A 113,987-nucleotide genomic window follows, 5' to 3' on the forward strand; every position below is an offset into this window, starting at 1 on the left:
CCTTTCCAGCCTGCTGCGCGCCTTCGTCAGCGGTATTTGGGGCACGGCGCCGCGCAGTTTTCCGGCCTTCATCCCCAGCACCACGCTGCGCATCCTGGGCGCGGCCGTGCCTGGCGACCGCCTGGTGGCGATCGGCCTGGCGGTGCTCTTGCTCACCGCCCTGACGCTGTTCTTCCGCCGTTCCAGTGACGGCATCGCCATGCGCGCGGTGGCCGATGATCAGCAGGCCGCGCTGAGCATGGGTATCAGCGTCAAGCGCATCTTCGCCATCGCCTGGTCCATTGCCGCGGTCACGGCCGCCATCGCCGGCATCCTGGTGGCCAACATCGTCGGCGTCAGCGGCGCGGTCAGTGGTATCGGCCTGCGCGTCTTTCCCGTCGTCATCCTCGGCGGGCTGGACAGCATCCCCGGCGCGATCGTGGGCGGTGTCATCATCGGCCTGCTCGAATCGTTCGCCGGCGGCTATCTCACCTCTGGTCTGGGCGAGGTGGCGCCATTTGTCGTCCTGGTGCTGATCCTGATGGTGCGGCCCTACGGCCTGTTCGGCGAAGTCCGCATCGAGCGCGTGTAGTTCTGCGGAGAGAAGGAAAAACAGCGTGGAATCTGGCATTTTTCATACCACCTACCAACAAGACCTGACCTTGCGCCGGACCCCCGCGCAGAAGGTGCGGCTGGGGCTGTTCATCGCCTTTGTGCTGATCTTTCCCTTCTTCGCCGACAATTATTATCTGACGATCGCCAATCAGATTGCCATTGCCGCGGTCGGCGCCGTGGGGTTGAACATCCTCGTTGGCTTTACCGGGCAAATCTCACTGGGGCAGGGCGCGTTCATGGCGGTGGGAGCCTATACGGCCAGTTTTCTCACACTGCGCCTGGGGCTACCGTTCTGGCTGACGATCCCGCTGGCCGCGTCGGTCACCGCCGTCGTTGGCGCCGTCTTCGGCGTGCCCTCCCTGCGCCTGAAGGGTCTCTACCTGGCGATCGCCACCCTGGCCGCGCAACAGATCATCGAGTGGGTCATCACGCACTGGGACGCAGTGACCGGCGGTGTGGAGGCGCTGGTGATCCCCGCGCCGATGCTGTTCGGCCTGGCTCTGAATACCCAGTTTCGTTTCTACTGGGTTTCGGTCACGGTCGCGGCCATCACGGTGCTCTTTACCATCAATCTGTTTCGCACGCGCGTGGGCCGCGCGTTCGTTGCCATCCGCGATCAGGACATCGCCGCCGAAGTGATGGGCGTGGATATCTTCCGTTTCAAGGTGTTGGCCTTTGCCGTCTCCTCTTTCTTTGTGGGCACGGCCGGCGCCCTCACCGCGCACTACACCACCATCATCTCCTGGGAGCGCTTCACCATCGAGACGTCCATTCTCTACCTGGCGATGATCATCATCGGCGGGCTGGGGTCTGTGTCTGGTTCTGTCTACGGCGCCGCGTTCATGACCCTGCTGCCCGCGGTGATCTCGAACCTGGGCCGCGCACTTGGTGGTGTGCTGCCCAGCCTGGGGCAGATCCTGCCCTTCATTCAGCAGGCCATCTTTGGCCTGACCATCATCCTCTTCCTCGTCTTCGAGCCAGAGGGCATCGCCAAGCTGTGGCGTGATGTCAAAGATTACTTCCGCTTGTGGCCGTTTAGTTACTGAGAGGGGAGGATAGCCATGTTGGTGCAAGAGCGGATGACCGGTAATCCGATTACGGCAACGGTCAATACGTCGCATAGTGAGGCGGTGGGGCTGATGCGGCAGCACAGGATTCGGCGCCTGCCGGTGCTTGATCTGGCGGGGCGTCTGGTGGGCATTGTGGTGGAGAAGGACATCTTGTCAACGGCGCCCTCACCGGCTACGGTCCTGAGCATCTACGAAGTTCATGCGCTGCTCAGCAAGCTGCGCCTGGCCGACATCATGACGACGCCGGTGCTGACGGTGACTGAAGATTGTCCGGTGGAAGAGGCGGCGCGGATCATGATTCAGCACCGCATCGGCTGCCTGCCGGTGATGCGGGGCGCCACCCTGGTTGGCGTCATCACTGAAACGGACATCTTCAAGACCCTGGCCGAGGCGCTAGGCGCCGGGGAGCCAGGCGTGCGCATCACCGTGCGCACCCAGCGCCAGCGCGGGGTGCTGCATCACCTGACCGGACATGTGGCCGACGCCGGCGGCGCCATCGCCAGCATGCTCACCATCAATGAACCGGATGGGGAGCACAAGCGCGTGACGCTCAAGGTGCTGGGCGCGCGTCCCGATCAACTGCAAGCCGCGCTCAGCGCCTATGCCGATCTCGACCTGACCGACCTGCGCCTGATCGAGAAACCGTTCGAGCCATTGCCGCTGGGCGTCTGAATGGCCGCCGGCTCTGCTTTCTCGCCCCCCTGGCCCCCAACCGATGAATCTGCACGGTGTACAATTTGGCCTGCCCGCCCAGGCTTACCGGAGGTGTTAGCGCATATCACAACGATCCGTTTTTTAGTTCACGTCCCCAGTGTCGCTTGCCGCGAATCCTGGGTACACTTAGCAGGACGACTTGCAATGACTGCCTGCAATGACTGCTTGAAATGGTAACTGCTCAGCCTGCCTGGAATTCAGACAGGATTCACAGGATTGACAGGATATTCGAACTCCCGTGGCGGGTTTTGTTCCCCCGGGAGAAAAACCCCCCTCTTCCCCTTTTTCCTCCCCCCGAGGGGGGGGCCAGAGGTGAGCAGTTACTTGAAATGACTGTTTGAAATGGAGGAGATACGATGAAGACACGTGCCTTGAGTCTGTTGACTGTTCTGATCGTCCTCAGCCTGCTGCTGAGCGCCTGCGGCGCTGCGCCGCAAAGCGGCGAGCCGATCAAAGTGGGTGGTATTTTTGACCTGACCGGCGCAACGGCCGATGTAGGCGTGCCGTATGCGGATGGCTTGAAGGGTTATGTGGATTGGATCAACGCGAAGGGCGGCATCAAGGGGCGCAAGATCGAGCTGATCGGCAATGACTACGCGTACAAGGTGCCCAACGCCGAGCAGTTGTACTCGCAGTATGTGACCCAGGACAAGGTGGTGGCGATCCAGGGCTGGGGCACCGGCGACACGGAGGCGCTGCGCACCAAAATCGCCACCGACAAACTGCCCTTCATGTCGGCTTCTTACTCGGCCAACCTGGTCGTCATGGCCGACGCACCCTACAACTTTCTGATCGGCACCACCTACTCCGATCAGATGGTCATCGGTTTACGCTGGGCGCTGCAGGACTGGCAGGCCAAGGGCGGCAGTGGCAAGGCCAAAGTCGCCTTTTTCTACAACGATAGCCCCTTTGGCAAATCGCCGCTGCCGGCCGGCAACGAATTTGCCGCGGCCAACGGCATGGAAGTGTTGGAAGTGGCGATGCCCCGCGGCGCCACCGACCTGACGCCGCAGCTGTCCCAGGTACAGGCCTTCAGCGCCAATTACATCATCATCCAGAACACGTCCGGCCCTGGCTCGTTGGCGGCCAAGAACGCCAAGGGGCTGGGCCTGAATGCGCAGATCATCTGCCTGAACTGGTGCGCGGACGAAAACCTGATCAAGCTGGCGGGCGCTGCGGCCGAAGGCGTGGTTGGTACGATTCACTTTGCCCCGCCTGGCACTGGTGTGGCCGGCGTCAAGGACATCGTGGATTACACCAAGAGCAAGAGCATCAACCTGGAGGAGAAGGGGCTGCATTACGTCCAGGGTTGGTGGACCATGGCCGTCATGGCAGAGGGGATCAAGCGCGTGCTGGACAGCAACAAGCCAATCACCGGTGAGAACCTCAAGGCCGCCCTGGAGACGATCAGTAACTTCGAAACCGGCGGCGTCACCTCGCCCCTGACGTTCACCGCGACCGATCATGCCGGCAACAAGGCCCTGCGCCTGTATCAGGTCAAGGCCGGTAAGTGGGAATCCATCAGCGACTTCATTGGCGCCAAATAACGCCGCCGCCGAGTGAATTTGCGGCGAAGGGGCGTGCCGCCGCCAGGTTGGCCTGCGCCGACCGGCATCGCGTCCACGCAGGTGATTGGACACGGATCAACGCGGGTTTACACGGATCGTTATCACATCCGCGTTGATCTGGGTTGATCCGTGTACCAATCCTATCGGGCCATGTGAGGTGAGGAAGCGCGCTATGCTCGTACTCAATAACATCGAAGTCATCTACAATGATGTAATTCTTGTGCTCAAGGGCATGTCGGTGCAGGTGCCGGAAGGGCGCATCGTTGCGCTGCTCGGCTCCAACGGCGCTGGCAAGACGACCACCCTCAAGGCGATTTCGGGCCTGCTCAAGCCGGAGGATGGCGCGGTGACCGATGGCAGCATCGAGTTTTTGGGCACACGTATTGATAAGCTGGACGCGGCCGACATTGTGCGCCGGGGCATCTTCCAGGTGATGGAAGGTCGCCGCGTCTTTCCACATCTGACCGTGCAGGAGAACCTGCTGGCCGGCGCGTACACGCGCCGTGACCGCAGCCAGGTACCGGCAGATATCGAGGCGGTCTACGCCTATTTTCCGCCCCTCAAGGAGCGTCGCGCCAAGACGTCGGGCTACCTCTCCGGCGGTGAACAGCAGATGCTGGCCATCGGCCGCGCCCTGATGGCACGCCCGCGCCTGATGTTATTGGATGAACCGAGCCTGGGCCTGGCGCCGCTACTGGTGGCCGAAATCTTCGACATCGTCAAGCGCATCAACCAGGAGCAGCGGACCACGATTCTACTGGTTGAGCAGAACGCACGCCTGGCCCTGAGCATCGCCGATTATGCCTACATCATGGAGAACGGGCGCATCGTCCTGGAAGGCGACCCGGCCGCGCTGCGCGACAACGCCGATGTGCGTGAATTCTACCTGGGCCTGACCGACGTCGGTCAGCGCAAGAGCTATCGGGAGATCAAGCACTACAAACGGCGCAAACGCTGGCTGAGCTGATTCAAACCGCGACGCTTTCCGGCATGGGCCTTGAGGTTTTCCTGGTACTCTGCTATAATGCGGCCATGACCGAGGATGCACAATCCTCCGAGACGTCTGCTTGCCCCAGCCCTCCCCATTGATGCAAGAGTGGAAGCCAATGCCGCAACAAGATGTGCTGACCAACCTTTCCGCAGGCCTCGAAGCCAACCTGCGCCGTCTCAATCCGTGGTGGCGAGGATTACCCCAGGCGCCGCTGCCGCCAGTGAAACGATGGGCGTTTCCGATTGCGCTTGGACGCCTCAAGCATGGCCCGACGAAAGTGACGGTAGTGAGCGGTCCTCGCCAGGTGGGCAAGAGTACGCTGGTGCTGCAACTCATCCAAGCCCTTCTCGCTGAAGGCGTCTCACCAGATCACATCTTCTACATCCAGTTCGACGACCTGCCCGAACTGCGGCGGCTCCAGGAACCAATCCTGCGGTTGGCCGACTGGTTCGAACAGGCCGTTCTGCAGCAGACGTTCAACCAGGCTGCGCAAGAAGGGCAGCCCGCCTTTCTTTTTCTCGATGAAGTTCAGAACCTGGACGCCTGGGCGCCCCAACTGAAGTTCCTGGTTGACACCAGCGCTGTGCGCGTCCTGGCCACAGGCAGCTCGGCGCTGCGCATCGAACTTGGCCGCGACAGCCTGGCCGGTCGCCTCAGCACATTGGACATGGGGCCGCTCCTTCTGCGCGAAATCCTGGAGATACGCGGGGAAGGGCACATCGCCCCTTTTCTGCCGTTCAACGGGCTGGCTCCGCTCAAAGACAAGAACTTCTGGCTCGCCCTGCGCCAGCATGGCATGAAGCACCGCATCTTGCGCGATCGAGCCTTTCAGGCATTTTCCGAACGCGGCGCGTACCCGATTGCTCATGCAGCCGCCGAGTTGCCGTGGGATGACCTGGCTGACCTGCTCAATGAAACGGTCATTCGCCGCGCCATTCAGCACGATCTGCGCGTCGGTCCGCGGGGCGCCCGACGAGATGCACAGCTCCTGGAAGAAGTCTTTCGCCTCTCGTGCCGCTACATCGGTCAATCGCCCAAGCAGTCTCTCTACCTGGACGAGATTCGGCGCACCCTGGCCGCCAACATCGGCTGGCAGCGCATCCTGGCCTACCTCAAATTCCTGGATGGCACCCTGCTGATCCGCCTGATCGAACCGCTGGAGTTGCGCCTGAAGCGCGCCCGCGGGCCGGCGAAACTGTGCCTGTGTGACCATGCGCTGCGCGCAAGCTGGCTGCAGGAGGTCGTTCCCTTGCATCCAGGCGGACTGGAGCAGCAGCCGCATCTGCGCGACCTGGCCGGGCGCATCGCCGAAAGCACAACCGGCTATTTTCTCAGGTCCATCACCGGCCTGGATGTCGCCCACTTTCCTGAGCGCGCCAGCGAGCCAGAGGTAGACTTCGTTCTGACCCTGGGCGAGCAGCGCATCCCCCTGGAAGTCAAGTATCGCTCTACCATTCGCTGGGAAGACAGCCGCGGTTTGCGCAGTTTCGTCGAGAAATCGGTCTACAACGCACCGTTTGGCCTGCTGTTGACGCTCACGGATGAACCGGCCAGCGACGACCCGCGCATCGTTAGTTTGCCCCTCTCCACCCTGCTGCTCCTGCGCTGAGAGGCGAGTCCCTGCTTTTTGTCCTTTGTTCATCCTATGCTACAATCTTTGCTGTAATGCCGCCAGAATCAACGACTGGCATCGAAGGAGTCACATCGTCGCGTGCTGAAGACATTTTGGGAAAACTTCAAGTCCGTCATGCGCGCTATCGGCAATTTCCAGGCGCGCGTTTTTTTGAGCCTCCTGTACCTGGTGCTTGTCCTGCCCACCGGCGCACTGTTGCGCCTGTTTTCGGACCCGCTTGATCTCAAAGCCCCTGACCACGCTGGCCCGGTGGATACCACAACCTTCTGGAAAATACGTGAGCCGTTGAATGAAACCCTGGACGGCGCCCGCCTCCAGTCGTGACGGTACACGGCGCCAGCCACGCTGACCGGCGCCCGTGGCGCTCCGTACCGAATCAAATCAAATCTGAACAGACCAAACAACGCATGTACATACTTGGTGTTTCTTGTTTCTATCATGATGCCGCGGCCGCGCTGCTGCACAACGGTCACCTGGTGGCCGCGGCCGAGGAAGAGCGCTTTTCGCGCATCAAACACGACTTTGGCTTTCCCACGCAGGCGATCGAGTTCTGCTTGCGCACGGCCGGCATCACGGCCGCTGATCTCGATTACGTTGTTTTCTATGAAAAGCCGCTGCCCAAACTCGAGCGCATCCTCCTCAGCGTCCTGCAGACCGTGCCCCGCTCCTACGTCGTCTTTCGTGAGGCCATGATTGCCTGGTTCAACGAGAAGCTGTGGGTCAAAGGCATCCTCGTCAGCAAACTCGACCTGCCGACCGACAAGATCCTCTTTGTGGATCATCATCTCTCGCACGCGGCCAGCGCCTTCTTCTGCTCACCGTTCAAAGAAGCCGCGATCCTGACCGTGGACGGCGTCGGCGAATGGACCACGGCCACCCTGGGTCGCGCCACGGCGCAGTGGGACGGCGTCGGCGAAAATCACATCTGGCTCGACCAGGAGGTTCGCTTTCCGCACTCCCTGGGCCTGCTCTACTCCGCGTTCACCGCCTGGCTCGGCTTCCAGGTCAACGAAGGGGAGTACAAAGTGATGGGCATGGCGCCCTACGGTCAGCCCAAATACAACGATCGCGTCGAGAAGCTCATCCAGGTGGCGCCTGACGGCTCCTTCCACCTGGATATGAGCTACTTCACCTTTCATCATTCGACCGTCAGCACGTTTGGTCAGCGCTTCGTGGACCTGTTCGGCGAGCCGCGCGACCCCCATGCGTTGTTTGTCACCGACCTGACTCATCCTGGTGGCGACCACAGCCGTGAGCTGAAGGCGCAGAATCAATACTACGCCGATGTGGCGGCCAGCATTCAGCAGGTGACAGAAGAGACGCTGCTCAAGATGGCGCACAGTCTCTACCGCACGACCGGCCTGAAGAACCTGTGCTACGCCGGCGGCGTGGCTCTCAACAGCGTGGCCAACGGGCGCATCTTGCGTGAGACGCCGTTCGAGTCCATCTATGTGCAGCCGGCCGCGGGCGATTCCGGGGGCGCGTTGGGCGCCGCGCTCTACGCCTGGCACGTCCTCCTGAACAAGCCGCGCGAGTTCACCCTGGAGCACTGCTACTGGGGCGCGGAGTATGGCGAGGCCGAGATCGAAACCTTCCTGCGCAGCCAGGATGTCCCCTTCCAGGTGCTGCCCGATGACAAGCTGCGCGCGACCCTGGTGGATGATCTGCTGGCCGGCCGCGTCATCGGCTGGTTTCAGGGGCGTTTCGAGTGGGGCCCGCGCGCGTTGGGCAATCGCAGCATCCTCGCCGATCCGCGCCGCGCCGAGATGAAGGAAATCGTCAACGAGAAGATCAAATTCCGCGAACCGTTCCGCCCCTTCGCCCCTGTGGTGACCGAAGAGGCCGCGGCGCGTTACTTCGACATGGACTCACCGGCCGCGCATTATCCGGCGCGCTTCATGCTGCTGGTCGAACCGATCTTCGAGAACCGTCAGCACGAGATCCCCGCCGTCACCCATGTGGGCGGCAGTGGGCGACTCCAGACGGTGCGTCGCGTCTGGAATCCCCGCTATTACGACCTGGTGGAGGCTTTTGGTCAAGCCACCGGCACCCCGGTTCTGCTGAACACGTCGTTCAACCTGCGCGGCGAACCGATCGTCACCACGCCGGCCAATGCCTTCGCCACTTTCAGCAAGAGTGAGATTGACACCCTGGTGCTTGGCAATTATCTGGTCCGCAAAGACCAGATGGGGAAGCGATCATCGTGATGCGCGTGCTGCGAGCTGCGTTGCGCGGGCTGGGCCTGGTTCTGGCCGGCATCCTGGCAGCCGTCCTGCTGCTGGAAATAACCGTGCGCGTCCTCAACCTGGCGCCGCCGGCCGCCAGCCCTGGCTGGTTTTGGAAGGCGCCGGATGAGCAGTATGGCTGGCAGCATCTGGCCGGCGCGACGGGGCGGTGGTTCAACCCGTACAATGAGTACAACGTCGAAATCACCATCAACAGCAAGGGCCTGCGCGATGTGGAGACCGACTATGGCAAGGCGGCGGATGAGTTTCGCATCCTGGTGTTGGGCGACTCCTACGTGGAAGGCATGCGGGTGCCGTTGGAGCAGACCTTCAGCAAAGTGCTTGAGCAGCGTCTGAACTCGGTTGACTCACCTATCGTCTTTCGCGTCATCAACGCCGGCGTCAGCGCGTGGGGCAGCGATCAGGCGCTGCTCTGGTATCGCAACGAAGGGGTCAAGTATGAGCCTGACCTGGTGATTCTGGGCTTCTTCCCCGGCAACGATTTCCTGAACAACTCCGAAGCCCTGGAGGTCGAGAACTTTGGCGGTGTTCGCAAGCCGTTCTTTCATTTGGACGGCGAACAACTGACGCTGCGCTACTACCCCTTCGACCCCGCGGACGTGCCCAAACCGGTAACGCCGGTGACCGTGCCGTCAACCGCGGTGATCACCGGCGAGTCGCCAAGCGCTGCGCCCTTGCAGACCTGGCGGCCCTGGCTGAATCGTTTCTCTGCGCTCTACCGTTATGCCACGCCGATGCTGCGTGATGCAGTGCCGCCGGTGGCCCGCTGGTTGGTGCGTTGGGGGCTGATGGAACCGGGCCAGGAGGAGATTGACGCTGCACTCCCGGCCGGGTATATTCCCGCCTCCTACGGCGTCTACCGTCGGCCTCCCACCGAGCAGTGGCAAGACGCCTTCACCCTGACCAATACCCTGCTGCGTGCCCTCGATAAGGATGTCACAGCCTCGGGCGCACGCCTGGCCGTGGCTATTCTCACCGCACAGGAGCAGGTCTACCCTGAGTTGTGGGATAGCCTTCTGTTGCACTACCCTGCCATGCAGGACAAAGATTGGGATTTGGAGCAGCCAAACCGAGTGCTGTACGGCATTCTGGACGGTAGCAACATACCGTACATTGATTTGTTGCCTGTTTTTCGCGAGCACGTAGCCGCCTCGCGTACGCTGCTGCACCTGCGCCACGATGGGCATTGGACACCGGCTGCGGAGCGCCTGGCCGGCGCAGCAATCTATGGGTTTTTGGTACAAAACCGCTTGGTGCCTGTGGCTGGCGCGGCCGAAACCGACGCCACCCCGACACCGTAGCGGGCGATCACCGTGATCGCCCTCCACCGGGCGTCGTCACACAGGAGTTGTCAGATGGATATCAAGCGCACGAGTCGTGACGCAGCGACGCGGGTTGGCCTGGTGGGTGAGATGCTCGGATACCTGGCGAAGCGCCGGCTGTGGTTCATCATTCCCATGGTGACGGTGCTGTTGCTGTGCGGTCTGCTGATGGCCCTGGCCCAGGCCACTGCCATCGGCCCCCTCATCTACACACTCTTCTGACCGCGCCCGTATCGGAGAATCAACATGGACGAACAACTGATCACGATTTCGATTGACGAGCCGTTCGAGCCGCTGGTGGCTGAGGAGATGCTGCGCAGCGTTGTGCAGCGCACGCTGCTTCTGGAAGGTTGGCCCAGCGCCGAACTGACGGTGCTGGTGACCGATGACGAGACCGTGTGCCAGTTGAACCGCGACTACCGCGGGCTGGATGAGCCAACGGACGTGCTGTCATTCTCTGCGCAAGAGATGCAGCCCGATGCAACCACCTTCGTCAGCGCGCCGGAAATGGTGAACTATCTGGGCGATGTGATCATTGCCTACCCGGTTGCGGCCGCACAGGCCCCCACCTTTGGGCGGTCGGTGGTGGAGGAACTTGCCTTGCTCGCCGTGCATGGCGCCTTGCACCTGCTCGGCTATGACCACGGCACCCCGGGCGAGGAGGAAGTGATGTGGGCCAAACAGGCCGCCATTCTCAACCTGGCATGAGGTCCAGGCAGCGTTTCCTGGACGTGTTTCGCGTGGCGTTTGCCGGCATCCGCTACATGCTGCGCACGCAGCGCAACGCCCGCATCTACCTCGTGATTATCGTTTTGGTCGTTGCCCTGGGCGCCTGGTTGCGACTACCGGCCGCGCACTGGGCGCTGCTGGTGCTGACGTTTAGCCTGGTGCTGGCTGCGGAAGCAGGCAACAGCGCCATCGAGATCCTGGGCGATGCCATTACCACCGAGTGGCATCCCCTGATCGGAACAGCCAAAGACATCGCCGCCGGCGCGGTGCTGATCGGCGCGATCGGCGCCATCATCATCGGTTTCATCATTCTTGGCCCGCCGCTCTGGCAGCGCCTGGCGCCATAGCGCCGCCGAATGAATTGGAATGAATTCAGGGCAACAAAAAAAGGCGCTCGATCCTATGCGGATCGAAGCGCCTCATGCTGCACAGCGCCCTTACTGTGGCATTTGCAGGAGCATTGTGATGCTGCTGTTTGTTGAAAGTAATAGCCCTTCGGTACTGAAATAGCAGATCGAGCCGTAGGTCATCGGGTGGTTAGCGAGCATAGCGCTGCGCCACCAGGTCTGGCAAGTCGAACACCGCACGCTCGTGCCATGAGCGCCACAACACCAGGTATTCGGCATGGGTCCACACCAGGGGCGTGGCCGAACCGGTGCCTTCGCCTGTATCTTCCCACACCTGTTCGCTGAACATGCCGCCCTCGTTGGCAAAACCTTCCAGGGCTTGCAGCAAAGCCGCAGCCGTCGTTTCATCGCCGGCCGCCATCGCGTACACGCCGCGCTCACCCGTCAGCAGGGGCCAGGGACGACCCTGTGCCAGCGTCAAACTGGTGCGATCCTGCTCGCCGTACGCGTCGCCGGGATAGCGGTACCAACTGGGGCCTTTGGGCGTCACCACCTGCAGGGCCGCGTCAACCTCTGGCAGCGTGGCGATCACGCCGGCATCCTGCGGCGCCAGCACCCCTAATCGCACCAACTCCAGAAAGCTGGCGTCCACCAGCGTGCGTTGATCCACAACCTGCCCGCCGATGCGCAGGGTGGCATCCGTGTTCGGGTCGCCCCGCGGCGCCAGGCGCAGGAAATAACGCCCATCGCCCAATGGCCCGCTGCTGGTGAATGTCCAATCCTTCACCTGACGCTGCCAGGTGTCGGCCAGCGTCAGCCAGGCCGCGGCCGACGCGTCATCCCCGCTCTTCTGCGCCAGATCGGCCGCGGCCACCAGCCCCGCAATCTGTGCCGCTAACGTGGCCGGCGAATAGCCGCCGATCTCCTCCCAACGCTCCTGGGGCGTGGTGGGGCCGCGCGCCGCAATGTAAGCCGCCGCCGGCTTGACCAGGCTGGCATAGCGTTCGACTGCGCCCAGGCGCCAGGCCAGCAGGATGGGCGCGGCCACTTCATCCAACTGGGTGGATGTCCAGTACATGCGGCCATCCACGTAACTGTTCTGGGGAAAGGAGCCGTCGGCGAGCTGCTGCGCCTCATCCAGGAAGGCCAGCACCTGACGCGGCGTGACTTCGTCGCCGGCCGCCAGCAGGCCGGACGCGGCGTGATACAGATCGCGCGCCCACACGCGCCGGTAACCGCCCTTGTCCGCGCTGTCCGGCGTGCGGTCGCCCCACGGCACCGCGCTGGAGGCGATGATCGCGCCGCGGGTGGTCTTGTCCTCGTGCGCCTTGATGACGGCCGCGCTCAGGTAGAACAGATCGGGCGCTTGATCGTCCGGTTGGGTCAGGCTGTCCAGGTAGCGCTGCCAGCCGTCCAGGTAAGCCTGCGCGTTGGCGTCCCAGCCCTGGGCAATCGCCCGGGCGGCCTCGTCACGCGCTTTGCTCTCACTGCCGCCAAAGCCAAGCGCCAGCAGCCAGGGAGAGACGGGCGGCAGCCAGATCGTCAAGGCCGGCCGTCCCTGGTCCCCGGCCCGATCGAAGGCCTGGTCCAGACGGTAGTCGGCCAGATCGGTCAGGCCATCGCTGTTGCGCACATAGCCCGCCGACGCGGTGACCCAGGGGCCGTCGCCGGTGAGCACCGCAAACGTGGGGCTTGAGGCCAGGCTCGTGTTCAGGCTGTCGCTGAAGACCGCCACCCCTTCCCCCAGGTTGAGCTTGATCTGGTCGTCCTGACCCGAATTGGCCAGGTGCGGCAGCGCGTACAGATAGACCTGGTAGTCGCCCGGCTGTCCCTGCAGGGCCTGGAAGGTGGCCTTGATCAAAATGGCGTCCGCGTTGGGCGCGGCCACCGCCTCTTCGACAAGCTGGTAACGCTGCGCCTTGTCGGTCAGGGTGACGCGCCAGAACGGCAAGCGGGGCGATGGGCGCTCCGTCCTGATGTCTGCATCATGCCACAGATCGTGTACGAAGGTCTTGCCATCGCTGACCAGGAAGCGCAGGGAGTGAAAATTGGCCTGATCAATTCGCGGCCAGAAGAGGTCGGTCACCGCGCCGTCGTCCAGGGTGAACCAGACGCGTGACGGGTTGGTCTGGCTGATCGGCGCATCATAGGTGAAGGCGGTGCCAATGCCCTGGCGCGAGCCGCTGCTCCAGTTACCGGGCGCGCGCGCCCTGGATTCCGGTTCAGGCGCGGGGCCGGTGGGGCGGGGCACGGCCGACGTGGGGGCTGGCGCCGGTGTGTTGCGCGAGGGAATGACCAGGACAGGTGTTGCCGGCGCCAGGGTTATCATGGGCGTGAGGGCCGCGGCCGGTGTGGGAATCGGTGTTGGTCCCTGGCAGGCCGTCAGCCAGAACGCCAGCAGCAGGACCGGGAGCAGTTTTGGACTGCGAAAGTACGGCAGACCCCGTAAGCCGTGCCTGGTAGTTTTTTCTATGCACATTGCAGCACCGCCGCGCCGGTAATTTGGCTGCGCTTGAGGCGGCGCAGCACCTGGTTGGCTTCGAGCAAGGTAAATACCTCGATATCAGTCTGCAAAGGAATTTCTGTCGCCAGCGCCAACAGTTCTTCGGCGTCCTGGCGCGTCGCGTTGGTCACGCTGCGCAGTTGGCGTTCGCCGTAGAGCAGGCGGTAATCGAATTCGGGAATGGGGCTGCTGTGGATGCCAGCCAGGACCGCGGTGCCGCCGCGCTCCAGCACACGCAAGATGTCGAGGGTGATGGCGCCGGAGGGCGTAAAGTTGATGGCCGCGTCCAGCGGCTGCGGCGGCGTTTCCTGTGGTGCGCCGGTCCACACTGCGCCAAGCGCGGCCGCGTGCGCCTGGTGCGCCGCGCTGCGCGTGAAAACGAAAACTTCGCATCCCAGGTGGCGCGCGACCTGAATGGTGATGTGCGCGCTGGCGCCAAATCCAAACAGCCCCAGGCGTTGCCCCGGCTGCACCTGGCTCAGACGCAGCGCGCGATAGCCGATGACGCCCGCGCACAACAGCGGCGCGGCCTGCTCATCCGCAAAGCCAGCGGGCAGCGCAAAGGCGAAGTCGGCCTGGGCCAGCATGGCACCCGCATAGCCGCCGTGGTTGTGCAAACCGGTGAACCGCGCCTCTGCGCACAGGTTTTCCTGGCCGTTGCGACAGAACCGGCAGACGCCGCAGGTGGCATGAACCCACGCTACCCCGACACGGTCGCCGACCTGGAAACGTGTGACGCCCGCGCCCAGGGCTTTGATCACCCCCACCACCTGGTGACCGGGCACCAGCGGCAGGCGGGGCAGCGATAAATCGCCTTCCACCGTATGCAGGTCGGTATGACAGACGCCGCAGGCCCGCACCGTCAGCAGAATCTGACCCGGCCCTGGCTCAGGCTCCGGCAGTTCGGACACCACGAGTGGATCGTCATGATCCACGGGCCAGGGCGCCAGTAATTGCATGGCTAACATGATGGACTCAACTCCTTTGCCAGGCTGGGAACCCCGTGTATGCTGCCTGGCAAGACGGCACTATACCATAGCCGCGGCGCCCGGTCAACTCATTCTGACCGCGCCCGGGGTGCATTTCAGTCCTGGGGCACAGCCCACGCAGGTGGCTTCGCAGTCGTTGCAGCGACTTGCAGTCGCCCGGCCACGCTTGACCGCTGACGACTCCATGTGGTAACATACCATTGTTGCAGAGTCAAGCCGTCACTGTGGCTCGATCTACTGTGAGGCCGCACCCAGGGGGCGAGCGCAGGGCCGTGACAACGACACCCGTGCTTATGCCATAGACCTCGTCCCGCACCTGGAACATCACGGCGACTCTGACAGAAAGGACAACATGAAGGGCAACGCAAAACTACTAGTCGTACTCAACCAACTCCTCGCGGACGAGCTGACCGCCATCAACCAATACATGGTGCATTCCGAGATGTGCGATAATTGGGGATACGGGAAGCTGCACAAGGCCATCGAGGGACAAGCCGTTGATGAAATGCACCACGCTGAGTGGCTGATCCGCCGCATTCTCTTCTTGCAGGGCACACCGACGGTTTCCAATCTCAACGCGATCCATATCGGCAGCGCGATCGTTGATATCATCTCGGGCGACGAAGAGGCTGAGGTGGCTGCTGTGACCGCCTACAACAACGCCATCGCCCTGGCGCGCGAGGTCAAAGATCAGGCTACCGCGGATCTCCTGACCAAGATTCTCGCGATGGAAGAGGCGCACGTGGAATGGGCAGAAGTGCAGCGCGCCCAGATCGAGCAGATGGGTCTGCAAGGTTATCTGGCCAATCAAGCCGCAGATTAACGTGCGTGCGGGTTGACGAACAGGGCGCGGATCAACCTTTGTTGCAAGCGTCAGCCCCAGCCCCCAAGCGTCAGCCCCCAGGCGTTAGACCCCAAAACGAAAAACAGTGCGTGCAATCCCGGTTGCACGCACTTTTGACCACATGGCCTCCGCTCTCCGCGCTGATTTCCGCTACCGTCTACTTGTCGCTATAATGGCGCTTTCCCGTCCATCTTTGTGCGTAGGAGGCCTTCATGCAGGTTGATGTCGAACTGTATCGCAGCGATGTGCGCGTGCAGGACAAGCCGCCGGTGGCGCTGAGTGTCATCGAGATTGCGCCGGAGCAGCCCAAGCGCACCATGCTTTTCATTCACGGCTTTGGCGGTCAGGCCAGCCAATGGACGCGCCAACTGAGCCACTTCAGCCGTGAGGCGCGCGTCATCGCCTATGACCTGCGCGGCCACGGTCAGTCGGACAAGCCCAACTCGCAGTACACCATGGAGGAGATTCAGCACGATCTCGAAACCCTGGTTGCGCGCCTGCGCCTGCCGGAGCGTTTCATCCTCTTGAGCCATTCCTTCGGCGGCGCGATTGCGGCCCAGTATGCGGCTAACCATCCCGAACGCCTGGAGCGCTTGGTATTGATTGGCACCGCTTCCGAGTTTCGACTCAACCGCTGGGCGCAGCTGCCGTTCAAGTTGCCCGCCGCCTGGCTGGCGCCCCTCTGGCGTGTGGCGAGGCGCACACTGTCGGCGCCGCCGCATGTGGCCAAGACCCTCTACCACAACGCGCTCACCGCCTGGAACGGAGCGACGGTCTTTCCCAAGATCCAAACGCTCACGCTGGTTGTCACCGGCTACCGTGACCGCCTGTTCCCCACAGCCGCGTTCGAAGATGTCCCTGCGCTGATCCCCGGCGCGCAACAGATCAAAGTACCGGTGTCCGCGCACATGGTGATGATCGAACGCGCCGAGGCTGTCAACCGCGCCATCGAGCGCTTCCTGGTCGAACCGACGGCCAGTCAGGTCGGTCAGCCGGCTGCGCGCATCAGCGCCCGGCCCATGTCCAGCACGCGGGGTCGTTATCCCACCCGGCCCTGGCTGCGCTTCTACGATGAAGGGGTTCCTTACACCGTTTCCCTGCCGGAGCGCCCCCTGTTCCGCTTCCTGGAACGGGCCGCGCGGCGCTTTCCTTTGAAGACGGCTGTGCGCTTCCCGCTGGGCGGCGCCAATCTAACCTACCGACGCCTGGAGCGTCACGCCAACCGCTGCGCCACCGCCCTGCGCAAACTGGGCGTGCAGCGCGGCGACCGCGTGATGATCCTGCTGCCCAATGTGCCGCAGGCTGTCATCGCCTTCTATGGCGCGCTGAAGGCCGGCGCGGTGGTGGTGGCCTGCAATCCACTGTTCGATCAGGAGGAATTGCTGCGCCAGGCCCGCGACAGCGGCGCCCGCGTCCTGATCAGCCTGGACCGCCTGCGCAGCGTGGCTGCTTACCTGGCCGCCGAGGGCCAAATCGAGCGCGTGATCGAGACGCGCACGGATGACTACTTCAGCCCGTGGCGCAAGGCCCTCTATGCTGTGCGCTTTCGTCCGGTCAGCAACGAGGCGCCGGAAACGTTCCTGCTTTGGGGAAATTTGATGCGCGAGACGTCACCCCAGCGCACTGAGATTACCGTGGAACCGCACGACCTGGCCGTCATTCAGTACACCGGCGGCACGACCTCCAAGCCGAAGGGCGTCATGCTCACGCACGCCAACCTGGTGGCTAACACGCTGCAGACGCGTCACTGGCTCAGCGATATGCGCGATGGTAAGGAATCGTTCCTGTGCGTGCTGCCCTTCTCGCACATCTATGGCATGACCACCGCGATGCATGTGCCGATCGCGTTGGGCGCCACTCTGATTTTGCTACCCACGTTCGAGGTCAACCAGGTGCTGAAGGCGATCAAGCGTTATCGTCCCTCGGCATTTCCTGGCGTGCCGGCGATGTACGTGGCGATCAACAACGCACCCAATGTACGCCGCTACAATATCTCCTCGGTGAAATTTTGCATCAGCGGCGCCGCACCTCTGCCGGTGGAAGTGGCCGAGGAGTTTGAAAAGCTGACCAAAGGGCGCCTGATCGAAGGCTATGGGCTGACCGAGGCCGCGCCGGTGACGCACGCCAACCCGTTCAAGGGTCAGCGCCGTGTGGGTACGATTGGCGTGCCCTTGCCCAACACCGAGGCGCGCATCACCGACCTGCAAACCGGCGAGGATTTGCCGCCCGGTGAGGTGGGCGAACTGCTGGTACGCGGGCCGCAGGTGATGGCCGGCTATTGGAACCTACCGCAAGCCACCCTGGAAACGCTGACGACCGACGGCGCGGGCATGACCTGGTTGCGCACCGGCGACCTGGCGCGCATGGATGACGACGGTTACTTCGAGATCGTCAACCGTCGCCAGGAGATTTGGTACGCCGACGAGGCCATGCGCAACCCTATCTTCCCGCGTGAGATCGAAGAAGTGCTCTACGAGCATCCCAAGATCAAGGAGGTCGTCGTGGTGCCGATCGGACGCACGCCCAAGGCATTCATCGTTCTGCGTGAGGGCGAAACCGCGTCGGTGGAGGAAGTCATCGCCTATTGCCGCGCGCGCATGGAGGAAGCCATGGTGCCCGCGTTGATCGAATTTCGCCAGGACCTGCCTAAGAGTTTCGTGGGCAAAGTCCTGCGACGTCTGTTGGTGGATCAGGTGGAGTAGGGCGGGGGGTTTGGAGCACGAAGGGTTTGGTGCAAAGTGAAGGTTTGGAGCACGAGACGGAGACCGAAGGGCACGAAGTGCAAAGCACGAAGCGCGAAGGCACGAAGCGCGAAGGCACGAAGCATGGAGCACGAAGGGACGAAAGGGGGAAAGGGGGAAAGGTGGTGCTGCTTGACAGTCTCTGACATGCGCGCTACAATGGGGTCAGTTGTTCGTCACTCTCCTCGATGAAGCGCCGGCCCTGGATTCTGTGTGAGCCTGACCGTCATGTGCAGGACTGGCGTAGTGCAGTTAGCGGATTCTCTGTTCTTATGGCGTTGGCCGCGGCACAAGCGGGCCCGTGACTTCTCCCCTGGAAAGGAGGCATAGAGCCAGATAAGAGCGTGTCATTTCTTTCTTTCCGACCATCCTCGTTCAACAGAAACCTCGTCATGGTTGGAGTCTGTTGACCAGGGTCCACTGGTTGCTTGTCCCTATGTCGTTCGACCACAACTTAAGTAGGAAGGATTGTGTACAATGCGTAAGGTAATCCTGTATGTTCTCCTGGTAGCTATTCTTTCTCTGGGCCTGGTGCTGGCTGTATCGGCCAGTAAGGCCGAGCCGCCGACCGCCAATGGTCTCTCTTTCAGCACCGCGCTCCTGCCGGCGCATCTGGCGGTCGTCGAGCGCTCGCCTGTCAATCCCAGCGCGCTGGTCAATGACGGCAGCTTTGAAAACGGCCCACCGCCAGGGTCCGCCTGGACCGAAACCACCAATTCTACCTGTGAGTGGATTGGCGATTGGAGCGGTGTTTGGGGCGCGGCTGCGTTCGATGGCTCGATGGACTTCTGGGCTGGCGGCTACTGCGGCGGCATACCGACCACAAGCTCCGTCTTCCAGGCCAGCATCGCCGTTCCGGCTGCAGACAACATGCTGCATTTCCACTATATGGCCTATCGCCCCGATCCAGATGATCCGACACCGGACGACTACGCCTATCTGAAGGTAAACGGCACGACGGTTTGGACGCTCGACTTGACGCAGGCCAACAATACGTACCCGAACTGGGCCGAGGCAACCTACTCGCTGGCCGCCTATGCCAGCACGAACGTCACGTTGGAGTTTGCTGGCGTGTCAACGGGAGCCTCGACCGGTAACATTCGCTATGACTACATCCTGATTGGCGAGCCCCCGCCGCCGCCCCTGCGCTGCGATGCGGGCTACCATGAGGTTACGGTCATGACCGAAGGCTTCGAGGGCGCGTTCCCGCCGGCCGGTTGGGCTGTGGCCAACAACGGCGGCAGTTGCACCAATGCCAGCGCGTCGCCTGTCTGGACGAACGTTGACGGCGGAGGGCGCGGTAATTTGAGTGGCGGTACGGGCGCTTTTGCCGTGGCCGACAGCGACTACTGCGGCAGCGGCAGCTTCATGGACACCGAGATGTGGACGCCGAACGTTGACCTGACCGGCTTGACGGCCCCTCACGTCGCCTTCAATCTCGACTACTATGCCCTGGGTGACTATGCTGCCGTGGACGCCAGCACCGATGGGGGCGCCACCTGGACCAACGTGAAGACTTGGACAGCCAGTGCACGCGGCCCGCGTCTCTACGACACCGTCATTCCCGGCGACGGACAAAACGATGTCAAGGTCCGCTGGCACCTCGGCAACGCCAACTGGGCCTGGTGGTGGGAAGTGGACAGCGTGGCGGTCACAGCCTGCGAACCTGACCAGCCGACGGCCATCAACCTGACCGGCGTCACCGCCAACCCGGCTGCGCCGCTGGCCGCTCTGCCCTGGGCCATTCCGACTGCGATCGCCGCAGTTGCCGGCCTGGCTTGGGTTGCCCGCAAGCGCACGCATTAAGCAGGCGCTTGACCTCGCGGCAACGAATGCCTGGCCCTCTGACGGACTGAGGTCAACGTCCAGCATGGTTCACCCTCGTGGATTTTGCGACGACGTTCAGTAATGAGCAAGACCCGTTTTCGAGTATCGAAGACGGGTCTTGTTATTGGCGGACAGCTCTGAGCATTCCTCATTCAGCGTTTTGCGTTTTCCACTAGCCTCTCGAAGTGTGCCAGGTAGCGGCGGGCCAGGTGTTGCCACGCGAACTCTTGCTCGATGCGTTGGCGGCTGCGCGCGCCCAGGGCCAGGCGCAGGGCAGGTTGTTCCACCAGGCGGGTGACGGCGGCGGCCAGGCTGCCGGGCGAGCGCTCTTGCACCAGGAAGCCGTTTTCGCCATCTGTCACCACCAGGGGATTGCCGGCGACCACCGTGGCGACGATCGGCTTGGCGCAGGCCATGGCGTCGAGCACACAGACATTCAGCCCGTCCACCGGTTGTGTCACCGACGGCATGACGAACACGTCGGCCAGATTGTAGAATGCGCCCATCTGATCGTAGGGCACGCTGCCCACAAAATGGACATTGGCCTCGACGCCCAGCGCACGCGCCAGCGCTTCCCACGTGGCGCGCGTGTCGCCATCACCCACCAGCACCAGGTCAACCCGCTGCGGCAAGGGCGTATCGCCATGCGCGCCGCTGAACAACGGCATGGCCTGGATGATCGAATCGAAACCTTTCTTGGGCACCATGCGCCCCACGCCCAGCAGAACGAAACTGTCGGCCGCCAGGCCCAGGCGCTGACGCAGGGCCGCGCCAGCTTCTGGATCGGGACGCAGCGCCTGCGGGTCAACGCCGTAGATGATCAGCTCGAATTTGGCCGGGTCTGCGCCCAGGTCGCGCACCGCCACCTCACGCAGATCTGCGCTGTTGGCGGTGATCAGGCCGGCCGTGGCAAAGGCCTGGCGCGCCATGCGCTTGAAGAGCGGATTTTGCCCGGCCACCAGGGCGTCCGAGCCGGGGATGGAGACGACCAGCGGGATGCCGCGGCGGGCTGCCGCGCCCGCGGCCAGATAGCCGTTGGGCAGCACCCAATGCGCGTGCAGCACGTCCGGCTGCGCCTGTGCGATCCAGCGCTCCACCGCGGCCTTGCCCAGTGTGAAGAGCAGCGCGCCCAGCAGATAGGCTTCGCCTTTCATTGCCAGGTCGGCCCGCATCGTGCGCATGTAGCCCAGGCGGTGCGCGGAGTCCGGCCAGACGTAGCGATAGGTGTGGAGCCGCACGCCGCCCAGATCAGCCGCGGCGCGCCGATACGCGGGATCGAACGGCGCCACCACGGTCACTTCCGCGCCCTGGCGCACGTACTCGCGACAGAGGGCTTCGACGAACGAGCCGCTGAAGTCGCCCGCAAAGCGCGGGTAGTTGTGGGTGAGAACGCCGATCTTCATGGTGACGTGGATGCCGGGTCTGCCGCGGCTGCAGAGGCGCTGCTCGATGGTTGGCCGGGGGAGAAACCCGGTTTCTGCCTGTAACCGGACTCTGCCATGAACGTGTCGAGACGCCACTCCATCTCTTTGATCTGCTCAGCCTGGCTGACGATCAACTCGGCAATGAAGCCGACCAGGATCAGGAGCAGACCGGCCAGGGCGAGTCCGCCGGCGGCCCAGAAGATCGGGCGCTGCTGGGTTTGCGTCAGCAGATAAAGCAGGAGCAGATAAACCGCCGTGATCCCGCTCAAGCTCAGCGCGGCCAGGCCCAATCCGCCGAAGAAACGCATGGGCGCCTGGCTGAAGGCGAGCAGAAATTTGACCACGAGGACATCGAGCAGGCTGATGGGGATGCGGCTGAAGCCATACTTGGAACGCCCGGCGCGGCGCGGGTACCAGTGGGTGGCGACCTCGCCGATGCGATAGCCCTGCTGGGCGGCGATCATGAGCAGGAAGCGGTGCCAGTCTGAGCGCAGGGGCGGCAGGGTCAACAGCACCTCACGGCGAAAGGCCTTGATCCAGTTCATGTCGTGCGCCTGCACCTTGAACAGACGCCGCGAGACCGTGTTGTAGATGCCAGAGGCGAAGGTCTTGCCGTCGGCGCGACCCTGACGCCAGCCGGCCACCACGTCGTACCCTTCGGCCAATTTGTGCAGCAGCTTGGGAATATCCTCCTCCGGGTCCGACTCCAGGTCAGCCGGCAGGAAGATGATCAGGTCGCCGGTGACTGCGCGAAAACCACTGCGCAGCGCGGCGGTGAGACCCAGGTTGCGGCGATGACGGATCAGGCGCAGGAAAGGATAGGCGATGGCCTGGCTGGCGGCCACATCGCCTGTGCCGTCGGTCGAGCCATCGTCAATCAACACCAGTTCGGCGCGACCGTCCAGCCCCAGCGCGTCGAAGGCTTTGGCGACCTTCGCCAGCAAGATCGGGATATTCTCGGCTTCATTGCGCGCCGGCACCAGCACCGAAACCGTTGGACTCAGAGTCTGTGAAAATATCTCTGGGGTGCGTGACACCCCTTCAATGGCATACTGCATGTGGTAGTTTCCAAACACCGAAGCCACTACGGGTTGTGGTCATGACGCTACCTCCGAACTGCCGTCGGGATATTTTCACAGACTCTCAGTTCACCCGCCAACGAACGCTCTCACCGTCATCGTGACCCGTTCGATCTGCGCGTCGGTCAGTTCGGGATACATGGGCAGGGAGATGACTTGCTGACTGCAGGCTTCACTGACCGGCAGACTGCCCGCGCGGTAGCCCAGGTCGCGGTAGGCCGGCTGCAAGTGCAGCGGCAGGGGGTAATGAATGACCGCGCCGATGCCGGCCTCGGTCAAATGGGCCGCCAGTTCATCGCGGCGCGGTGTGCGTACGACGTAGCAGTGGTAGACATGGCGATTGTAGGGACGCGCAATCGGTGTGACGATGTCACTGCCGGCGAGCAGTTCGTTGTAGTGGGCCGCGTGACTGCGCCGAGCCTCGGTCCAGGCTTCCAGGTGCGGCAGCTTGGCGCCCAGGATGGCGGCTTGCAGCGCGTCCAGGCGATAGCCCCAACCCAATTCATCGTGCTCGTACTTGCTCATGCGCCCGTGATCGCGCAGCTTGCGCACGCGCTTGATGAGGGTCTCATCGCTGCCGGTGACCAGACCGCCATCGCCGTAGCAACCCAGGTTTTTGCTCGGATAAAAACTAAAGCAGGCCAGGTCGCCCATGCTGCCGGCGCGGCGTCCACGGTACTCCGCGGCATGGGCCTGCGCGGCATCCTCGATCACGCGCAGATTGCTGCGCCGGGCGATGGCGAGAATCTCATCCATCTCGGCCACCTGCCCATACAGATGGACGGGCATGATCGCCTTCGTGCGCGGGGTGATGGCGCGCTCTACCTGCTCCGGGTCCAGGTTGTAGGTGTCGGGCTGCACGTCCACAAAGACCGGGGTGGCGCCGGTCTGTGAAATGGCTTCACCGGTGGCGAAGAAGGTGAACGGGGTCGTGATGACCTCATCCCCGCGGCCGATGCCGCAGGCCAGCAGGGCCAGGTGCAGCGCCGCTGTACCGGAGGCCACGCCTACGCTGTAGCTTGCGCCGGCCATAGGGCTGAAGGCTTGTTCGAAACCGGTCACCTCAGGCCCCATGATGAAACTTGTGTTGCTGACCACCCGCTGAATGGCGGCATCAATTTCGGGTTTGATTGTACTGTACTGTGCTTTCAGGTCCACCATGGCAATGGCGTCCTGCTGTGTCACGGATCCATAGAATCTTATTTTTCTCTTGTATCTGCTCTTCTCAATTGCACTGTTAATAGGTACTTCTGCTCGGCGCAGCCGTGAACGCGGTATGCGGGCTGGCCAGGCCGTCGGCCAGGTTGGACAATTGATCTTCCAGGCGGGCGATGTCGCGTTTTGTCTGATTGATGCCGTTGATGAGGCTCAACGGCACTTGGATCCCATACTGAATGCGCTGCATCTCCAGTTCTGCCAGGTTACTGCGCAGCACCGCCAGTTGATCCTGCAGCATACGCATTTCCTCACGACGCCCGGCTTCCAGCAGGCGTTGGCTGCTGTTGTCAGAGATCGCGCTGCTGATCTGTTGTTCCAGCCGCGCGAAGTTCTGTTGAATCCAGGTGTCGAGCAACTGATTGCCCACGGCCAACTGGTTGTAGACCACGCGCAGATAGCCGAGTTTGATCAGACCGAAAACAAAGCCTACTGTTTCCGACTCCGAGAGGCCGGTCGCCTCGCGCACTGCGTTTTCACTCAGCACGCCAGCCCGACTAACCGCCAGCAAAATGCGCCGCTCGCCAGCAGACAAATACTTGTAGTCATGTTCGAAGAATCCGGCCAACATGTCATCCACAATCAAATCGGCTGACGTCAGCTCGCGCAGGCTGTTGTCCTCTTGCCACAGCCGTTGGCAAATCATCTGCATGAGAAAGGGGTGATCTCCGGCCTCGTCACGGATACAATTAATGACCTGTTCGCTGGCGGTCACCGGCGCCGCCGATTGTGATTGACGGATCAACATCGCGGCGGCCACCGGATCGAGGGCGGTTAAATTGCGCGGCGCAAAGCCGTTCAGGAACGGCGACGTGTTCCAGTCAGCCGCCTGTTCGTTGAGCTGCAGCAGAATTTTCGTGGACACCATGATCACACGGATGCCGCTGCCGGCCAGGAAAATTTTGCGCAGGCGCTGTAGGAGCGCCGGGTCAGGCTGCCCAATGCTGATCAGGGCCTCAGCCTCGTCAATGAGCAGCAGGAGTGTCCGCTCCACGGCCAGCAGTTGGCGTCGCAGGGTGCGCAGGAGGCCAAGCTCATCCTCCTGGGCCAGGGCAGCGGCGTCAATACCCTGGGCGTCGAAGCGCGCGGCCACTTCATCCAGGGCATAGTGCAACTCCTGATTGAACTCTGCACGAGTGCTGATGCCCTGCAAATCCACATACAACGGCACGTACTGTGGATGCGTGAGGGTCAAGGCTTCGATCTGGCGTAGCAACGAGGTCTTGCCGACACGGCGGGTGCCCACCACCCACAGCGCGTGGTTCGGCCCCTCGAGCAGGTGCGAGATCAAACCACGGCGGCCATAGTGCAACGCACCGCTGACCCAACCACCGACGATATACGGATTACTCACTGTAGCGCCTTTCCTGGACGTTGCGATGATGAACGCTCATGAAGGCAAGCCCGCGTCGGCGGCGCAGGGCAACCTGTCTGAATGACATCACGTGCTTCTATTATAATCAATCTCGAACGGCGGGCAATTTTTCCGACCAGCTCGAAACAACGAATCATGCCGTCGCCTGCGCCATCATGCGCGGACCGGTGGGCGGCGTCAGCGGCCAGTGCAGCGCCAGGTAATCCTCGAGCATCTCGGCCATGATCGTCGGAACCTCGAAGGCGACGCGCGCCTCGTCAATCACCACGTAGCCAATCATCTCTGAGAATTCCAGGTCGGTCGTTGCCACCGCGACCTGGCGATCGGGTGCCAGTGGCTCACCGCCCACGCTGACGGTGAGCGAATCGGGCTGCGCTGGATCGTAGAACACCTGGGCGCCGGCCACGTGCGGCAGTCCGCAGGCCCGATCGCGCAGGGCATGCAGCTTGCGAGCGGCGTTTGCGGGCTGTACGGCGCTCGCCAGCCAGCGGTGAATTTCGTCGCCGCTCAACATGACGCGGCCTGGATTGGTTGACAGGCGCATGGCGCTGTTCAACCCACCGTAGGACACCTGGCCGGCCGGCAGACCATGCGTCCATTGACCGGCCAGCGCCAGCGCCAGTTCGACATCTGGCAGCCGCGCGAGCAGGGCATCGGCCAGCAGATTGCCCGCGCTGCACTCCCGATCGTCCACCAGCTCCAGCGGCGCCAGCAGTTCGCCAACCGGTCGCGCCGCCTGCGCCTTGACCTCGGCCTGCACGGCCAGCCAGGCCTGCTCGAAGTCGGGATCGGGTGGCAGCGCATCGGAGATCGGGAGCAGGCGACCCGTATGTGAGACGATGCGGCCGCTGTGACGATCCAGGGCCAGGTCGAGCCGGCCCAAGAAGCGGCCATAATCGCCGGCCTGGGCAATGAGCGTGCCGTTGACCAGCAGCGGCGGATCGAGCGCCACATGATCGTGAGCGCCGATGATGAGATCAAGGCCGGGGATGGTTTCGGCCAACTGTTGATCTGCCTTCGAGCCGAGATGGGAGAGGAGCACGATGGTTTGCGCGCCGGCCGCGCGGACCTGCGCGATCAGATCGGGCAGTACATCCTGCGGTTGCCGCGGCTCCAGGTCGAAGACGGTGTAGACGGGGATCGGCGCACTGAGACCAATCACGCCGATGCGCACATCGCCGCAGGGTACGATGGTGTATGGCGTCAGTCCGGCCGGCAGGTTGCCGCTGCTGCGTTCCACCAGGTTGGCGCACAGCAGCGGGCGGCCAAAGCGGGCGCGATGTTCGGGCAGGATGCGCGGCCCATAGCGCAAGATCGAAGCATTGCCGAGCGCCTGAAGCTCGTAGCCGGCTGCTGCCAGTAAACTCATGACTGCCGCGCCCCGCGTCAGGCTGCTTTCGAGCAGGATCGTATCCTCGGCATCGCCGGCATCCCACAGGACGCACGCGCTCCCCTGGCTGGTCACCTCCTGACGAATTTGACGAGCCAGGGTGACGATCCTGGACAGCGCGGCCACGCGGCCATGCATGTCGTTGGTGTGCAGAATGGTCAATGTGGATGTCTGTATCATGGTCTCGATCACGGTCTCCCGGTCTTACGTTTCCGCCATGCGTTGAATGGCCTCATGCGCCCCTTCGACATCGGCCAGTTGGATGGTCGTGCGATTGCCTTCGAACATGCGGTTGACTGACTCCAGGCCATATTGCTGGATGCGATAGGGACGGCCGTTGGCATGGGCAACAATGAACTCCAGCGCGTCCTGATCCCACCGGTAGACACCCTTGACCGGTTCCTGCAGCAGAGCCAGCGCATCCTCGCGGCCGAAGGGCATCAGTTCGATTTCGTTGAACAGGTTGTACCAGGGGCTTTCCAGCCGGTCCCAGGCTTTGCTGATACGCACGCCGGCCACCACCGCTCCCAGGTTCTGCGCAAACTGCTCCATGAAGATGCGTCGCAACTGCTGCTGGGTCAATTGATCGTAATCATTCATCACATCAACCTCATCCAGCAGGAGAATCAGGCGCACCGTCTTCGTCGCCTGCTCCTGCAGATGGGCGATGATCAGGCGCAGGTCGCGGCGCATATCGCGGGCCGTGTATTCGGTGGCTGACGGACGATAGGCCAGCTCCAGTTTGGCCCTCTCATCCGCCGGCAGCACTTCTACGATGGCTTCCATCAAACGATGGAAAAACTCGGTTTCGGGCGTGCCCTCCAGATCAACCAGCACCGGGACGAACACGCAGTCAGGATCGCTCGCCTCGCGCAGGCGATCGGCCAGTTGGAACAGCAGGCTGGTCTTGCCGATGCGCCGCTCGCCGTGGATCATCACGCTGTTGCGATGCAGAACGGTCAGGATACGCTTGAGTTGTTCGTGACGGCCGAAGAAGAGATCATCGCGGCGCACCGGTTCCCCGGAAACATAGGGATTGAACTTACGCTGCAGCGCCTGCCGTGGACGACGACGCCCGCGCAACCAGGCGGTCAGCCCCAGGCTACCCGTGCCCACGGCGATGGCCATCATCAGGACGCCGAAAACCAAACTGGAGAGCGAGACGCTGCCCACGATGGGCAACACCACGACAGCCGGCGGTCGCGTCACGGTCAACGCCGCTTGCGTGACCGGGGAATAGTTCATGGCCTCGTCGCGTACGCGAATCTCGAAGGTATACGCGCCAGGCGTCAGCGCGCCAAAACGCACGCGCGGGTTACGCGTCGTTTGCCAGGCCTCAGCCACGGGCAGCAAGCGGTACTGGTAGAGCAGTGCCGTTTGTACCGTTTCCTGATCGCCGCCGCTGAAGTCAATCGTCACCTGGTCGGCGCTCGTCAGTTGCAGCGGACTGCCGTTGAGTATCCTGGAATTGATGGACGTCACACGTACCCACGGCTGCCGCGCCTCCGGCTGGTAGCGCCGCATGCCGCCCACGGTGGCCAGCCAGTAGATGCCCTGGCGATCCTGAAACATGGTGGTGACGATGCCGCCGGCCAGGCCATCGGCCTCCTGGTAGCTTTGCCAGGTGCTGCCATCGAAGCGGCTGATGCCGCCCTCGGTGCCGATCAAGATGGCGTCGTCCTGGTCGCGTAGCAGGGCCACGACGCCGTTGGAGACCAGACCATCGGCCACGGTCAGGACCTGCCATTGCTCCGTTTCTGGATTCAGGCGGCCAATGCCGCTGGCCCAGGTGCCGACCCAAATGCTGCCATCGCTGGTTTCCACCAGGGAACGGATGTCGTTGGCCGGCAGTGCTGAGTTTTCTTTGGAGTAGGTGCGCCAGCCGCTACCGTTGAAAACTCCCATGCCGCTATCGGTGCCCACCCAGAGCCGGTCATGGCTGTCCACAAGCAGGGCTTGAATGCGTTGCCCAGGCAATCCGTCTGTGGCGCCGAACATGCGCCAGAAGTCAGCGTCACTACCTGCGCCGGCGCGGCGCTGCACCAGGCCGCCGAAGGTCCCAAACCAAAGGGTGCCATCTTTTTGCTCTGTGATGGCGATGACGGTGGCGCCGGTGAAGATAGCCGTCTCTGTGATCGGTCGCCACTGATCTTCCTCGCGCACGAACAGCCCGTTGCCATTGGTACCCACCCACATGCGCCCCTCGTGATCGAAGCGCAGAGACGAAACGAAATCGGCCGGCTGGGCAGGGTCGTCGCTCAGGCCCACCGACAGCCAGCGCTCGTCATCGCGGACAAACAGCCCGCTGCTGTCGGTGCCTGCCCACAGACGGCCCTCATCGTCCTCGGTCAGGGCAAATACGCGGGTGGGGGAGCCGGTGTCACCCGGCAGACTGCTGTGCCACTGGCGCCAATCGTAGCGATTCAAACCGGCGGTGGTGGCAAACCACAGACTGCCGCTGGTGGGGTCTTCCCAGATGGCACGCACCGAATTGGCAATCAGGCCACTGTTCGAGACCGTGAAGAGCGACCATTGTTCGTCTTCCGGGTTGGTCGGGACAAAGTGCGCTACGCCGCCAAAGTTGGCGCCAAACCAATAGTCGCCCTGCACGTCCTGCCAGATAGACCAGACGTTGTTGTCCGGCAGGCCGTCCGCCGCCGTGTAGTGCCGCCAACTGCCTTCTGCCTGAGACAATTGCATGACGCCGCCGCCTTCCGTGGCGAACCAGATGTCACCGGCACGGTCCTGCAGAATCGCATTGATGCGCGCCAGGGCCAAGCCCTCGCTTGGGATCACGTCGCTCCAACGTTGTCCATCGAAGCGTGCCACCCCGGCCGTAGTCCCCGCCCAGATGGCGCCATTCGTGTCTTGCAGCAGCGCAGTGACCTGACCAGGCGCCAAGCCGTCGTCGGCGGTGACCTGCGCCCAACTGATGGAGTTGTCGGCTTGAATGGTCAAGACCGAAATCCCATCAGCCGTGCCAAACCACAGTGAGCCATCTTGCGCTTCCATGACGGCGCGGACGGAGTTGTTCAAGAGGCCGCTGGCTGCATCGAACGATTGCCACGATTCCGTGCCGTCGCTGGCGGTTGTCAAGCGACTGACGCCATCCAGGGTGGCAATCCAGATCGAGCGCATATCGCGGCTCTGTGTGATGGCCCGCACCCGGTTGGAGATCAGGCCACTGGCGATGGTGTAGGTGCGCCAGCGGCCATTGAAACGGTTGACGCCGGCAGCGGTTGCCAGCCACATGTCGCCGGTTTTGTCCTGAAAGAGGGCATAGACCTCATTGGTAGCCAAGCCATCGTCGGTGGTGAAGGTGCGCCATGGGATATAGGTGGTCTGTGATGCAGCCGGCAGCACAGGCACCGCGGCCATAACGAGGATCACGACGCAAACAAGGATGAGCGCATGTGGTTGGCGCAACATAATGCCTCCTGACACTGGCTAGACGGGACTTCGATGGCGGTCACGAGTCAAAACGGGGTGATGACAACAGGTAATACAGCAAATCAAGGCAAAATGCGTACTTGATGCCTATTGCACTTGGTATAACAAAAGAGTGACAATTGTTCAGAACAAAAAAGCCCTAACGTCATTCATGACGTCGAACTACAACAATACCTAGATTCGATTTGAGGAAGAGGCCACAAAATGGTTAAGTCAAAGTTCATCGTACGATTGATCCTGGTCGTTGGATTGTTGTTCGTCGTCGTGGCTTATGCTCCGGCTGCACAAGCGTCAGCCCGGGAGGATCGGGTGATCACTCACGTGGTACACAAAGGTGAAACCCTGACCTCCATCGCTTCGAAATACGGCATCACGGCAAAGGCCATTGCGAAATACAACAGAATATCGGTCTCCACCAAACTGCAAACCAACACCCGGCTCAAGATTCCGCTCCCGGGCGCCAAGGCGACTCCGACGCCGACCCTGCAACCCCTGCCTGCGCTTCCCCCCATTCTGCCGACGACAAGACCCCAGAATGACGGTTAGGAGCGCGGCAGACAGCCACCGCTGACAGCTACCGATTGAAATCGGTGGCTGTCGCGTTTACCGGGCATTCGAGGGGTTCGGGCGGCGGTGGACGCATGATCATCTGTTCATGCCACGGCGACGCTCAGGCCGCCGGCCGCTAACGATGCCTGGGCCGCTGCCAGCACCCTCACCACCTGCAAGCCGTTGACGCCGTCTGTCAGCGGCGTTCGTCCCTCCCGGATGCAATCCACGTAGTGTTGACATTCCAACTGTAAAGGCTCGGTCATGTCCAGGCGCGGAATGGTGATGTCGCCTGAGTGTACCTTGACCTGAAACTCGCCGTAGCCCGGCTCGTTCTTGCGGTAGACGCCTTTGTCGTATATTTTTACCTTGCCTTCGGACGCGACATCGTCATACACCACCATGCGCCGGCTGCCCACCACCGTCAACTGCCGCGTTTTGCTGGGGTCAAGCCAACTGGCGTGAATGTGCCCGATCACACCGCCGGCAAATTCAAGGTTGACGAACACCACATCTTCCACACTGCCGCTGAGAAACGCCTGGCCGTGCGCGCTGACGCGCAGGGGCAGACCGCCCACCAGGTGCAGCATGATTGCAATGTCGTGCGGGGCGATGCTCCACAGCGCGTTGATGTCTGCCTGGACTCGCCCCAGGTTTACCCGCGTGCTGTACAGGTAGTATAAATCACCAAGCTCACCTTTGTCTAATAGCTGTTTGATATGGCGCAGCGCCGGGTGATATTCGAACACGTGCCCCACCATCAAGACACGGCTGCCGGCCTGCGCGGCAGCCACCATCTGCTCGGCGTCGGCCACGCTCAGCGCCAGGGGTTTTTCCACAAAGACATGCTTGCCGGCCGCCAGCGCCTCCAGGGCCAAACCTGCATGGGTGCGCGCGGGCGTCGCCAACACCACCGCGTCTATGTCTGATCGCTGCAGGACCGCGGCGCTGTCGGTCGTCATCTCAACCTGCGGATACTGCCGTTCCATGCGCGCCAACGCCTGCGCATCGGTATCGGTGCATACCATCAGGCGCCCACCGTTGACCTGGCTCAAGTTACGCGCCAGGTTCGGCCCCCAATAGCCGCAGCCAACCAAAGCAATTCGTACCGTTGATTCGTCCATGCGCTCCCTTGTTGAATTCAAGGCGCCAGCCACCCCACGCGCCGCACGGCCGCGGCCACCTGAGGGCTGCGCCAGGCGCCGCCAACCGCCGCACCAACCGGCTGCAGGGCGCCCAGCGCCTCGAGCGCCTGGCCCGGCGCCGCGCCTGCGACGCCAATGATCGCGTGGCCCCAGCGAAAATGGCCCATCAAATCGCCCGCGGCGCCGATGTCGCGTAACGCGGCCACCGCGTCCGCGCCCAACGCCAGCGAGGCTTCGTCGGCCGCAGCCACGGCCACGATGCGACCGGCCGGCAGTCCCTGGATAAAAGCAGCCAGCGCGCTCGACGCGGTCGGGTCGGCCAGGGTGTCGAAGCGACGCACAGCTTCCAGCGCGCCCTGCAGCGGTTCGATGACCGCCACGACATAGCCCGGCTCAGCGGGCGTGGTGACGACATCGCGGCCATTGACCCAGATATGAGCGAAATCGCCGCTCTCTTCGCCGGCGCTCTCGACAAAAATCGGGACGGGCGCGCGCTGGCCGGTTGCGCCAATCGCCCATGTTTCATCTGATTCTAACGGTAGTGGGTAGAGTTTGCCAAATTCCAGAATGACATCATTCAGGCCCGCACTCACGGCCCGGGCAGGAATCTCGACCGTCACCATTTGCCAGGTGGGCGCCAGCGCCTGCACGGGCGAGCGCCAGCCGTTGACGCGCACGCGCAGGGTCTGCCCTGGCCCGGCCGCTTTGGCTTCCAGGGTCAGGCGCGCCCCGGTCTCCGCCAGCGGCAGCAGCAGCCGGCTTTGCGTCCGCTCGGCCCACACCGCGTCCGGCGTCTCGCCATGCCAGACCCCGCCGAGAACCGGCGGCTGCAGCCAGCCGTTCCAGCCTTCGCCCAGGTAGAGCGTGCCCGCGGCAGCGGTCAAATCTACGTCGGTCGGTGATGGCGCCGCGATGTCCGTCACCGCGTAAAGGCGGATGCCCTCACGCACGGTCAGCAGGCGCACCGGCAGCACCGACTCGACATAAGTAACGAGATTGGGCGGCGCAGCGGCCTCGTGGATCGTGATGAGGCGAATGTCGAACTGGCGCAGCACAGCGGGCGCGGCGCGGCGATCGTGCTCCAGCAGTTGCTGCCAGGCAGTCGGATCGGCCAGCAGGCTGCGCAGGCGCTCATGCGGGGGCTGGTCGGCCGCGTTGGTCAGCGCCAGCAGGGTACTGAGCACAGGCGCCTGGCTGAAGTATTGAAACTTGAGAGTCGGATTGCGCGAGGTATTGCCGCCCAGCAGCCGTTTGTGATGCAGGGTCTGGTACCACTGCTGCTGCATGATGAGCGGGTCTTGTTTGCCCAGGACGCGTGCGCCGTTGCGCCAGCCCAGTGGCAGTTCCAGCAGCGTGAAATCGCCAGGCGTGGCTGCCACATCCTGGTAAACAGCCGGGACTTGGGCCAGGTTGTTCAACGGCAATGGCACGGAGAGATGTTCGAACAGAATCAGCAGCAGGCTGACCGCGGCGAGTGCGCTGCCGGCCGGCGCGGAAAACGGGCGCCCGCCGAATGAATTCGGGGCGCAAGGGCGTTCCGCCGCAAGGTCGGCCTGCGCCGACCGCTTACGAAAAATCTCCCTGCTGTGCCCAGCCAACACGGCCAGCCCCTCGGCCGCCAGCACGGCCAGGCTGAGCATCAGCATGACACTGAAGCGGCTGGGGTAGCGGTTGCCGTTGAAGAAGGGCAGCCGCGCCAGCAGGCAAAGGGGCCAGGAATGCCGGTATCCTGGCCGGCGATGCGCAGGGTGGGGCCGAGCGCCAGCAGGAAGAAGGCGAGCGCGGCCAGCGTCCAGAAGCGGCCGTCACCCCGACCGCGCCCCGCCCAGGCGCCCAGCAGCGCCAGCGCCAGCACAGAAAAACCGGGGTAGAGATGCTGCCCTTTGTCGTGCGGGAATGGCGCCGCCCGTGCCGCGGCGCCCAGCAGCGGGTGCAACTGCGTCGGCTGGGCAAAGCCGGCCAGATCGGCCGAGAAGAGGTCGGCAAAGCCACCTCCGCGGCTGAAGAAATCGCCCTCGGCCTGCAGATCGGGCAGCATGGCGGCCAGCAGGGGCAGCGCGGCCAGGGCGACTACCACGGCCATTGCCGCCAGGCCAAGCAGCCGCGGCGTCAGCCCGGCGCGCCGCGGGGAGATCAGCGCGGTAATCAACCAACGGATGCTGAACAGCCCGACCAGGATGAAGAGGAAACTGGCAAAGGTCATCTCCGCCCAAAGTTGCAGGGCCAGGAAAAGGCCGGCCAGCGCACCCTCGCGCAGCGCCTGGCGCAGCGTGACCGCCCGCCCCAGGCGCACCAGGTAGAGGGCGCAGAAGGGAATCCACTGCGAACTGGCGATGTTGGCCTGACCGAGCGCGGCGTAGAAGAGCTTGCTGGAGGCGAAGGCGTAGACGATCCCCGCGCCGAACGCCGGCCAGAAATCGGCCTGCGGGCGACGCAGCACCGTGCGCGCCAGCAAGAAGGCGCCGTAGCCGCTGAGCACGAAGGACGCGAGGATCAGGGCGTTGTTGGCAACGATGACGGAGGCGGCCGTTTGCAGTGGAACGGAGAGCAAGCCATTGAGCACCGTCAGCGTGTAGAACGCCAGGTTGATGCCGATCGGATAGAACATCCAGCGGCAGTCGAACAGATTGAGCTGGCGATCCACCGCGGCAAACTTGACCCACCATAGGTTCCAGGCCAGCGCGGGGTCATCAATGCCGTCGCCGGGGACATGGGTCGTGCCGTGCAGAATCAGCGGCCAGGTCAGCAGCAGGCTCAGCAGCAGGAAGCCGGCGAGCGCGACCAAGTGAGGATGGCGCCGATGATGAGATCGAAACCCGGTTTCTCGCAGAAGCCCGGTTTCTTCTTTTCTTGTCTCAACCGCTCGTTGCACGGTTTGCCTTTCGTGCCCGCTAGAGTACAATAGCGCCGCCATGAATGACAACCATCCAGCCTATCTCGACGCCCTGCACACCATCTTCGGCCGCGTTAATTTCGAGCGCCAGCCGCGCTTTGACTATTCCGCCACCACGCTCAACCTGGAGCGCATGCGGGCTTTGCTGGCCGACCTGGGGAATCCACAGCAGCATTTTCATATTGTACACGTCGCGGGCACCAAAGGCAAAGGCTCTGTCTGCGCCTTCATGGAGTCCATCCTGCGCGCGGCCGGCTACTGCACCGGTCTGTACACCTCGCCGCATCTGCACACGTTTCGTGAACGCATGCGCGTCAATGGTGCGCTCATCAGTCGCGCCGAGTTGGTGACGTTGGTTGCCCACTGCCGCCCGGCCAGCGAGCGCCTGCCTGGCGTGACCACCTTCGAGCTGATTACCGCGCTGGCCCTGACCCATTTTGCGCAGCAGGGGGTGCAATGGGCCGTGCTTGAAGTGGGATTGGGCGGCCGCCTCGATTCCACGAACGTGGTGCAGCCGGACATCACGGCCATCACCTCGCTGAGCTACGACCACATGGCGGTGCTCGGCGACACCCTGACGCAGATTGCCCACGAGAAAGCCGGCATCATCAAACCAGGGGTGCCGTTGGTCTGCGCACCGCAGGCGCCGGAAGCCCTGGCCGTCATCGAAGCCACCTGCCAGGAACGGCAGGCGCCCCTGCTGCTGCTGGATCGCGATACGGCAGTCGCCGCGGCCGTGGCCGGTTTCGACATCAGCCTGGTCGGCGCCCACCAGGCGGTCAACGCGGCGCTGGCCGTGGTGATGGCGCGGATGCTGCGCGGCCAGGGGCTGGCGCTCGCTGAAGCTGCCATTGCTGGCGGCCTGGCGCAGACGCGTTGGCCGGCGCGGTTCGAGACGTTGACAGTGGGAGGAGATTGGAGACCGGAGATTGGAGATTGGCCGGCGATCATTGCGGATGGTGCGCACAATGTGGACTCCGCGCAAAAGCTGGCCGCGCTGTTGGATTCGGTCAAACGTGCGCGGGGCGGTCGCCTGGCGTTGATCTTGGGCGCGTCGCTGGACAAGGACATCGCCGGTATGTTGACCGTGCTGGCGCCGGTGACCGACTTGCTCATCTGCACACACGCGCAGCACCCGCGCGCGGTTGCCCCGCAGAGCCTGGCGGAGATGGCGGCTGAGATCATGCACGGCGTGACCACGGCGGCGCCCACCGTGGACGCGGCGCTGGCGCTGGCGCTGGATTGGGCGTCACCCGCCGACGTGATCTGTCTTGCCGGCTCGCTCTTCATCGCCGCCGAAGGTCGCGAAGCCTGGGCGCGGCGCCATCCCGATCATTTTGCGCCCGATGATTGGGTCTTCGAAGCCGAGGCGTTGGAGTTGTGAACCGATGACCGCTTCTGCTCTCATCATGCGTCGTCCGGCCAGCCATACCGTGGCCGCGGCCGAAGCGCTGCTGCGGCGCGAGCCGGCCGATGACCTGGCCCTGTTCCATGAGGCGCCGGACGCGGCGCAGTTGGCTGCGACGTTAGCGGCCCTGGCCAACGCTCATGGCGGCGCGGTTGTGCTGGCGCCGACCAACGCCTTGCCCGACGCGCTGGCCGACCTGACGCAAAGCGCCTGCCTGCTGGCGCAGCCGCCGTTGATCCTGCCGCTGCCGGAGCTGCTGACGCTGCCTGGCGGCCTGGTCGCAATGATCAATGTGCCGTCGGGCTTGCCGCACGTCTACAGCGTGTATGGCGTCTACTGGACGCGCATGGCCGCCCAGAATCGGCCGCTGACCACCGAGGAACTGCGCCGCTTGCTCATGCAGCGCGATCCGGGCAGCGCCGGTTTCGAATCCACAGCCGTGCCTGGCAGCCGGCTCGATGATCTCGATCCGTCGCGCGTGCGCGCGTATGTGCAAGCGTTGTCGGGGCTGGCCGCGGACACGGTGGAAGAAGTGCTGCTCAGCCGCGGCTGCCTGACCGACACCGGCGGTGCGCTGGCGCCGACGGTGGCCGGCATTCTGCTCTTTGGCCGCGATCCGCAGCGTTTCTTGCGCTCGGCCGAGGTGATTGCCGTGCGCTACCAGGGCGCGGACATGAGCGATGAGTTCGTGCGCCAGGACATTCGCGGCGCGCTGCCGCAGCAGGTGCGCCTGGCCGAGGCTTTCGTGGCCGACCACATGCGGCGCACGAACCGCATCCGCGGCCTGGCGCGCGAGGAGGTTCCGGAGTATCCGATCTCCGTGGTGCGTGAGGCGCTGGTCAACGCGGTGGCGCACCGCGACTACGCCGCGCGGGGCGAGGGCATCCGACTGCTGATGTTCAGCGACCGCCTGCAGGTCTACTCACCGGGGCGCCTGCCAGGGCATGTGACGCTGGACAACCTGCTGGCGGAACGTTACAGCCGCAACGAGGCCATCGTGCAGATTTTGTCGGACATGGGTTTCAGCGAGCGCCTGGGCTATGGCATGGATCGCATGGTGCGCGTGATGAGCGAACATGGTCTGCCGCCGCCGCAGTTCACGGAGACCGCGGCCGGTTTCCAGGTGACGCTGCGCAACGGCGGGGAGATGATCGCCGCGTCCGCGCCGGCGTCGGCCGCCGGGGAAGCGCCGGCCCTGCGCTGGCGCGGCCTCAATCTGAATCCACGGCAGGAGAGCGCGCTGCAATTTCTAGCGCAGCGCGGGCGCATCACCAACAGCGATTACCAGGCACTGCAGCCGGAGGTCAGCGCGGAAACCCTGCGCCGCGACCTGGCCGACCTGGTGGATCAAGGCATTCTGCTGCGCGTGGGCGAGAAGCGCGCCACGTATTACATTCTCAAGTGACCGTGCCAGCAAGAAGCCCGGTCTCTACAAGAAACCCGGCTTCTGCCAGAAGCCGGATTTCTTACAATCCCACGTTATCCCACACGTATCCCACGAAATCCCACACGTATCCCACGCTGGTGCGGGTCTCGTGTGTTGTCACCTGGCCGTATGAAGAGGCGCCAATCATGTTATTTACCAGTGCAATCAGATCTGATCAAATCATCTCGCGTACACAAGGCTCCTCAAGCTGCGCGCCTCATCAATCTGGCAGCTCGCCGGGATAACGATAACACCGCGTAGGTGCCAGCAATACCAGTGGCCGGCGCATCGCCCAAATGCTGGATCTACAGGAGGCAAGTCTCCATGCAATTCGTCAGTCGCGTTCTGGGGACAGGCGGCCCGTTCTAACAAGAGCCAGGTTTTCTCCGCTGTCTGTCTGGGCATGAAAGCAAACCGCATCGAGTTGGGACACTTGCGCCGATAGTCGCGGTGCGCCGTGTTGTAGTCACCTTCCGCCTTCTCAATCGATGTCGTCAGTTCGTTCAAACCAGCACCTTGCCACTGGCTCGTGATTTCGGTCAAGAATGAGGTCGTCAATGGTCTGAATCGAAGGCGTATCCACGTCAGGTCTAATCGATGTGTTACTCAACGCCTGGCGGATGCCCGACGGCTTGCTGCGTACGCTTCAGGGATCTGACTCATGATCACAGGTAAATCCGCTGTTCGCTTTCCGGCGTGGGGCTACCGTGAACCTGAAGCTCATTTGAATTACCTTTTCCGGTTGGAATTTGTCCGCCACTTGCCGCACGACTGCGTCAATTGCCGGCTCAGGATGCGACGACATTCGGCTTCGAGCAATAAACGTTTACACTAGACACCATATTGAAACCTTGGCAGACCAAGATCGTCTGCTGGCATCCTGCGCCTCAACGCTATCAGACAGGGTGGATTCATGGCACTCATCAGTGCACCTCCTGGTGTTCAGGGTGCGGATCAGATTATACTCGAACCACAGCCGCCTGCCAACATAGACCGGTCAATCGGTATCAAGCCGGTTTGGAATGGCCTGTCGCAGGGCTTTGGCAGGCTGACCGATTTCAGTTATAATGCAGCCTGACAGCACATGCTGAGGGGGTGTGACCATGACGCTGGACGATATCATGCAAGATATTTACGCTCTGGAAGACGACATGCGCACTTATGAGCGCAAATATGGCGTCTTGTCCGAAACCTTCTATGAAGCCTACGCGAACGGTGAAGAACCGCCGGACGACGCATGGGTTCGTGATTGGACAGCCTGGGCCAGCGCGTACCGACTCTGGCTGCGACGGCGCGATCAGTATCAGGCAAGCTTCATTCCTTTCTGGCCGAAACCCAGTCCACCTGACGTAGCTCAGAGAGAACAGCGCGCCATGAACCCATTCCGGTCCTTGCGTGATTACGAACTCTACATCTATTCGCTGCAGCGAAGCGAATCTCAGATCACTCGCTCGACGTTGGTCGTGGCCCAGCGGGGTCGTCTGTTCGCCGAACTCACCGGCGATGTAACCTTCACAGGCGGCTATCGCCTTGCCGTATACGAACGCCTCACCTGGGACGCCAACACTGTCATCATCGAAGCCTACAGCTACGAAGTATGGCTTGGCGGCGAAAAACTCTACTGGTACGACTCGCAGCCGCATCCCAATGATCCCACCCTGGCCAGCACCCATCCGCACCACAAACACCTGCCGCCGGACATCAAGCATCACCGCGTGCCCGCGCCTGGCCTCAGCTTCTCACAGCCCAACCTGCCCTTTCTGATCGCCGAGATCCTGGAGTTCCTATTGTCAGCGGAGTCTGCAACCCGGTCGAGGTCGGTGTAACTCTGGGCGCGGTGGCCGAGACAGCCGGTTTACCACTTCACTAACCATCCATCCCAGATGCTTCCACTGCTTCGGTCATCGTCGTCGGAATTGTCATCGCTCCTCGTATCGGGGTAGCTTGAGTACGGGTCATAGTCTGGACGGTTGTCGCTGAATTCGCCAGATGTTGCATGCTCTGGATGGCCCAACAGAGGATAGGGCGGTGACGGCACGTAGTCAGGGCCAGGCAGTAGTGCCAGGAAGATGGCATAAACGATGGCGAGTATCGCGAAGACTATGATACCGCCGAAAATGCTCACTGCGGTGAGCACCAAAAAGACAATTCCTATCGTAGTCTGCACTGGCTCCAAATTGACGAAATTCTGAAGCAACTCCCGTGGAGAAGTTGAGCTATCGGGGTCAGCCAGTTGCAGCAAGCCGGACAGGATTGTGACGAACCAGCCGATCGGAAGAAGCAGAACCGTCACAAGGATGCAGTGCATGACCCAACGCCAACGCCTGCCAGCCGCCATCAACGCGAGTGCAGCGACCCACAGGCCTAGGCCACCCAAGACAGTATTGCGGCGGGTGGGATCGCCCAATAGCCAATCTAAGCAAGCGAGCGGAGAGTCAAAGCTGCATTCTAATGAATGAGCGCGCCCAACGCTGCCAATACCCGTGCCGGTCGTTCCCCCGGTGGGCGTCCGTGTCGCCACCGCTGGTGTAGACACTGCTCCTGATGCTGCTGGATTATCCGCTGCCACTGGCACCCTCGGCATACTATTGAGTAAATTGCCAAATATCCACGTCCCGTTGGCAGTCTGATACCAAGTGCCAGTTGAGTTTCGCCCAATGATGGTCAGCGTTTGTCCAGATTTGGCGACACCTACGCTGGGATAGTTAGTCCCAGGGCCAGTCCGCAGGTTGGCGTTGGTTTTCACCTTAACCACCACCTGCGGCGGATCGTCCGCGGCCTTGGTGGATGGCGGGCTCGTTGCTGGCGCGACTGAGGCTGGATTCGGTGTAGCGGTCGGTGGCGCGGGAATATTCATGGCTTCCGGGACGTCGGGCGCGCCGTCCACCAAGTTGCCGAAGATCCAAGCACCACTCGCTAGTTGGTACCAGTCTCCTGTGTGGTTGCGGGCTACGATCTCGATAGTCTGGCCAGCCTTGACGCTGCCAATTCGAGGGTAGTTTGTGCCCGGCCCGGAGCGCAAGTTGGCGTTGACCTTCACAGAGGCGGATGATCTTGCGGACGGGCTTTGGGTGACCGGAGTCGGCGGGGTTTGCGCTGGCCGCGCCGATTGCGCGGCTGACGGCGCGGCTAGCAGAGCAAAAAGAATGCCAAACCACATACAAATCCAGAATGGCACACTGCGACTGTGGCTCATCTTGCTGCTCCGGATACGTCGTTGCCACCCTCATTGGTGTACCTTTTGGCGATCATCCGAGTAGATTATACTCAAACCACAGCCACCTGCCAACACAGACTGTCCAACCAGCACCAACTACTTGTCGGGAGGAGAGTGAATAACGGGGGACCGAAGACGGCGAAGATCGCGCGGCGGGGGGTGCTTCGCGATCTTTGTGCTTCGCGATCTTCGTGTCACTTCGCGCCTTCGTGATCCAAACGCTACCGTCGCCGCGCGACATACGGCAGATACACGCCGCCTCCTGCGACGATACTGCGCTCTGCCCCGGTCGCGGTGTTCCCGCTCAAGTCCGCGCTGCGCACACGCAGGAAATACGTTGTTCCACCGCGCAGACCGGTCAGATTGATTTCATGCTGCCTCTCGAAGAGAGGATTCGTCACCGACTGCGGGTAGCTGCCCGTTTGCATCCCGTACAGCACCGTGCTGTTGGCAAACTCATTGGTGTTCCAGGTGACGCGGATGCTGGCGCCCACGCGCGTCACCACGACGTTGCTGATCTGCGGCGGCGCCGTGTCGCCAATGATCTCACGCGGAAAGGTGAGGGTCTCCCGCCGCCCGGCGTTGGCCGATTGCAGGATGATGCGGTTGGCGACCTGGGCAGAGCGCCTGCAGTGAGCCATCGGGCGCAGCCAGGCTGGCGTGCCGCAGGGCATTGGCCGCCTGTACGACGATGCGCCGGCCCACCTGCACGAACAACGAGTTCAGGGCGGACGGCAGTGCGCCGATGGCTTCATGCCGCCCCGCGTTGGCTGCCTGGAGATGCGGGCGGCAACCGCATCGGATTGGATATGGACTGGCGCCGGTTTCGCGCACCGCATCGGCGTTGTTGACAATGATGCCGCTCTGGCTGCGCACAGGCAGGGCGAACGGCAGCGCCAACAGGCCGAGCAGGATCAGGAAAATCAGATAGCGCGCGTTCATCATGGCACCCGGTAGACGAGGGCGAGGCCGGCGTAGGCCAATAGGTCGTTCCATTCCATACTTCAAATGTGTGATAGCGGCAGTGAGACGCCGTTAACGTGCCATCAGCATAGCCGGCCGTAGCCGCGATTTCAACGCCATCAAGCTTCAAGTGTGCGTCTTGCTCTCCGGCGCGTCGAAGCGACCAACTTCGTTCGTAGTAAGCGTAGCTGCCGGGCAGGTTGACCTGGAACTGACTCCCGTTGCGATTATCTTCGGCTGCCAGCAAGAGACGATTGGCATTGGGAAAGCGGAAATCGTAGTAGGTGGCGCCAGGGTACGAGACGCCCGCGGCATTGGCGGCGACGGCCAGGACGTTTTCGAGCAGCGTGGGAATCGACCCGCTGGTGTAGGCATGCCAGTCGAATATCTTGGCGGCCGGGTCCGCCGCCAGGTAGTAGGCCAGGAACCAGCCGCTGCGATGGATGTAGACATGGACATCGAAGCGCTCCGGGTAATTGGCCGGCGGCACCGAGCCGATGATGTAGTCGGATGTCTCCGCTTCGATCACGCGATAGATGCTGCGCACATCGCTCAGGTTGATGGCATTGCTGGCATGGAAATACGCGGAAATGCCGGCCTCGTCCTGGGGAAAGGCAGTCGGCGTATCGCCTTCTTCCTGCGCGTTGGCGATGGCTACGAAAGACGGCGCGGTCAGGCGGATGGCGTTGTCGCCGCTTGCCGGTGCGGCCGAACGGCCACTGAAACTCAAGGTGGCCAGGGTCAAACTCAGGAGAATGACCCAGCTCATGGGACGACGCAACAAATGGAAACTCATGTAATCGCTCCTTCTTCTTGATTCAGAATGAACTGCCAGGAGGCTTTGGCAGGTCGGCGGATTTCGGCTATAATGCAAGCCTGATCGCAGTGTGCTTATGGGGGTGAGATCATGACATTAGACGATATCATGCAAGATATTTATGCTTTGGAAGACGACATGCGCACCTATGAGCGCAAATATGGTGTTTTGTCCGAAACCTTCTATGAAGCCTACGCCAACGGCGAAGAACCGCCGGATGACGCATGGGTTCGTGATTGGACGGCCTGGGCCAGCGCGTACCGGCTGTGGCTGCGACGACGCGACCAATATCAGACAACGCTACACTTCTTTCTGGCCGAGACACGGTCTATCATTGACGTGATTCAGAGAACCGCGCGCCATGAACCCATTCCGGTCCTTGCGTGATTACGAACTCTACACCTATTCGCTGCAGCGAAGCGAATCTCAGATTACTCGCTCGACGTTGGTTGTGGCCCAGCGGGGTCGCCTGTTCGCCGAACTGGCGATGTAACTCTAATGGGAGGATACCGCCTCCGTCTACGAACGCCTCACCTGGGATGCTGGCGCTGTCACCATCGAGCCTACAGCTACGAAGTATGGCTGGCGGTGATAAGCTCTGGGTACGACTCGCAGCCGCATCGCCCACCCTGGCCGGCACCATCCTACCATAAACACCTGCCGCCAGACATCAAGCATCATCGTGTGCCTGCCCCAGGCCTCAACTTCTCGCAACCCAATCTACCCTTTCTGATCGCCGAGATCCTGGCGCTGGCGTCTTAGAGACTCAAAGCCACCACTGTCGGCTTGGGCGGCCTGCAACCGCTATCTAGAGGTGTTTCAGCGCTCCAATCGTTGGAAATGACGACCATAGACTGCCCTTGCTGTCCAGCAGGTTTTATGGCTTTTTCAGGCCAAATGCAGTCATAAACTGCTCATCAGGACGGCTCTTTCCTCGTTCAGCATTTCCCTGGCTTACTCGCACAAATCGAGCACCCTCTCCATCATAGGACCAAGATCCTTCAGCATGCTGAATGGATCCAAGCCTCCTGAGCCACTCGGCGTCTGCGCCAATTCCTGCTGACGCTTGGCCTGAATGCGCTGCAGGCGCTCGGCGCGCTCGCTGGCATAGATATCCACGTACCAGTTGCCGTCCTGGATGCGGCGTACGTCGTGCTGGTCGCAGAAGTTGAGCTCCATCGCGATGATCGGGTAACGCACCATACCGCTGGCCTGCACCAGGGCGTAATCGTCCCGGCTGCTGATCAGGTCCACTTTCAGGTTTTTGACGGTAAAATTCATCAACTTGGACGGGTCAAGGTTGAGAGGCCCGATCCCAAACGAAAAGGCGTCCAGCAGCCCCAGCGGGTAGCCGCCTCGCTGGCGATTCTCGGGCAGGATGGCGTCCATGTACGCGTCACGATCGCCTTTGGACAGGGCGTCGTACATGCGACGCACAACGCCTTGCGCCGGATTAGTTCTGGCGCTGGCGCACGCGCTCAGGATTACAAGAAGGCATACAAACGCAGCCCCTCGGCTAATCCTGGCAATCCAATCCCTCTTCATCATCGCTCACCTCCCATCGCTAAGCTACGATCTTGTGCCTCGCTTGACTTCCTATCCGAGAAAACGGCGGCCGTAGATTACCCACGAGCCGGAATTGAATGAAGATTTCCCAGCGGCAAAATTATGGTTTGACACGAAACAGATCGATGCGGACATCATCGCCGACGCGCGACATCGTTAGCCTGTCTTTTTCGAGTGTGACATCCGTGAACAATACCATAACCGGCCCCAGATCTCCTGAAATGGTCAACTGGATATCCTTGTCCTTCACGGTTTTGAACGTCCCCGCGAAACTGCGACCATCTTGAGTCCAGATCACCGCACCACCATCACGAAACTCGATTGTCAAGTCATCACTGCTGCCAGGCGCCAATTGCCATGTGCCGATCAGATTCGACTCTAAACTCGCGCCACAGGCGGTCAACATGCAGGTGATAAGCACCATGATGGCCCAAGCAAAATATGCACGACGTACCATATTCGAATCTCCCTTGCCTTGAAATCTGCCACGACCAGGCGTGTGATGCCTCCAAAACCTCAACGATTTCGGCGTTAATAACCACGGATAAGTGCACACGAAGCAACCTACGCGCTCAGCAAGCGCGCGTCGCCGAAGAAAGGCATTACCAGCGCCTGCGCAGTCTGCTGGAGCTGCTGCGCGTGGTCCTTTCCTCCCAACTCTTTATCCAATGCCATGAAGCGCGGCAGGTTCACCTTATCCTTGATCTCTTCCATCGTCTTCTTGGCAGCCTTGTATTCGCCGGCATGTTGCCAGATAATAATCGCGACAAACCCGGCGAGCCACACACCAACCCCTACAACAACGCCAATGTTCCAGTCTATTGAAGATCCAAACAGGATAATCGCGGCCGGCAAGCCGACAAACGTATAGCCCAAAGAAAGAGCAGTGTTGAACATGCACCCGTTGCGCGTCTCGTACTTGGCGATAGCAGACGTCGCTTCCATCAATCGCCGCCCTACATCGAAATTACTCACGTAGTAATTGTAATCGGGCAAGCGCGCGGCGGCCGCCGCCACCCGTCCAACTTCGTTCTGCTCATCCGCTGATAGCATTCCCAACAGGCGACGCTTGTTTTCACCGATCAACCGAACCGTATTCTTGGCGTACTCTTTGTCCCCCAGCTCCTGAAAGAGATCGGGCGTGATGCCACTGCTGAGCAGCCGCAACTCGACGACGCTGATGGCGCCGGCGGCGATTGGCCGACTGAGCCTCTTGCCGGCCTCGGTCATTGCTTGAACTCGAAAATCTGTCGAGGTACTGGATGATAGCCTGGATCAGCGCGCCTTCGGCCCTGCTGCGCAGTGTTTCGAGTTGTGACGCATTGTACATGCTGGCGCTCGCTGGCGGCGCCTAGCACTAAGTCCAGCCAACCCATAGTCAATTTCCTCCGATCAAGACTGTGTGATTGAAACTCTGATGAGATAGCCATCATGGCTCATGGTCATTTGTTAGACTTACGACGCCTGGCTTTCACGGCTGTCCGTTGGCGCTTGAACAACCGCAACAACGATGATCGCACTGCTAAAGATGATTGTGAGCCATGCGCCAATCGAAAAGGCTTGCCATGCCAACTCCAATGCGACCTTCATCGCTTCGATGCCTCCTTCGAGACCAACCCTCACGAGGGCGTAGAGAATGGCCCCGAGCGGAATGATGCCGGCAATCGCTCCAATGGCACGATTATCGAGATCAACGAAGCTGAGGCATAGGGCCGTACCAGCCACGATGGGAATGATCCAGGCATAGGTGCCGTACGAACCGAGCTGACCGAGGTTGTACCCGGATACGCCGACGCCAAAAATTTGGACCCAGGGCATGAAAAAGGCCGCAAGCAAGCCAACGGCGCACACGGCAACGGGTGTGGATGGGTTTGTATTCAGGTTCACGATACCCTCCTGTGGTTTTCCCGGCAAACCGACTTGACGTATCTGGTCGAAACAGATAAACTGAGTCTACGCCATCCTTCACAGCGTAACACATCCCACCCCTGGAATGTCGGAAATTTTTCCTGGGAATTCTACCCGACAGGAGGCCCCATGCCTGCTGACTGGAAACGCTTCGGTAACCTGCTGACCAACCTTCTTTGGCAAATCAAAGACGCGGGCGGTCCTCCGCTCGAAGACCTCCAAGAAATCATCGGCCAGACCCTCGGTAAGCGGGGCGGTGATTCGATCGCCAAATGGCGCCGGGGCCAGCCCGTCGCGCGCCAACAGGATGTCGAAGGCCTGGTGCAGGCATTGGCCGCGTGGGCGCAGGAAGTTGAACTGCCGCGGGAATCGTTTCAACTCGATCTGCGCACTCTGCTCACCCTGGCCGGCCATCCACATCCTGTCGCAGTGTTACCCGCGCTCGCTCAGCCGGCGCCGGCGCCGCAGCCGCCCCGTCCGGCCAAGCCCGCCGGCCGCACGGATTGGGGCCGCTCACCGGATGTGGCCGTTCTTCGTGGGGCGTGAGTCAAGAACTGGCGCAGTTGCGTCACGTCTTGCAGACCGACCACAGTCGCTTGGTGGGTATCTTCGGCCTGGGCGGAGTCGGCAAGACATTTCTGACCAAAAAGGCGGCGTTGGACGCGGCGCCGGCGTTCGACGCCACGCTATGGGTGCTGCTGCAGGACGGCCCGCCCCTGGATGAAGTGCTGAGCGATTGCATCCATTTCTTTTCGGACTATCGCGACACTGCTCTGCCCGCCACCACGGCCGGCCGTATTGACCGGCTGCTAACCTACTTCCGCCAACAGCGCTGCCTGCTGATCTTCGACAAGCTCGAGGCCGTCATGCGCCCCGGTGGACCGGCAGGCCATTTTCGTGACGGCTACGCCGCCTACGGCGATCTGATTCAGGCCGTGGCGGAAACCGAGCACCAGGGTTGCCTGGTCGTGGTCAGTCGCGAAAAGCCGCGGGATATGGCGCTGGGAAGGACCGTTGGCGCGCGGTCGAGTCTCTGCCGCTGAAAGGGATCAGCGTCGCTGATGCCCAGGACATTCTGAAGGGCTCGCAGCTCATCGGCAGCGACGCCGACTGGGAAGCCCTGGTCAGGCACTATGCCGGCAATCCCTTGATGCTGCAGCTGGCGGCTGCGCCGATTCGTGATCTGTACGCAGGCCAGCTGGCCGATTTCCTGACCAGCCAGCGCTTCGCGTTCGAAGATGTCAATGACCTGCTCGATGAACACGTCGACCGCCTTTCGGCCAGCGAGCAGGATGTCATGCATTGGCTGGCGCTCGAGCGCACGGCGCTGTCCCCGGACTACCTGGCGGAATATCTGCTGCCTCGCCAACCCATCAACGATGTCTGGACGACCCTCAGCTCCTTACTGCGCCGTCACCTGGTGGACAAGGGCCAGGCCGGCTTCTTCCTGCAGGACATCGTGCTGGAATATGTCACCAATCGCCTGGTACAAACCCTGGGCGAAGAGATCATACAAGGTCGGGCTGACCATTTTCGACGCTTTCCCTTGCTCAACGCTACGGCCAGGGAGTACAAACGTCTCGGCCAGGAACGCTTCATTGCTGCTCCCCTGGCCGAGAGCCTGCGCCAGGCATGGCCGCAACGGGGCATGGCGCGGCGCCTGGTTGACCTCGTAACGATGGAGCGCGGCACGGGCCTGCCTGGCTATACGGCCGGCAACAGCCTCAATCTCCTCCGACACATTGGGGATGATCTCACCGGCGCCGATTTTTCCCAGGTGAGCGTCTGGCGCGCCTTTCTGCAGGGCGTGGATCTGCACGGAGTCAACCTGGCGGGTGCGGACCTGCACGAGACCGTGTTTACGGAGGCTTTTTCTAGCGTGGCGGCCCTCGGGCTCAGCCCGGACGGCGCGTTGTTGGCGGCCGGCGCGGACAGCGGCGACATCTACCTCTGGCGCTGCCGGGACTTCAAGCGCTTGCTCACCCTCAAAGGCCACAGCGATTGGGTGCGCTCGGTAACGTTCGGCCCCGACGGCCGGCTGCTCGCCAGCGCCAGCAGCGATAAAACGGTGCGACTCTGGGATGTTCAGACCGGCCACTGTTTGTGCAGCCTGGCAGGGCATGAAAACCGTGTGCGCTCGGTGGCATTCAGCCCAGACGGCAGCCTGCTCGTCAGCGCCAGCAGCGATCAGACGGTGCGCCTGTGGCGCGTCGCGGATGGCCGGCTCCTGCGCACCCTGGTTGGGCACCAGGATGTGGTCTGGACCGCCCGCTTCAGTGCGAGCGGTCGCTGGCTGGCGAGCTGTAGTTACGACAAGACGATCAGACTGTGGGATGTGGCGACCGGCGCGTGTCTGCGCACCCTGACGGGACATGACGGCTGTGTCTTGCCGCTGGCCTTTCATCCCACCACCGAACACCTCCTGGCCAGCGGGAGCGATGACAAAACAGTGCGGCTGTGGGATGTGCGCGATGGCGCCTGCCTGCATATCTTTGCCGACCATGAGGCTGAGGTGCGCAGCGTGGCCTTCAGCCCGGACGGCGCCTGGCTCGCCAGCGGCAGCCATGACCGCCGCGTACGCATCTGGCGCATGGACGACTATGCGCCGTACCGTCTCTTCGAGGGGCATCGTGATGCCATCGAGGCGCTGGCCTTTGCGCCTGACTCCGATGCGCCCCTGCTCTATGTGGGCAGTCACGACCAATCTATCCACGTGTGGGATGTGCGCGGCCCGCAGCGCGTGCGGACTTTGCAGGGGCATGTGGATCGCGCCTGGACCGTGGATTGGCACCCGCAGCGCCCGTGGCTGGCGACTGGAGGGAGTGATGGGCACATTCGAATTTGGGATCTCGATCAGAGGCGCTGTCTGCACGACTTGACCGGGCACAGTGGCTGGGTTGAAATGATCGCCTTCAGCCCCGATGGCAGCCAACTGGCCAGTGTGGGCAACGACAAGACCGTCCGCGTGTGGGACACGCAGGATGGCCGGCTATTGCTATCTCATCGCCAACACAGCCAGCCGGTTGCGGCGGTCGCTTTTCACCCGAATGGGCGCTTGATTGCCAGTGGCAGTGAAGACAGTAGCGTTTGCCTGTGGAACTTGAACAGCGGTGAATTGGTGACGCTGCCGGAGCACCCCAACTCTGTGCGCGGGCTGGCCTTTTCCGCAGATGGTCACTGGTTAGCCAGTGGCGATGACGACGGCACAGTACGACTGTGGGATATCAAGACGCGGTACATCGCCTACACATGGCAGATGGACGCTGCCGTGTGGGGGCTGGCCTTCGCGAAACCCGGAATACTGGCAAGCGGCAGTCACGACGGGACAATACGGTTATGGGACATTGAGTCGGGAGCATGCATCCTGACTTGGGCCGCGCACAGCGATGTGATTGCGGCCTTGGCCTTGCACCCGTACGCAAGGCTCCTCGCCAGCGCCAGCTATGACACGACGGTCCGCCTGTGGGATGCCGACACTGATGCACTGGTGCGCACGCTGCAGGGTGAAACCCGTGTGCCGGCCATCGCCTTCAGCCCCGATGGGCGCCTGCTGGCCGGCGGCAGTCACACCGAGACGGTGCGCATCTGGGATATCGAGAGCGGTCAAGTTGTTCAGGAGATCCGCAGCCCGCGGCCCTACGATGGGCTGAATATCACCGGTGTGACTGGCTTGACCGATGCCGAAATTCGCATGCTCAAGCAACTGGGCGCGGTAGAATTCGCTGCGTGATCGCCTGCTCAACCTCACTCATGCCAGCGGGCGACTTATCCGGCCTTCCACCATTCGGGGCGCCTAAACCCAGAATCATCGCGACTCGTTCTACGTTCAGCGTTTCGTACTTTGCACTTTGCACTTTGCGCTACTCTCCCTCCTCCTCGAACTCGTCCGGCTGTTTCAGCGCGTCCAGCCGCTGCTGCACGTCGGTCAGCAGGGCAAGGACTTGTGACGCGTTCCAGGCGTGCCCCTGTGCATCGCTCCACCCCTCGCGCCCCGGATTCTTTGCTATGAACGCCTGCGTGCGCGTTTGCCAGGCGCTGATGGTCTGCGCAAGGTCGCCCGGCTCGGCCAGGATGCGCGCGAGCAGTCGTTGTTCCAATTCCCAGGCTGCGTGCAGTTTGTTCTGCAGGCCGCTCACACCGCTGCCCTTGAGCACCGCAGATGTCCCGGTCAAACTCTGCAATGTCTTGAGGCGAGCCTGTAGAAATTCACGATCTGTCATCTCTCCCCTCCCATCCCCTCCAACACCCGCGCCAGCAGCGCCTGCCAGTCCGGCGCGTTCAGCGGCAGCCAGATGGCGTCCCTGATCACGCGCGCGGGCGCGCCCAGCTTTTGCTGCAGCGCCCGGCCGTCTGCATTTTCCAGCCACGGCGTCTTGATGATCAGGCGCTGCTCTTCCACCGCGATGCTGCTGACGCCCGCCTGCGTTGCCAGCGCCTTGACCCGCACCTGGTAGAGCAGATTGTCAACGGCTGGCGGCGGCGCGCCGAAGCGGTCGCTCAGCTCCTGGCGGAAGTCGCTGATGGCGTTGAGATCGCCCAGACTGGCAAGGCGGCGGTAGAGCCGCAGCCGCAGCCCGGCATCGGCGATGTAATCCTCAGGCAGGCGCGCCTCCAGCGGCAGCTCAAGTGTGACGGCCGGCGCCAGGGCAGCGATCAGGGCATGTCGCCGCCCCTGCCCATCGGCCCCCGCTTCCATCTGGCGCTGCGTGCGGGCATCGTCCACCGCCTGCGCCAGCAGCCGCGTGTAGAGATCGAAGCCGACGGCCGTCATGTGACCATGCTGGCGCGCACCCAGGATTTCGCCGGCGCCGCGAATCTCCAGATCATGCATGGCGATGCGGAAGCCGGCGCCCAGTTCGCTGGCCTCCAGAATGGCCTCGATGCGTCGCCGCGCAGTCAGCGACAGCGTTGCGCCGCGGTCATAGAGCAGATAGGCATACGCGCGCACCGCGCTGCGCCCGACCCGCCCGCGCAACTGATAGAGCTGCGCCAGGCCAAAATGATCGGCCCGGTTGATGATGATCGTGTTGACGTTGGGAATGTCAAGGCCGCTCTCGATGATGGTGGTGCAGACCAGCACATCACACTCGCCGTTGGCAAAGTCGAGCATCACCTGCTCCAACTGGCGCTCTGGCATCTGCCCATGACCGATGCCGATGCGGGCTTCGGGTACGATGGTGTGTACCCGCTGCGCCAACTGCTCGATGCCCAGCACGCGGTTATGCACGAAATAGACCTGTCCGCCGCGGTCCATCTCGCGCAGGATGGCCTGGCGGATGAGCTGTTCATCGTACTCGGCCAGGGTCGTCTTGATCGGCAGGCGCTCCTCCGGCGGGGTGTCAATCGTGCTCAGGTCGCGCACGCCGGTCAGGCTCATGTGCAGCGTGCGTGGAATCGGCGTCGCCGTCAGCGTCAGCACATCCACCTCGGTGCGCATTTGTTTCAGGCGCTCCTTATGCGTCACGCCAAAGCGCTGCTCTTCATCAATGATGAGCAATCCCATGTCCTTGAAGATCACATCCTGGCTCAGCAGGCGGTGTGTGCCGACCACCAGGTCAACGCTGCCTTTGAGTAACCCTTCGATGACCTCGTCCTGCCGGCTGCCGGTGAGGAAGCGGCTCAGCATCGCCACGTTGACCGGGTACGAGCGCAGGCGCTGGCTGAAGTTGGTGAAGTGCTGCTGCGCCAGGACGGTCGTCGGCACCAACACCGCCACCTGCTTGCCATCCATGATGGCCTTGAACGCGGCGCGCAGCGCGACTTCGGTCTTGCCGTAGCCCACATCGCCGCAGATGAGGCGATCCATGGGGCGGCTGCGCTCCATGTCATGCTTGACGTCCTCGATCGCGGCCAGTTGATCTTCGGTCTCCACGTACGGGAAGGAGCCTTCGAGTTCATCCTGCCACACGCCGTCCGGGGCAAAGGCATGGCCGGCCACCAGCTCACGCGCCGCGTACAGGTCGAGCAGTTCGTCGGCAATGTCGGCTACGGCGCGGCGCGTGCGCTGCTTGACGTGCTCCCAGTCGGCGGTTCCCAGGCGGTGTAAGACCGGCGCCCCGTCCCCGCCGCCCACATAGCGGCTGAGGCGGTCAGCCTGATGCACCGGCACGTAGAGGCGGTCGCCCTGCGCATAGGAGAGATGCAGGTATTCGCGTGGCACGCCGCCCATGTCCAGGTTGACCAGGCCCTGGAACTGCGCGATGCCGTGCTCCATGTGGACGACAAAATCACCGGCGTGCAGATCGGCAAAGAAGGTCTCTGGCGCCACGGGCCGAGCGCGCATGGCCCGTTTGGGCGCCGGCCGCGCCATGCCAAACAGCTCGGCGTCGGTCAGCACGGTGAGTTGGATGCCGCCTTGATCTTCGTTGCGCAGCACAAAACCTTCGCTGAGGCTGCCGGGCACCAGGTAAACGGCCGGCGGGGGGGCGTCTGCCAGGGTTTCGGTCACGATTGGCGCCTGGCCGGCGGCGCGCATCAGGTCATCCAGGCGCGCCGACTGCCGGGTAATCAACACCGTGCGCTGACCGGCCTTGCGCCAGGCTTCGGCCTCTTCCACCACGCGGCGCACCTTGCTGCCGAAATGAGGCGCCGGCAAGAAGGCGTGTGCCAGGTCTGTGCCTTGCGCGACCGGTCGCCCCATCAGGTCGCCGAAGCCGAGCAGCACGGGCTGTCGCGCTTGCAGGCGCAGGCGCAGGTCATCCACCGCGGCGTAGGGGCGCAGGGCGCCATGGGGAAGCTCGCCGGCGTTGGTCAGGTCGCGCGCCAGTTGCTCGGCCTGCGCCTGCAGGTCGGACAGGGTGGCGGTCAGCTCAGCGCCATCATCCACCAGGAGCAGGCTGTGGGTCGGAAGATAGTCAAGCAGGGTGGCCGGCTGGCTGTAGAGGTAGGGGATGTACCATTCGACGCCGCGGAAGCCGACGCCGCTGAGTAATTGACTGCGCTCGCGCTCGAAGTCATGCTGCGCCGGCGCATGGCACGGCGTCAGGTCGAGCGCCTCCAGGCGCAGTTGGGCGGCCGGGCCGTAGCGCGGCAGGGCCTCGCTGGCCGGGCCGAGGAGAACTTCGGACACGCGGCCGCCCTGCTCGGCGGGCAGGGTGCGCTGCGTGCTCGGATCGAAGAAGCGCAGGCTGTCAATCTCGTTGCCGAACAGCTCCAGGCGCAGAGGCCAGGGCAGGTTGGGCGCCCACACGTCCACGATACCCCCGCGGCGGCTGAACGCGCCCGGCTCTTCCACCACGGTCGCCGGTTGATAGCCCCAGCCGAGCCATTTTTCGAGCAGCCCGGCCATCTCGGTCATCTGACCGCTGCGCAGCGGGCGCAGGGCCAGGGCCAGCTCACGCCGGGGTAGGGTCAACAGAGCCAGGGCGCGGGCCGAGGCCACGATCACCGGCGGTTGGCTGGGCGCATCGCCAGCGCGTGGCGTTTGGGTCAGGGCGACAAGCGTACCCAGGCGCTGCTGCCGGGTCTCACGTGACCAGGTGATGCGTTCATAGGGCAGGGCGTCAGGATCGGCGAAGAGATGGACGCGGGCCGGCTCTGGCAGCCAGGCGCGCAGCGTGTCGGCCCACTGGTACGCCTGTTCGCTGCGCGCGGTCAGGATGAGGGTGGGGCGCGCCAGATCGCGGCTTAGCGCGGCCGCCAGAAACGGCCGCGCTGAGTGTACCAGCGCCAGCGGCGGCAGCGCGGCCCCTTCTTCGGCGCGTTGACGCAGCGCAGCATAGGCTGGAATATCCTGGACGAGTGACAGCAGGCCTGCAAGTTGCATGAGCGTTCTCTCTGGCCAATGGCGCCTGGGGCAAGAAGTCCGATTTCTCGCAGGAGGCAGGCTTCTGTGGGCGAAAAGCCCGCTTTCTGATTCAGACTGCGTTATACTTGTTCATGGCGGCGACGATGCCCTCGCGCAGCCAAATTTCGATACCGTCGGCGGCGCGGGGACGGCAAAAGGCCATCTCGAATTCCTGGTCACTGCTGAAATCCTGCAGCACATAGGCGGCCGGGTCCATCTTGCCGGGCGGGCGGTCAATGCCGATGCGCAGGCGCGCAAAAGCCTGGGTGCCCAGGCTATCCGTCAGCGATTTCATGCCGTTGTGGCCCCCGGAGCCGCCTTCGGACCGGAAGCGCAGCCGTCCCAGGGGCAGATCAAGCTCATCGTAGAGCACCAGGATCTGGGGGATGGGGATTTTGTAGAAGCGCGCCAATGGCGCCACGGCCTGACCGGCCAGGTTCATGAAGGTTTGCGGCTTGGCCAACAGCACACGGCGCTCGCCGATCGTGCCGCTGGCCGCGGCCGCGCGAAACTCGGCGCGCTGAAACGCCAAGTGATGCCGCTGTGCCAGCAAATCTACGACCTGGAAACCAACGTTGTGACGATGGCGGGCAAAACGTGGGCCGGGATTGCCCAGACCCACGATCAGGAAGAGGTCTTCGTTCATCAATGTCTCAGAAACCCGGTTTCTCCCAGAAACTGGGTTTCTTCTAAAAACCGGGTTTCTTATGGCCGGTGGGCTAATAGCCAACGGATCAGCCACTTGAGTACGACATACGCAGCCAGGAAGGCGAATGCGGCCAGGGTGAGGCGGACGCCGCGCAAGAATGCTGCACCGAGACTGCTGCCGCTGAGGGTGCTGGGCATCTCACCCAGGTTGAACAGGTCGCCGAGAAGGTTGCCGCCGTCGGTTGCGCCGGCAGCGGATGCGCCGCTGTCAGGGGTGCCGCCCGGTGTCACTGTGCCGCTGGCGACCGTAGCCGTCACCGCCACGGTGACCCGTGGGGTGGGGGTGGCAATTTGCGGCTGCTGTACCGTCACCGGCGTCGGCGTAAAGAGGGCGGTTGGGGTGGCGGTGGGTGCGGCCGGCTCGGGCACAGTGGGCGTGGCGTCTGGCGTTGGCGTATCAATGGGGCGTGTGTTGACCACGAGCAGGCCGTTGATCTCCTTTTCGTCATAGTTGCCATCCAGCCGCACCACGCGCAGGCGCAAGGCGTAGGTGCCATCAGGCACGCCGCGCGTGTCCCAGGTGCCAAGCAGGCCGTTGGCTACCTGGTTGATTTGCTCGAACATGAAGTGCCATTCGTCAGGCACACTCTCGGAGCGGAAGTACAACTGGAAACGCTGAAAGCTCGGATGGGTGGCCGTGCCGTTGATGGAAATAACGCCGCGCAGGGTTGAAAACGGCTGCGGTGAGCTGATGGTGACCTGACCACCCTGCCAGGCCAGCGCCAAATCAGGCGCCAGGAGGGCGCCGATCAACAGGAGTCGGGCAATGGCGTGTGTCCAGGCCAACCGTGACCGGGTTCGAGTCATAAGGGTTCCCCTTCAGCAAATCAACAAATCAGGTGAATTCGGGGTCATCTTGGTTAGTGTAGCACAAGCCTAACCGAGGCGCAAACCGGCAGCGTGATTTAGGAAAGTTCCCAAAGTGGTTGGCAACGGGTCTGGCCTGCGTTGACCTGCGCTCTGCGCAGAAATTTCTTGAGCTGTCACGCCAATGCAAACGAACCGGGCGCCGCCGCGGTTCCAAGCGCCGGGCCAGCTGCCGGTCTGACTGTGGTAGTTGACCAGCCGCAGGGTATCGGCTACAATCGTTCTATTCAGAAGACGTAGCAGAAGACGTGGCCGGGTGCGAGAGCGAAGTTGCCTTTGACGCAGCGCGCAACTTTGGGCAACGTTCGGTGTTCTAGCCGGTGCAAATGGGTTAGGGCTTCCGGGCGTAGCTGGCGCTCTCGACCTTCGGACACGTGCCGAGGAGAGAAGTCACTGGTGGCGCGAACAACCGAAAGCGAATTGAGCCTGATTGAACAAGCGAAGACTAATCCTGAAGCCTTCGGCCAACTGTATGAGATCTACGTTGATCGCATCTACAGTTACATCTACTATCGGACGGGTAGCCAGGCCGACGCCGAAGACTTGACAGCCCGCACCTTTTTTCGTGCGCTGGACAGTATTGGGCGTTACGTCCATCGGGGGCTACCATTCTCGGCCTGGCTTTACCGTATTGCCCATAACCTTGTGGCCAATTGGCATCGTGATCGCGGCCGGCGCAAGTTCGTGTCGCTGGAAGATGTGACCGCCATCGGGCCGCGCGGTAAAAGCCCTGATGTGCATGCCGAAGACAACGAGCGCCGTGGGGAACTGGTGGCCGCTGTCCGCCGCCTGCCCGAAGACCGCCAGCAGCTCATCTTGCTGAAATTTGTGGAACGGCTGCCGAATGCGGAAATTGGCGAGATGATGGGACGCACGGAAGGTGCGATCAAGTCGCTCTACCATCGCACGCTGATCGCGCTGCGCGAAGACCTGGCGACGCGCAGCTTTCACTGGTGAGGGCAGAGCGCTCGGCGCCAGGCCTGCCGGATCGTTTCGGCCTCCCCAGAAAACTGGATGTTTGATCTATGCTGCAATTGGTGACTGATTCAACCTGCGACTTACCGCCCGCCCTGCTGGCACAGCTTTCCATGCATGTGGCGCCGATCACCATTCGTTTCGGCGCGGACGCCTATCTGGAAGGTGAGACGATTGACGAAGTGACCTTCTATGAAAAGATCCACACGTTGGGTATGATTCCCAAAACATCGCAGCCCGCGCCCGGCCTGCTGGCCGACATTTACCGTGCGGCGGGCAAGGGCGGAGACCCGGTCCTGTCGCTGCATATTACCAGCAAACTGAGCGGCACCGTCAATTCGGCTGAACTAGCCAAAGCGATGGTGCAAGACGAGGTGCAGGTTGAGGTTTTCGATAGCATGGCAGGTTCGGCGGGACTTGGGTTCATGGTCTGGGAGGCCTGGCAGATGAGTCAGGCTGGCGCCGGCCTGACAGAAATCCTGGCCCGCATGCGCGTGATCCGCCAGGGCATGCTGATTTTCCTGACGCTTCAAGATCTGCGGTTCGCGCAAATGAGCGGGCGCGTCAGCGCCTTGCAGTTTGCCCTGGCATCTCTGCTGGATGTCAAGCCGATCATTGGCCTGCATGAAGGCTCGCTTGACGTGCAGGGGCGCGTGCGCACGCGCAAGCGCGCTTTGCAGCATCTGCTCGACCTGGTTGTGGAGAAGGTGGGCAAGGCGCCGATCAACCTGGCGGTGATCCATGCCCGCGCACCAGATGAAGCCGCCAGCCTGATGCAGCGGGCCGAGCAAATCCTGACTCTGAAACAGGCTTTTATTGCGCCCTTGTGTACATCCATTGCCGCCAACCTGGGGCCTGGTACGCTTGGCATCGTGGCCTATCCGATCTAGGCTTCTACCAGTTCATTTTCTTGCCACGAATGGCACGAAAGCAAAGGGCTTAATTCGTGGCAGAGTTACGTGGCACAGTTACAAGGAGGGGGATCATGATGATTGAAGACACCACCGTCGCCAACCTGCTGTCGTCACATGCTGATCGTCTGCTGATCGGTGATGACCATGCGCAGGACTACCTCGCCTTGTTTGCAGAGGTGCGCTATGACATTGCGCCGCTGCTGCGCCTGGCGCGTGATCTGGCGGCCTGGCTGCGGCCGGTCAAGCCGCGCGCGGCCTTCCGTCAGGACCTACACCGGTCATTGGTCGCCAGCGGGTACCGCCAGCTCTCCCATTCGCTGGCGTTGGAGCCACTGGATCACGACACGCGTCGCGATTGGATGTTGAGCGCGGCGGCGATTGGCTCCGCCGTGTCGGTTGTCGGTGTTCTGGCTTATCTCTGGCGCAGCCGCAGCGGCAATGGGGCGCCGCCTTTGCCGATACAATAGAAACCAGAAACCGGGTTTCTCGCAGAAACCCGGTTTCTTTTTTATTCCCTGCTCCCTACTTCGCCCACGCACGTGCCAGCTCAACCAGCGTACGCATCGGATTGGCCGACGCGCCGCGTGGCTGATAAGGCTTGTGATCTTCTTGCCAGGCTGTGCCGGCGATGTCCATGTGTGCCCAGGGCGTATTCTCCGGCACAAACTCCTGCAGGAACAACGCAGCCGTAATGGCGCCCGCGTAACGCGTCCCGGTGCTGCCTTTCATGTCGGCTACATCGCTGTTGATACGCTCACGATAGGGTTTCCAGATCGGCATGCGCCACACCGGTTCGCCGGCCGCATCCGCCGCCTTCTGAATCCGCGTGAACAGCGGATCGTCGTTGGCGAAGACGCCGCTCATGTCCGACGAAAGCGCCATGACGATCGAACCGGTCAGGGTGGCGCAGTCAATCACGGCCGCGGGCTGATAACGGGCGCTGTAACAAAGCCCATCCGCCAGCACCATGCGGCCCTCGGCATCGGTGCTCATGTACTCAACCGACTTACCGTTCATGGCCTTGACCACATCGCCGGGCTTGATGGCGTCCGGCCCGGGCATATTCTCGGCCGCGCACACCAGGCCCACCACGCGCACCGGCAGCTTGAGCTGAGCGATGCTGCGCAGCGCGCCGATGACGGCCGCGCCGCCCGCCATGTCGCACTTCATCTCCCACATACCGTCGTTGGGCTTCAGCGAAATGCCGCCCGTGTCGAACGTGATCGCCTTTCCGATCAGCACCAGGGTATCGGCGCCCGCAGCGGCCGGGAAGTATTCAAGCACCATGAACTGCGCCTCTTGCGCGCTGCCACGGCTGACGCTCAGGAAGGACTCCATGCCCATCTCGCGCATGGCTTCTTCGCCGTACACGGTCAGGCTAATACCCATATCCTGCGTCAGGGCCTGGGCCTGGCCGGCCAACACCTTCGGCGTGACATAATTCCCGGATTCGTTGACCAGGTCGCGTACCAGGTTGGCGCTCGTCGCCAGGATCTGGCCGACCTGTGCGCCGGACTCCAGGGCCGACACCATCTCGGCCGCCGGCGCCAACAGGATCAATTCATCGGCATCCACGGTGGGGCGCTGGGTATTTTCCTCACGCTTGTGGGTGATGAAACGATAGAGGCCGAGCAGCGTGCCCTCGACGATGGTCTGCGCCGCGCTGGCCGGCGCGACACCGGCGGCGGTCAGGCCATGCACCACCGTGGCCAGGCGGCGCAGCTTCAGGTCGGCCAGGGTTTGGGCGGCCACGCCGGCTGCCTGGCGGGCGACCGCCAGGGTGAATTCGGCTTGCTTACCCAGCCCTACCAGCAGGATGCGTCGCGTGGCGATGGCGTCGCCGTGGGTGTAGAGCAAGCGTGCCTTGAGCGCTTTGCCTTCGAAGTCGCCGGCGGTGATGACCTGCTCGATCAGGCCGCCCAGGGCCGCGTCGAGCGTGCCGTAGCCCGCTTCTTTGACCGATTGACCTTCGAACAGGCCGATGGCCAGTAAGTCACTGACCACCGCGTCCGGGCTGGAATGTTTGACGATGATATTCATGGTGTTGTGTTGCCGGGGGACGCTCCTCCGTGGGCCGCAGGATCGTCTCCTCGTTTTCTCTCCTCATTTGGTTTGCTTTTCTTGCATTGGGTCTCTACCGCGTGCGTTGTTCATTATACTCATACTGTCAGCAGGCGAAAATTCGCAGGTGCGCGGCCATTCGTTGTCGCCGAGATTCCTCATCGCCGGCGCGGCCGTCGCGTGCAAACAGGGTGTCCGGGAACCACGGGTGATTGACGCGGCACCCTTCGGCGTGCTACAATTGGGCGCGAGAGGACTCTGACGATGCGTTCTATGACTCACTTCACCCACTACTGGCAACGGATGCGCCCACTGCTTTTATCCGCGCTGCTGATCGCCAGCCTGGCGCTGCTGCTGCGTTGGCTGCCGCCGCTGGTAGGGAGCTCGCAGGTGACGCAGTCGGCGCGCAACGCTCTGCCGGAACATGTGCGGCCAACCCCACTGCCGCCAGTGACGCCCGGTACGCTGCGTTTCGCTGTCATTGGCGATTACGGCGGCGGCGGTCAGGCCGAGGCGGCCGTGGCTGCGCTGGTGACCAGTTGGAACCCCGATCTTGTCATCACGTTGGGCGACAACAACTACCCGGCCGGCGAGGCGACGACGATTGACCCCCACATCGGCCAATTCTACCACGATTTCATCTTCCCCTACACCGGCAGCTACGGAGCGGGCGCCACGGAAAACCGATTCTTTCCGGCGACAGGCAACCATGATTGGATGACAGGCGCTCTGCAGCCCTACCTGGACTATTTTACCTTGCCTGGCAATGAGCGCTACTACGATTTTGGTCGCGGAGCCGTACACTTCTTTGCCGTGGACAGCGATTCACAAGAGCCGGATGGGATCACGGACAGCTCGACGCAGGCCCTCTGGCTGCAAAATGCCCTGGCCGCGGCGCCAGAACCGTGGAAACTGATCTATTTTCATCATGCGCCCTATTCATCCGCCGCGCACGGCTCCAACACCACGTTGCAATGGCCTTACGCGGCCTGGGGCGCAACGGCAGTCTTGGCCGGCCATGACCACACCTATGAACGCATCCTGGTGGACGGATTTCTCTATTTCGTCAACGGTTTGGGCGGCTACACCATCTACGCGTTTGGCGTCCCCGTTGCCGGCAGTGAAGTGCGCTTCAATGGCGATTTTGGCGCCATGCTGGTGGAGGCCAGCGATGCGCATCTGACCTTTCAATTCATCACTCAGGCTGGCGTGGTGATTGACACCTTCAGCCTGATCGCGCCCGCTACGCCTACCCCGACCGCGACCGACACGCCAACGGCGACCGACACCCCGACCGCGACCGACACCCCGACCGCGACCGACACCCCGACCGCGACCGACACCCCGACCGCGACCGACATGCCGACGGCGACCGACACCCCGACCGCGACCGACATGCCAACGGCGACCGACACCCCGACCGCGACCGACACGCCAACGGCGACCGACACCCCGACCGCGACCGACACGACCGACACGCCGACGGCGACCGACATGCCGACGGCGACCGACACGCCGACCGCGACCGACATGCCGACGGCGACCGACACGCCGACGGCGACCGACACGCCGACTCCCCTGCCCTGCTGTGATTTCAACGGCGATGGAGAGCAGGACGTGGCCGACATCCAGATTGTGGCCGCGGCCTGGATGTCGCCCGATGCGCGCTACGACTTCAACGGCAATGGCGTGGTGGACATCTACGACATCGGGGTGGTAGTGGCAGCCTGGAAGATGCCATTGACGACTCCAATTGTGAGCCAGGCAGACAAAGCGAACCATAGGAGATATTCTGTATGAAAATTGCGATGGTGGGAGTGGGCGCGGTTGGCGCCAGTGCGGCCTATGCCCTGATGATCAGCGGGCTGGCGGCCGAAATTGTGCTGATTGATGTCAATGAGCGCAAGGCCGAGGGCGAGGCGATGGACCTCATGCACGGCGCACCGTTCGTGCGCCCGGTGACGATCCGCTCGGGCGCCTATGCGGACTGCGTCGGCGCGCGGATCGTGGTGATTACGGCCGGCAGCGCGCAGCGGCCGGGCGAGACCCGCCTTGACCTGGTGAAGCGCAACGCGGATATCTTTGGGCAGATGATCCCACAGATTGTGGCCGCGGCGCCCGATGCCATTCTGCTCATCGTCTCCAATCCGGTAGACATCCTGACCTACGTCAGCCTCAAGCTGTCAGGCTTGCCCGCCAGCCGGGTGATAGGCTCCGGGACTGTCCTGGACACGGCCCGGCTGCGTGCCCTGGTGGGACAGCGCCTGAGCGTTGACCCGCGCAGCGTGCATGGCTACGTTATTGGCGAACATGGCGATAGCGAGGTGGTGGTTTGGAGTCGGGCGACGGTGGCCGGGCTGCCGGTGGAGGATTTCTGTCATCAACGCGGCATCGAATACAGCCCCGCGCTGCGTGCTGACATCAGCACGCAGGTGCGTCGCGCAGCCTATGAGATCATTGCACGCAAGGGCGCCACCTACTACGCCATTGGCCTGGGGATTCGGCACATCGTCGAAGCGATTCTGCGCGACGAGAATACGATTCTGACGGTTTCCACCCTGATGACCGGGCAGTTTGGCATGCAGGATGTGTGCCTCAGCCTGCCAAGCATCGTAGATCTGAGCGGCGTCGAAGGTGTGCTGCTGCCTGATCTCAGCCCCGACGAGCTGATTGCCTTGCAACGTTCGGCCACCGTGTTGCGAGAGGTTGCCGCGTCGGTTGGCCTCTGACGGCACAGGGCTGCATCGGCTGCACGGCTTACAGAGATTGACAAGTGCCTATCGTCATGTTACAATAACGGTAGTGACAAAAGGCACGATGTAACTAAAATACCAATCAGGTGTCATGGTCGTCACCTCACACGCCGTGTGGGGTGATGTTTTGTATAGCCTCTGGCGCGTAGCGTTCAACAATTGAATTTGGGAGGTTGCGTGTCGTTAGACTACATCCCGCTGTTAGTGCTTTTTCTTATCGCTATCCTGTTTTCGGCAATCGCCATCATCGTTCCGTCGGTGCTTGGCCCCCAACGCCCCACAAAAACCAAGCTCGCACCCATCGAGTCGGGCATGATCCCGTTTCATGATGCGCGGCGCCGTTTTCCCGTGCATTATTACGTGGTCGCTGTGCTCTTCATCCTCTTTGATATCGAGGTCATCTTTCTCTACCCCTGGGCAGTGCTGCTCGGTCAACTCGGCCTGTTTGGCCTGATCGAGATGGGGGTCTTTGTCCTTCTCCTCCTGGTTGGCTACGTCTACGTGTGGCGCAAGGGCGCCCTGGACTGGAATTAGGCACATGGGTCTTGAGAATCAACTACCGGACGATTCTGTCATCACCACGACGCTTGAAAAAGCGGTCAATTGGAGTCGCAGCAACTCGGTGTGGCCCCTGCTCTTTGGCTTGGCTTGCTGTGCCCTCGAAATGATCGCCAGCGGCATCTCCCGGCATGACATTGCCCGCTTTGGCTCCGAACTCTTCCGCGCCTCGCCGCGCCAGGCTGACCTGATGATCGTCTCTGGCCGCGTGTCCAACAAGATGGCCCCGGTCATCAAGCACCTGTATGACCAGATGGCCGAACCGAAATGGGTCATCGCCATGGGCATCTGCGCCTCGGCCGGCGGCCCTTTCAACAACTACGCCATCATTCAGGGCGTGGATAAAATTATTCCGGTGGATGTCTATGTCCCCGGCTGCCCCCCTCGCCCCGAAGCCCTCCTCTACGCGCTGACCAAGCTGCAAGAGAAGATCGGTCGTGAGAAGTTGGGACGTTTCCCCAACGCCACTGCAACCCAGCCAGAAATAACCGCCGCCTGATCACCTGATCACCGCGGTGACAGCGACGCGTCAATGAGTCAAGTGAGACTGGATTCAATCATTTATGGACTCTGCTGCAAGCATAACCGTTCGTGTGGAAGAAGTGGAAGAAGCCTTACGTGCCCGTTTTGGGGACGCGATCCTGGATGCTGCCGAGGCCTTTCGCGGCGATCCGTCCGTCACCGTGCGGCCGGACAAGGTGTTCGCGGTGGCGCACGCGCTGCGCGACGAGCACGGCTTCGACCTGATGTCAGACGCCACGGCCATTGACGGCCTGAAGTTGGGCCACAGCCCGCGCTTCACCGCCATCTGGAATCTGTACGACACCACGCACAATCGCAAGCTCCGTCTGCGCACTCCTGCCCCCGGCGGCGATGCGCCCAAGGTGCCCAGCCTGACTCCGCTGTGGGCCGGCGCCGGATGGATGGAACGCGAGGCCTTCGATCTGCTCGGCGTGCGCTACGAGGGACACCCTGATCTGCGCCGCATCCTGCTGCCTGACAACTGGCAGGGCCATCCCTTGCGCAAGGACGCGCCGCTGGGCGGCGAACCGGTGCCTTTTACCGTGACCTGGGGCGAGCCAGAATTTGCCAGCCTGGGTCGCCAGATTCTGCCGGCCGAATCGCTGGCGCCGACCATGCCCGCGGGCATGGACAGCAGCAAGCACATGGTGGTCAACATGGGGCCGCAGCATCCGAGCACGCACGGCGTCCTGCGCCTCATCGTTGAGTTGGACGGTGAAAATGTGGTGCGCGTGGCGCCTGACGTCGGCTATCTGCACTCCGGCTTCGAGAAGTCTGGCGAAAGCAAGCGTTACAAGGATTTTGTCTTTTACACCGACCGCATGGACTACGCGTCGGCCATGCAAAACAACCTGGCCTACTGCGTGGCTGTGGAGCGCATGCTCGACATCGAGATTCCAGCGCGGGCGCAGGTCATCCGTGTCATCATGGCCGAGCTGCAGCGTATCGCCTCGCACCTGCTGTGGCTGGCGACGCATGTGCTCGACCTTTCCGGCACCATCATGTCGCTGCTGATGTACGCGTTTCGCGAGCGCGAGATGATCCTCGATCTGTTCGAGATGGTATGCGGCGCCCGCTTGACCACCTCGTACATCCGCATTGGCGGCGTCTGGCAGGACCTGCCGCCGGCCTTCATGCCGCGGCTGCAGGACTTCCTGGCCCTGATGCCTGCCCATTTGGATGATTACGAGGGCATGTTGACCGACAGCGTGCTGTGGAAAGCCCGCACGCAGGGGATTGGCGTGCTGACCCGCGACCAGGCGCTGGCGCTCAGTTGCACCGGCCCCATGCTGCGCGGCAGCGGCGTCAAGTACGACATTCGCAAGGCGCGGCCGTACTCCGGCTATGAAAACTACGACTTCGAGGTGCCCACCTCTGAATTGGGCGACACCTACGGGCGCTACCTGGTGCGTATGCAGGAGATGCGGCAGAGTTTGCGCATCGTGCAGCAAGCCGCAGCCAATCTGCCCGCTGGCCCTGTGAAGACGGCCGATCGTAAGGTGGCGTTGCCGCCGCGTGCGGAGCTGGACCGCAGCATGGAATCGCTCATTCATCACTTCAAGCTGATGACAGAGGGTTTCCATGTGCCGCCGATGGAGATCTACTCGACCATCGAGGCCTCCAAGGGCGAGCACGGCTATTTCATCATCTCGGATGGCAGCGCAAAACCTTACCGCCTGCACGTGCGCGGCCCGTCGTTTGTTCACCTGCAATCGCTCGACACGATGGCCCGCGGCCATTTACTTTCGGACCTGGTGGCGTCCATCGGCTCGCTCGACATCGTGTTGGGCGATGTGGATCGCTAGGATTAATGAAAACATGCTTTCTGACTTAGCACAAACTGAAATCAAAGAACTGATGGCGCGCTACCCTCAGGGTCTTTCGGCCCTGCTGCCGGCGCTCTATGTGGCTCAGCGTGAAGCGGGTTGGCTGCCGGCGGCCGCGCTGCAGGATGTCGCTCAACTCTTTGGCCTGATGCCGGCCGAAGTGGAAGAGGTGGCGTCCTTCTACTCCATGTTCAATCTACACCCGGTGGGCGAGTATCACCTGGAGGTATGCACCAACGTGCCTTGCCAACTGCGCGGGGCCACAGGCTGCGCCAATCAGCTCAAGCAGGCGCTGGGGGTTGATTACGGAGAGACGACGCCCGACGGCAAGTTCACGCTCGATCATATGGAATGCCTCGGCGCGTGCGGCACCGCGCCGATGTTCATGGCGACGGAGCGGGCGACCGGCAAGATTCGCTATTTCGAGGAACTCGACGCGGCCGAAAAAGTCGAGCAGGCGCTTGGCCTGATTGGTTCCGGCCAGGGCTTCGAGACCTGTGAACGTTACCCGGCCGGGCCGTACAGACACGGCGGCATGGAACCGCGCTATCTGCTGGCGAATGTGGACAAGCCAGACTCGCACACGATTGAGGTCTACATCCGTGACGGCGGCTATGAGACCGCGCGCCTGGCGCTGACCACCAAGACGCCCAAAGAGGTGCTCGAAGAAGTCAAGGCGGCCAACGTGCGCGGCCGCGGCGGCGCCGGCTTTCCTGCGGGCGTCAAGTGGGGTTTCCTGCCGGCCGGCGTCTATCCGCGCTACCTGGTGGTCAACGCCGATGAGTCGGAGCCGGGCACCTTCAAAGACCGCATGATTATGGAGTATGACCCGCATCAGTTGATCGAGGGCATCATCCTGGCGGCCTATGCGGTTGAATGCAAGCAGGCCTTCATCTATATCCGCGGCGAGTACTACTTTGCGACCACGCGCCTGCTGCAGGCCATTGCCGAGGCCGGAGCCAGGGGCTTCCTGGGCAAGGGCCAGTTCGGAACCGCCAACGAATTGGACATCATCGTCCATCGCGGCGCGGGCGCGTATGAGTGCGGCGAAGAGACCGCGCTGCTCAGCTCGCTGGAGGGGGGGCGCGGCCACCCGCGGCTCAAGCCGCCCTTCCCGGCCGTCGAAGGGCTGTATCGCAAGCCGACGGTGGTCAACAACGTCGAAACGATCTGCAATGTGCCCCACGTCATCAGGCACGGCGCGGCCTGGTACAAACAGTTCGGCACCGAGAAGAGTTCCGGCTTCCGCATCTTTTGCCTGAGCGGCTGGGTCAAGCGTCCCGGTCTGTATGAACTGCCGCACGCCACCACGCTGCGCGAGTTGATCTACACCTACGGCGGCGGCACGCCGGACGATCGGCCGGTGAAGGCGGTGGTGCCGGGCGGCCTTTCGATGAAACTGCTGACCGAAACGCAGCTCGACACACCGCTGGACTACGAAAGCATCCAGGGCGCAGGCTCGATGCTTGGTTCGGCCGGCGTGATCGTCATCGGCGAAGGACAATCCCTGGTGGAAGTTGCCCGGCGCACGCTGTCGTTCTACCGTGAGGAATCGTGCGGCAAGTGTACGCCGTGCCGTGAGGGCACCTCCTGGCTGGAAAAGATCTTGATCCGCATCGAGGCCGGCGAGGGCAATCTCAGCGATCTCGACCTGGCCCGCTCGATCACGAACTTCGTGGCCGGCGGCCGCGCCTTCTGTCCGTTCGGCGATGCCGCGGTTTGGGGGCTGCAGAGTCACCTGGACAAGTTCCGGCCGGAGTTCGAGCAGTACATCAGAGAGAAGAATCCTGGTCTGGACCGCCCCGAGATGCCGCTGCGGCCCACCTATCGGCCGTCCACGAACGCAGCAGAGCTGGATTGAACCCATGGCTAATATCAACCTGACAATAGATGACCGTCCGGTCTCCGTGCCTGCGGGCACGCTGGTGACAGACGCGGCCAAGACAATCGGAGCCGATATTCCTGTCTTCTGCTCGCATTCGCGGCTCGATCCACTGGGCGCGTGCCGCATGTGCCTGTGCGAGATTGGCGACAGCCGCGGCCAACGCCTGCAGACGGCCTGCACTGTGCCGGTCGCGGAGGGCATGATCGTCAAAACGGATACGAAGCTGGTCAAGGAGACGCAGGAAGCGACGCTGGCCTTCATCCTGACCAACCACCCGCTCGATTGCCCCATCTGCGACAAGGGCGGCGAGTGCCCGTTGCAGGATCAGACCTTCGAGTATGGCCCTGGGCTGAGTCAGTTTGTGGAGCCGAAGCGGCGCAAGCAGAAGCACTACCCCATCAGCGATCTGATCATGCTCGACCAGGAGCGCTGCATTCTGTGCTGGCGCTGTACCCGTTACCTGGAAGAGTGGGAAGATAAGCCACAGTTGGGTCTGTTCGAGCGCGGCGGCGAGACCATCATTGACATCTTCCCCGGCCGGCCGGTGGACGCCAAGACCTCGGGCAACATCATTGACCTGTGCCCCGTGGGCGCGCTGACCAATCGCGCCTCGCGCTTCCGCTACCGGCCGTGGGCCATCGAGGGGGTGGAGACGATCTGCACGCACTGTGCGGTGGGCTGCAACGTGCGGGCGGATGTGCGTCACAACGAACTGCGCCGGGTGACGGCGCGCGAGAATGCGGCGGTGAACGACCTGTGGCTGTGCGACAAGGGGCGCTTTGCCGTGGACTACGTCAACAGCCCACAACGCCTGACCACGCCGCTCGTGCGTCGCAGCAAGGGCGGCGCGCTGGAACCGTCCACATGGGACGCGGCGCTGACCCTGGTCGCGGACCGCTTGAGCGGGATCGCGCAGACCAGCGGGCCGGCGGCTGTGGGCGCGATCGGCTCGGCCAAACTGGCGAACGAGACCAGCTATCTGCTGCAGAAGCTGATGCGCACGTTGGTAGGCACGAACAACGTGGATCATCGTTTTGGCGCGGCCGTGGCGGCCATCAGCAACGGCCTGCCGGCCCTGCGCCAGGTGGACAGCGCCGATTTGATCGTCCTCCTGGGCTTCGATCCGTCCGAAGAGGCGCCGGTGCTGGAGCTATTCATCAAGCGCGCCGCGCGGCGCAAGGGCGCCAGGCTGCTCATCGCGCACCCGCGCCGGGTTGAACTGACTAAGTATCCGGGGACTTACCTGCCCTATCGTCCCGGCGGCGAAGTGGCGCTGTTCCACGGCATGGCGCGGGCGATTCTGAAGAATAAATGGGAGAATGAGCCGGCGGCCCGTCGCATTCCCAACTATGCGCAACTGGCCGGCTGGGTGAGCGAAGTCACGCCCGCGGTGGTCAAGGCCCTGGCCGGCGTCGAGCAGCAGGCGCTGGAAGCCGCGGCCCAGGCATTGGCGCAGGCCAAGAACCCGCTCATCCTGTTTGGCCCGCTGCTGACGCGTGGCCCGGCTGGCGCGGCGACCCTGCAAGCCCTGCAGAACCTGGTCTGGCTGTGTGGTCATGGCGAGCGCCTGGCCTACGTGGGCCTTGAGGCCAACAGCCAGGGCGCCCGCGATATGGGGCTGCTGCCGGCGCAGTTGCCGGGACAAGCCAGCCTGGACGATGCCGCGGCGCGTGAGCACCTGGGGCGGCTGTGGAACACGCCGCTGCCGGCGCAGCCTGGTCTCAGCTATGGGCAGATGATCGCCGGCGGGGTGAAGGCGCTCTACGTCATGGGCGCCGACCCCGCCGCGGACAGCGCCGCCGCCCGCGCCGCCCTGGCAAAACTCGATTTCCTGGTGGTGCAGGACATTTTCTTGAGCGAAACCGCCAACCTGGCCGATGTGGTGCTGCCGGCGGCTGCGTCGTTCATCGAAGCCGATGGCACGTTTACCAATCTGGAGGGCCGCGTGCAGCGCGGCCTGGCCGGCAACCGTCCGCATGGGCAGGCCGCGGCCGATTGGGCGATTCTGTTGCACCTGGCGCGGCTGTGGCCGCTGGACAAGAGGGCAGACGCAGCGCCGGCCGCGGCAGAGAAGCGTGAGGAGAAGAAGGGCAAGGACAAGGCTGCCAGAACAGCGCGGCGCCGGTCCGGCTTCGACTTCGATTCGCTGGCCGCGATCATGCAAGAAATCAGTCGCGCCATCCCTGCCTACGCAGGGATTCACTGGGATGCCCTGGCCGCGACCGGCAAACAAACGAGCGCCAGGCCCGCGGCTAATCGCAAATTCCAGGCCGTGGATCTCAAGACCTCCGGCGGCGACGGCGCGTATCCGCTGGCGCTGGTGGGGGGCACGCTGCTGTTCGACGGCGGCCGTCTGCTGCGGGCCACCGAGAAGATCGCTCAACTGACGCCGGCGCCGTTCGTGGGGCTGAATGCGGCCGATGCGCAGGCCCAGGGGCTGTCCGCCGGCGATAATGTGACGGTGTCATCGGCGGCCGGCCAGGTGACGCTGCAGGTTAAGGTGGATGCCAGCGTGCAGCCGGGCAGCGCCTGGGTGCCATCAGGCCAGACCGGCGAACCGGCCAACCTGTTGACTGGTCAGGCGGTTGCGGCGCGTGTCGCCGTGAGCAAGGCGTAGGGGCGGGAGAAAGCAAGAGACAACTATGGACTGGATGAGTCTCGTCGTCATTCCGATCATCAAGAGCCTGGTGCTGATCATTGGCCTATTGACGGCCTTTGCCTACCTGACGTGGTACGAGCGCAAGCTGGTGGCGCGCTTTCAGGTACGTTATGGGCCGAACCGGGCCTGGAAGTTTGGCCTGGGGCAGCCGGTGGCGGATGCGTTGAAGGCGATTTTCAAGGAAGAAGTGGTGCCCGCGCACGTGGATAAACCGGTGTACCTGCTGGCGCCGGCTTTGTCGCTCTTGCCGGCCCTGGTGGCCTTTGCGGTGGTGCCGATCGCCCCTTCGATGATGCTGTTTGGGCGCAAGATTGACTTCTTCATAGCCGATGTCAATATCGCGTTGCTCTATGTGCTGGCGATTGCGAGTGTGGGCACCTATGGTATTATTCTGGCCGGCTGGTCGTCCAACAACAACTATTCGATCCTGGGCGCGCTGCGAGCGAGCGCGCAGATGGTGAGCTACGAGCTGCCGATGGGGGTCCTGCTGGCGAGTTTCGTCATCATCACGGGCACGCTCAGCCTGCGGGGAATGGTGGAGACGCCGCGAGCGCTGTGGCAGTCGTTGTGGATGATGGTGGCGTTCATTCCGTACTTCATCTGCGCGCTGGCTGAGACCAACCGTTCGCCGTTCGACCTGCCGGAAACGGAGAATGAGCTGATTGCCGGTTTCCAAACCGAATATGGCGGCATCAAGTTTGCGCTGTTCTTTATGTCGGAGTACATCAACATGATTACCAGCAGTGCGATCATGACGACGCTCTTCTTCGGCGGCTGGAAGGGGCCGTTGGTGGACCAGTTCCCCGGGCTGGGACTTGTCTACTTCTTCCTCAAAGTGGTTGCGGTGTTGTTCCTGTTCATCTGGGTGCGCGCGAGCATCCCGCGTGCGCGCTATGACCAATTGATGCGTTTTAGCTGGAAGTTTCTGCTGCCGCTGTCCCTGGCCTACCTGGCGGTGACAGCGGTACTGAAGGTGGTCATTGGTTAGCCGTTGTTCTTATTGCAGGCTGCAATCCGGCGGATTGCGCGACAGAATCAGCGAGTAGAGTCATGTCAGCATTTAACGATACTATCCGGGATTCTTTCCGGGGCACTTTCCAGATTGCGCAGGCGATGGGAACCACCCTCAAGCATCTGTTCCAGGCGCCGGTGACGGTGGAGTTCCCCGAGCAGCCGGCTTCGATTTATCCGCGCTTTCGTGGGCGGCACTATTTGCGGCGCTATGAAAACGGCCTGGAACGCTGCATCGGCTGTTCGCTGTGCGAGGCGGCCTGCCCGACCGGGGCGATCCTGGTGGAGGCGGCGGAAAACAGCGATAGCGGGCGTGTGTCGCCGGGCGAGCGCTACGCGCGTGTGTACGAGGTCAACCTGCTGCGCTGCATTTTTTGCGGTGATTGCGAAGAAGCCTGCCCGGTGGAGGCGATTGTGCTGGGGCACGATTTATCGCTGGCCCAGTATACCCGCCGTGACCTGATATTGACCAAGGAAGACCTGCTCAACTCGCCGGAGCCGAACGTTGTGATCCGGTCGGACGTGTGAAAGGGAAGCTATGCCGCTTGTCTTGTTTTTTGCCCTGGCCCTGATCGCCATTGCGGGGGCCGTCGCTCTCGTGGCCGCGCGCAACCCGGTAAAAAGCGCGCTGTTCCTCCTGCTGAACTTTGCCAGCCTGGCGGTGATGTACATTCTGCTCAACGCCCAGTTTCTGGCTGCGGCGCAGATCATTGTCTACGCCGGTGCGATTGTGGTGCTTTTCCTGTTCGTCATCATGCTGATCGGGTGGCGAGTGAGCGACACGATCGCGCCGGCGCGGGTGTGGACGCGTGGCCTGGCGGTGGGCCTGGGCGTTCTGCTGGTGGCCGCGTTGACTTACGCGCTGCTGACGCCGCTGGCGAATCCGGCGACGACGGGCGCGCCGGACGGTGGGAGCACGCAAGCCATTGGCAGTGCGCTTTTCACCTCCTACCTGCTGCCATTCGAGCTGACGTCGGTGCTGCTGCTGGTGGGCATTGTGGGCGCCATTGTGCTGACGAGGAAACCGGGCCAGTGATGGCGGCGGGCTGAGAGCGAGACTGACGGGGATTTACGTTCGATGATTCCAACTTCGTACTACCTGATTCTGAGCGCCCTGCTGTTCGTGGTGGGCGTGGTGGGTGTGCTGGTGCGGCGCAATGCCCTCATTATTTTCATGTGCATCGAGATGATGATGAACGCCGTCAACCTGAGCTTCGTGGCGTTGGCGAACCAGTTTGGTCACATGGAGGGTCAGATCTTCGTGCTGCTGGTCATGGCCGTGGCCGCGGCCGAGGTGGCGGTGGGGCTGGCGATCCTGATGGCGCTGATGCGGCACAAGGATTCGACTAACGTGGATGAAATCGCCCTGTTGAAGTGGTAATCCCAGAGCAAGTCGCGTTCAGTCAACCGTCTGCGGCACGACGCCGGCGCTTGTGGGCGCAAGTCGCGGTGATTCTGCTGGCCTTTGGGCTGTTTTGCGCCGGCCTGACGAGCGAATCGTTGTGGCTGGATGAAGTCAGCAGCATTTACAACAGCCAACTCCCCCTGGCCCAGGTGGTGCAGGAGGCCGCGGCCGATACGCACCCCCCGCTCTACTACCTGGTTTTGCACTTTACGATCAGAATACTCTCTGGCAACCAGCCGCTGCAAGGTCACACCGGCGAATTCATCGCCCGTTGGCCGTCGGTCCTGGCCGGCGTGCTCAGCGTCGCCGCGCTGATGATACTTGGTCAGAGATCAGAGGTCAGAGATCAGAGATCAGAGATCAGAGATCGGGTACGTGGAAGGCGGATGATCTCCAATCTCCGGTCTCCGGTCTCTGGTCTCCCTCTCTCCAGCCTCCCCCTCCTGGCGGGCCTCCCCTTCGCCCTGTCGGCCTATGCACGCTGGTATGCCCAAGAGACGCGCATGTACGCACTGTTGACGCTGTGGGGGGTGCTGGCAACCTATTGGCTGCTGCGTGCGGCGTCGCAGGAACGGGCATGGCGAGGCTGGCTGCTCGATATTTTTATCTGCGTCGCCGGGCTGTACACGCACTATTATTTTGTGATGGTGCTGCTCGTTCACTATCTGCTGTGCCTGGTTGAACTGGGCCAGCGCTGGCGCAGGTCGCGGCCGAGTTTCAGGTCCGCCGCGCTGATCTGGATCGGCGTGCAGGGCGCCATCGCCCTGGCCTTTGCGCCCTGGCTGCCCACGCTGTTGACGCAGGTGGGGCGCGGGGAGGGTCTGTGGATTGCCCTGGCGGTGGGCCGCCCAGACCCGGCCACCCTGGCCTACGCACTGGTGCAGATGACAGGAATGCCGGTCAGCGGTCCGGCCCTGCTGCGCTATGCCGGTTACGCGCTGGCGCTGGGGCTGTGTGGTTGGGGCGCCTGGCAGATCAGACGGCCGGCCTGGCGTGCGCCCGTGACCGTGGCGTTGATGTATGCGCTGGCGCCGGTGCTGGCGGCCCTGCTGATCTCGCAGGCGCGGCCGATTTTTGCCAGCCGCTATCTGTTGCTGGCGCTGCCGGGCTGGTGTCTGCTGCTGGCGTTGGGGGTGACGGCGCTGACGGCCGTGCGCTGGCGGCTGGTTGCGAGCGGCGTGCTGCTGCTGTTGATGGGGCTGACGGTGGCGACGCAGGCGGCGACGCCGGAGAATCCACCCTGGCGTGAGGTGGCGGCGTGGGTCAGGACGCAGGCGCAGCCCGGTGATTTCGCCGTCTTGATCCCCTCGTTTCACTGGCGGCCGTTCACCTACTACGCGGGGCGCGACCTGGTGGCCTTCGAGGACGAACTTTGGCTGCCGAACGATGATTTGGACTGGCGGGCGCAGTTCGCGGCGGCGGCGCAGGGTCATCACCGCATCTGGCTGATCTGGTGGCGGCCGCATTGGGGCGACCGTGAGGGGCGTGTGCGTGCGATGTTGGAGGGACAGGGGACGCTGCTGAGTGAGCGTGAATTCCCCGGTGTTGACCTGGTGTTGTTATACGATTTGACTGGAGCAAACCTCCACCCGTAGGCCGGATGAACGGCCAGATATTGAATCGGGTGGGATTCTGGATTTGGGAATTGGGGTTTAGCGTTCTATGCTCAATTTTGCCTGGCTTCTTCTCGTTTTTCCGCTGCTGGGCGCGCTGATCAACCTGTTGATCGGCCGGCGCCTGGGCAAAGCGGCCGGCTGGCTTGGCGCGGCGGCCATTGGCCTGGCGTTTGTCGTGGCCGTGGGCCTCTTTGCCGGCCTCTGGGCGCGGCCGGCCGAGGAGCGCAGCGTGGTTCAACTGCTCTGGCATTGGATTACCATCGGTACGTTCAAGGTAGACATCGCCCTCTTGATTGATCCCCTCTCGGTCACGATGGCGCTGGTGGTGACGGGCGTCAGCGCGCTGATCCATGTCTACTCCATCGGCTACATGGATCACGAGCCGCGCTACACCCGCTACTTCGTCTATCTCAACTTCTTCGTGCTGATGATGCTGGTGCTGGTCATGGCCGACAACTTCCTGCTGATGTACGTGGGCTGGGAAGGAGTGGGCCTGGCCTCGTATCTCCTGATCGGCTTCTGGTTCGACAGGCCGAGCGCGGCCGACGCGGGCAAGAAGGCGTTCCTGGTCAACCGCATCGGCGACTTCGGCATGGCGCTGGCGATCATGCTGATCTGGAGCACGATCGGCACCGTCAGCTTCAGCGAGGTCTTCCGCCAGGCGCCGGCGCTGCAGGGGGTGGCGACCACGCTGGGTCTGCTGCTGCTGTTGGCGGCGACGGGCAAATCGGCGCAGATTCCGCTCTTCGTCTGGCTGCCGGACGCGATGGAAGGCCCGACCCCGGTCAGCGCGTTGATCCACGCGGCGACGATGGTCACCGCGGGCGTCTACATGATCGCGCGCACGCACGCCATCTTTCAACTCTCGCCGACTGCGTCCCACTGGGTGGCCTGGATTGGCGTCCTGACCGCGTTCATGGCCGGCACCATTGCCCTGGTGCAGACGGACCTCAAGCGCATCCTGGCCTACTCCACCATCAGTCAGCTTGGCTATATGTTCCTGGGCGTGGGGGTGGGCGCGTACAGCGCGGGCATCTTCCACCTGACCACGCACGCCTTCTTCAAGGCGCTCTTGTTCCTGGGTGCAGGCAGCGTCATGCACGCGCTGCACGGCGAGCTGGACATCCGCAAGATGGGCGGCCTGCGTGAGAAGCTGCCGGCGACCTATCGCACCTTCCTGATTGGTGCGGCCGCGCTGGCCGGCGTCCCGCTGCTCTCTGGCTTTTTCAGCAAAGATGCGATTCTGTTCAAGGCGTTCGAGGCCAACTTCCTGCTCTACCTGGTGGGCACGTTGACCGCCTTTATCACCGCCTTCTACAGTTTCCGCGCCGTCTTTGTGCCCTTCTGGGGCAAGGCGCGTGACAAGAAACTGGCCGACAAGGCGCACGAAGCGCCCGCGGTGATGACTGGGCCGCTGTGGATTCTGGCCGGACTGGCGGTGGTCGGCGGCCTGCTCAACCTGCCGGCGGTGTCGAGCCTGGAGCACTGGCTGGAGCCGGTGTTTGCCGATGTGAAGGTTGCGGAGACGGCGGCGAATCTGCCGTTGGAACTGGGGCTGTTGGTGGTGGGTGCGCTCGTGGCCGGTCTCGGCATCTGGCTGGCCTATCAGGCTTATGTGGTGCAGCCGCAACTGCCGGAGCAGACGGCCAAGCGTTACGACCTGGCCTACCGCTTCCTGCAGGCGAAGTGGTACGTGGATGAGCTGTATATGCAGATGATCGTTGTCCCGCTCAGGGACCTGGCCGGCTGGCTGGACGCCACCTTCGATCAACGAGGCATAGACGGCGCGGTCAACGGAATTGCGCGGGGTCTGGGCGCGATGGGGCAGGGCGTGCGCCAGTTGCAGACCGGCCTGGTGGGGACTTACGCCCTTGCGATCGTCATGGGCGTGGTGGCCGTGGTGGGGTATCTGGCGCTGCGCTGAAAGGAGCAGAGATGACGCCGATTGTACTGCGGGAAGAATCGCTCATCGAGGCGGTCAATCAAGCGGCCCGCCAGGAGGGCCTTGACACGGCTGAGCTTGTGGCGCGAGCGGTGCGATACTACCTGGCTGCCTATCGTCAGCAGCGCATCCTGATCGAGACGGACGCGTGGCAGCGTCTCGACGCGCAGGAACGCGCGCGATTCGAAGGGCGGTATGTGGCTGTGTGCCACGGGCAGGTGGTAGACAGCGACCCCGATCAGGGAGAGCTTTATCGTCGCATTCATGATCGCTACGGGAATCAATCGGTGCTGATTACGCCGGGCGGCAGCCAGCCGGCGACGCGCTATCGCATCCGTTCGGCGCGGCGGTGACAGTCATGCCGAACTATGATGAACTGAAGTTCCCGCCGGCCCCCGTGCTTGAACTCAGGATAAGCTGCCCGGACAGCAGCCCATCTTCAGCGTCAGTCTTAGCACTGATTGACACGGGCAGCGATTTTTCGCTGGCGCCAGAAAGGTGGCTGATCGAAATCGGGGCGCCTGCACTTCGCGCAGCATCGGCGCGTGGACTGTGGAGCGATTACCGCTCTGTGATGTTGTACCTGGTTGATCTGCACCTTGACCAGGGGGTTCTGGCGAATATCGAAGTGGTTGGCTTCTCCGGCGACGATCCCGAGGATGACCAGGAGATGATTTTGGGGCGCAATGTGCTCAATAAACTGATTGTGTTACTGGACGGGCCCCGTTTACGGAGCGAAGTGCTGCAGCGCCGTCCGCTGAAGTTCTAGCAACTGAGAAACCACATGCCATTCTTGATCTCTACAATTGTTTTTCTACCCCTTGCCGGCGCCTTGATTTTGCTACTCCTGCCCAATGAGCGGGCGCAGCGCGTATGGGCGCTGGTCGTGTCCCTGGCGACCTTTGTGGTTTCGCTGGGCCTGTTGCTCTGGTGGCAGAACGGCGAAGCCGGTATGCAGTTCATCGAACAGCGCGCCTGGATACCCGCCTTCGACATTCAGTATTACCTGGGCGTGGACGGTATCAGCCTGTGGCTGGTGCTGCTGACGACCTTCCTGATGCCGCTGGTGATTTTCTTCTCCTGGCAGAGCATCCACAGCCAGGAACGCAGCTACTACTTCTTCATGCTGCTGATGGAGACGGCGATGCTCGGCGTCTTCAGCGCGCTGGACTTGATTTTGTTCTATGTTTTCTGGGAGGCCAGCCTGGTGCCGATGTATTTCATCATCGGTCAGTGGGGCGGACCGCGGCGCGTCTATGCCAGCGTCAAGTTCTTTCTCTACACCCTGGCCGGCAGCGCGCTGATGCTCGTGGCCATCCTGGTGGTTTATTTCTATGGCGGCACCTTCGACGTGATCGTGTTGCAGGGCAAGAACCTGGCCTACATCGTGCAGTTCTGGGCCTTTCTGGCCTTCGCGCTCGGCTTTGCCATCAAGGTGCCGCTCTTCCCCTTCCACACCTGGCTGCCCGATGCGCACGTGGAAGCGCCCACGGCCGGCTCGGTCATCCTGGCCGGCGTTCTCCTGAAGATGGGCACCTACGGCTTTTTGCGCTTCTGTCTGCCGCTCTTCCCGCAGGCGACCGTCACCTTTGTACCCTGGCTATCGTCTCTGGCAGTCATCGGTATCCTGTACGGCGCGCTGGTCGCGCTGCGCCAGCGTGACATCAAGCGCCTGGTCGCCTACTCCTCCGTGGCCCATCTCGGTTTCGTGGTGCTCGGCATCTTCACGTTGACCCCGCAGGGCATGGCGGGCGCGGTCTTGCAGATGGTCAACCACGGCCTGAGCACGGGCGCGTTGTTCTTGCTGGTCGGTATGCTCTACGAACGTCTGCACACCCGCATCATGGCGGAGCTTGGCGGCCTGTGGAAAGAAATCCCCATCTACGGCGCCTTTTTTCTGATCGTCATGCTCTCCTCGGTGGGCTTGCCGGGCCTGAACGGCTTCGTCGGCGAGTTCACCATCCTGGTCGGCGCGTTCAAGGCCAACCCGGCCTTTGCCTGGCCGGCCACCGCGGGCATCATCCTGGCCGCCTGGTACATGCTGACCGCCTTCCGCCAGATCATGCAGGGACCGGTCCCAAAGACAATCACGGTGGTGCCCGATCTCACGCGACGTGAGATTGCGATCATGGTCCCGCTGGTGGTGCTGTTTGTGGTGATCGGCCTCTTCCCCAACCTGTTCTTCGACAAGATCGCCCCTTCGGTCGAGAGCCTGGCGCAGCATCTCCGAACATCCCCGCCGGCGGTCATGACCGACCTGGGTCGCCCCGGATTTTAGAGGATCATCCACATGACGATTCAGATACCGACGCTCGATTTTCTCGCCATTCTGCCCCAGCTCGTGCTGGTGGGCATGGCGCTGCTGATTCTCATGGCTGAAGTCACGCGGTTGCGCGGCCACAAGCGTCTTTTGGGCGGGCTGGCGCTGGCGGGACTCTTGCTGGCGCTGGGAGCCAGCGCCTGGTTGTGGCAAGGCCCGGCCCGGCACTTCCAGAACATGGTGGTGGCGGATTCCACCGCGCTCTTCGCCAACGTCATCATCCTGACGGCGGGCGCGACAGGCGTCCTGCTCTCCGTGGGCTACATCGAGCGCATCAGCGACAGCGTCGGCGAATACTACGCGCTGCTGCTGCTGGCCTGCGCCGGCATGACCCTCATGAGCGCTTCCACCAGCCTGATGACCATTTTCATGAGCCTGGAAATCCTTTCTGTGGCGCTCTACATCATGACCGGCTTCAACCTCAAGCAGCCGCGCTCCACCGAAGCCGCGCTGAAGTATTTCCTGCTGGGCGCCTTTGCCAGCGCTTTCTTCTTGTACGGCGCGGCCCTGGTCTACGCGGCCACGCAGACCACCGACCTGGTGCAGGTGGCCCACTTCCTGGCGCCGCTCTCCACCCCCAGCCCCATGGCGCCGCTGCTGCCGGTAGGCGTGGGCCTGCTGTTGATCGGCTTTGGCTTCAAGGTGGCGATGGTGCCTTTTCACATGTGGACGCCTGACGTTTATCAGGGCGCGCCCACGCCGGTCACCGCGTTCATGTCGGTTGGCGTCAAGACCGCCGCCTTCGCCGCGCTGCTGCGCGTGCTGGCCAGCCTGACCAGTTTCGACAAGCCGTGGCTGTGGGTCATCGCCATTTTGGCCGTGCTGACCATGACGGTGGGCAACCTGGCGGCGCTGCGGCAGAGCAGCCTCAAGCGCATGCTGGCCTATTCCAGCATTGCGCACGCCGGCTACATCCTGGTGGGTCTGACCGGCAACAACGATCAGGCCGTCGGCGCCACGCTCTACTACCTGTTTGCCTATGCCTTCATGAACATCGGCGCGTTTGCGGTGCTGCAGACGCTGGAAAACAACGCCGAGATGGATGTAGATGTCAGCGCGCCCAACGGCCTGGGCAGGCGGCAGCCGGCGCTGGCCGCGGTCATGACGATCTTCATGCTCTCGCTGGCGGGCATTCCGCCCCTGGCCGGCTTTTTCGGCAAGCTCTACGTCTTCAAGGCGGCCGTGGATGCCGGCTGGACCTGGTTGGTCATCGTGGCTGTGCTCAACAGTGCGCTCAGCGCCTACTACTACCTGCGCGTCACCGTCAACATGTTCCTGGGCAGCGAAACCGCCAGCGGCCAGATCGTCCTGACCCCGGCCTGGAACCTCGCCTTGATCGTCGCCAGTGTAGGCACCGTCTTGGTCGGCGTATGGCCCACGCCGTGGATGGCCCTGGCCCGCACCACACTCCTCGCCCTGGTTGGCGGGTGACGCGGGAATTGCGACGCTCAATGATCAGCACGAACCATTCAACCGTACACGCCGATTGGCCTTCGTTCTGCCCAAAAAACATCCGAATCCCAGGGTCAACTCGCCGTCATTGGACGGGGCGGGCGCTGCGTCAGGGCTGCGCACTGGCGCTTCTGCTGAGTGTACTGGTTGCGTGCGGCCCGGCCGCGACGCCTGCGCCATCTCCGGCGCCCACCGCCACTGCCACGGTCGCGGTCACGGCCACCAGCGCTCCGACGACCACACCGCCCACCAGTACGCCCGACCCTGCCGTGGCGCAGGCGGAGCGCATGGGGCAGTTGACGGCCGCCATCCGCGAGCACAAAGCGGACGCGGCCGAAGGATTGATCGTCGCGGGCATGGATGTGAACGTCGTCCTGAGCTACCGAGGCCTGACTCCGCTGTCGTTGGCTGCGGCCGAAAACGACCTGCCGATTGCGACGCTCCTCCTAACGGCCGGCGCCGACGTCAGCCTGGTCAACCGGAACGAATACGGCACGACCGCGCTGATCGAAGCGGCGCAGCGCGGATACGTGGGAATGGTCACGCTCCTGCTCGACCATAAGGCGGACGTCAATCAGCGCGATGCCGCAGGCGATCCGGCCTTGAACTGGGCCACCTACTACGGACGAAAAGCGGTTGTGGAACTTCTCATCGCCCGCGGCGCCCACCTGACCGTGGTCGGTTCCGGCGGCGGCACTGCGCTCAAGACCGCCATCGCCCAGGGTCACAAGGAGATCGAGCAGATCCTGCGTGCGGCCGGCGCCACTGAATGATATTACCGCTATCCCCCCATCAGGAGTAGAACCTGAACGCATCGCAAGCACTCCATGCCGCGGGCCAGATTCCGGCCACGAAGGCCGGGCCGCCCGCGATCAGCGCCGCGATTGCCGCGGGCAGCAACGTCAACGTCACGCTGATCTTCTCACGCCGCCGCTATGCCAGATTGGAAACTCCCACCATGCGCTCAGGGAACTGGTGCGAGCGCGGGCGCGGTCTGCGCCGCGTGCCAGCGGTCGTAGGCCAGGTTGAGCAGCGGGACGAATTCGCCGCTGGCTTTTTGATTGCCCACGGGCGAGGGGTGATCGTCGTTGCCGCCGTCGGGATACGCGGTGGTGTTACGCCCCTGGTCGGTGACGTATTGCAGCGCACCGTCACGCCAGCGATGGTGATTGCCGGTGGCGCGGCCCAAGTCGTTGGTGCGCCAACTACCGCCGTTGCTGGTCAGCACATTGTAGAAATCGAAGACGAACACATTGGGGTAGGGGTAGTTGTCCAACCACTCCTCAACCAGCCAGCGATTGAACGCGCGGGCGTTGGCGCCCCATGTGCCGTCCTGCAGCGGCGGCGCGGTGATGACGACGAAGAGCTTGTCCTGGCGCGTGGCGAAATAGGCCAGGATGTCGTTGTAGATGCCCTTGGCGTTGGCGACGGTCATGGCCTCCGAACCTGAGTCCTGGCCGCGCAAGGGGTTGTCACCGCTGCTGGGCGGATCGTTCGGGTCACCCATCAGGTTGGAGTTGGGAAAACACGACTTGAACATCACGATTTGATTAGCTCCGCCCGGATCGCTCTGCAGGCGAGTGTAGCCGGCGTGCTGCTCACTCTCGGCATACAGCGCCTCCAGGTAGGTGTCGCGCTGCGGCCCGGCGAACCAACTGAACCAGTGGCCGATGTCGGTATGATCACCGATCAAGTCGAAACCCGCGTCCTCGTCCGGCGGCCCCCAGCCGTAGTTGGTGTCGCTGACGAAGTAGTTGTTGTTAGCCAGGGCCACGCCCAGGCCGCCATGCTCATCGGCCAGCCAGTTCTCGCCTGAGGAATGGTGAATGAAGATGAGCTTGACCGTCTGCGTCGGCGGGTTAGGAACCACGGACGGTGTCGTGATGCTCGGCAAATACGCGTGCGTCGGCGTTGCCGCCGGCGCAGAGTCTGCGGCCGGTTGACCACAGCTACAGATCAGGCACAGCAGAGCCGCACCTGAACACAACAGTCGAACGATGGACGGCATAATAGACCTCCTGAGCAATGGCACCCTCAGTATACTCCGGTATCCGGAACTTTTCAAGGCCTATTTGGATTCTGGGTGCATTCTGAATTTGGCTCGAAGACATCTGAACCTGGGGAGACGGGCGGCCGCAGCAGCAGCACCGCGCTGATGATCGCTGCGCCGCCCGCGATCTGCAGCAGGGCCAGCCTTTCGCCCAGCAGCAGGTAGGCCAGCGCGCCGGCGATGACCGGCTCCAGGGTGGCGACGACGCTGGCGACGCTGACCGGCACCCAGCGCACGCCCAGTGAGTAGGTCAAGGCGCCGCCCAACGTCGGTATGACGGCCATCGCCAGCAGCCAGGGCCAGCTTGACGGCAGCGCCAGCGGGCCGAGCAACTGCCCTGCCGGCGCCAGCAGCAGAAAGCAGCCGGCCCCGATCAGCAGCGCGTACGTCTGCACGGTCCAGGCGGAATAGCGGGCCACAGCGATCTTATTGAAGACGCTCCATAGCCCATAGCCGAGGCCGGCGGCCAGGCCGGCCAGAACTCCCAGGCCGTTCAACCGCAGGTGACTCACATCGTACAGTCCCGCAACCAGCACCGATCCGACCAACGTCAGCCCCAGGGCCATGAGCAGACGCCGGTGCATCTCCTCACCCAGCCAGCGCCAGGCAATCAATCCTACCCAGGCCGGCGCGGTGTAGAGCAGCACCGCGGCCACTGCCACACCCACCAGGTCAATCGCGTAGGCGTAGGCGATGAAGAAGCCGGCCACGCCAAACACCCCATAGGCGACGAGCAGCGGTAAGTCGTGCCGGTTGACCGCCAGCAGCCGCGGTTTGCGCAGCGCCAGCACAGCCAGTAGAATCAGCCCGGCCAGCAGACTGCGATAGGACGCCACCGTCAGCGGCGTCAGACCAAAGCGATCAATCAGCACTTTGTAGAACAGACCGAGCGTGCCCCACAGCGCCGCGGCCGTCAGCACCAGCGCGTAGCCACGCGCTGGCGTCGAATCGTTTGACATAATCCTCCAGTCCTGATCGTGCCGAAATCAACGGCGCACAGTGTAGCGCAGACCGATGATCGGGGCAAACCGGGCGAGGAGGTGACGTTTGTACGCGCCGCCCGTCTCAAAGCTGGATGATGTAGGGAGAGAGAGATGGATAACCGCGAGCCGCCGTCCGCAACCGAGGTGGACGACGAAACAGACCCCAGCGCCTGGCTTTTTGCCTTGACGCCCGAGGCTTTTGAGCAATTGAGCGCCAGCAGTGCCGAGCTGCACGAATCGGACGCGGACTCGCCCCTGGCCGGACTATTGGCCGCATGGCTGCAGATCGAGCGCAGCAAACAATCGTTGATGGAGCTATTTGCATGACAACACAGCATCTTTTGGTCACCGGCGCCACCGGCTATGTCGGCGGCCGCCTGATTCCGCTCTTGTTGGCGGCCGGGCATCGTGTGCGTGTGCTGGCCCGCGATCCGGCCCGTTTGCAGGGCCGCCCCTGGCTGGCGCAGGTGGAGGTGGTGCAGGGCGATGTCCTGCAGGCGCAAACGCTCCCCGCGGCCATGGCCGGCATCACCGCGGCCTACTACATGGTGCATAGCATGAGCGACAGCCCTGATTTCCACGAGCGCGACGTCACCGCGGCCACCAACTTTGGCCGCGCCGGCCGGGAGGCCGGCGTGCAGCGCATCATCTACCTGGGCGGCCTGGGCGATACGCAGGCCGATCTTTCGCCGCACCTGCGCTCGCGCCAGGCTACCGGCGACGCCTTGCGCGCCGCGGTTGCGTCCCCGGACGCGGCGCCTTCGCCCACGACCGTCACCGAATTCCGCGCCGCGGTCATCGTCGGTTCGGGCAGCCTTTCCTTCGAAATGATCCGCTACCTGACCGAGCGCGTGCCGGTTATGATCTGCCCGCGTTGGGTCTACACGCGCGTGCAGCCGATTGCGGTTCGTGATGTGCTCAATTACCTGGTTTCCGCGCTGGCCGTGCCCGAAAGCGCCGATCGCATCCTGGAAATTGGCGGCGCCGATGTGCTGAACTACGGCCAGATGATGACCGGCTACGCGCAGGCGCGCGGGCTGCGCCGCTGGCTGCTGCCTGTGCCGGTGCTCACCCCGCGCCTCTCGTCCTATTGGGTGCATTGGGTGACGCCCGTGCCCGCGGCCATTGCGCAGCCGTTGATCCAGGGCCTGCGCAACGAAGTCATCGTGCGAGAGAACAGCGCCCGGCGCCTCTTCCCATCCATCCGGCCTCTCGACTACGCCACCGCGCTGCGCTTCACCCTGGCGAAACTGGACGCCGGCGAGGTGCAGACCACCTGGAAAGATGCCCTGGTCAGCAGTCAGGGCGACGTTCCGCCGGTGACGTTCACCGTGCAGGAAGGCATCCTCATCGAGCAGCGCCAGCAGGTGGTCGCGGCCGCGCCTGAGACCGCGTTCCGCGTCTTTGCCGGCATAGGAGGCCGCCGCGGCTGGTTCTACGCCAACTGGGCCTGGGAACTGCGCGGCCTGGCCGACCGCCTGATCGGCGGTGTGGGGCTGCGCCGCGGCCGCCGCCATCCCGATGACCTGCGCGTGGGCGATGCCCTCGATTTCTGGCGCGTCGAGGCCGTCGAAGCCCCGCGGCTGCTGCGTCTGCGCGCCGAGATGAAAGTCCCCGGCCTGGCCTGGCTGCAGTTCGAGACCCAGCCGCAGCCCGATGGCCGCACCCGGCTGGTGCAAACCGCCTTCTTCGCCTCCAAAGGTCTCTTCGGCCTGCTCTACTGGTATGCCCTCTACCCCCTGCACGGATTGATCTTCTCCGGCATGATCCGTGAAATCGCCCGCCGCGCCGAACAAACCGCCCCCACGCCGTAGCGCCGAATAACGTCGCCCGGCCAGGAGACCGAACTGGCCGGTGACCCTCTCCTGCCTCCTCCCGTCTCATTTTCCGTAGCCATGCAGCGCTACGTGAGGAAGAAATGAAGGAATGACATTCATGAAAACCAAACGCTTACTCTGGCTGACTCCGCTTTTCCTGCTGATCGCGCTCGCGGTCGGCTTCCTGGCCTGGACCACGCTGTCCGCCGCCGCACCCATGGCCGAAGCGATCACCGTCACGCAGGAAAGTACAACGCTGGCCGGCGAGAACTGGCTCGTCTTCCAGCCGCCGACGGCCAACCCAACCACGGGCCTGGTGTTCTACCCCGGCGGCCTGGTTGACGCCCGCGCCTATGCCCCGGCCGCCCGCCAGATCGCCGACGCCGGCTACCTGGTGGTGATCGTACCGATGCCGCTCAAACTCGCCTTCTTCGACGCCAACCGCGCCGGCGAGGTCATGCAGGCCTACCCCGCGGTGCAGCGCTGGGTCATCGGCGGCCATTCCCTGGGCGGCGCCATGGCCGCGCAGTTCGCGTATCAGCATCCCGATCAAGTCGCGGGCCTGGCGCTTTGGGCGGCCTATCCGGCTGCCAACAACAGCCTGGCCGACCGCCGCCTGGCCGTGACTTCGATCTTCGGCACGCTCGATGGCCTGGCGACCGGCGACAAGATCAGCGCCTCGGTTCCACTCCTGCCGCCTGACACCCGCTTCGTCGCCATCGAGGGCGGCAACCATGCCCAGTTCGGTTGGTACGGCAAGCAGTCGGGCGACAACGAAGCGACCATCACGCGCGAGGCACAGCAAGCGCAAACCGTGGCCGCGACCCTGGCCCTGCTGAGCGAGGTTGCAAAGTGATTCTAATGAAGCGACTTGCCCGCACCGCCCTGATTGTCATCGGTCTCCTGCTCCTCCTGGTTCTAACCGTCCCCTTGTTGATCCCCGTGCCGCCGCTGCCCGGCCTTCTACCGCCGGAGCAAGTGGCCGACGCGGACAGCGAGTTCATCACCGTCAACGGCCTGCGCCTGCACGTCAAGCGCAGCGGCCAGGGCGAGCCGGTCATGGTGCTCTTGCACGGTTTCGGCTCGCACACCGAGACCTGGCGATCGGTGCAACCGCAACTCTCTGCCCTGGGCACGGTCATCGCCTTCGATCGCCCGGGCTTTGGCCTGACCGAGCGCCCCCTCACCTGGACCGGCGCCAGCCCATACAGCCCGGCCGCCCAGGTTGACCTGGTGATCGGTCTGCTCGATCAGCTCGGCATCCAGCGGGCCATTCTGATCGGCAACTCGGCCGGCGGCACGATCAGCGCGCAGGTCGCGCTGCGCTACCCGGATCGAGTTTCCGCGTTGGTGCTGGTTGATCCGGCCATCTACGCCGGCGGCGGCACGCCCTCGCTGGTCAGGCCGCTGCTCAACTCGCCGCAGATGCGTCACCTGGGGCCGCTGCTGGCGCGTTCGCAGGCCGCCAACATCGCCAATCTGCTGCCCACCGCTTACCATGACCCGTCGAAGGCCACATCGGAGATGCTGGCGTTCTACCAGCGCCCGCTCAAGGTCGAGAACTGGGACCGGGGTTTCTACGAATTCCTGGCCGCCAGCCGGTCGCCGGGCACGCTGAGCGAGGATGTCAAGCGCCTTGCCCTGCCGGTCCTGGTCGTTACTGGCGAGTTCGACACCTGGGTGCCCACGGAGCAGAGCCTGCGCCTGGCGCGGGAAATCCCCGGCGCGCAGCTGGCCGTCATGCCCAACTGCGGCCATGTGCCGCAGGAAGAATGCCCGCAAGATTTCTTGCAGGCCGTTGTACCATTCATCACTGGATGAGCGAAAGGGCGTCGTACGACGAGTCAATTCGAGGTTCTTTTTAGCGGCGGCATCATGGGCGCGGCCGGCCTGAACGTGGCGGCCACACTGCTGCACGACCTGTCGTGTCCGCGGCTATCACATTAAGCGTTGTGACCGTAACTGCTCACCCTGCAGGCCGATTTGGACAGGATGAACAGGATGAACAGGATTCTTGCTCTGTGGTGTGCAAAACTATCGGCACGAGAGTTCGAATATCCTGTCAATCCTGTCAATCCTGTCTGAATTCCAGGCAGACCCAGCAGTTACTTGTGACCTCATGTGGCTGAGGCTGAAACGAGTGCCTTATGCAGAAGCCTGACGATCGCGGGACATCTGAAAGCGCCGAAGCCTTCCAGGAATCAGAATACCAGGCGTTTGGCTTCATGCGCACGTGGGCACGCACTGGTCTCTTATGGCTCCCACGGCATCAGTCGGCCATCCTCTTTAGCGCCGCCTGGCTGCTCATCATCGTCATACTGCCGATTTTTCAGCGCAACCTCGGCGTCGAGGCCCTGCCGCGCGGCGTCATCATCAGCGTTCTCTTGCAGCTCATTGCCGTGATCGCCATCCTGACGGACGCATGGGGTGGGGTGCGCGTGGCGCGGGTTGCGGTCGTCGTGGTTGCGTTGGCCTGGGCCGCTGAGGCGTTCGGCGTCGCCACTGGTTTCCCGTTCGGCGCCTACCGTTACACGGCTGTGCTGCAACCGCAGGTCGCGCACGTGCCGCTGCTCGTTCCCCTGGCCTGGCTCATGCTTTTGCCCCTGGCCTGGGCAGTGGCAGAAGCGATAGTCGGCCACGCGCGGCCGCTTCCCTACGCGCTGGTAACGGCCCTGGCCTTTACTGCCTGGGATCTTTTTCTCGATCCGCACATGGTACACTGGGGTTTTTGGATCTGGACTGCGCCCGGCGGCTATTTCGGCATTCCCTGGAGCAACTTCCTGGGCTGGCTACTCGTGTCTGCCGTCATCACGCTGCTTGTGCGTGCCCCGCCTGTGCCTGTGCGGCCGCTCCTCTTCATCTATACCATCACCTGGGTGCTGGAAGCGATCGGGCAAGCCTTCTTCTGGCGCCTGCCTGGGCCGGCCGCGGTTGGCGCCCTGGCTGTGGGCCTGTTCGTGTTCCTGGCCTGGCGCGGTGTTGCCCGCAACCAGATGCCATGATCCTCTGAACGTCCCGACTGTCAGCCCATGGGATCATCGGCTGCCGTTTCATCAATCAGGATGACGTGGATTTCGCCAGGACCGTGGACGCCAATGATGAGGGTCAGTTCGATGTCGGCTGTGCGGCTTGGCCCGGTGATGATGACCAGGTTGGCCGTCCCCGGCAGCAGGCGCGCCCCCTCCTGCGCCATCCAGGTGGGCAAATCCGGGTAGATGCTGCGGACGGGTAGGAAGGCCAGGTACACGGGCGGTACCAGCGCGGCGCTGCGCGCCCGCCCTGCGCCGCTGGTCACGATGATGCTGCCGGTGTCGGCCAGGCCGGCGCTGGCGCCTGTGATGCCGACAGCAACGTGATCGAGCGCAGCAGGGTCCGTGTTGACCTGCGGATGGATCGTTTTGATCCCAACCGCGGCCAGCGCCTGACTGAGATTGGGCACAGGCAGGGCCTCGTCATCCCAGGCTAACACCTCATGGGCGCCCCGCGCAACCAGCAGGTCGCGGGCTTGCCCGACCGCGGCCGCCGGCGTCAGTGGGCCGTAGGCGTGCCCACTCAGGGCGCGGAACTCCTGCTGCCAGCGCGCCACAAGGGCGTTGCCAAGAAACCCGGTTTCTCCCGCAAGCCGGGTTTCTCCCGGAAGCCTGCGGTCTGCGGCCAGGGCCGGGTTTGCCACCGCGGTGCGCACGCGGCGCAGGATTTCATCAAACCCGGTGCGATCTGGATCAGGTTTCATGGCTCACTCCTGCCCTGGCGTCGGGGACTGGCGGCGTCGCGCCCACGATTCCTGGAAGGAGCGGGGCGCAAACGCGGGAAAGTCCCGCTGCCCGGTCCAGGCGCTCAACGGGCCGGGCAAGCGACGGATCCAGCCCTCCCTGGCCAGCAGGCGCGTGCCGGCAGAGGCCAGCTTACCGCCCAGCCGGTAAAGCCACGGGTGGGTAACCGCCAGCGCGTAGGCTTGCAGGCCCAGGCGCAACCACAGAGGCGGATGCCCGGCCTGCACGGTGTCATGGCGCAGCTTGAGCAACAGCCCAGGCAGGTCAATACGCACCGGGCACACCTCCCGGCAGGCGCCGCACAGCGATGAGGCGTGCGCCAGCTCGCCAAATTCATCCATCCCGGCCAGCAGCGGGGTGAGCACGCTGCCCACCGGTCCCGGATAGGTGGAACCATAGGCGTGGCCGCCAATACTGCGATAGACCGGACAGACGTTGAGGCAGGCGCCGCAGCGGATGCAAGTCAGGATTTCGGCCAGGTCGCTCTGCAGGATGCTGCTGCGGCCGTTGTCCACCAGCACCAGGTGCAACTGCTCTGGCCCGTCGGGGTCTGCGGCGCGGCGCGGCCCGGTCAACAGCGACGTGTAGACGCTCAGCTTCTGGCCGGTGGCGCTGCGTGCCAGGATCTGCAGGACGAGGGCCAGATCGTCAGGTGTCGGTACGATGCGCTCGATGCCCATCACCGCCACGTGGATGCGTGGCAGCGAGGTACACATACGGCCGTTGCCCTCATTGGTGACCAGCGTCAGCGTGCCCGTGCTGGCGACGGCAAAATTAACGCCGCTGATGCCCATGTCCGCGCTCAGAAAGGCCTGGCGCAGGACGCGGCGGGCAATGGCCGCCAGCGCGGCCGGGTCGTCCACGTAATCCACGCCCAGTTTCTGCTGGAACAGGCGTCCGATCTCCTGGCGCGTCTTGTGCAGCACCGGCGCGATGATGTGCGAGGGCGGTTCCTGGGCCAATTGCGCGATGTATTCGCCCAGGTCGGTTTCGATCACCTGCAGGCCGGCCGCTTCCAGCGCCGCGTTGAGGTGAATTTCCTCCGTCACCATGGATTTGGATTTGATGATCGTCCGCACCTGGTTGGCCTGGGCGATGCCGGTGATGATGCGCTGCGCGGCGGCCGCATCGGGCGCCCAATGCACCACGCCGCCAGCCGCCTCAACCTGGTCGCTCAATTCGATCAGGTAGCGATCGAGTTGGGCGATGGTGCGCCGGCGCATGGCACGCGCCCGGTCACGCACCGCGTCGGCGTCGGGCAGCGTGGCGAGGGAGGCCAGGCGCTGCGTGGCAAAGCGGCCGGTGGCGGCGCCCAACGCTGCGCGCATGATGTCGTTGTGCATCCCGGTTTCGATGCGGTCATACAGAGAGATGGGTGCAGTATGCATGGTTCATTGACCTGCAGGAGGGGCGGCTGATGGCGGCTCTGGCCACGCCTTCTGGCCGGTGTTGACCAGGATGTCGGCCAGGTGGACGACGCGCACAGCCTTGCCCTGGCGGTGCAGGCCCGCGCCGATGTGCAACAGGCAGGAGTAATCGCAACCGACCAGGCAGTCGGCGCCGCTCTCCTCCAGGTGGCGCAGCTTGTTGGCGAGCATGTCCTCCGCAATGTGCGGGAATTTGATGCTGAACAGGCCGCCGAAGCCGCAGCATTCGTCGGCCTGCGGCAGCGCGACAATCGTTGCGCCCTGCACCTGGGCCAGCAGGGCCTCCGGCTGCCGCCGAACGCCCAGGCCGCGCGTCAAATGGCACGAGGCGTGGTAGGTGAGGGTACCCGCGGCCACGGCGCCCAGGTCGGTGACACCCAGGTGGTCTACCAGGAATTGGCTGAACTCCACCACGCGGCTCGCCAGGCGCTCGCTGCGCGCCAGCCAGGACGGCTCATCCTGGAAGAGCTCGGGGAAGTGATGAACGATCATGTCGGCGCACGACCCGGAGGGAACCACGATCGGGTTGTTGGATTTCTCCAGTACGCGGATGGTGTGCCGGGCCATCTGCCGGGCTTCGTCCCAGAAGCCGCCGTTGAAGGCAGGTTGCCCGCAGCAGGTTTGCCCGGCCGGCACATCCACGGTCAACCCCTGGCGCTCCAGGATGGTGACCACCGCCTCAGCCGTCTGAGGGGAGAGGTGATCCAACAAGCAGGTGACAAACAGACTGACCCGCCTGGGCCGCGGCCCGGCGTTGACAGAAGTTGCAGACATGGCGCACTCCTTGTGCGATTCTCGACCCATTTCAGCATAGCACGAAACCCCGACAAAGACAAACCGAAATACCGCTCATTTCGCGCCCAGGTATTCCAGTGGTACAATAGGCTTGGGCGAGTGCAGGAGGGCATCATGAAATTTCCATACGGTATCAGCGACTTTCATAAGTTGATTACGGAAGACTACTTCTACGTGGATCGCACCGACCGCATCCCGGTGATTGAAGAAATGGGCGAGCAGCTGCTGTTTCTGCGGCCGCGGCGTTTTGGCAAGAGTCTATGGCTTTCGACGCTGGCGAACTATTACGACGTCGCGCGGGCCGGGGAATTCGAGCGCCTGTTTGGTCACCTGGCGGTGGGGCAGAACCCGACGCCGCGTCACAATCAGTATTTCGTGCTGCGCTGGGACTTTTCGCTGGTCGCTGCGTATGGCGACGCGAATGAGATTGCGCAGGCGTTGCACCGTCATGTCAATGGTCGTATCCAGGACTTTGTGACCTACTACCAACAGATGTTGCCAGGCCCTATCGAGATTCACCCAACCGACGCCCTGGTGTCGCTGCAATCGGTGTTGACGGCCATCAGCCAAACTCCGCATAAGCTGTACTTGCTGATTGACGAGTACGACAACTTTGCCAACGAGCTGGCCATGAGCGGACAGCCGACTGGGAAGGCGCGCTACGATGCGCTGCTGCGCGGGGAAGGGGCGCTGAAGACGCTGTTCAAGGCCGTCAAGGGCGCAACCAGTGGATTTGGATTGGATCGGGTCTTCATCACAGGAGTATCGCCGATCGTGCTGAGCGACTTGACCAGCGGCTATAACTCAGCGCGCAACATTTACTTGCAGCCTGCCCTGAATGATCTGTGTGGCTTCACGGAGGTCGAGATTGCTGATGCTTTGAGCCAGGTTGCTGATGCCTGCCGCTTTTCCGCCAGCCAGACTGCAGAGGCGCTGGAGATGATGCGTACCTTCTACAATGGCTACCGTTTCTGCGAGGAACCTGCACCGCCGGTCTACAATCCCACCCTGGCGCTTTATTTCATGCAGGAGTTCCAGCAGAATTGCCGCAATCCCAGCCACATGCTGGACAGCAACCTGGCGATGGATCGCGGCAAGCTGGCGTACATCGCCAGCCTGCCCGACGGGGGGCAGGTGCTGCTGGATGCCGTCCAGGAGGAGCCGCCGCTGGCGCTGTCGGTGCTGGCCGACCGCTTCGGGGTTGAGGACATGCTGACGGCGGCCAAGGATGCGCCGTTCATGGCGTCGTTTCTCTACTATTTTGGTGTGCTGACCTTCGGCGGGCGCACGTCCCTGGGCCATTTGATCTTGCGCATCCCGAACCTGGTGGCGCGCAAGCTGTACGTCGAGCGCGTTCAGGACATGCTGCTGCCAGACGTCCGCGCCCAGGATGCGGGACGGCAGGCGACCGATCAGTTTCTGCTCAGCGGCGACCTGGGCCCGGTGTGTGCATTCGTGGAGCAGCGCTACTTCCGGGTTTTCGACAACCGTGACTACCGCTGGGCCAATGAACTGACGGTCAAGACGGTGTTTCTGACGCTGCTGTTCAACGATATTGCCTACATCATGGATTCGGAGCCGGCATTGGCGCGGGCGTATGCCGATCTCAGCATGATCGTGCGGCCGGAGATGCGACAGTACGCGCTGCCCGACCTCTTGTTCGAGTTCAAGTATGTGGCCCTGTCAGAGGCGGGGATGACGGCGGAGCAGGTGCGTGGTTTGACGGCGGAGACGCTGCGTGCGGTACCCGTGGTAGCGCCGCGCGTAGCGGAGGCAACCGCCCGCCTGGCGGAGTATCGGACGGCGCTGCAGGCCAAATATGGCGACCGCTTACGCCTGCGCTGCTACGCCGTCGTCAGCCTGGGCTTCGAGCGATTGGTGTGGGAGGAATGCCGTTGAGCCTGTGGTGGCGTGAGTGGCGTGCATCCTGGCGCGACACGTTGATCTTGCTGCGTGAATTTCGCCTGCCGCTGTTCATTTCCGTGATCGCCTTCGGCGGCGGCGGGTTGCTCTACTTCGCCCTGGCGCAGGAGGCCCACGCGCCGATCGAGTCGGTTCCCGAAGCCATCTACATCGTGCTGTCGCAGGCGTTCTTGCAGTCGGCCGGCGAGTTTCCCAATCAGTGGTACCTGCAGGCTTTTTATTTTGTCATGCCCCTCATCGGCATCGGCACATTGGCGCGCGGCCTGACCGATTTTGGCGTGATGCTCTTCAACCGTCGCGCGCGCGGCAAGGAGTGGGAAATGGCTGTTGCTTCGACGTTTAGCCAGCATGTCGTGCTGATTGGCCTGGGACACCTGGGGTTCCGCGTGGCTCAGCACTTGCACAGTATGCACCAGGATGTGGTCGCGATTGAAATGAACCCGAGCGAAACCCTGGTGGCCGAGGTGCGCGCCCTGAATATCCCCGTGATTCATGATGATGGTCTCCGGGAGACGACCCTGCTCGCGGCCGGCGTGCGCCAGGCGCGCGCCATCATGCTCTGTACTCAGCAGGATAGCCTCAACCTGCAAATGGCGGTCAAGGCGCGCAGCCTCAACCCGACGATCCAGGTTGTGCTGCGCATCTTTGATGACGATTTCGCCGAGTCCCTGCACAAACAGTTCGGTTTCAAGGCCTTCAGCGCGACGGGCATGGCCGCGCCCGCCTTTGCCGCGGCCGCGGCCGGCGTGGACATCACCTACCCGCTAACGATCGAAGGCCAGCCGCTTTCCCTGGCGCGTTTCAATCTGGTCGCACACTCGGCCCTGGTCGGCTGCACCATTGCCGAGATCGAGGAGCGCGATGATGTCAGCATCGTCCTCCTGCGGCACCAGGGCGTGCCTGATCTACATCCGGCCCACGACCGCCGCTTGAGCGCCGGCGATGTGATCGCGGTGCTCGGCAGCCCGTCCAGGTTGAACCAAATGGTGGCCAAGAATCAGTAGGTGACGGCAAAATTGACATGGTCTCTATTCCTGTTTATAATTTAGTTGACTTGTCAAGTATTGATGCATCATGAAAAATTGACTTCGTTGGGGTAGACAGTGCAGCAAGCAAACGTGTTCTCTCGCATGATGACGGTCGCGCTGATTGCGTTCAGCGTCATAACCACAGGATTCCTCACGGCTGGACCAAGCAGCGCCGGTTTTGCCACCATCACGCTCGACGGCGTGCGTGAGGCGGGTTACAGCGCCGCCATCGCCGCCGACCCATCCGGCGATCTGGCTGCTGCCATCAGCGGCCAGGCCCACACCCTCTGGACTGACCTGACCGCGCTCTACTGCGCGAATGATGACAACTTCCTCTTCGTCTACGCGGACCTGCCGGCCTACAGCAATATGACGGCGAGCGGAGAGATCGGCCTGCTTGTGGACAAGGCGACCGCGGCTGGCGGCAGCAGCGACCCCTGGGGCAACGCCATCACCTACAGTCACACCAACAAGCCTGACTTCGCAGTGCGCGGCAACATCCCCGGCCGCAGCGGCATCGCTGGCGATGACAACAACGGCTGGACCGAGCTGCGCACCTGGAACGGCAGCAACTGGAACAGCGGCGCCGGCATCAACTGGGGCGGTCTCAGCGGCGGCGGCCAGGTGGGCAGCAGCATCGCCTACGCCAACAGCCAGGGCGTCGAGTTCAAGATTCCCCTGAGCGCCCTGGGCGTGAGCAGCGGGCAGACGGTCAGCCTGGAATTCTTCGCCACGCAGAAGGGCGCGACGCACGGCGCTTATGACACCACGCCGTCCGATGACCAGGCGACGGGCCTCACCGACCCCACCACGCAAAGCGCCTATGCGGCCTGCGCCATCGAGAGCAACGGCACGCCCACCAACACGCCCACCACCGGCCCCACGCCGACGCCGACCAACACGCCAACGGTTGGGCCTTCGCCCACGCCGACGCCGACGGCCGGCTCTTCATGCGCGTCCGCGCAGACCGGCGACGGCGCCATCGTCACCACGGCCCTCTATCACAACAACCTGGAGGTGAGCCTGGCGCGACCCGGTCGGCGGCATTCTGCCCGATGGCGAAGCGGCCGTACGCCTGCGCACCTGTCACAGCGACGTGCAGACCGTCAACGTGCTGGTGTGGACTACCGGCGCGGGCGTCAACCCCAGCTTCATTTATACAGCGACAGTCGTCGCCACCGACCCAAGCGGCCCCTACGACATCTGGGAATACCTGGCGCCCGGCCCTGGTTACAACATTGACCAGTGGTATCAGTTCCGCATCGCCGACGCCGGCCTGCTCGGTCACTATCACCCCTCCGTCGGCAACACCGGCCCGGGCGTCTGGGTCGCCGGCCCCAGTCCGGTCAACCCGTCCTGGAGTCTGCCCACCATCCCCGCGCCGCCGGCAGATTACACCGTGCCGAGCTGGCTCAAGGATGCGGTCATCTATCAGATCTTCCCTGACCGCTTCCGCAACGGCAGCGCGTCGAACGACATCGGCGGCGCCACGGTCTATGGCCCCACCACCTGCAACGGCTATCCCGGCCCCGGCGCGCCCGCGTGCGTGACCGAACTGCACAGCAGTTGGACCGATCTGCCGCGCACGCCAGGCTACGGCATTGACTTCTTCGGCGGCGACCTGCAGGGCATCATCGCCAAGATCAACGAGGGCTATTTCGACGACCTGGGCGTCAACACGCTCTACCTCAACCCGGTTTTCAACGCCTCGTCCAATCACGGCTATGACGCCAACGATTATTACAACATCAACCCCCGCTTTGGCGACAATGCCACGTTCGATCAGTTCATGACCGCGGCCACCGCGCACGGTCTGCGCGTGATCCTGGATGGCGTCTTCAACCATGCCGGTTCTGACAGCAAGTACATGGACGGCTACGGCCTCAACCGTTGGCCCGCCGACATTGGCGCGTGTGAAGGGCCTAATCCCTACCGCTCCTGGTTTACCACCGGGGGCAGCGGTTCCGGCTGCACCGACGGCTGGAAATGGAAAGGCTGGTACGGCTATGAAACCATCCCCGAATTCGTAGATGCCAGCGCCGACGTGCGCGCGTTCTTCTACCGCGACGGCAGCGCGCAGAGTCCCGGCGGTAAGTCGGTTACGCGCTACTGGCTGGAGAAGGGCATTGCCGGCTGGCGCTTCGACGTGGCGCAGGACATCACCCACGACTGGTGGCGCGACATGCGCCCCTACGTCAAGACCGTCTACGGCAGCAGCGAAGTCCTGATGCTCGGTGAGGTCACGGGCGGCTGCTACCCCTACCAGGATTTCGTCAACGCCGGCGAACTCGACTCGGCCATGAACTACTGCTTTCGGGACTGGCTGCGCGACTACGCCAACGGCGGCTCGCCGGCCAGCTTCGACGCCTCCTGGCAAAATTTCCGCAACCTCCTGCCGCCCTCGCCCTGGTATGGCATGATGAACCTGATCAGCAGCCACGACTCCCCGCGGCTCCTCAGCCAGCTCAACCAGGACACGAACCGCCTCGAACTGGCCGTCATCATGCAGATGACCCTGCCCGGCGCGCCGTCGGTCTATTACGGCGACGAGGTGTCGCTGCCCGGCAGCGGCGACCCGGACAACCGCCGCCCCTATCCGTGGAGCGACCGCGGCGGCAGCCCCGACATGGCGATGTACCAGCATTTCAAGACGCTGATCGGCATCCGCAACCAGCACGCGGCCCTGCGCGGCGGCGACATGACGACGCTCCTGATTGACGCCACCCACTCGCTCTACAGCTACCTGCGCTGGAACAGCAGCGAGCAGATCGTGGTCATCACCAACAACAGCGGCAGCGCGGCCAGCGGCGTCGTTCCGGTCGCGGCGCATCTGCCCGATGGCACGGTGCTGACCGACCTGCTCAACGGCGGCGCCTTCACCGTGTCCGGCGGCAATCTCAGCCTGTCCGTGCCCGCACAATGGGGCCGCATCCTGCACGTCAACCTGGCGAGCACGCCGACGTCTACCCCCACCAGCGCCGGCGGACCGACAGCCACGCCCACCGCAACCCCCACCGCCACGCCGACCGGCGGCGCACCAACCGCGACGCCTACGCCGACCGCGACGGCCAGCCCGACGCCCACCATCACGCCAACGCCGCACGGCGCCATCCTGGCGATCGCGCCTGCCACCACCAACACTGGCGTCGGCAGCAGTTTCAGCGTCACCGTGCGTGTGCGCACCAGCCAGGCGGTGGATGGCGCGGCCGCGTATCTCGATTTCGATCCGGCCCTGCTGCAGGTCGTCTCGATCAGTCCTGGCGCCGCGCTCCCCGCCATCCTGCAGAATACGTTCAACAATGTCACCGGCCAGATCAACTTCGCGGCCGGCATCTTGTCCGCCCCCTTCCCCGGCAGCGATTTCGACCTGGCGCAGATCACCTTCCAGGCGCTGGCGGTGACGCCGGGTACGCCGTTGACCTTTGCCTCCGCCAACCCGCGCCTGAGCGATGTCTCGTTCGGCGGCGCTTCGATCCTGGATCATGTCGAGCATGGCGCCGTGGTCATCGCCAGCGCCAGCGCCTCGCTGACCGCCTCGGTCACGCTGCAGGGCCGCCCCGCGCCGCCCCATCCGCGCTGGGCAGTCCCCTTGACGGTTTCGCTGACTGTGCCCGGCTCAGGCACGCCCGCCTACACCTTCACGCCAACGACCGATCAGAACGGCAGCTTCACGATCAGCGGCATTACGCCCGGCGCCTACGAGGTGCGCGTCAAGCACAGCCACACGTTGCAGAATAAGGTCACCGTGGTCCTGAGCAACGGCGCCAACACGGCCAACCTGGGCATCCTGCGCGAGGGCGACGCCGACAACGACAACTTCGTGACCCTGGTGGACTTCTCCATCCTGGTCACAGCCTTCAGCACCTGCCAGGGCGCCGCCGCGTACGATGCCCGCGCCGACTTCGACAACGACGCCTGCGTTACCCTGGTGGACTTCTCGCTGCTGGTCACCAATTTTGGGCAGGCCGGCGCCAGCGCGCCAGGTGGGGTTGCGCCCGGTTCCCTCCCGCCCATCGCGCAGCGCCCCTCTGCGGTGACGCTGGAAATCGTCCCCGTCGCGACGGAAATTCGGGTCGGCGAGCCATTTACCGTGACCGCGCACATCAACACCGGCAGCCAGCAGGTGGATGGGGTTTCGGTCTATCTGAACTTCGACCCGGCGCTGCTGCAGGTGCAGGCGCTGACGCAGCCCAACAACCTGCTGCCCGCGGTCATCCAGAATCAGTTCGACAACGGCGCCGGCCACGTTGACTTCGCCGCCGGCGCCTTCAGCGGCTTTCCCAGCGGCGCCTTCGATGTCGTGCAGGTGCGCTTCATCGCCCAGGCCGTCACCGCCCCGGATACAGCCCTGACCTTTAACGCGTCGCTGCCCCGGCGCACCGACGCCACCTTTGGCGGCCAATCGGTCCTGACCGGCAGCACGGGCGGGACCGTCGTCGCCTTCTGCTACGACTTTGACGACAGCGGCCAGGTGGACGTCAACGACATCGCGGCTGTGGCCGCGGCCTGGGGCGCGGTCACCGGCGGCCCGCTCTACCAGGCCCGCTACGACGTGGATCACAACGGCATCATTGATGTGGTGGATGTCATGCGAGTCGCGGCTCGCTGGCAGTTCCCGTGTTGATTCGTGGAGGAAATTGTCATCATGCGTAAGTTAGGGGCTTTCTTGCTTGTTTTGACCCTGGCCGTCGCCAGTTTCAGTGTTGCCTTCTCAGGCAACGACGGTCCGGGCGCCGGCGGCGCCGGCCGCGATGGCTATGGAACGATCACCCTGGATGGCGTGCGCGACGCGGCCTACGGCTCTGCCATCGCCATTGATCCCAGCGGAGACCTCGCCAGCCCTGGCCCTGCCGACTGGTCTGGCACGACCTGGACCGATCTCACCAATCTCTACTGTGCCAACGACGACACGAATGTTTACGTCTATGCGGATTTGCCCAACTACACCCAGGCCGGTTCCAGCGGCCAGATCGGCCTGACCGTTGACCTCAACTCGAGCGGCGGCGGCAGCAGCGATCCCTGGGGCAACGCCATCACCTTCAGCCATCCCACCCTGCCCGATTTCCTCGTGCGCGGCCACATCGCGGGCATGGACGGCGGCGACAACGGCTGGACCGAGCTGCGCGCCTGGACCGCCGGCGCGTGGAGCGCTGGCGGCGTCAACTGGGGCGGCATCAGCGGCGGCGGGCAGAGCGGCAGCAACATCGCCTACGCCAACAGCCAGGGCGTCGAGCTGAAGATTCCCCTGGCGACCTTGGGCATCAGCCTGGGAACGAACATCAAGCTCGAACTGTTCGCCACCCAGGGCGGCGCGGGCAAGGGCGCCTACGATTCGACGCCGAGCGACGATCAATCCACGGGCTGGGACGATCCCAGCAACCTGGTCAACTACGCTAACTGCGACGTGGTGAGCGGCAGCACATCCACGCCGACGCCGACGACGGCTCCGACCAGCACGCCGACGCCGACGACCGTTCCCACGAACACCCCGACGCCGACGACGGCCCCAACGAATACTCCGACGCCGACGACGGCTCCGACCAACACGCCGACGCCGACGACCGCGCCAACCAACACCCCGACGCCGACCACCACCCCGGCGGGCGGTGGGAGCAACAACATCCTGTGGGATCCGTTGTACCATGCGGCGCCGAGCGACGATCCGCAGACGGAGTTCGTGCCGGGCGAGGCGTACACCTTCCGCAGCGTGGACGGTTCGGGCAACGTCTATCCGACGACCGCGGTGGACATCTACATCCTGACCGAGTGGCAGGACCTGACCAGCGCGAACGTGATCTACTCGACCGGCGGGGGGGACACCTACCTGCCGATGGTGTGGATCAAGAACATCACGACGACGTTCCACGGCCAGCCCTCGTACACCTACGACCTGTGGCAGGGGACGATTCCGGCGCAGAGTGCGGGGACCACGGTCTACTACCGTGTGCAGGTGAACGACGGCACGGCCAGCGCCTACCTCAAGGCGGCGAACAGTGCGGGCAGCGGCTATCAGAACCCGTTGGGGCAGTGGGTGCGCAACCCGGACGCAGCGGGCAGCGACAACTACAGCTACACCGTGATCTCGCCGACCGCGACGCCGACGCCAACCCCGACCGCAACCACTGCGCCGACATCCACACCAACGCCGACCAGCACGCCGACGACTGCGCCGACGGCCACGCCAACGCTGACAACTGCGCCGACATCCACCCCGACGCCGACCAGCACGCCGACGACTGCGCCGACGGCCACGCCGACGCTGACCACTGCGCCGACATCCACCCCGACGCCGACCAGCACGCCCACGACTGCGCCGACGGCCACCCCGACGGCAACCACTGCGCCGACATCCACACCGACGCCGACCAGAACGCCCACGACTGCGCCGACGGCCACACCGACGCTGACGCTGACGACGGCTCCGACTAACACCCCGACGCCGACGACCGTTCCCACGAACACCCCCACGCCGACGACCGCGCCGAGCAACACGCCGACGCCGACGACGGCCCCCACCAACACGCCGACGCCGACGACGGCCCCCACGAACACACCGACGCCGACGACCGCGCCGACCAACACCCCGACGCCGACCACCACCCCGGCAGGCGGTGGGAGCAACAACATCCTGTGGGATCCGTTGTATCACGCCGCGCCGAGCGACGATCCGCAGACGGAGTTCGTGCCGGGCGAGGTCTTCACCTTCCGCAGCGTGGACAGTTCGGGTAACGTGTATCCGACGACCGCGGTGGACATCTACATCCTGACCGAATGGCAGGACCTGACCAGCGCCAACGTGATCTACTCGACGGGCGGGGGGGACACCTACCTGCCGATGGTGTGGATCAAGAACATCACGACGACGTTCCACGGTCAGCCCTCGTACACCTACGACCTGTGGCAGGGGACGATTCCGGCGCAGAGTGCAGGGATCACGGTCTACTACCGGGTGCAGGCGAACGACGGCACGGCCAGCGCCTATCTCAAGGCGGCGAACAGTGCGGGCGGCGGCTATCAGAACCCGCTGGGGCAGTGGGTACGCAATCCGGACGCAGCGGGCAGCGACAACTACAGCTACACCGTGATCTCGCCGACCGCGACGCCGACGGCCACCTCGACGCTGACCACTGCCCCGACCAGCACACCGACGCCGACCAGAACGCCGACGACTGCGCCGACGGCCACACCGACGCTGACGACTGCGCCGACATCCACACCGACGCCGACCAGAACGCCGACGACTGCGCCGACGGCCACACCGACGCTGACGACTGCGCCGACATCCACGCCGACGCCGACCAGAACGCCAACGTCTGCGCCGACGGCCACACCGACGCTGACCACTGCGCCGACATCCACACCGACGCCGACCAGAACGCCGACGACTGCGCCGACGGCCACACCGACGCTGACCACTGCGCCGACATCCACACCGACGCCGACCAGAACGCCGACGACTGCGCCGACGCCTACCTCGACGCTGACCACTGCGCCGACCAGCACACCGACGCCGACCAGCACACCGACGCCAACCAGAACGCCCACGACTGCGCCGACGGCCACACCGACGCTGACCACTGCGCCGACGGCCACGCCGACGCCGACGCCAACCGGATCGGTTACGTTGTCGCTCATTCCTGACACATCTACGGTGAGCGTGGGGCAGGTGTTCACGCTGACGATACGCGCCCAGGCGGGGAGCCAGTTGGTGGACGGCGTGGCTGCTTATCTGAACTTCGACCCCGCGCTGCTGCAGGTGCAGGCGGTGACGAACGGCAGCGCGCTGCCGGTCCAGATTCAGAATCAGTTCAACAACAGCGCAGGCACAGTAGATTTTGCGGCCGGCGCATTCAGCAGCTTCCCCAGCGGAATCTTCGATGTGGCTTACGCCCGTCTGCAGGCCATCGCCGCCAGCGCCGGCGCCCCGGTGACCTTCAACCGCTCCACCCCGCGGCGCAGCGATGTCACGTTTGGCGGCGCTTCCGTCCTGGGTGCGGTCAACGATGCCCTGGTTATCATTGTGGCAGGAAGCACCAGCACGCCGACGCCCACCCCCACGCCTGCGCCAACCAGCACGCCGACGCCGACAGCCGCGCCCACGAACACGCCAACGACTGCGCCGACCAGCACGCCGACGCCGACAGCCGGACCGACATCCACTCCTACGGCTACGCCGACCAAGACCCCGAAACCAACGAAGACGCACACACCCACGCCGACGCCGACAACCAGACTGACCAGCACCCCGACGGCGACGACTGCGCCGACCAACACGCCGACGGCGACCACCGCGCCAACCAATACGCCGACGCCGACCAACACCCCGACGGCGACGACTGCGCCGACTAACACGCCGACGGCGACGACTGCGCCGACCAACACGCCGACTGCAACCACCGGGCCGACCGCGACCCCCACCGCGACCCCGACGGGCGTCGTCATCTTCCAGGCGCCGCAGAGCAGCACGGTCATGGTCGGAGACACCTTCACGGTGACGGTGCGCGTGCAAGCCGGCAGCCAGCAGGTCAACGGCGCGGCGGCCTATCTCAACTTCGATCCGGCCATCGTGCAGGTGCAGGCCCTGACCGCCGGCGCCTCGCTGCCCGTGCTCATCCAGAGCCAGTTCAGCAACAGCGCGGGCACGGTAGATTTCGCGGCCGGGGCCTTCAGCGGCTTCCCCACCGGCACTTTCGACGTCGTGCAGGTGCGCCTGTCAGCCCTGGCGCCAAGCGCAGGGATGCCCCTGGTCTTCAATCTGACCCCGCCGCGGCGCACCGACGTCACCTTCGGCGCCGGCTCGATCCTGGCCGGCGCGGTAGATGGCGTGGTCATCGTCGCCAACAACTGTTATGACTTCGACGGCGATGGCATCGTTGATGTGGATGATATGGTGCAGATTGCCCTGCGCTGGCTGCTCACCGCGGATAATCCCGATCCTGACGGCGATCCGGGCACGCCCAATTACGCGTTCCGCTACGATCTGGACGCCGACCGCGACATTGATGTGCGCGACATCATGCTGGCTTCTGCGCACTGGAACGAAGCGCAGATCTGCACGCCCCCCTGATCGAAACGCGAAGAAAATTTCTGGAGGTTCTTATGCGACAAACATGGCGTTGGTTGCGCCTGTGCGGGTTGATTCTGTTGGCAGCGGTCTCATGGCCGCAGTTGAGCCATTCTGCCAACCCGCCGGCTGCCGGTCTCGCCGCGCCGCAGGGCGCGGCCGATTGCAACATCTTCTGGACTGAAGTGTTGCACGACACCTTCGACAGCGACTACCGTTCGACCGTTGGCCCCACCACCCCGAGCACGACCGTCAAGCTGCGGCTGCGCGTGGCGCAGAGCGACATCACCACAGCTCGTGTGCGCGTCTGGAACGACCGCACCGACAGCGAGACCTATGCGGCCATGACCTGGGATGGCGCGTTCGACACCGATCCTGTCACCTACGACTGGTGGTTTGCGGACATCGCCGTGGGCAGCCAGCCGACGATTCTGTACTACTTCTTCGAGCTGAACGACAACGGTTTTGGCGGCTGCAGCCCGGCCGATCAGGACTTCTATACTGACGACGACCCCAAGTTCTACGGCGGCGGCCGCGGCGCAATGAGCGACGCCTACAACGACCAGAAGAGCTTTCAGATCACCGTCTACGACCCGGCCTTCGACGTGCCGGCCTGGATGCAACAGGGCGTGGTCTATCAGATCTTCCCCGACCGCTTCCGTGACGGCGACGCCAGCAACGATCCGGCTGCCGGCCGCTTCTTCTACGGCGCCAACTCGGCCATCGTGCGCTCCAACAGCGCGGACTGGAACGCCACCATGTGCGACCCGCGCAACGTGGCGTCGCCCACCTGTAACAAGCGCTACAGCGACAACTTCTACGGCGGCGACCTGGCCGGCATCACGCAAAAGATCAACGACGGCTACTTCGACAACCTGGGGGTGAGCGTCCTCTACCTCAATCCCATCTTCCAGTCGCCCTCCAATCACAAATACGATACCGCCGACTACCTGCAGATTGACCCCGATTTTGGCGACCTGGCCGATTTTCAGGCCCTGGCCGCGGCCGCCAACAGCCACGGCATCAAGCTCATTCTCGATGGCGTCTTCAACCACACCTCATCGGACAGCCCCTATTTCGATTATTACGCGCTCTACGCCGCAAGCGGCGCGTGCGAGTCTGCTGGCAGCCCGTACGCGGGTTGGTACTACATCCCCGACATCGGCACGCCGGCCTGTGAACCGGACCGCACGGGCGATCCCAACGTCTGCGACGCGGCCGATCGCGTGACGTGCCGCCCGCCCGGCTACGGCGGCGCCAACACCTACGATGCCTGGTACGGCTACGGCTCGTTGCCCAAGCTGCAGGCGAACTCCGCGCCGGTGCGCAGCCTGATCTGGAACAACGGCCTGAACTCTGTCGGCCCCTACTGGACCAACCAGGGCGCCCGCGGCTGGCGCTTCGACGTAGGCGGGGATGTGGACTGCGGCCTGACCTGCGCGCCGGCCAACGACTACTGGGAAGGCTTCCGCAGCGCGGTGCGCGCAGTCAACAGCCAGACCGTGACCCTGGGCGAGGAGTGGGGCGATGCGTCGGCCTGGCTGCTCGGCAACGAGTGGGACAGCGTCATGAACTACCGCTTCCGTTCAGCCATGTTGAACTGGCTCTTCACCGGCTGCTCCGGCAACGGTTGCAGCGGCGGAACCACGTTCGAGGACAACGACAGCAACGCGGGCAGTTCCAGCGGCGCGATCAGCGTCATCACCCCGTCGCAGTTCAACGCGCGCCTGCGCTCCATCCAGGAAGACTACCCGCCGCCGGCCTTCAACGCGATGATGAACCTGCCCGGCTCGCACGACACCAACCGCGTGCGCTTCCTGCTCAAGAAGAGCAACAACGACAGCGACACGGCCGCGGTGCAGCGCATGAAGGAATGGTGGCTCTTCGCCTTCACCTACCCCGGCGCACCCACGCTCTACTACGGCGATGAGATCGGCCTCAGCCACGATGGCGTCTTCGCCGGCACGAAGTACGAGGACGACCCGTACAATCGCGCCCCCTTCCCCTGGCCGGACGCCAGCGGCAGCGCGTATAGCTACGACGCCAACGCGCAGGCCGCCGACCTGGCCGGCTTCTCACGCCAGATGGCGAGCATCCGTTGGAGCTACCCCGCGCTGCAAGATGGCGATGTGCAGCACGGTCTCATCATCGAAGACGCCAACAAGCTGTACGGCTTTGCCCGCACCAACGGCAGCCAGACCGCGCTGATGGCCCTCAACCGCGACAACCTGGCCCACCCCGCCAGCTTCAGCGGCCTCAACGCCGCGCCCTACAGCCTGCCCAATGGCACAGTGCTGGTTGATGCCCTCAGCGGCGTCACCACCACCGTCAGCGGCGGCGCGGTCAGCGTGACCGTCGCCAGCAACTGGGGCGTTGTGCTGCTGGAAACGGCCAAAGTGCAGACCCCGGTCGCCGCGCCCGCCCTCGCGGCCGTGCGCGCCGGCGCCAGCGTCACCCTGACCTGGTCAACCGTGATGACCGACACCACCGGCGCGCGTGAACTGGCAACCGTCTACGACATTCATCGCAGCGCCACGCCCGGCTTCACGCCTGGCCCGGCCACCCTGCAAGGCTCCGTCAAGCCGTCGGATGTCAGTTTCCGCTTCGGCGCCAGCGGCGGGCAGTTCACCTTCAACCAGACGGCGCCCAGCGGCGCGACCTACTACTACCAGGTCTGTGCGCGCAACGCGGCGGGCGTCAGCGGCGTCTGCCCTGAAGTCGCCGCATCCGATGTCCCGCTGGCCTCCTTCCAGGCGACGGTGCTCCTGCAGGGCCGACCCGCGCCGCCCGACCCGACCTGGAGTGTGCCGCTGACCGTCACCCTGACCCTTTCCGGCCAGGGCGCGCCGGCCTACAGCTTTGCGCCCACCACCGATGCCAGCGGCGCCTTCACCCTGACCGGCATCGTTCCTGGAACCTACGACCTGCGCGTCAAGCACAGCCACACCCTGCAGAACCGTCAGACCGTCACCCTGGCCGCGGGCGCCAATCCGCCGACCGCCGTGGGCGCCCTGCGTGAAGGTGATGCCAACAACGACAACTATGTGACCCTGTTGGACTTCTCGATCCTGGTCACCACCTTCGGCAAGTGTACGGGCACGCCCGGTTATGACGCCCGCGCCGACTTCAACGGCGACACCTGCGTCACCCTGCTCGATTTCTCCCTCCTCGCCACCAACTTCGGCCAGGCCGGGCAGAACAAGGCCGCGGCCGCGCCCGCGCTCAAGCCGCCCGCTCGTACCGTCAACCTGACGCTGCATTAGAGACCGGAGACTGGAGACCGGAGATTGGAGACCGGAGATCAGAGACCTACGTGGAAGGCGGTTGATTTGTGGTTGGAAGGGAGCGGGAGGTTGGAGATTGGAGATCGGAGACTGGAGAACGGAGACCGGAGACTGGAGACCGGAGACCGGAGACCGGAGAACTCCCGTCTTCCACGTACCCGATCTCTGATCTCTGACCTCTGACCTCTGACCGGAGACCGGGACCTCCACGCACCCGATCTCTGATCTCTGATCTCTGACCTCTGACCGGTGATGAGGTCTTGACAGGGGCGCAGAAGGGTTGTATACTGAATGCAGTGACAGTGCCATGAAGGGTTCCGCGCCTGGCGGGACCGGTGGGTCTCCCTGAACGATTTGCTACGCAAGTGCTGAGCTGTCAGAGTCTGATGATTCCATTGAATGATGAACCGCGCTGCTGGCGCGGATAGATGAATAGATCAAACCTCACCGGCATATGTTGTCACGTCAATGGTGAATCGAGTGGACTGCGGACGCCGAGGGGACCTCGGACTGAACTTGGCCGTTGGGCGGGTCTGTTGGAGACCGAAGGTTGGAGATCGGAGACCGGAGACCGCAGAACTCTCGCCTTCCACACACCTGATCTCTGATCTCTGATCTCTGTCCTGAGATTGGAGACCGGTTGGCGTTGGACGGCCCTTCGACGGCCGTTCACGGGCAGGCGGTTGGAATGGAAGGGGTCGCTGGTTCGCCCAGGCTCGTCCGGTCAGGTCGTGCTCGGGGGGCCGCTGCCCAACATTCCGTACACCGACCGGGGAGGATCTGGGCCGGTTGACGATGTTGGCGGCCCCGGCGGCTGACGGTTGGCGTTGGGCCGGCTAGCCCCACAAGGGGAAACAGGAGTTATCACGTCAGCAGCGGGCGATCACGAATAAGCCACTCAGTGTAAAATACAGAAAACCGTTGGGTCAATATCTATGCCAACCATCTTACGCATCGGGCGTTACCGCTTTCTCTTTTTCAGTAACGAAAACAATGAGCCGCCGCACGTCCACGTCAAAGCGGAGAGCGACCAAGCCAAGTTCTGGCTCGACCCGGTGCGCTTGGTATCCAATTACGGCTTCAAAGCCCACGAATTGAACGAGATTGGGCGGCTGGTTCGCCAACATCAAGCAGAGTTCGTGGAGGCCTGGCATGAGCACCTTGGTTGAAAGTCCCGCGAAACCGAAACTGAAATTTCGACCGGCGTATCGGCCCACGACCGCCTTAGCCCAAAGTGTGAAGTTTCGGGAGGCGTTGATGGAAGTGTATCTGACCGATGGACGGATCATCAGCGTTCCCATTCTTTGGTTTCCGTTGCTTCACGAAGCCACGCCGGAACAGGGACCGCTATGAAATTGGTGGCGGTGGGAAAAGCCTCCATTGGTCGGACATAGGACATCTCCGTGGCGGGGGTTGCTCGCGGGCGCCGATTTGCAATCTGCCTAATCAAGCAGCGGTTCACCGCTAGTAGCCCGCTCAACACGGGTTGCAGGCGATGGGGTCGGGCGGTCCGGGCGGTTTTGGAACCGCCGCACTCCCGGCCTGGGCGGACTTGCGGAGCTTCGGCGGGGGCGTCCATAGGCAGGCGGTTGGAATGGTTCGCTGGTTTGCCCAGGCCGGTCCGGTCAGGCTCTGCTGGGGGGGCCGCTGCCCAACATTCCGTGCAGCCGACCGGGGAGGATCTGGGCTGGTTGACGATGTTGGCGGCCCCGGCGGCTGACGGTTGGCGTTGGGCGGCTCTGCCGGAGACCGGAGATTGGAGACCGGTTGGCGTTGGACGGCCCTTCGACGGGCCGTTCACGGGCAGGCGGTTGGAATGGAAGGGTTCGCTGGTTTGCCCAGGCCCGTCCGGTCAGGCTCTGCTCCGAAGGCCGCTGCCCAACATTCCGTGCAGCCGACCGGGGAGGATCTGGGCCGGTTGACGATGTTGGCGGCCCCGGCGGCTGACGGTTGGCGTTGGGCGGCGACTAACTAGCTGCGATTAAGGAAAGGTTACGTTGGAAAACATATGCAACACCCTAACCCAGACGCTTGGGTGTGAGATGCTATGGTCTGCCATCAGCGCCATTTCGTCCTGCCTGGGCGCTATTTTCACTGGTGTCGCAGTCTTTGCCATTTGGCTTGCCTCTAAGCAATTGCGCTTTGATGCTTGGCTCAAAGCACAAGATGTATTCACCGAAGAGAAATTCACTGAGACTCGCAGAAAAGTTTTCGCGCGATTAGACAACCTTGAGAAGCCTTGGACAGAGGAAGAAAAACTGGAGGCCAAACAAGTTTGCCGACGAATGGATGAATTCGCACACTTAGCGCGTTTCGTGGGTAGAAAAAGTCTTCTCGAAGTTTGGGATGATCCTCTTGCGAAATCATGGTTGGTTCTTGAACCTATTGTTAAAGAAGAACAGAAACAGACTGGATGGCCCAACAAGTGGAAGGCATTTCAGGAACTCGGCCAAGAAGCAGTTAGAAACTTCATCGTGAAGGACGGCAAATTAGAAGAAATACGTAAATACGGTATTGGCCGCCCAACACGGCGCAGCCGGGCCGACAACGGACTCTGAATCGGACAAACGGACTGCTTCGCAAACGGACACTCGCTCGCCGGATACTTTGTAGATTGGGGCTGAGATCAGCAGGCAAAGCACTTGTTCCGCAGGCAGCGCCCAACACGGCGTGCAGCCGACCCGCCCAGCTGCCAAAGTTGAGCATCGGTTTTGACCATTGGCGTTTGGGTCGGTGGCAGGCTGGACGCCGAGACCGTTGGGCGGCTCTGCAGCGAGAGCGTCCACGGGCAGGCGGTTGGAATGGAAGGGGTTGCTGGTTTGCCCAGGCCGGTCCGGTCAGGCTCTGCTGGCGGCGGGGGCAGGTCATGTTTCTGTCGGGAGCGCCGCTGCCCAACATTCCGTGCAGCCGACCGGGGAGGATCTGGGCCGGTTGACGATGTTGGCGGCCCCGGCGGCTGACGGTTGGCGTTGGGCGGCTCTCGGCGGGGGCGTCCACAGGCAGGCGGCTGGAATGGTTCGCTGGTTTGCCCAGGCTCGTCCGGTCAGGCTCTGCTGGGGGCGGCGCTGCCCAACATTCCGTGCAGCCGACCGGGGAGGATCTGGGCCGGTTGACGATGTTGGCGGCCCCGGCGGCTGACGGTTGGCGTTGGGCGGCTCTGCCGGAGACCGGATTGGAGACCGGAGATTGGAGACCGGTTGGCGTTGGGCGGCCCTTCGACGGCCGTTCACGGGCAGGCGGTTGGAATGGAAGGGGTCGCTGGTTTGCCCAGGCCCGTCCGGTCAGGCTCTGCTCGGGGGGCCGCTGCCCAACATTCCGTGCAGCCGACCGGGGAGGATCTGGGCCGGTTGACGATGTTGGCGGCCCCGGCGGCTGACGGTTGGCGTTGGGCGGAGCTTCGGCGGGAGCGTCCATAGGCAGGCGGTTGGAATGGAAGGGTTCGCTGGTTCGCCCAGGCCCGTCCGGTCAGGTCGTGCTTGGGGGGCCGCTGCCCAACATTCCGTGCAGCCGACCGGGGAGGATCTGGGCCGGTTGACGGTGTTGGCGGCCCCGGCGGCTGACGGTTGGCGTTGGGCGCAAGCCGTCACCTACGCCGCAGGATGCAGGATAAGGAAGACTACTAACCGACGTTCGCCTGGAGATACTCATATGCCGTCAAACGAAGTCATGGAATGGGTAAAGACGATTGGTTCATTGTTATGTTCTTTGCCTGTAATGATCTTGTTGGCCCTTGTCATCTTCAGAAAGCCTCTGCGCAAATTGATCGATCAATTTGCGGGAACAGATGTGAAGCGAGCCAAAATCGGCCCTGTCGAGATTGAGCGTGAATTGGGCAATCTGGCTAAAGAAGGTAAGCAAGCCGTGGAGACCATGAATCGCCTAAACGTACTTATGGCCGAGTCTCGCCTCCTCGAACTCGAAATCACTGAGGGTATGTTTGGTTCGGTATTCTCTCCGTCACAGCGTCAGCAAATGAAAGAGCAAATCAACGAACTACGCAAGCTCACATACAAGGCCACCGAAGGCGAGAGCGGCGAGGGCAAGAATCCAAAGTAACAATGTGGTCGGTAGGAGTGGATCTGTCGGCGATCGAGGCGGCAGGTCGCCACGGTTCAGGGCCACGGGCCTAACATTGCTTCCACCTGACGGCTGCGCCGGTAGGATCGTGGGCCGCGCAAGTCACGGAGGCGCAGCCGTCAGGCGCAGCCGCAGGCGCAGCCGCAGGTGAAGCCGCAGGTGAAGCCGGCCGTTGGGCGGAGCCTCGGCGGGGGCGTCCATGGGCAGGCGGTTGGAATGGCTCGCTGGTTTGCTCAGGCCCGCTCGGTCTGGTGGTGCTTGGGGGGCCGCTGCCCAACATTCCGTACACCGACCGGGGAGGATCTGGGCTGGTTGACGATGTTGGCGGCCCCGGCGGCTGACGGTTGGCGTTGGGCGGAGCCTCGGTGGGGGCGTCCACGGGCAGGCGGTTGGAATGGTTCGCTGGTTTGCCCAGGCTCGTCCGGTCAGGCTCTGCTGGTGGCACCGCTGCCCAACATTCCGTACACCGACCGGGGAGGATCTGGGCCGGTTGACGGTGTTGGCGGCCCCGGCGGCTGACGGTCGGCGTTGGGCATCCAGAGATAGCCAAAATGCTTGCGAAAGATAACTTGGCGAAGAAGAGGCTCTGACTATGATAAGTATCACGATGCCTTGCCAGGACTTGCTCACATGATCGGAAACATAACTAACTATCTCGGAAAGCCATTCTATGAAGCACCCAACTGTGCAATCTATAATGTCGACTGTCTGGACGCAATGAGAAGAATACCGGAATCCTTCGTAGATCTGACTGTCACAAGTCCTCCTTACAATATCGGGAAGGAGTACGAACAAATACTGCCTCTCGATGACTATCTCAGTTGGTGCGAAAAGTGGATCGCGGAGGTATATCGGCTGACAAAATGCGGCGGAGCCTTCTGGCTAAATCTAGGATACATCTCCATTCCTAATCGTTCTAAGGCTATTCCACTGTCCTATTTGCTGTGGAATCGAATGCCTTTCTTTTTGGTTCAGGAAATTGTCTGGAACTATGGTGCTGGTGTCGCTGGCAAGCGATTCTTCTCGCCACGTAACGAGAAGTTTCTGTGGTACGTAAAGGACTCGCTAAGTTACACTTTCAATCTTGATGAGGTTCGTGACCCAAATGTCAAATAACCTAATCAGAAACAGAACGGAAAGATAAAAGTCAACTCACTAGGAAAGAATCCCTCAGACGTTTGGCAGATACCAAAGGTCACGTCAGGGACAAATCGAAGTTCAAGAGAGCGAACCCACACCCCGCCCAATTCCCGCGAGCGTTGATTGAGAGAATAATCAAAGCGTCATCGAATATCGGGGAAATAATACTCGATCCCTTTATTGGCTCAGGTACAACCGCTATCGCCGCCCTGCAACTAGACAGGAGCGTTGTGGGGATGGAGGTAAATACTGGTTACTGCCAAATCACGGCTGACAGAATCGAGAGGTTTCTCACCGCGCCTCAGCAGATGCGTCTATTGGAGGGGGAGTTTGAGTAGCTTGTATTTTCCCACGCTGGGATCGAGTCGTGCTTGTTGTCCGGTTGCTGCTGCCTGTCCAATCCAATCAGAATAATCTAGCCAGCCAAATCTGACTCCTACTATTTTGGGCCTCACTGATGCTTTGAACTTCTCGAAATTAACAGCAAGATAGTAGCCTGACTTGTTCTTTTTTGGACTGTCTGTCTCTTGTGCATAACTTCGATTTCCGAATATGCTCTTTGCGCTTGAAGAGGTCTTGATCTCCACAGAATACTTTGGATCAGGGGTATAGACAAGGTCTTTCTCATCGGCGGTTTCTTCACGCCTCCAAGTTCCCGGATAGCGACGAGAAAACTCTAAGGGGATCAGTTCATGTAGAAAATACGCCATGATCTGTGGCCGTGGAAAAAGATCCTCGCCGATTTTGAAGGGCTTGCTGCCGATTCCAGAACTAAACATGTCGTTCCATACTTTCAAAACGACATCGTTTATCTCGATCATTTCAAGAGGATGTTCATCGATCAATTCACGAGTCCGGTTTTCCCAACTCTCTATCGGCAGTCCCAAGTAGGGTGATATCACTGTTCTACTCCAGATACGAGATCGGATAGGGAGGCATCCAGAGCCGTCGCTATACGGGCCAGGTTGAGAAGGCTGATATTGCGCTCTCCTCGCTCAACACTGCCGACATAAGTACGGTGTAGACCTGTCAGCTCAGCAAGTTTCTCTTGCGAGAGACCCTTCGCTAGACGATGCTGGCGGATATTATCTCCGAGCTTGTGAAGAAGCGATTTTGGCATGTCGCAATTATGCACGGATGATACTTATAGGTCTACACTATATAAGTATCATACTGAGACCTTGTGATAATTTGCTTCGGCAAGGTCATACTCGCCCGTCATACAATTGCGATGAGAGAGTTTCGCCACCACGGGCGGCGGGTCTCGTTATGCGGGTCTGGTGCTTGGGCTTTGCCTAACCACTGGTTCCAGTTGACGGTTGCGCCGGTGGGGCCGTGGGTTGCGGGAGGTACGTGAGGCGCAGCCGCAACTGAACCTTGTCCGTTGGGCAAGAAGGCGCAAGCGTTGGAGGTAGAAAATCGAGAAGATTTGCGTCTTGAAAACTGTCTGCGAAGCGATTCGGACAGGAGCGTTGGATACAGCAGCCGATCTACTCAGATGCGAGTACCCGTTTGCCCCTGACCAAGTCATCAAGCGCACCTACGGCCCACAAGAGGCGATCCGTATCTTCATCCGTGATGGATTCATCGATCGGTACACAGGTGAACGTCTGGTCTTTCCACCGGTGCTCCGAGTGATTTCGATGGCGCTGCCAATCGATTTCCCCTACCACCCGAACTGGAAGACGGATGTCACGCATCGAGCGTACTGGGAATTGAGTGCCACTGTTGACCATCTCATTCCGGTCACACACGGAGGAGCGGATGATGACTCAAACTGGGTCACGACGTCCATGGCCCGCAACAGTGCCAAGATGAACTGGACTCTGGAGCAACTTGGCTGGACACTTCATCCGCCTGGGGACTTCCACATTTGGGATGGACTCGTGGGATGGTTTCTCGACTACGTCCAGGTACATCCTGAGTTTCTCGCGAATGGATCAATGAGGAATTGGTTCAAGGCCGCAAGAGTTGAAATCGGTCTACGAACACGTGCCCTGTGACGACGAGTGGTCAACACAGTTCGCCATCGGGGGCGGGCGGGTCTCGTTTTGTCGGCTTGGTGCTTGGGCGTGGCCTAACATTGCGTCAAGCTGACGGCTGCGCTGGTCGAGCTCGCGCAATTGCAGGTTGGGTGGGCGCAGCCGCAGCTTACACCAGCCGTTGGGCGGGCGTCCGTAACATGGAAACATCGTCGCTACGCAAGAACCAGCCACATCTTGAGGCTGTTCTCGGGCCGCTTTCAGCCGAGGACGATGCCAACATGCGTGCCATCTTCGACGAGGTCGACGGGGCCTTACTTGAACTCGCACGCCACCTCGGTCGTGACGGTGCGGGATGGGACGGCACTGGCCTTGAGCTGTCATGGATGGTGTCTGGACAGACCGCGATCGGTAGCCACATTGGCGCTTGTATTGATGGCGCTAACTGCGTCGACTTCATCATTGAGCTTCGGCCGTCGTGGTATTTTGGTGAGAGGTCGCCAACGTTGAGTTGGGAGATCGAGACGACGATCTCAGCCGATTGTCAGCACGCTGTCTACCGCGCCATGGAGACCGTACACAGTGCCACGCTTCGGGCTGCAACGGCTATGGAAGCGGCTGTAGCGCTTCGCACCGCAGCTCGGCAGTTGTTGCGTCAAGGGATGGATTTTCCGTTGGCGCACTGGTTGGCGCTGGCGTCGGACACTACGCACCTGCCTGGCCCGTCTTTGACGTAGCGGCACGCCGAAGACGCCGGATATCAAGGAGACCGATTGAAAATGGTCGCGTTGTGCAGCGGCTACCGAAGCTGTCGTGGGAACGTTAAGCAGTCGTAGCGTGACGCTCCTGCGTAGGTGGCGCAACACACAGCGGTACATCAACCAGACGGCGTTCGCAGGTGTGGGTGGTCGCGCATCCTGTTGGGCCACGGGTCGCACGGCGGAGCATCAGTCCGGTTCGCCGTCATGGGTGGTGGGTCTCGTTGGGCGGTGCTGGTCACCAGGGCGGGGCCTAACACTGGTTGCGCCTGACGGATGCGCCGACAAACGCTTGCCGTCGCGAGAGCATCGCCAGGCGCAGCCGCAGGTGAACCTGGCCGTTAGCCGCTCATCGCGCAAAACTATCATCAAGGTCAATAACCATGATTGTCAATTATCCAGCAAAATATCGTGATAGCTTGGGCGAAGAAATCACAACGATCCAAAATGACGGAAAACTTCTACGAATGGAGATTCGTGAAGTAGCGTTTGTTGGAGAGGATTTTGATTCTTTAGAGCCGACTACCTTTGACGAAGAGCAAAAGGAACTCTTTGATTTTGTGTCTGTATTCATCGCGACTCATGTCACAGGCAACATTCCCGATGCTGGTCGTGAAGCCTATATGTTGAGCAATTATCAACTAGAATGCGAAATACCCTTAGTCGTCGTAGTTGGCAATGAA

General features: G+C 62.9%; 92 protein-coding genes and 2 pseudogenes (1 of these 94 only partly in view). 64 read left to right on the forward strand and 30 right to left on the reverse strand.

Annotated elements, in window-relative coordinates; all coding sequences use genetic code 11:
- The 12 genes from IPF85_RS09565 to IPF85_RS09620 all read left to right on the forward strand — a co-directional run.
- A protein-coding gene (locus tag IPF85_RS09565) for a branched-chain amino acid ABC transporter permease (protein ID WP_343407854.1) crosses the window boundary here: on the forward strand, nucleotides 1-571 show its 3' portion. The gene continues 302 nt to the left of window position 1, outside the view; 571 of the gene's 873 nt are visible here — the last part of the coding sequence; its start codon lies beyond the left edge, outside the window; it ends in the stop codon at nucleotides 569-571.
- A gap of 25 nt (nucleotides 572-596) precedes the next feature.
- Nucleotides 597-1,640, forward strand: a complete 1,044-nt coding sequence (locus IPF85_RS09570) for a branched-chain amino acid ABC transporter permease (protein ID WP_343407855.1) — start codon at nucleotides 597-599, stop codon at nucleotides 1,638-1,640.
- 15 nt (nucleotides 1,641-1,655) lie between these two features.
- Complete coding sequence (locus IPF85_RS09575) at nucleotides 1,656-2,336, forward strand: CBS domain-containing protein (protein WP_343407856.1); 681 nt, start codon at nucleotides 1,656-1,658, stop codon at nucleotides 2,334-2,336.
- A 398-nt stretch (nucleotides 2,337-2,734) separates the two neighbouring features.
- A complete protein-coding gene (locus IPF85_RS09580; protein ID WP_343407857.1) occupies nucleotides 2,735-3,925 on the forward strand; it encodes an ABC transporter substrate-binding protein in 1,191 nt (396 codons plus the stop codon).
- A gap of 193 nt (nucleotides 3,926-4,118) precedes the next feature.
- The gene (locus tag IPF85_RS09585; protein ID WP_343407858.1) at nucleotides 4,119-4,913 is read left to right on the forward strand and encodes an ABC transporter ATP-binding protein; all 795 of its coding nucleotides are present in this window, start codon (nucleotides 4,119-4,121) and stop codon (nucleotides 4,911-4,913) included.
- A gap of 139 nt (nucleotides 4,914-5,052) precedes the next feature.
- Entirely contained in the window at nucleotides 5,053-6,546 is a 1,494-nt protein-coding gene (locus tag IPF85_RS09590; protein WP_343407859.1) for an AAA family ATPase, read from the forward strand.
- 102 nt (nucleotides 6,547-6,648) lie between these two features.
- Nucleotides 6,649-6,894, forward strand: coding sequence for a hypothetical protein (locus IPF85_RS09595; protein WP_343407860.1), 246 nt, complete (start codon nucleotides 6,649-6,651; stop codon nucleotides 6,892-6,894).
- Between the two features lie 83 nt (nucleotides 6,895-6,977).
- A complete protein-coding gene (locus IPF85_RS09600; protein ID WP_343407861.1) occupies nucleotides 6,978-8,777 on the forward strand; it encodes a carbamoyltransferase in 1,800 nt (599 codons plus the stop codon).
- The gene (locus IPF85_RS09605) at nucleotides 8,774-10,117 is read left to right on the forward strand and encodes a hypothetical protein (protein ID WP_343407862.1); all 1,344 of its coding nucleotides are present in this window, start codon (nucleotides 8,774-8,776) and stop codon (nucleotides 10,115-10,117) included. Before IPF85_RS09600 ends, IPF85_RS09605 begins: the two co-directional genes overlap by 4 nt.
- Before the next feature lie 54 nt (nucleotides 10,118-10,171).
- On the forward strand, nucleotides 10,172-10,360 hold the full coding sequence (locus IPF85_RS09610; protein ID WP_343407863.1) for a DUF5989 family protein: 189 nt from the start codon (nucleotides 10,172-10,174) through the stop codon (nucleotides 10,358-10,360).
- A gap of 24 nt (nucleotides 10,361-10,384) precedes the next feature.
- Complete coding sequence (gene ybeY, locus IPF85_RS09615) at nucleotides 10,385-10,846, forward strand: rRNA maturation RNase YbeY (protein ID WP_343407864.1); 462 nt, start codon at nucleotides 10,385-10,387, stop codon at nucleotides 10,844-10,846.
- A gap of 23 nt (nucleotides 10,847-10,869) precedes the next feature.
- A complete protein-coding gene (locus IPF85_RS09620; RefSeq protein ID WP_343407865.1) occupies nucleotides 10,870-11,214 on the forward strand; it encodes a diacylglycerol kinase family protein in 345 nt (114 codons plus the stop codon).
- A gap of 190 nt (nucleotides 11,215-11,404) precedes the next feature.
- Here IPF85_RS09620 and IPF85_RS09625 read toward each other — a convergent pair whose 3' ends face one another.
- Both IPF85_RS09625 and IPF85_RS09630 read right to left on the reverse strand, forming a co-directional pair.
- On the reverse strand, nucleotides 11,405-13,693 hold the full coding sequence (locus IPF85_RS09625; RefSeq protein ID WP_343407866.1) for a glycoside hydrolase family 15 protein: 2,289 nt from the start codon (nucleotides 13,691-13,693) through the stop codon (nucleotides 11,405-11,407).
- Nucleotides 13,684-14,685 carry a zinc-dependent alcohol dehydrogenase family protein gene (locus IPF85_RS09630; protein ID WP_343407867.1) on the reverse strand — a complete coding sequence of 334 codons (1,002 nt, stop codon included), beginning with the start codon at nucleotides 14,683-14,685 and terminating at the stop codon, nucleotides 13,684-13,686. The genes IPF85_RS09625 and IPF85_RS09630 overlap by 10 nt, the downstream gene beginning before the upstream one ends.
- 373 nt (nucleotides 14,686-15,058) lie before the next feature.
- Here IPF85_RS09630 and bfr point away from each other — a divergent pair, with 373 nt between their 5' ends.
- The 3 genes from bfr to IPF85_RS09645 all read left to right on the forward strand — a co-directional run bounded on the left by bfr (nucleotide 15,059) and on the right by IPF85_RS09645 (nucleotide 20,097).
- Nucleotides 15,059-15,529, forward strand: coding sequence for a bacterioferritin (bfr, locus tag IPF85_RS09635; protein ID WP_343407868.1), 471 nt, complete (start codon nucleotides 15,059-15,061; stop codon nucleotides 15,527-15,529).
- Between the two features lie 233 nt (nucleotides 15,530-15,762).
- Nucleotides 15,763-18,252, forward strand: a complete 2,490-nt coding sequence (locus tag IPF85_RS09640) for an alpha/beta fold hydrolase (protein WP_343407869.1) — start codon at nucleotides 15,763-15,765, stop codon at nucleotides 18,250-18,252.
- A gap of 516 nt (nucleotides 18,253-18,768) precedes the next feature.
- Nucleotides 18,769-20,097, forward strand: coding sequence for a hypothetical protein (locus IPF85_RS09645; protein WP_343407870.1), 1,329 nt, complete (start codon nucleotides 18,769-18,771; stop codon nucleotides 20,095-20,097).
- A 173-nt stretch (nucleotides 20,098-20,270) separates the two neighbouring features.
- On the opposite strand, the gene IPF85_RS09650 is transcribed toward IPF85_RS09645, so the two are convergent.
- The 6 genes from IPF85_RS09650 to IPF85_RS09675 all read right to left on the reverse strand — a co-directional run bounded on the left by IPF85_RS09650 (nucleotide 20,271) and on the right by IPF85_RS09675 (nucleotide 30,030).
- Complete coding sequence (locus IPF85_RS09650) at nucleotides 20,271-21,521, reverse strand: glycosyltransferase (protein ID WP_343407871.1); 1,251 nt, start codon at nucleotides 21,519-21,521, stop codon at nucleotides 20,271-20,273.
- Nucleotides 21,518-22,600, reverse strand: a complete 1,083-nt coding sequence (locus IPF85_RS09655; RefSeq protein ID WP_343407872.1) for a glycosyltransferase family 2 protein — start codon at nucleotides 22,598-22,600, stop codon at nucleotides 21,518-21,520. The genes IPF85_RS09650 and IPF85_RS09655 overlap by 4 nt, the downstream gene beginning before the upstream one ends.
- Nucleotides 22,601-22,690: 90 nt before the next feature.
- Nucleotides 22,691-23,782: a DegT/DnrJ/EryC1/StrS family aminotransferase gene (locus IPF85_RS09660; protein ID WP_343407873.1), complete on the reverse strand. Its 1,092-nt coding sequence runs from the start codon at nucleotides 23,780-23,782 to the stop codon at nucleotides 22,691-22,693.
- A gap of 76 nt (nucleotides 23,783-23,858) precedes the next feature.
- Nucleotides 23,859-25,190, reverse strand: coding sequence for an AAA family ATPase (locus tag IPF85_RS09665; protein ID WP_343407874.1), 1,332 nt, complete (start codon nucleotides 25,188-25,190; stop codon nucleotides 23,859-23,861).
- A 154-nt stretch (nucleotides 25,191-25,344) separates the two neighbouring features.
- Nucleotides 25,345-26,781, reverse strand: a complete 1,437-nt coding sequence (locus IPF85_RS09670) for a bifunctional UDP-sugar hydrolase/5'-nucleotidase (RefSeq protein WP_343407875.1) — start codon at nucleotides 26,779-26,781, stop codon at nucleotides 25,345-25,347.
- A 24-nt stretch (nucleotides 26,782-26,805) separates the two neighbouring features.
- Nucleotides 26,806-30,030 carry a two-component regulator propeller domain-containing protein gene (locus tag IPF85_RS09675; RefSeq protein WP_343407876.1) on the reverse strand — a complete coding sequence of 1,075 codons (3,225 nt, stop codon included), beginning with the start codon at nucleotides 30,028-30,030 and terminating at the stop codon, nucleotides 26,806-26,808.
- A gap of 225 nt (nucleotides 30,031-30,255) precedes the next feature.
- Here IPF85_RS09675 and IPF85_RS09680 point away from each other — a divergent pair, with 225 nt between their 5' ends.
- Nucleotides 30,256-30,597 (forward strand): LysM domain-containing protein, encoded by a 342-nt coding sequence (locus tag IPF85_RS09680; protein WP_343407877.1) that lies wholly within the window; start codon nucleotides 30,256-30,258, stop codon nucleotides 30,595-30,597.
- 107 nt (nucleotides 30,598-30,704) lie between these two features.
- Here IPF85_RS09680 and IPF85_RS09685 read toward each other — a convergent pair whose 3' ends face one another.
- Genes IPF85_RS09685 through IPF85_RS09695 form a run of 3 tightly spaced genes read right to left on the reverse strand, consistent with a single transcriptional unit; the run spans nucleotide 30,705 to nucleotide 34,530 of the window.
- Nucleotides 30,705-31,724, reverse strand: a complete 1,020-nt coding sequence (locus IPF85_RS09685; RefSeq protein ID WP_343407878.1) for a Gfo/Idh/MocA family oxidoreductase — start codon at nucleotides 31,722-31,724, stop codon at nucleotides 30,705-30,707.
- A gap of 17 nt (nucleotides 31,725-31,741) precedes the next feature.
- Entirely contained in the window at nucleotides 31,742-33,391 is a 1,650-nt protein-coding gene (locus IPF85_RS09690; RefSeq protein ID WP_343407879.1) for an interleukin-like EMT inducer domain-containing protein, read from the reverse strand.
- Nucleotides 33,385-34,530 (reverse strand): hypothetical protein, encoded by a 1,146-nt coding sequence (locus tag IPF85_RS09695; protein ID WP_343407880.1) that lies wholly within the window; start codon nucleotides 34,528-34,530, stop codon nucleotides 33,385-33,387. The genes IPF85_RS09690 and IPF85_RS09695 overlap by 7 nt, the downstream gene beginning before the upstream one ends.
- Nucleotides 34,531-34,657: 127 nt before the next feature.
- Between IPF85_RS09695 and IPF85_RS09700 the strand changes: the two genes are divergently transcribed.
- The 3 genes from IPF85_RS09700 (at nucleotide 34,658) to IPF85_RS09710 (ending at nucleotide 39,298) form a co-directional block, all read left to right on the forward strand.
- Nucleotides 34,658-36,022 carry a folylpolyglutamate synthase/dihydrofolate synthase family protein gene (locus tag IPF85_RS09700; protein ID WP_343407881.1) on the forward strand — a complete coding sequence of 455 codons (1,365 nt, stop codon included), beginning with the start codon at nucleotides 34,658-34,660 and terminating at the stop codon, nucleotides 36,020-36,022.
- Between the two features lie 4 nt (nucleotides 36,023-36,026).
- Nucleotides 36,027-37,451 (forward strand): ATP-binding protein, encoded by a 1,425-nt coding sequence (locus IPF85_RS09705; protein ID WP_343407882.1) that lies wholly within the window; start codon nucleotides 36,027-36,029, stop codon nucleotides 37,449-37,451.
- A 1,124-nt stretch (nucleotides 37,452-38,575) separates the two neighbouring features.
- Nucleotides 38,576-39,298: a DUF6516 family protein gene (locus tag IPF85_RS09710; RefSeq protein ID WP_343407883.1), complete on the forward strand. Its 723-nt coding sequence runs from the start codon at nucleotides 38,576-38,578 to the stop codon at nucleotides 39,296-39,298.
- 29 nt (nucleotides 39,299-39,327) lie between these two features.
- Here IPF85_RS09710 and IPF85_RS09715 read toward each other — a convergent pair whose 3' ends face one another.
- The 3 genes from IPF85_RS09715 to IPF85_RS09725 all read right to left on the reverse strand — a co-directional run bounded on the left by IPF85_RS09715 (nucleotide 39,328) and on the right by IPF85_RS09725 (nucleotide 42,448).
- Nucleotides 39,328-40,668, reverse strand: coding sequence for an SH3 domain-containing protein (locus IPF85_RS09715; RefSeq protein ID WP_343407884.1), 1,341 nt, complete (start codon nucleotides 40,666-40,668; stop codon nucleotides 39,328-39,330).
- 242 nt (nucleotides 40,669-40,910) lie between these two features.
- Nucleotides 40,911-41,363: a fibronectin type III domain-containing protein gene (locus IPF85_RS09720; RefSeq protein ID WP_343407885.1), complete on the reverse strand. Its 453-nt coding sequence runs from the start codon at nucleotides 41,361-41,363 to the stop codon at nucleotides 40,911-40,913.
- A gap of 77 nt (nucleotides 41,364-41,440) precedes the next feature.
- On the reverse strand, nucleotides 41,441-42,448 hold the full coding sequence (locus IPF85_RS09725; RefSeq protein WP_343407886.1) for a hypothetical protein: 1,008 nt from the start codon (nucleotides 42,446-42,448) through the stop codon (nucleotides 41,441-41,443).
- 111 nt (nucleotides 42,449-42,559) lie between these two features.
- Here IPF85_RS09725 and IPF85_RS09730 point away from each other — a divergent pair, with 111 nt between their 5' ends.
- On the forward strand, nucleotides 42,560-42,856 hold the full coding sequence (locus tag IPF85_RS09730) for a hypothetical protein (RefSeq protein WP_343407887.1): 297 nt from the start codon (nucleotides 42,560-42,562) through the stop codon (nucleotides 42,854-42,856).
- Between the two features lie 567 nt (nucleotides 42,857-43,423).
- Here IPF85_RS09730 and IPF85_RS09735 read toward each other — a convergent pair.
- The 4 genes from IPF85_RS09735 to IPF85_RS09750 form a co-directional block, all read right to left on the reverse strand.
- On the reverse strand, nucleotides 43,424-43,858 hold the full coding sequence (locus IPF85_RS09735) for a hypothetical protein (RefSeq protein ID WP_343407888.1): 435 nt from the start codon (nucleotides 43,856-43,858) through the stop codon (nucleotides 43,424-43,426).
- A gap of 277 nt (nucleotides 43,859-44,135) precedes the next feature.
- Nucleotides 44,136-44,492, reverse strand: coding sequence for a hypothetical protein (locus IPF85_RS09740; RefSeq protein ID WP_343407889.1), 357 nt, complete (start codon nucleotides 44,490-44,492; stop codon nucleotides 44,136-44,138).
- A 107-nt stretch (nucleotides 44,493-44,599) separates the two neighbouring features.
- On the reverse strand, nucleotides 44,600-45,265 hold the full coding sequence (locus IPF85_RS09745; RefSeq protein ID WP_343407890.1) for a hypothetical protein: 666 nt from the start codon (nucleotides 45,263-45,265) through the stop codon (nucleotides 44,600-44,602).
- A 225-nt stretch (nucleotides 45,266-45,490) separates the two neighbouring features.
- Complete coding sequence (locus tag IPF85_RS09750; protein WP_343407891.1) at nucleotides 45,491-45,922, reverse strand: hypothetical protein; 432 nt, start codon at nucleotides 45,920-45,922, stop codon at nucleotides 45,491-45,493.
- A 150-nt stretch (nucleotides 45,923-46,072) separates the two neighbouring features.
- On the opposite strand from IPF85_RS09750, the gene IPF85_RS09755 reads away from it, so the two are divergent.
- Genes IPF85_RS09755 through IPF85_RS09765 form a run of 3 tightly spaced genes read left to right on the forward strand, consistent with a single transcriptional unit; the run spans nucleotide 46,073 to nucleotide 49,673 of the window.
- Nucleotides 46,073-46,489, forward strand: coding sequence for a hypothetical protein (locus IPF85_RS09755; RefSeq protein WP_343407892.1), 417 nt, complete (start codon nucleotides 46,073-46,075; stop codon nucleotides 46,487-46,489).
- Nucleotides 46,486-46,986: an NB-ARC domain-containing protein gene (locus IPF85_RS09760; RefSeq protein WP_343407893.1), complete on the forward strand. Its 501-nt coding sequence runs from the start codon at nucleotides 46,486-46,488 to the stop codon at nucleotides 46,984-46,986. The genes IPF85_RS09755 and IPF85_RS09760 overlap by 4 nt, the downstream gene beginning before the upstream one ends.
- Entirely contained in the window at nucleotides 46,902-49,673 is a 2,772-nt protein-coding gene (locus IPF85_RS09765) for a WD40 repeat domain-containing protein (protein WP_343407894.1), read from the forward strand. The genes IPF85_RS09760 and IPF85_RS09765 overlap by 85 nt, the downstream gene beginning before the upstream one ends.
- Before the next feature lie 130 nt (nucleotides 49,674-49,803).
- On the opposite strand, the gene IPF85_RS09770 is transcribed toward IPF85_RS09765, so the two are convergent.
- The 4 genes from IPF85_RS09770 to IPF85_RS09785 all read right to left on the reverse strand — a co-directional run bounded on the left by IPF85_RS09770 (nucleotide 49,804) and on the right by IPF85_RS09785 (nucleotide 55,244).
- Nucleotides 49,804-50,163, reverse strand: coding sequence for a hypothetical protein (locus tag IPF85_RS09770; protein ID WP_343407895.1), 360 nt, complete (start codon nucleotides 50,161-50,163; stop codon nucleotides 49,804-49,806).
- The gene (mfd, locus tag IPF85_RS09775; protein WP_343407896.1) at nucleotides 50,160-53,708 is read right to left on the reverse strand and encodes a transcription-repair coupling factor; all 3,549 of its coding nucleotides are present in this window, start codon (nucleotides 53,706-53,708) and stop codon (nucleotides 50,160-50,162) included. Before mfd ends, IPF85_RS09770 begins: the two co-directional genes overlap by 4 nt.
- A 91-nt stretch (nucleotides 53,709-53,799) precedes the next feature.
- Nucleotides 53,800-54,375 (reverse strand): aminoacyl-tRNA hydrolase, encoded by a 576-nt coding sequence (gene pth, locus IPF85_RS09780; RefSeq protein ID WP_343407897.1) that lies wholly within the window; start codon nucleotides 54,373-54,375, stop codon nucleotides 53,800-53,802.
- Between the two features lie 59 nt (nucleotides 54,376-54,434).
- Nucleotides 54,435-55,244, reverse strand: a complete 810-nt coding sequence (locus tag IPF85_RS09785) for a hypothetical protein (RefSeq protein WP_343407898.1) — start codon at nucleotides 55,242-55,244, stop codon at nucleotides 54,435-54,437.
- Between the two features lie 456 nt (nucleotides 55,245-55,700).
- On the opposite strand from IPF85_RS09785, the gene IPF85_RS09790 reads away from it, so the two are divergent.
- The 3 genes from IPF85_RS09790 to IPF85_RS09800 all read left to right on the forward strand — a co-directional run bounded on the left by IPF85_RS09790 (nucleotide 55,701) and on the right by IPF85_RS09800 (nucleotide 57,660).
- Nucleotides 55,701-56,261, forward strand: a complete 561-nt coding sequence (locus IPF85_RS09790; RefSeq protein WP_343407899.1) for a sigma-70 family RNA polymerase sigma factor — start codon at nucleotides 55,701-55,703, stop codon at nucleotides 56,259-56,261.
- A 68-nt stretch (nucleotides 56,262-56,329) separates the two neighbouring features.
- Nucleotides 56,330-57,169: a DegV family protein gene (locus IPF85_RS09795; RefSeq protein WP_343407900.1), complete on the forward strand. Its 840-nt coding sequence runs from the start codon at nucleotides 56,330-56,332 to the stop codon at nucleotides 57,167-57,169.
- 95 nt (nucleotides 57,170-57,264) lie between these two features.
- Nucleotides 57,265-57,660 carry a hypothetical protein gene (locus IPF85_RS09800; RefSeq protein ID WP_343407901.1) on the forward strand — a complete coding sequence of 132 codons (396 nt, stop codon included), beginning with the start codon at nucleotides 57,265-57,267 and terminating at the stop codon, nucleotides 57,658-57,660.
- A 55-nt stretch (nucleotides 57,661-57,715) separates the two neighbouring features.
- Here the strand turns inward: IPF85_RS09800 and IPF85_RS09805 are convergent, their stop codons facing one another.
- The gene (locus IPF85_RS09805) at nucleotides 57,716-59,233 is read right to left on the reverse strand and encodes a leucyl aminopeptidase (RefSeq protein WP_343407902.1); all 1,518 of its coding nucleotides are present in this window, start codon (nucleotides 59,231-59,233) and stop codon (nucleotides 57,716-57,718) included.
- Between the two features lie 294 nt (nucleotides 59,234-59,527).
- Between IPF85_RS09805 and IPF85_RS09810 the strand changes: the two genes are divergently transcribed.
- From IPF85_RS09810 to IPF85_RS09900, 19 genes and pseudogenes are all read left to right on the forward strand, one after another.
- Entirely contained in the window at nucleotides 59,528-61,054 is a 1,527-nt protein-coding gene (locus tag IPF85_RS09810) for a metallophosphoesterase (RefSeq protein ID WP_343407903.1), read from the forward strand.
- Nucleotides 61,051-61,983, forward strand: coding sequence for an L-lactate dehydrogenase (locus IPF85_RS09815; RefSeq protein WP_343407904.1), 933 nt, complete (start codon nucleotides 61,051-61,053; stop codon nucleotides 61,981-61,983). The genes IPF85_RS09810 and IPF85_RS09815 overlap by 4 nt, the downstream gene beginning before the upstream one ends.
- Before the next feature lie 201 nt (nucleotides 61,984-62,184).
- A complete protein-coding gene (ndhC, locus tag IPF85_RS09820; RefSeq protein WP_343407905.1) occupies nucleotides 62,185-62,541 on the forward strand; it encodes an NADH-quinone oxidoreductase subunit A in 357 nt (118 codons plus the stop codon).
- Nucleotides 62,542-62,545: 4 nt separating this feature from the next.
- Entirely contained in the window at nucleotides 62,546-63,064 is a 519-nt protein-coding gene (locus IPF85_RS09825) for an NADH-quinone oxidoreductase subunit B family protein (RefSeq protein WP_343407906.1), read from the forward strand.
- A 64-nt stretch (nucleotides 63,065-63,128) separates the two neighbouring features.
- Entirely contained in the window at nucleotides 63,129-64,892 is a 1,764-nt protein-coding gene (gene nuoD / locus IPF85_RS09830) for an NADH dehydrogenase (quinone) subunit D (protein ID WP_343407907.1), read from the forward strand.
- A 13-nt stretch (nucleotides 64,893-64,905) separates the two neighbouring features.
- On the forward strand, nucleotides 64,906-66,774 hold the full coding sequence (nuoF, locus tag IPF85_RS09835; RefSeq protein WP_343407908.1) for an NADH-quinone oxidoreductase subunit NuoF: 1,869 nt from the start codon (nucleotides 64,906-64,908) through the stop codon (nucleotides 66,772-66,774).
- A 4-nt stretch (nucleotides 66,775-66,778) separates the two neighbouring features.
- Nucleotides 66,779-69,415, forward strand: coding sequence for an NADH-quinone oxidoreductase subunit NuoG (gene nuoG / locus IPF85_RS09840; RefSeq protein WP_343407909.1), 2,637 nt, complete (start codon nucleotides 66,779-66,781; stop codon nucleotides 69,413-69,415).
- Nucleotides 69,416-69,440: 25 nt separating this feature from the next.
- The gene (nuoH, locus tag IPF85_RS09845) at nucleotides 69,441-70,445 is read left to right on the forward strand and encodes an NADH-quinone oxidoreductase subunit NuoH (protein WP_343407910.1); all 1,005 of its coding nucleotides are present in this window, start codon (nucleotides 69,441-69,443) and stop codon (nucleotides 70,443-70,445) included.
- Nucleotides 70,446-70,507: 62 nt separating this feature from the next.
- A complete protein-coding gene (gene nuoI, locus IPF85_RS09850; protein ID WP_343407911.1) occupies nucleotides 70,508-70,996 on the forward strand; it encodes an NADH-quinone oxidoreductase subunit NuoI in 489 nt (162 codons plus the stop codon).
- Between the two features lie 10 nt (nucleotides 70,997-71,006).
- A complete protein-coding gene (locus IPF85_RS09855; protein WP_343407912.1) occupies nucleotides 71,007-71,504 on the forward strand; it encodes an NADH-quinone oxidoreductase subunit J in 498 nt (165 codons plus the stop codon).
- 42 nt (nucleotides 71,505-71,546) lie between these two features.
- On the forward strand, nucleotides 71,547-71,849 hold the full coding sequence (nuoK, locus tag IPF85_RS09860; RefSeq protein ID WP_343407913.1) for an NADH-quinone oxidoreductase subunit NuoK: 303 nt from the start codon (nucleotides 71,547-71,549) through the stop codon (nucleotides 71,847-71,849).
- Between the two features lie 50 nt (nucleotides 71,850-71,899).
- Nucleotides 71,900-73,468 carry a hypothetical protein gene (locus tag IPF85_RS09865; RefSeq protein WP_343407914.1) on the forward strand — a complete coding sequence of 523 codons (1,569 nt, stop codon included), beginning with the start codon at nucleotides 71,900-71,902 and terminating at the stop codon, nucleotides 73,466-73,468.
- A gap of 67 nt (nucleotides 73,469-73,535) precedes the next feature.
- Nucleotides 73,536-75,413: an NADH-quinone oxidoreductase subunit L gene (nuoL, locus tag IPF85_RS09870; protein ID WP_343407915.1), complete on the forward strand. Its 1,878-nt coding sequence runs from the start codon at nucleotides 73,536-73,538 to the stop codon at nucleotides 75,411-75,413.
- An 11-nt stretch (nucleotides 75,414-75,424) separates the two neighbouring features.
- A complete protein-coding gene (locus tag IPF85_RS09875) occupies nucleotides 75,425-75,784 on the forward strand; it encodes a hypothetical protein (RefSeq protein WP_343407916.1) in 360 nt (119 codons plus the stop codon).
- Nucleotides 75,785-75,789: 5 nt separating this feature from the next.
- Nucleotides 75,790-76,200 (forward strand): hypothetical protein, encoded by a 411-nt coding sequence (locus IPF85_RS09880; protein WP_343407917.1) that lies wholly within the window; start codon nucleotides 75,790-75,792, stop codon nucleotides 76,198-76,200.
- 15 nt (nucleotides 76,201-76,215) lie between these two features.
- On the forward strand, nucleotides 76,216-77,709 hold the full coding sequence (locus tag IPF85_RS09885; protein ID WP_343407918.1) for an NADH-quinone oxidoreductase subunit M: 1,494 nt from the start codon (nucleotides 76,216-76,218) through the stop codon (nucleotides 77,707-77,709).
- A 12-nt stretch (nucleotides 77,710-77,721) separates the two neighbouring features.
- Entirely contained in the window at nucleotides 77,722-79,182 is a 1,461-nt protein-coding gene (locus IPF85_RS09890; protein WP_343407919.1) for an NADH-quinone oxidoreductase subunit N, read from the forward strand.
- A 20-nt stretch (nucleotides 79,183-79,202) separates the two neighbouring features.
- Complete coding sequence (locus tag IPF85_RS09895) at nucleotides 79,203-79,976, forward strand: ankyrin repeat domain-containing protein (RefSeq protein ID WP_343407920.1); 774 nt, start codon at nucleotides 79,203-79,205, stop codon at nucleotides 79,974-79,976.
- A gap of 65 nt (nucleotides 79,977-80,041) precedes the next feature.
- Nucleotides 80,042-80,140: pseudogene (locus IPF85_RS09900) on the forward strand (transaldolase family protein); the annotation flags it as partial.
- 27 nt (nucleotides 80,141-80,167) lie between these two features.
- On the opposite strand, the gene IPF85_RS09905 reads toward IPF85_RS09900, so the two are convergent.
- Both IPF85_RS09905 and IPF85_RS09910 read right to left on the reverse strand, forming a co-directional pair.
- Entirely contained in the window at nucleotides 80,168-81,211 is a 1,044-nt protein-coding gene (locus tag IPF85_RS09905; protein ID WP_343407921.1) for a hypothetical protein, read from the reverse strand.
- 53 nt (nucleotides 81,212-81,264) lie between these two features.
- A complete protein-coding gene (locus IPF85_RS09910) occupies nucleotides 81,265-82,212 on the reverse strand; it encodes a DMT family transporter (RefSeq protein ID WP_343407922.1) in 948 nt (315 codons plus the stop codon).
- Between the two features lie 135 nt (nucleotides 82,213-82,347).
- On the opposite strand from IPF85_RS09910, the gene IPF85_RS09915 reads away from it, so the two are divergent.
- The 5 genes from IPF85_RS09915 to IPF85_RS09935 all read left to right on the forward strand — a co-directional run bounded on the left by IPF85_RS09915 (nucleotide 82,348) and on the right by IPF85_RS09935 (nucleotide 87,055).
- Complete coding sequence (locus IPF85_RS09915; RefSeq protein ID WP_343407923.1) at nucleotides 82,348-82,563, forward strand: hypothetical protein; 216 nt, start codon at nucleotides 82,348-82,350, stop codon at nucleotides 82,561-82,563.
- Nucleotides 82,560-84,050 carry an SDR family oxidoreductase gene (locus IPF85_RS09920; protein WP_343407924.1) on the forward strand — a complete coding sequence of 497 codons (1,491 nt, stop codon included), beginning with the start codon at nucleotides 82,560-82,562 and terminating at the stop codon, nucleotides 84,048-84,050. Before IPF85_RS09915 ends, IPF85_RS09920 begins: the two co-directional genes overlap by 4 nt.
- Nucleotides 84,051-84,171: 121 nt before the next feature.
- Complete coding sequence (locus IPF85_RS09925) at nucleotides 84,172-84,909, forward strand: alpha/beta fold hydrolase (RefSeq protein ID WP_343407925.1); 738 nt, start codon at nucleotides 84,172-84,174, stop codon at nucleotides 84,907-84,909.
- Between the two features lie 5 nt (nucleotides 84,910-84,914).
- Complete coding sequence (locus IPF85_RS09930; protein WP_343407926.1) at nucleotides 84,915-85,874, forward strand: alpha/beta hydrolase; 960 nt, start codon at nucleotides 84,915-84,917, stop codon at nucleotides 85,872-85,874.
- Between the two features lie 326 nt (nucleotides 85,875-86,200).
- Nucleotides 86,201-87,055 carry a carotenoid biosynthesis protein gene (locus IPF85_RS09935; protein WP_343407927.1) on the forward strand — a complete coding sequence of 285 codons (855 nt, stop codon included), beginning with the start codon at nucleotides 86,201-86,203 and terminating at the stop codon, nucleotides 87,053-87,055.
- A 20-nt stretch (nucleotides 87,056-87,075) separates the two neighbouring features.
- On the opposite strand, the gene IPF85_RS09940 is transcribed toward IPF85_RS09935, so the two are convergent.
- From IPF85_RS09940 to IPF85_RS09950, 3 genes are read right to left on the reverse strand one after another with little or no spacing between them, the layout of a single operon-like run.
- Nucleotides 87,076-87,786 (reverse strand): lactate utilization protein, encoded by a 711-nt coding sequence (locus IPF85_RS09940; RefSeq protein ID WP_343407928.1) that lies wholly within the window; start codon nucleotides 87,784-87,786, stop codon nucleotides 87,076-87,078.
- Between the two features lie 3 nt (nucleotides 87,787-87,789).
- On the reverse strand, nucleotides 87,790-89,214 hold the full coding sequence (locus IPF85_RS09945) for a LutB/LldF family L-lactate oxidation iron-sulfur protein (RefSeq protein ID WP_343407929.1): 1,425 nt from the start codon (nucleotides 89,212-89,214) through the stop codon (nucleotides 87,790-87,792).
- A gap of 3 nt (nucleotides 89,215-89,217) precedes the next feature.
- On the reverse strand, nucleotides 89,218-90,027 hold the full coding sequence (locus IPF85_RS09950; protein WP_343407930.1) for a (Fe-S)-binding protein: 810 nt from the start codon (nucleotides 90,025-90,027) through the stop codon (nucleotides 89,218-89,220).
- 135 nt (nucleotides 90,028-90,162) lie between these two features.
- Here IPF85_RS09950 and IPF85_RS09955 point away from each other — a divergent pair, with 135 nt between their 5' ends.
- The 11 genes and pseudogenes from IPF85_RS09955 to IPF85_RS10005 all read left to right on the forward strand — a co-directional run bounded on the left by IPF85_RS09955 (nucleotide 90,163) and on the right by IPF85_RS10005 (nucleotide 110,902).
- Nucleotides 90,163-91,947, forward strand: a complete 1,785-nt coding sequence (locus IPF85_RS09955) for an AAA family ATPase (RefSeq protein WP_343407931.1) — start codon at nucleotides 90,163-90,165, stop codon at nucleotides 91,945-91,947.
- The gene (locus IPF85_RS09960; RefSeq protein ID WP_343407932.1) at nucleotides 91,944-92,975 is read left to right on the forward strand and encodes an NAD-binding protein; all 1,032 of its coding nucleotides are present in this window, start codon (nucleotides 91,944-91,946) and stop codon (nucleotides 92,973-92,975) included. The genes IPF85_RS09955 and IPF85_RS09960 overlap by 4 nt, the downstream gene beginning before the upstream one ends.
- A gap of 126 nt (nucleotides 92,976-93,101) precedes the next feature.
- On the forward strand, nucleotides 93,102-94,241 hold the full coding sequence (locus tag IPF85_RS09965) for a hypothetical protein (protein WP_343407933.1): 1,140 nt from the start codon (nucleotides 93,102-93,104) through the stop codon (nucleotides 94,239-94,241).
- A 304-nt stretch (nucleotides 94,242-94,545) separates the two neighbouring features.
- Nucleotides 94,546-97,623, forward strand: coding sequence for an alpha-amylase family glycosyl hydrolase (locus IPF85_RS09970; protein WP_343407947.1), 3,078 nt, complete (start codon nucleotides 94,546-94,548; stop codon nucleotides 97,621-97,623).
- 21 nt (nucleotides 97,624-97,644) lie between these two features.
- Entirely contained in the window at nucleotides 97,645-102,066 is a 4,422-nt protein-coding gene (locus IPF85_RS09975; protein ID WP_343407934.1) for a hypothetical protein, read from the forward strand.
- 32 nt (nucleotides 102,067-102,098) lie between these two features.
- Nucleotides 102,099-105,326: an alpha-amylase family glycosyl hydrolase gene (locus tag IPF85_RS09980; RefSeq protein ID WP_343407935.1), complete on the forward strand. Its 3,228-nt coding sequence runs from the start codon at nucleotides 102,099-102,101 to the stop codon at nucleotides 105,324-105,326.
- A 956-nt stretch (nucleotides 105,327-106,282) separates the two neighbouring features.
- Nucleotides 106,283-106,516 (forward strand): DUF4160 domain-containing protein, encoded by a 234-nt coding sequence (locus IPF85_RS09985; protein WP_343407936.1) that lies wholly within the window; start codon nucleotides 106,283-106,285, stop codon nucleotides 106,514-106,516.
- The gene (locus IPF85_RS09990) at nucleotides 106,500-106,700 is read left to right on the forward strand and encodes a DUF2442 domain-containing protein (protein WP_343407937.1); all 201 of its coding nucleotides are present in this window, start codon (nucleotides 106,500-106,502) and stop codon (nucleotides 106,698-106,700) included. The genes IPF85_RS09985 and IPF85_RS09990 overlap by 17 nt, the downstream gene beginning before the upstream one ends.
- A 644-nt stretch (nucleotides 106,701-107,344) precedes the next feature.
- On the forward strand, nucleotides 107,345-107,905 hold the full coding sequence (locus tag IPF85_RS09995; RefSeq protein WP_343407938.1) for a hypothetical protein: 561 nt from the start codon (nucleotides 107,345-107,347) through the stop codon (nucleotides 107,903-107,905).
- Nucleotides 107,906-108,995: 1,090 nt separating this feature from the next.
- Nucleotides 108,996-109,403 carry a hypothetical protein gene (locus tag IPF85_RS10000; RefSeq protein WP_343407939.1) on the forward strand — a complete coding sequence of 136 codons (408 nt, stop codon included), beginning with the start codon at nucleotides 108,996-108,998 and terminating at the stop codon, nucleotides 109,401-109,403.
- Nucleotides 109,404-110,054: 651 nt separating this feature from the next.
- Nucleotides 110,055-110,902: pseudogene (locus IPF85_RS10005) on the forward strand (site-specific DNA-methyltransferase).
- On the opposite strand, the gene IPF85_RS10010 reads toward IPF85_RS10005, so the two are convergent.
- Together IPF85_RS10010 and IPF85_RS10015 are read right to left on the reverse strand one after the other, a co-directional pair.
- Nucleotides 110,879-111,466 carry a ScaI family restriction endonuclease gene (locus tag IPF85_RS10010; RefSeq protein ID WP_343407940.1) on the reverse strand — a complete coding sequence of 196 codons (588 nt, stop codon included), beginning with the start codon at nucleotides 111,464-111,466 and terminating at the stop codon, nucleotides 110,879-110,881. The pseudogene IPF85_RS10005 and the gene IPF85_RS10010 overlap by 24 nt on opposite strands.
- Entirely contained in the window at nucleotides 111,463-111,684 is a 222-nt protein-coding gene (locus IPF85_RS10015; protein WP_343407941.1) for a helix-turn-helix transcriptional regulator, read from the reverse strand. Before IPF85_RS10015 ends, IPF85_RS10010 begins: the two co-directional genes overlap by 4 nt.
- A 316-nt stretch (nucleotides 111,685-112,000) precedes the next feature.
- Here IPF85_RS10015 and IPF85_RS10020 point away from each other — a divergent pair, with 316 nt between their 5' ends.
- From IPF85_RS10020 to IPF85_RS10030, 3 genes are all read left to right on the forward strand, one after another.
- Nucleotides 112,001-112,567, forward strand: a complete 567-nt coding sequence (locus IPF85_RS10020) for an HNH endonuclease (RefSeq protein WP_343407942.1) — start codon at nucleotides 112,001-112,003, stop codon at nucleotides 112,565-112,567.
- Between the two features lie 179 nt (nucleotides 112,568-112,746).
- The gene (locus tag IPF85_RS10025; protein WP_343407943.1) at nucleotides 112,747-113,283 is read left to right on the forward strand and encodes a hypothetical protein; all 537 of its coding nucleotides are present in this window, start codon (nucleotides 112,747-112,749) and stop codon (nucleotides 113,281-113,283) included.
- Between the two features lie 404 nt (nucleotides 113,284-113,687).
- Nucleotides 113,688-113,987 (forward strand): DUF6304 family protein (locus tag IPF85_RS10030; RefSeq protein WP_343407944.1); only part of this gene is annotated, 300 nt, incomplete at its 3' end.

This window comes from Candidatus Amarolinea dominans, assembly GCF_016704685.1.
In the GTDB taxonomy this organism is placed as follows: Bacteria; Chloroflexota; Anaerolineae; order SSC4; family Amarolineaceae; genus Amarolinea; species Amarolinea dominans.

Bases quoted from the DNA above. Each gene is read 5' to 3' on its own strand.
- IPF85_RS09575 (WP_343407856.1), top strand. From the start codon at position 1,656: ATGTTGGTGCAAGAGCGGATGACCGGTAATCCGATTACGGCAACGGTC.
- IPF85_RS09580 (WP_343407857.1), top strand. From the start codon at position 2,735: ATGAAGACACGTGCCTTGAGTCTGTTGACTGTTCTGATCGTCCTCAGC.
- IPF85_RS09585 (WP_343407858.1), top strand. From the start codon at position 4,119: ATGCTCGTACTCAATAACATCGAAGTCATCTACAATGATGTAATTCTT.
- IPF85_RS09590 (WP_343407859.1), top strand. From the start codon at position 5,053: ATGCCGCAACAAGATGTGCTGACCAACCTTTCCGCAGGCCTCGAAGCC.
- IPF85_RS09600 (WP_343407861.1), top strand. From the start codon at position 6,978: ATGTACATACTTGGTGTTTCTTGTTTCTATCATGATGCCGCGGCCGCG.
- IPF85_RS09610 (WP_343407863.1), top strand. From the start codon at position 10,172: ATGGATATCAAGCGCACGAGTCGTGACGCAGCGACGCGGGTTGGCCTG.
- ybeY (WP_343407864.1), top strand. From the start codon at position 10,385: ATGGACGAACAACTGATCACGATTTCGATTGACGAGCCGTTCGAGCCG.
- IPF85_RS09625 (WP_343407866.1), bottom strand. From the start codon at position 13,693: ATGTGCATAGAAAAAACTACCAGGCACGGCTTACGGGGTCTGCCGTAC.
- IPF85_RS09630 (WP_343407867.1), bottom strand. From the start codon at position 14,685: ATGTTAGCCATGCAATTACTGGCGCCCTGGCCCGTGGATCATGACGAT.
- bfr (WP_343407868.1), top strand. From the start codon at position 15,059: ATGAAGGGCAACGCAAAACTACTAGTCGTACTCAACCAACTCCTCGCG.
- IPF85_RS09640 (WP_343407869.1), top strand. From the start codon at position 15,763: ATGCAGGTTGATGTCGAACTGTATCGCAGCGATGTGCGCGTGCAGGAC.
- IPF85_RS09645 (WP_343407870.1), top strand. From the start codon at position 18,769: ATGCGTAAGGTAATCCTGTATGTTCTCCTGGTAGCTATTCTTTCTCTG.
- IPF85_RS09650 (WP_343407871.1), bottom strand. From the start codon at position 21,521: ATGAAGATCGGCGTTCTCACCCACAACTACCCGCGCTTTGCGGGCGAC.
- IPF85_RS09655 (WP_343407872.1), bottom strand. From the start codon at position 22,600: ATGCAGTATGCCATTGAAGGGGTGTCACGCACCCCAGAGATATTTTCA.
- IPF85_RS09660 (WP_343407873.1), bottom strand. From the start codon at position 23,782: ATGGTGGACCTGAAAGCACAGTACAGTACAATCAAACCCGAAATTGAT.
- IPF85_RS09670 (WP_343407875.1), bottom strand. From the start codon at position 26,781: ATGATACAGACATCCACATTGACCATTCTGCACACCAACGACATGCAT.
- IPF85_RS09675 (WP_343407876.1), bottom strand. From the start codon at position 30,030: ATGTTGCGCCAACCACATGCGCTCATCCTTGTTTGCGTCGTGATCCTC.
- IPF85_RS09680 (WP_343407877.1), top strand. From the start codon at position 30,256: ATGGTTAAGTCAAAGTTCATCGTACGATTGATCCTGGTCGTTGGATTG.
- IPF85_RS09685 (WP_343407878.1), bottom strand. From the start codon at position 31,724: ATGGACGAATCAACGGTACGAATTGCTTTGGTTGGCTGCGGCTATTGG.
- IPF85_RS09690 (WP_343407879.1), bottom strand. From the start codon at position 33,391: ATGCTGATGCTCAGCCTGGCCGTGCTGGCGGCCGAGGGGCTGGCCGTG.
- IPF85_RS09700 (WP_343407881.1), top strand. From the start codon at position 34,658: ATGAATGACAACCATCCAGCCTATCTCGACGCCCTGCACACCATCTTC.
- IPF85_RS09705 (WP_343407882.1), top strand. From the start codon at position 36,027: ATGACCGCTTCTGCTCTCATCATGCGTCGTCCGGCCAGCCATACCGTG.
- IPF85_RS09710 (WP_343407883.1), top strand. From the start codon at position 38,576: ATGACGCTGGACGATATCATGCAAGATATTTACGCTCTGGAAGACGAC.
- IPF85_RS09715 (WP_343407884.1), bottom strand. From the start codon at position 40,668: ATGAGCCACAGTCGCAGTGTGCCATTCTGGATTTGTATGTGGTTTGGC.
- IPF85_RS09720 (WP_343407885.1), bottom strand. From the start codon at position 41,363: ATGCCCTGCGGCACGCCAGCCTGGCTGCGCCCGATGGCTCACTGCAGG.
- IPF85_RS09725 (WP_343407886.1), bottom strand. From the start codon at position 42,448: ATGAGTTTCCATTTGTTGCGTCGTCCCATGAGCTGGGTCATTCTCCTG.
- IPF85_RS09730 (WP_343407887.1), top strand. From the start codon at position 42,560: ATGACATTAGACGATATCATGCAAGATATTTATGCTTTGGAAGACGAC.
- IPF85_RS09735 (WP_343407888.1), bottom strand. From the start codon at position 43,858: ATGGACGCCATCCTGCCCGAGAATCGCCAGCGAGGCGGCTACCCGCTG.
- IPF85_RS09740 (WP_343407889.1), bottom strand. From the start codon at position 44,492: ATGGTACGTCGTGCATATTTTGCTTGGGCCATCATGGTGCTTATCACC.
- IPF85_RS09745 (WP_343407890.1), bottom strand. From the start codon at position 45,265: ATGACCGAGGCCGGCAAGAGGCTCAGTCGGCCAATCGCCGCCGGCGCC.
- IPF85_RS09755 (WP_343407892.1), top strand. From the start codon at position 46,073: ATGCCTGCTGACTGGAAACGCTTCGGTAACCTGCTGACCAACCTTCTT.
- IPF85_RS09770 (WP_343407895.1), bottom strand. From the start codon at position 50,163: ATGACAGATCGTGAATTTCTACAGGCTCGCCTCAAGACATTGCAGAGT.
- mfd (WP_343407896.1), bottom strand. From the start codon at position 53,708: ATGCAACTTGCAGGCCTGCTGTCACTCGTCCAGGATATTCCAGCCTAT.
- pth (WP_343407897.1), bottom strand. From the start codon at position 54,375: ATGAACGAAGACCTCTTCCTGATCGTGGGTCTGGGCAATCCCGGCCCA.
- IPF85_RS09785 (WP_343407898.1), bottom strand. From the start codon at position 55,244: ATGACTCGAACCCGGTCACGGTTGGCCTGGACACACGCCATTGCCCGA.
- IPF85_RS09795 (WP_343407900.1), top strand. From the start codon at position 56,330: ATGCTGCAATTGGTGACTGATTCAACCTGCGACTTACCGCCCGCCCTG.
- IPF85_RS09800 (WP_343407901.1), top strand. From the start codon at position 57,265: ATGATGATTGAAGACACCACCGTCGCCAACCTGCTGTCGTCACATGCT.
- IPF85_RS09805 (WP_343407902.1), bottom strand. From the start codon at position 59,233: ATGAATATCATCGTCAAACATTCCAGCCCGGACGCGGTGGTCAGTGAC.
- IPF85_RS09810 (WP_343407903.1), top strand. From the start codon at position 59,528: ATGACTCACTTCACCCACTACTGGCAACGGATGCGCCCACTGCTTTTA.
- IPF85_RS09815 (WP_343407904.1), top strand. From the start codon at position 61,051: ATGAAAATTGCGATGGTGGGAGTGGGCGCGGTTGGCGCCAGTGCGGCC.
- IPF85_RS09825 (WP_343407906.1), top strand. From the start codon at position 62,546: ATGGGTCTTGAGAATCAACTACCGGACGATTCTGTCATCACCACGACG.
- nuoD (WP_343407907.1), top strand. From the start codon at position 63,129: ATGGACTCTGCTGCAAGCATAACCGTTCGTGTGGAAGAAGTGGAAGAA.
- nuoF (WP_343407908.1), top strand. From the start codon at position 64,906: ATGCTTTCTGACTTAGCACAAACTGAAATCAAAGAACTGATGGCGCGC.
- nuoG (WP_343407909.1), top strand. From the start codon at position 66,779: ATGGCTAATATCAACCTGACAATAGATGACCGTCCGGTCTCCGTGCCT.
- nuoH (WP_343407910.1), top strand. From the start codon at position 69,441: ATGGACTGGATGAGTCTCGTCGTCATTCCGATCATCAAGAGCCTGGTG.
- nuoI (WP_343407911.1), top strand. From the start codon at position 70,508: ATGTCAGCATTTAACGATACTATCCGGGATTCTTTCCGGGGCACTTTC.
- IPF85_RS09855 (WP_343407912.1), top strand. From the start codon at position 71,007: ATGCCGCTTGTCTTGTTTTTTGCCCTGGCCCTGATCGCCATTGCGGGG.
- nuoK (WP_343407913.1), top strand. From the start codon at position 71,547: ATGATTCCAACTTCGTACTACCTGATTCTGAGCGCCCTGCTGTTCGTG.
- nuoL (WP_343407915.1), top strand. From the start codon at position 73,536: ATGCTCAATTTTGCCTGGCTTCTTCTCGTTTTTCCGCTGCTGGGCGCG.
- IPF85_RS09875 (WP_343407916.1), top strand. From the start codon at position 75,425: ATGACGCCGATTGTACTGCGGGAAGAATCGCTCATCGAGGCGGTCAAT.
- IPF85_RS09880 (WP_343407917.1), top strand. From the start codon at position 75,790: ATGCCGAACTATGATGAACTGAAGTTCCCGCCGGCCCCCGTGCTTGAA.
- IPF85_RS09885 (WP_343407918.1), top strand. From the start codon at position 76,216: ATGCCATTCTTGATCTCTACAATTGTTTTTCTACCCCTTGCCGGCGCC.
- IPF85_RS09890 (WP_343407919.1), top strand. From the start codon at position 77,722: ATGACGATTCAGATACCGACGCTCGATTTTCTCGCCATTCTGCCCCAG.
- IPF85_RS09895 (WP_343407920.1), top strand. From the start codon at position 79,203: ATGATCAGCACGAACCATTCAACCGTACACGCCGATTGGCCTTCGTTC.
- IPF85_RS09905 (WP_343407921.1), bottom strand. From the start codon at position 81,211: ATGCCGTCCATCGTTCGACTGTTGTGTTCAGGTGCGGCTCTGCTGTGC.
- IPF85_RS09910 (WP_343407922.1), bottom strand. From the start codon at position 82,212: ATGTCAAACGATTCGACGCCAGCGCGTGGCTACGCGCTGGTGCTGACG.
- IPF85_RS09915 (WP_343407923.1), top strand. From the start codon at position 82,348: ATGGATAACCGCGAGCCGCCGTCCGCAACCGAGGTGGACGACGAAACA.
- IPF85_RS09920 (WP_343407924.1), top strand. From the start codon at position 82,560: ATGACAACACAGCATCTTTTGGTCACCGGCGCCACCGGCTATGTCGGC.
- IPF85_RS09925 (WP_343407925.1), top strand. From the start codon at position 84,172: ATGAAAACCAAACGCTTACTCTGGCTGACTCCGCTTTTCCTGCTGATC.
- IPF85_RS09930 (WP_343407926.1), top strand. From the start codon at position 84,915: ATGAAGCGACTTGCCCGCACCGCCCTGATTGTCATCGGTCTCCTGCTC.
- IPF85_RS09935 (WP_343407927.1), top strand. From the start codon at position 86,201: ATGCAGAAGCCTGACGATCGCGGGACATCTGAAAGCGCCGAAGCCTTC.
- IPF85_RS09940 (WP_343407928.1), bottom strand. From the start codon at position 87,786: ATGAAACCTGATCCAGATCGCACCGGGTTTGATGAAATCCTGCGCCGC.
- IPF85_RS09945 (WP_343407929.1), bottom strand. From the start codon at position 89,214: ATGCATACTGCACCCATCTCTCTGTATGACCGCATCGAAACCGGGATG.
- IPF85_RS09950 (WP_343407930.1), bottom strand. From the start codon at position 90,027: ATGTCTGCAACTTCTGTCAACGCCGGGCCGCGGCCCAGGCGGGTCAGT.
- IPF85_RS09955 (WP_343407931.1), top strand. From the start codon at position 90,163: ATGAAATTTCCATACGGTATCAGCGACTTTCATAAGTTGATTACGGAA.
- IPF85_RS09965 (WP_343407933.1), top strand. From the start codon at position 93,102: ATGATGACGGTCGCGCTGATTGCGTTCAGCGTCATAACCACAGGATTC.
- IPF85_RS09975 (WP_343407934.1), top strand. From the start codon at position 97,645: ATGCGTAAGTTAGGGGCTTTCTTGCTTGTTTTGACCCTGGCCGTCGCC.
- IPF85_RS09980 (WP_343407935.1), top strand. From the start codon at position 102,099: ATGCGACAAACATGGCGTTGGTTGCGCCTGTGCGGGTTGATTCTGTTG.
- IPF85_RS09985 (WP_343407936.1), top strand. From the start codon at position 106,283: ATGCCAACCATCTTACGCATCGGGCGTTACCGCTTTCTCTTTTTCAGT.
- IPF85_RS09990 (WP_343407937.1), top strand. From the start codon at position 106,500: ATGAGCACCTTGGTTGAAAGTCCCGCGAAACCGAAACTGAAATTTCGA.
- IPF85_RS10000 (WP_343407939.1), top strand. From the start codon at position 108,996: ATGCCGTCAAACGAAGTCATGGAATGGGTAAAGACGATTGGTTCATTG.
- IPF85_RS10015 (WP_343407941.1), bottom strand. From the start codon at position 111,684: ATGCCAAAATCGCTTCTTCACAAGCTCGGAGATAATATCCGCCAGCAT.
- IPF85_RS10025 (WP_343407943.1), top strand. From the start codon at position 112,747: ATGGAAACATCGTCGCTACGCAAGAACCAGCCACATCTTGAGGCTGTT.